At 35.8% G+C, this 115,343-nt stretch carries 101 protein-coding genes, 5 tRNA genes and 4 pseudogenes; 51 read left to right on the plus strand and 59 right to left on the minus strand.

What is annotated here, in order from left to right:
- Nucleotides 1–212, plus strand: a pseudogene (locus ACFIK8_RS03885) (XRE family transcriptional regulator); the annotation flags it as partial.
- Nucleotides 213–301: 89 nt separating this feature from the next.
- On the opposite strand, the gene ACFIK8_RS03890 reads toward ACFIK8_RS03885, so the two are convergent.
- The 3 genes from ACFIK8_RS03890 to ACFIK8_RS03900 form a co-directional block, all read right to left on the minus strand.
- Nucleotides 302–376: transfer RNA gene (locus ACFIK8_RS03890), tRNA-Val, on the minus strand.
- A gap of 97 nt (nt 377–473) precedes the next feature.
- The gene (gene cpdR, locus ACFIK8_RS03895) at nt 474–836 is read right to left on the minus strand and encodes a cell cycle two-component system response regulator CpdR (protein ID WP_005773448.1); all 363 of its coding nucleotides are present in this window, start codon (nt 834–836) and stop codon (nt 474–476) included.
- A gap of 849 nt (nt 837–1,685) precedes the next feature.
- Complete coding sequence (locus tag ACFIK8_RS03900) at nt 1,686–2,603, minus strand: alpha/beta hydrolase (RefSeq protein WP_375636041.1); 918 nt, start codon at nt 2,601–2,603, stop codon at nt 1,686–1,688.
- A gap of 279 nt (nt 2,604–2,882) precedes the next feature.
- On the opposite strand from ACFIK8_RS03900, the gene ACFIK8_RS03905 reads away from it, so the two are divergent.
- Nucleotides 2,883–3,350 carry an Hsp20 family protein gene (locus ACFIK8_RS03905; RefSeq protein WP_273788169.1) on the plus strand — a complete coding sequence of 156 codons (468 nt, stop codon included), beginning with the start codon at nt 2,883–2,885 and terminating at the stop codon, nt 3,348–3,350.
- 261 nt (nt 3,351–3,611) lie between these two features.
- Here the strand turns inward: ACFIK8_RS03905 and ACFIK8_RS03910 are convergent.
- A tRNA-Pro gene (locus ACFIK8_RS03910) sits at nt 3,612–3,688 on the minus strand.
- A 569-nt stretch (nt 3,689–4,257) separates the two neighbouring features.
- Between ACFIK8_RS03910 and ACFIK8_RS03915 the strand changes: the two genes are divergently transcribed.
- A complete protein-coding gene (locus ACFIK8_RS03915; protein ID WP_375636042.1) occupies nt 4,258–4,623 on the plus strand; it encodes an iron-sulfur cluster assembly accessory protein in 366 nt (121 codons plus the stop codon).
- Nucleotides 4,624–4,692: 69 nt separating this feature from the next.
- Here ACFIK8_RS03915 and mazG read toward each other — a convergent pair whose 3' ends face one another.
- The 8 genes from mazG to ACFIK8_RS03955 form a co-directional block, all read right to left on the minus strand.
- A complete protein-coding gene (gene mazG / locus ACFIK8_RS03920; protein WP_375668988.1) occupies nt 4,693–5,508 on the minus strand; it encodes a nucleoside triphosphate pyrophosphohydrolase in 816 nt (271 codons plus the stop codon).
- 33 nt (nt 5,509–5,541) lie between these two features.
- Entirely contained in the window at nt 5,542–6,471 is a 930-nt protein-coding gene (locus tag ACFIK8_RS03925; protein ID WP_375669000.1) for a lipid A biosynthesis lauroyl acyltransferase, read from the minus strand.
- Nucleotides 6,472–6,477: 6 nt separating this feature from the next.
- Nucleotides 6,478–7,506 (minus strand): zinc-binding dehydrogenase, encoded by a 1,029-nt coding sequence (locus tag ACFIK8_RS03930; protein WP_375636044.1) that lies wholly within the window; start codon nt 7,504–7,506, stop codon nt 6,478–6,480.
- 58 nt (nt 7,507–7,564) lie between these two features.
- Entirely contained in the window at nt 7,565–8,839 is a 1,275-nt protein-coding gene (locus ACFIK8_RS03935; RefSeq protein ID WP_375636045.1) for a beta-ketoacyl-ACP synthase, read from the minus strand.
- Between the two features lie 14 nt (nt 8,840–8,853).
- Nucleotides 8,854–10,029 carry a beta-ketoacyl-ACP synthase gene (locus ACFIK8_RS03940; RefSeq protein ID WP_375656212.1) on the minus strand — a complete coding sequence of 392 codons (1,176 nt, stop codon included), beginning with the start codon at nt 10,027–10,029 and terminating at the stop codon, nt 8,854–8,856.
- Nucleotides 10,030–10,039: 10 nt separating this feature from the next.
- Complete coding sequence (locus tag ACFIK8_RS03945) at nt 10,040–10,324, minus strand: acyl carrier protein (protein WP_005773457.1); 285 nt, start codon at nt 10,322–10,324, stop codon at nt 10,040–10,042.
- Nucleotides 10,325–10,513: 189 nt separating this feature from the next.
- Nucleotides 10,514–12,832: an NADP-dependent malic enzyme gene (locus ACFIK8_RS03950; protein WP_375636047.1), complete on the minus strand. Its 2,319-nt coding sequence runs from the start codon at nt 12,830–12,832 to the stop codon at nt 10,514–10,516.
- 1,132 nt (nt 12,833–13,964) lie between these two features.
- Nucleotides 13,965–18,524 carry a hypothetical protein gene (locus ACFIK8_RS03955; protein WP_375668989.1) on the minus strand — a complete coding sequence of 1,520 codons (4,560 nt, stop codon included), beginning with the start codon at nt 18,522–18,524 and terminating at the stop codon, nt 13,965–13,967.
- Nucleotides 18,525–19,180: 656 nt separating this feature from the next.
- Here ACFIK8_RS03955 and hfq point away from each other — a divergent pair.
- The 4 genes from hfq to ACFIK8_RS03975 all read left to right on the plus strand — a co-directional run bounded on the left by hfq (nt 19,181) and on the right by ACFIK8_RS03975 (nt 24,012).
- The gene (hfq, locus tag ACFIK8_RS03960; RefSeq protein ID WP_005773461.1) at nt 19,181–19,420 is read left to right on the plus strand and encodes an RNA chaperone Hfq; all 240 of its coding nucleotides are present in this window, start codon (nt 19,181–19,183) and stop codon (nt 19,418–19,420) included.
- Between the two features lie 54 nt (nt 19,421–19,474).
- A complete protein-coding gene (gene hflX / locus ACFIK8_RS03965; protein ID WP_375668990.1) occupies nt 19,475–20,818 on the plus strand; it encodes a GTPase HflX in 1,344 nt (447 codons plus the stop codon).
- 144 nt (nt 20,819–20,962) lie between these two features.
- Complete coding sequence (locus tag ACFIK8_RS03970; RefSeq protein ID WP_375636050.1) at nt 20,963–22,789, plus strand: hypothetical protein; 1,827 nt, start codon at nt 20,963–20,965, stop codon at nt 22,787–22,789.
- Nucleotides 22,790–22,935: 146 nt separating this feature from the next.
- Nucleotides 22,936–24,012 (plus strand): COX15/CtaA family protein, encoded by a 1,077-nt coding sequence (locus ACFIK8_RS03975; protein ID WP_375636051.1) that lies wholly within the window; start codon nt 22,936–22,938, stop codon nt 24,010–24,012.
- A 20-nt stretch (nt 24,013–24,032) separates the two neighbouring features.
- On the opposite strand, the gene argC is transcribed toward ACFIK8_RS03975, so the two are convergent.
- Entirely contained in the window at nt 24,033–24,965 is a 933-nt protein-coding gene (gene argC / locus ACFIK8_RS03980) for an N-acetyl-gamma-glutamyl-phosphate reductase (protein WP_375636052.1), read from the minus strand.
- Between the two features lie 322 nt (nt 24,966–25,287).
- On the opposite strand from argC, the gene glyA reads away from it, so the two are divergent.
- From glyA to nusB, 6 genes are all read left to right on the plus strand, one after another.
- Nucleotides 25,288–26,601, plus strand: coding sequence for a serine hydroxymethyltransferase (gene glyA / locus ACFIK8_RS03985; protein WP_375636053.1), 1,314 nt, complete (start codon nt 25,288–25,290; stop codon nt 26,599–26,601).
- A gap of 11 nt (nt 26,602–26,612) precedes the next feature.
- Complete coding sequence (gene nrdR, locus ACFIK8_RS03990) at nt 26,613–27,095, plus strand: transcriptional regulator NrdR (RefSeq protein WP_015856456.1); 483 nt, start codon at nt 26,613–26,615, stop codon at nt 27,093–27,095.
- Nucleotides 27,088–28,215 carry a bifunctional diaminohydroxyphosphoribosylaminopyrimidine deaminase/5-amino-6-(5-phosphoribosylamino)uracil reductase RibD gene (gene ribD / locus ACFIK8_RS03995; RefSeq protein WP_375636054.1) on the plus strand — a complete coding sequence of 376 codons (1,128 nt, stop codon included), beginning with the start codon at nt 27,088–27,090 and terminating at the stop codon, nt 28,213–28,215. The genes nrdR and ribD overlap by 8 nt, the downstream gene beginning before the upstream one ends.
- Nucleotides 28,197–28,814, plus strand: a complete 618-nt coding sequence (locus tag ACFIK8_RS04000; protein ID WP_375644957.1) for a riboflavin synthase — start codon at nt 28,197–28,199, stop codon at nt 28,812–28,814. The genes ribD and ACFIK8_RS04000 overlap by 19 nt, the downstream gene beginning before the upstream one ends.
- 81 nt (nt 28,815–28,895) lie before the next feature.
- Complete coding sequence (locus tag ACFIK8_RS04005) at nt 28,896–29,351, plus strand: 6,7-dimethyl-8-ribityllumazine synthase (RefSeq protein WP_375636056.1); 456 nt, start codon at nt 28,896–28,898, stop codon at nt 29,349–29,351.
- A gap of 2 nt (nt 29,352–29,353) precedes the next feature.
- Nucleotides 29,354–29,824 (plus strand): transcription antitermination factor NusB, encoded by a 471-nt coding sequence (gene nusB / locus ACFIK8_RS04010; protein WP_015856452.1) that lies wholly within the window; start codon nt 29,354–29,356, stop codon nt 29,822–29,824.
- Between the two features lie 78 nt (nt 29,825–29,902).
- Here the strand turns inward: nusB and ACFIK8_RS04015 are convergent, their stop codons facing one another.
- A complete protein-coding gene (locus tag ACFIK8_RS04015; RefSeq protein ID WP_375636126.1) occupies nt 29,903–30,382 on the minus strand; it encodes an outer membrane protein assembly factor BamE in 480 nt (159 codons plus the stop codon).
- A gap of 219 nt (nt 30,383–30,601) precedes the next feature.
- Between ACFIK8_RS04015 and ACFIK8_RS04020 the strand changes: the two genes are divergently transcribed.
- From ACFIK8_RS04020 to ACFIK8_RS04040, 5 genes are all read left to right on the plus strand, one after another.
- The gene (locus tag ACFIK8_RS04020; protein ID WP_375636057.1) at nt 30,602–31,159 is read left to right on the plus strand and encodes a DUF177 domain-containing protein; all 558 of its coding nucleotides are present in this window, start codon (nt 30,602–30,604) and stop codon (nt 31,157–31,159) included.
- Nucleotides 31,160–31,308: 149 nt separating this feature from the next.
- Nucleotides 31,309–32,379, plus strand: coding sequence for a phosphate acyltransferase PlsX (gene plsX / locus ACFIK8_RS04025; protein ID WP_375656219.1), 1,071 nt, complete (start codon nt 31,309–31,311; stop codon nt 32,377–32,379).
- A 49-nt stretch (nt 32,380–32,428) separates the two neighbouring features.
- On the plus strand, nt 32,429–33,403 hold the full coding sequence (locus ACFIK8_RS04030; protein WP_375636059.1) for a beta-ketoacyl-ACP synthase III: 975 nt from the start codon (nt 32,429–32,431) through the stop codon (nt 33,401–33,403).
- A 77-nt stretch (nt 33,404–33,480) separates the two neighbouring features.
- On the plus strand, nt 33,481–33,795 hold the full coding sequence (locus ACFIK8_RS04035; protein ID WP_015856447.1) for an integration host factor subunit alpha: 315 nt from the start codon (nt 33,481–33,483) through the stop codon (nt 33,793–33,795).
- A 194-nt stretch (nt 33,796–33,989) separates the two neighbouring features.
- Nucleotides 33,990–34,493, plus strand: coding sequence for a MerR family transcriptional regulator (locus ACFIK8_RS04040; RefSeq protein WP_375636060.1), 504 nt, complete (start codon nt 33,990–33,992; stop codon nt 34,491–34,493).
- 1,120 nt (nt 34,494–35,613) lie between these two features.
- Here ACFIK8_RS04040 and thrS read toward each other — a convergent pair.
- From thrS to ACFIK8_RS04055, 3 genes are all read right to left on the minus strand, one after another.
- Nucleotides 35,614–37,590, minus strand: coding sequence for a threonine--tRNA ligase (gene thrS / locus ACFIK8_RS04045; protein WP_375661432.1), 1,977 nt, complete (start codon nt 37,588–37,590; stop codon nt 35,614–35,616).
- 111 nt (nt 37,591–37,701) lie between these two features.
- Nucleotides 37,702–38,052, minus strand: a complete 351-nt coding sequence (gene yidD / locus ACFIK8_RS04050; protein ID WP_375636062.1) for a membrane protein insertion efficiency factor YidD — start codon at nt 38,050–38,052, stop codon at nt 37,702–37,704.
- On the minus strand, nt 38,053–38,481 hold the full coding sequence (locus tag ACFIK8_RS04055; protein WP_375636063.1) for an iron-sulfur cluster assembly scaffold protein: 429 nt from the start codon (nt 38,479–38,481) through the stop codon (nt 38,053–38,055).
- A gap of 125 nt (nt 38,482–38,606) precedes the next feature.
- Here ACFIK8_RS04055 and folE point away from each other — a divergent pair, with 125 nt between their 5' ends.
- The 4 genes from folE (at nt 38,607) to ACFIK8_RS04075 (ending at nt 41,459) form a co-directional block, all read left to right on the plus strand.
- Complete coding sequence (gene folE / locus ACFIK8_RS04060; RefSeq protein ID WP_375636064.1) at nt 38,607–39,227, plus strand: GTP cyclohydrolase I FolE; 621 nt, start codon at nt 38,607–38,609, stop codon at nt 39,225–39,227.
- A gap of 139 nt (nt 39,228–39,366) precedes the next feature.
- A tRNA-Leu gene (locus tag ACFIK8_RS04065) sits at nt 39,367–39,451 on the plus strand.
- Between the two features lie 193 nt (nt 39,452–39,644).
- Nucleotides 39,645–40,817, plus strand: a complete 1,173-nt coding sequence (locus ACFIK8_RS04070; RefSeq protein WP_015856441.1) for an alpha/beta hydrolase — start codon at nt 39,645–39,647, stop codon at nt 40,815–40,817.
- Nucleotides 40,818–40,952: 135 nt separating this feature from the next.
- Entirely contained in the window at nt 40,953–41,459 is a 507-nt protein-coding gene (locus ACFIK8_RS04075; RefSeq protein WP_015856440.1) for a hypothetical protein, read from the plus strand.
- Between the two features lie 487 nt (nt 41,460–41,946).
- Here the strand turns inward: ACFIK8_RS04075 and ACFIK8_RS04080 are convergent.
- The 4 genes from ACFIK8_RS04080 to ACFIK8_RS04095 form a co-directional block, all read right to left on the minus strand.
- A tRNA-Thr gene (locus tag ACFIK8_RS04080) sits at nt 41,947–42,022 on the minus strand.
- A 204-nt stretch (nt 42,023–42,226) separates the two neighbouring features.
- Nucleotides 42,227–43,585 carry an acetyl-CoA carboxylase biotin carboxylase subunit gene (gene accC, locus ACFIK8_RS04085; protein WP_375661431.1) on the minus strand — a complete coding sequence of 453 codons (1,359 nt, stop codon included), beginning with the start codon at nt 43,583–43,585 and terminating at the stop codon, nt 42,227–42,229.
- 14 nt (nt 43,586–43,599) lie between these two features.
- Entirely contained in the window at nt 43,600–44,097 is a 498-nt protein-coding gene (accB, locus tag ACFIK8_RS04090) for an acetyl-CoA carboxylase biotin carboxyl carrier protein (RefSeq protein WP_273787930.1), read from the minus strand.
- A gap of 242 nt (nt 44,098–44,339) precedes the next feature.
- Entirely contained in the window at nt 44,340–45,212 is an 873-nt protein-coding gene (locus ACFIK8_RS04095) for a DsbA family protein (RefSeq protein WP_375668991.1), read from the minus strand.
- A gap of 346 nt (nt 45,213–45,558) precedes the next feature.
- Here ACFIK8_RS04095 and glpD point away from each other — a divergent pair, with 346 nt between their 5' ends.
- The 3 genes from glpD (at nt 45,559) to cobT (ending at nt 50,160) form a co-directional block, all read left to right on the plus strand.
- A complete protein-coding gene (gene glpD, locus ACFIK8_RS04100; RefSeq protein ID WP_375661427.1) occupies nt 45,559–47,088 on the plus strand; it encodes a glycerol-3-phosphate dehydrogenase in 1,530 nt (509 codons plus the stop codon).
- Nucleotides 47,089–47,807: 719 nt separating this feature from the next.
- Nucleotides 47,808–48,788, plus strand: a complete 981-nt coding sequence (gene dusA / locus ACFIK8_RS04105; RefSeq protein ID WP_375644808.1) for a tRNA dihydrouridine(20/20a) synthase DusA — start codon at nt 47,808–47,810, stop codon at nt 48,786–48,788.
- Nucleotides 48,789–49,173: 385 nt separating this feature from the next.
- Entirely contained in the window at nt 49,174–50,160 is a 987-nt protein-coding gene (gene cobT / locus ACFIK8_RS04110; protein ID WP_375636070.1) for a nicotinate-nucleotide--dimethylbenzimidazole phosphoribosyltransferase, read from the plus strand.
- A gap of 48 nt (nt 50,161–50,208) precedes the next feature.
- On the opposite strand, the gene ACFIK8_RS04115 is transcribed toward cobT, so the two are convergent.
- From ACFIK8_RS04115 to topA, 10 genes are all read right to left on the minus strand, one after another.
- On the minus strand, nt 50,209–50,700 hold the full coding sequence (locus ACFIK8_RS04115; RefSeq protein WP_015856433.1) for an Lrp/AsnC family transcriptional regulator: 492 nt from the start codon (nt 50,698–50,700) through the stop codon (nt 50,209–50,211).
- Nucleotides 50,701–50,721: 21 nt separating this feature from the next.
- Nucleotides 50,722–51,351, minus strand: coding sequence for a uracil-DNA glycosylase family protein (locus ACFIK8_RS04120; RefSeq protein ID WP_375647614.1), 630 nt, complete (start codon nt 51,349–51,351; stop codon nt 50,722–50,724).
- Nucleotides 51,352–51,379: 28 nt separating this feature from the next.
- On the minus strand, nt 51,380–51,937 hold the full coding sequence (locus ACFIK8_RS04125) for a thermonuclease family protein (RefSeq protein WP_375636071.1): 558 nt from the start codon (nt 51,935–51,937) through the stop codon (nt 51,380–51,382).
- A 315-nt stretch (nt 51,938–52,252) separates the two neighbouring features.
- Nucleotides 52,253–52,420, minus strand: coding sequence for a 50S ribosomal protein L33 (rpmG, locus tag ACFIK8_RS04130; protein ID WP_004864083.1), 168 nt, complete (start codon nt 52,418–52,420; stop codon nt 52,253–52,255).
- Between the two features lie 124 nt (nt 52,421–52,544).
- Nucleotides 52,545–52,835: a hypothetical protein gene (locus ACFIK8_RS04135; protein WP_375636072.1), complete on the minus strand. Its 291-nt coding sequence runs from the start codon at nt 52,833–52,835 to the stop codon at nt 52,545–52,547.
- Nucleotides 52,836–52,903: 68 nt separating this feature from the next.
- On the minus strand, nt 52,904–53,146 hold the full coding sequence (locus ACFIK8_RS04140) for a hypothetical protein (RefSeq protein WP_375636073.1): 243 nt from the start codon (nt 53,144–53,146) through the stop codon (nt 52,904–52,906).
- Nucleotides 53,143–53,358 (minus strand): hypothetical protein, encoded by a 216-nt coding sequence (locus tag ACFIK8_RS04145; RefSeq protein WP_375636074.1) that lies wholly within the window; start codon nt 53,356–53,358, stop codon nt 53,143–53,145. Before ACFIK8_RS04145 ends, ACFIK8_RS04140 begins: the two co-directional genes overlap by 4 nt.
- Before the next feature lie 30 nt (nt 53,359–53,388).
- Nucleotides 53,389–53,601: a hypothetical protein gene (locus tag ACFIK8_RS04150; RefSeq protein ID WP_375636075.1), complete on the minus strand. Its 213-nt coding sequence runs from the start codon at nt 53,599–53,601 to the stop codon at nt 53,389–53,391.
- A gap of 386 nt (nt 53,602–53,987) precedes the next feature.
- On the minus strand, nt 53,988–56,264 hold the full coding sequence (gene rnr, locus ACFIK8_RS04155) for a ribonuclease R (protein WP_375636076.1): 2,277 nt from the start codon (nt 56,262–56,264) through the stop codon (nt 53,988–53,990).
- Nucleotides 56,265–56,267: 3 nt separating this feature from the next.
- Complete coding sequence (gene topA / locus ACFIK8_RS04160; RefSeq protein ID WP_375668992.1) at nt 56,268–58,841, minus strand: type I DNA topoisomerase; 2,574 nt, start codon at nt 58,839–58,841, stop codon at nt 56,268–56,270.
- Between the two features lie 265 nt (nt 58,842–59,106).
- Here topA and ACFIK8_RS04165 point away from each other — a divergent pair, with 265 nt between their 5' ends.
- The gene (locus tag ACFIK8_RS04165; RefSeq protein WP_005773510.1) at nt 59,107–59,313 is read left to right on the plus strand and encodes a hypothetical protein; all 207 of its coding nucleotides are present in this window, start codon (nt 59,107–59,109) and stop codon (nt 59,311–59,313) included.
- Here ACFIK8_RS04165 and dprA read toward each other — a convergent pair.
- The 4 genes from dprA to ACFIK8_RS04185 are packed head-to-tail and all read right to left on the minus strand — an operon-like array spanning nt 59,243 to nt 63,339.
- Entirely contained in the window at nt 59,243–60,457 is a 1,215-nt protein-coding gene (gene dprA, locus ACFIK8_RS04170; protein ID WP_375636078.1) for a DNA-processing protein DprA, read from the minus strand. The genes ACFIK8_RS04165 and dprA overlap by 71 nt on opposite strands.
- The gene (plsY, locus tag ACFIK8_RS04175) at nt 60,432–61,064 is read right to left on the minus strand and encodes a glycerol-3-phosphate 1-O-acyltransferase PlsY (RefSeq protein ID WP_375636079.1); all 633 of its coding nucleotides are present in this window, start codon (nt 61,062–61,064) and stop codon (nt 60,432–60,434) included. Before plsY ends, dprA begins: the two co-directional genes overlap by 26 nt.
- 11 nt (nt 61,065–61,075) lie before the next feature.
- Nucleotides 61,076–62,377, minus strand: coding sequence for a dihydroorotase (locus ACFIK8_RS04180; RefSeq protein WP_375636080.1), 1,302 nt, complete (start codon nt 62,375–62,377; stop codon nt 61,076–61,078).
- Nucleotides 62,374–63,339, minus strand: coding sequence for an aspartate carbamoyltransferase catalytic subunit (locus ACFIK8_RS04185; protein WP_375636081.1), 966 nt, complete (start codon nt 63,337–63,339; stop codon nt 62,374–62,376). The genes ACFIK8_RS04180 and ACFIK8_RS04185 overlap by 4 nt, the downstream gene beginning before the upstream one ends.
- Nucleotides 63,340–63,464: 125 nt before the next feature.
- Here ACFIK8_RS04185 and ACFIK8_RS04190 point away from each other — a divergent pair, with 125 nt between their 5' ends.
- Nucleotides 63,465–65,084 carry an acyl-CoA dehydrogenase family protein gene (locus ACFIK8_RS04190; RefSeq protein ID WP_273787944.1) on the plus strand — a complete coding sequence of 540 codons (1,620 nt, stop codon included), beginning with the start codon at nt 63,465–63,467 and terminating at the stop codon, nt 65,082–65,084.
- Here ACFIK8_RS04190 and ruvX read toward each other — a convergent pair.
- On the minus strand, nt 65,069–65,548 hold the full coding sequence (gene ruvX, locus ACFIK8_RS04195; RefSeq protein WP_375636082.1) for a Holliday junction resolvase RuvX: 480 nt from the start codon (nt 65,546–65,548) through the stop codon (nt 65,069–65,071). The two genes, ACFIK8_RS04190 and ruvX, sit on opposite strands and share 16 nt — an antisense overlap.
- Nucleotides 65,549–65,686: 138 nt before the next feature.
- On the opposite strand from ruvX, the gene gatC reads away from it, so the two are divergent.
- A complete protein-coding gene (gene gatC, locus ACFIK8_RS04200) occupies nt 65,687–65,974 on the plus strand; it encodes an Asp-tRNA(Asn)/Glu-tRNA(Gln) amidotransferase subunit GatC (RefSeq protein WP_015856421.1) in 288 nt (95 codons plus the stop codon).
- A gap of 31 nt (nt 65,975–66,005) precedes the next feature.
- Nucleotides 66,006–67,490: an Asp-tRNA(Asn)/Glu-tRNA(Gln) amidotransferase subunit GatA gene (gatA, locus tag ACFIK8_RS04205; RefSeq protein ID WP_375653098.1), complete on the plus strand. Its 1,485-nt coding sequence runs from the start codon at nt 66,006–66,008 to the stop codon at nt 67,488–67,490.
- Nucleotides 67,491–67,585: 95 nt separating this feature from the next.
- Here gatA and ACFIK8_RS04210 read toward each other — a convergent pair whose 3' ends face one another.
- From ACFIK8_RS04210 to ACFIK8_RS04230, 5 genes are all read right to left on the minus strand, one after another.
- Nucleotides 67,586–68,296 carry an ABC transporter ATP-binding protein gene (locus ACFIK8_RS04210; protein ID WP_015856419.1) on the minus strand — a complete coding sequence of 237 codons (711 nt, stop codon included), beginning with the start codon at nt 68,294–68,296 and terminating at the stop codon, nt 67,586–67,588.
- The gene (locus tag ACFIK8_RS04215; RefSeq protein ID WP_015856418.1) at nt 68,283–69,065 is read right to left on the minus strand and encodes an ABC transporter ATP-binding protein; all 783 of its coding nucleotides are present in this window, start codon (nt 69,063–69,065) and stop codon (nt 68,283–68,285) included. Before ACFIK8_RS04215 ends, ACFIK8_RS04210 begins: the two co-directional genes overlap by 14 nt.
- Complete coding sequence (locus tag ACFIK8_RS04220; protein ID WP_273787947.1) at nt 69,062–70,120, minus strand: branched-chain amino acid ABC transporter permease; 1,059 nt, start codon at nt 70,118–70,120, stop codon at nt 69,062–69,064. The genes ACFIK8_RS04215 and ACFIK8_RS04220 overlap by 4 nt, the downstream gene beginning before the upstream one ends.
- Nucleotides 70,120–71,196 (minus strand): branched-chain amino acid ABC transporter permease, encoded by a 1,077-nt coding sequence (locus ACFIK8_RS04225; protein WP_273787948.1) that lies wholly within the window; start codon nt 71,194–71,196, stop codon nt 70,120–70,122. The genes ACFIK8_RS04220 and ACFIK8_RS04225 overlap by 1 nt, the downstream gene beginning before the upstream one ends.
- Nucleotides 71,197–71,310: 114 nt before the next feature.
- Nucleotides 71,311–72,444 (minus strand): ABC transporter substrate-binding protein, encoded by a 1,134-nt coding sequence (locus ACFIK8_RS04230; protein ID WP_015856415.1) that lies wholly within the window; start codon nt 72,442–72,444, stop codon nt 71,311–71,313.
- 323 nt (nt 72,445–72,767) lie between these two features.
- On the opposite strand from ACFIK8_RS04230, the gene ACFIK8_RS04235 reads away from it, so the two are divergent.
- The 4 genes from ACFIK8_RS04235 (at nt 72,768) to ACFIK8_RS04250 (ending at nt 75,696) form a co-directional block, all read left to right on the plus strand.
- Nucleotides 72,768–73,343: a cold-shock protein gene (locus tag ACFIK8_RS04235; protein WP_015856414.1), complete on the plus strand. Its 576-nt coding sequence runs from the start codon at nt 72,768–72,770 to the stop codon at nt 73,341–73,343.
- Nucleotides 73,344–73,586: 243 nt separating this feature from the next.
- Nucleotides 73,587–74,099: a DUF192 domain-containing protein gene (locus ACFIK8_RS04240; RefSeq protein ID WP_375636084.1), complete on the plus strand. Its 513-nt coding sequence runs from the start codon at nt 73,587–73,589 to the stop codon at nt 74,097–74,099.
- Nucleotides 74,096–74,869, plus strand: a complete 774-nt coding sequence (locus ACFIK8_RS04245) for an alpha/beta fold hydrolase (RefSeq protein ID WP_375636085.1) — start codon at nt 74,096–74,098, stop codon at nt 74,867–74,869. Before ACFIK8_RS04240 ends, ACFIK8_RS04245 begins: the two co-directional genes overlap by 4 nt.
- Nucleotides 74,870–75,483: 614 nt before the next feature.
- Nucleotides 75,484–75,696, plus strand: coding sequence for a DUF3126 family protein (locus tag ACFIK8_RS04250; RefSeq protein ID WP_015856411.1), 213 nt, complete (start codon nt 75,484–75,486; stop codon nt 75,694–75,696).
- Nucleotides 75,697–75,740: 44 nt separating this feature from the next.
- On the opposite strand, the gene radC is transcribed toward ACFIK8_RS04250, so the two are convergent.
- The 3 genes from radC to sfsA are packed head-to-tail and all read right to left on the minus strand — an operon-like array spanning nt 75,741 to nt 78,092.
- Nucleotides 75,741–76,535 (minus strand): DNA repair protein RadC, encoded by a 795-nt coding sequence (gene radC, locus ACFIK8_RS04255; protein WP_375644815.1) that lies wholly within the window; start codon nt 76,533–76,535, stop codon nt 75,741–75,743.
- A 17-nt stretch (nt 76,536–76,552) separates the two neighbouring features.
- Nucleotides 76,553–77,383, minus strand: a complete 831-nt coding sequence (map, locus tag ACFIK8_RS04260) for a type I methionyl aminopeptidase (protein ID WP_375636087.1) — start codon at nt 77,381–77,383, stop codon at nt 76,553–76,555.
- The gene (sfsA, locus tag ACFIK8_RS04265; RefSeq protein WP_375647630.1) at nt 77,376–78,092 is read right to left on the minus strand and encodes a DNA/RNA nuclease SfsA; all 717 of its coding nucleotides are present in this window, start codon (nt 78,090–78,092) and stop codon (nt 77,376–77,378) included. Before sfsA ends, map begins: the two co-directional genes overlap by 8 nt.
- A gap of 284 nt (nt 78,093–78,376) precedes the next feature.
- Between sfsA and ACFIK8_RS04270 the strand changes: the two are divergent.
- The 4 genes and pseudogenes from ACFIK8_RS04270 (at nt 78,377) to ttcA (ending at nt 81,965) form a co-directional block, all read left to right on the plus strand.
- Nucleotides 78,377–79,214, plus strand: a pseudogene (locus ACFIK8_RS04270) (RNA methyltransferase).
- Nucleotides 79,207–80,025, plus strand: coding sequence for a glutamate racemase (gene murI, locus ACFIK8_RS04275; protein ID WP_273787953.1), 819 nt, complete (start codon nt 79,207–79,209; stop codon nt 80,023–80,025). The pseudogene ACFIK8_RS04270 and the gene murI overlap by 8 nt, the downstream one beginning before the upstream one ends.
- 179 nt (nt 80,026–80,204) lie before the next feature.
- Entirely contained in the window at nt 80,205–80,822 is a 618-nt protein-coding gene (gene rpsD, locus ACFIK8_RS04280) for a 30S ribosomal protein S4 (protein ID WP_273722651.1), read from the plus strand.
- 267 nt (nt 80,823–81,089) lie between these two features.
- Complete coding sequence (ttcA, locus tag ACFIK8_RS04285; RefSeq protein ID WP_375628391.1) at nt 81,090–81,965, plus strand: tRNA 2-thiocytidine(32) synthetase TtcA; 876 nt, start codon at nt 81,090–81,092, stop codon at nt 81,963–81,965.
- Between the two features lie 409 nt (nt 81,966–82,374).
- On the opposite strand, the gene rimO is transcribed toward ttcA, so the two are convergent.
- Together rimO and lexA are read right to left on the minus strand one after the other, a co-directional pair.
- Nucleotides 82,375–83,688: a 30S ribosomal protein S12 methylthiotransferase RimO gene (gene rimO, locus ACFIK8_RS04290; RefSeq protein ID WP_375668993.1), complete on the minus strand. Its 1,314-nt coding sequence runs from the start codon at nt 83,686–83,688 to the stop codon at nt 82,375–82,377.
- A gap of 447 nt (nt 83,689–84,135) precedes the next feature.
- Nucleotides 84,136–84,849: a transcriptional repressor LexA gene (lexA, locus tag ACFIK8_RS04295; protein ID WP_375636089.1), complete on the minus strand. Its 714-nt coding sequence runs from the start codon at nt 84,847–84,849 to the stop codon at nt 84,136–84,138.
- 1,173 nt (nt 84,850–86,022) lie between these two features.
- On the opposite strand from lexA, the gene ACFIK8_RS04300 reads away from it, so the two are divergent.
- Nucleotides 86,023–86,098, plus strand: a tRNA-Lys gene (locus ACFIK8_RS04300).
- Nucleotides 86,099–86,188: 90 nt separating this feature from the next.
- Here ACFIK8_RS04300 and ACFIK8_RS04305 read toward each other — a convergent pair.
- Nucleotides 86,189–86,374: pseudogene (locus tag ACFIK8_RS04305) on the minus strand (integrase); the annotation flags it as partial.
- A gap of 285 nt (nt 86,375–86,659) precedes the next feature.
- Between ACFIK8_RS04305 and ACFIK8_RS04310 the strand changes: the two are divergent.
- The 8 genes from ACFIK8_RS04310 to ACFIK8_RS04345 all read left to right on the plus strand — a co-directional run bounded on the left by ACFIK8_RS04310 (nt 86,660) and on the right by ACFIK8_RS04345 (nt 95,222).
- Complete coding sequence (locus ACFIK8_RS04310; RefSeq protein ID WP_375661417.1) at nt 86,660–87,559, plus strand: septal ring lytic transglycosylase RlpA family protein; 900 nt, start codon at nt 86,660–86,662, stop codon at nt 87,557–87,559.
- Between the two features lie 1,089 nt (nt 87,560–88,648).
- Nucleotides 88,649–89,812 (plus strand): D-alanyl-D-alanine carboxypeptidase family protein, encoded by a 1,164-nt coding sequence (locus tag ACFIK8_RS04315; RefSeq protein WP_375668994.1) that lies wholly within the window; start codon nt 88,649–88,651, stop codon nt 89,810–89,812.
- Between the two features lie 28 nt (nt 89,813–89,840).
- Nucleotides 89,841–90,485, plus strand: coding sequence for a dTMP kinase (gene tmk, locus ACFIK8_RS04320; RefSeq protein ID WP_375668995.1), 645 nt, complete (start codon nt 89,841–89,843; stop codon nt 90,483–90,485).
- Nucleotides 90,482–91,525, plus strand: coding sequence for a DNA polymerase III subunit delta' (locus tag ACFIK8_RS04325; RefSeq protein ID WP_375668996.1), 1,044 nt, complete (start codon nt 90,482–90,484; stop codon nt 91,523–91,525). Before tmk ends, ACFIK8_RS04325 begins: the two co-directional genes overlap by 4 nt.
- Nucleotides 91,526–91,609: 84 nt before the next feature.
- Nucleotides 91,610–93,169, plus strand: a complete 1,560-nt coding sequence (gene metG, locus ACFIK8_RS04330; protein ID WP_375636093.1) for a methionine--tRNA ligase — start codon at nt 91,610–91,612, stop codon at nt 93,167–93,169.
- A complete protein-coding gene (locus tag ACFIK8_RS04335; protein ID WP_273787962.1) occupies nt 93,159–93,932 on the plus strand; it encodes a TatD family hydrolase in 774 nt (257 codons plus the stop codon). Before metG ends, ACFIK8_RS04335 begins: the two co-directional genes overlap by 11 nt.
- A gap of 10 nt (nt 93,933–93,942) precedes the next feature.
- Nucleotides 93,943–94,752 carry an MBL fold metallo-hydrolase gene (locus tag ACFIK8_RS04340; RefSeq protein ID WP_375636095.1) on the plus strand — a complete coding sequence of 270 codons (810 nt, stop codon included), beginning with the start codon at nt 93,943–93,945 and terminating at the stop codon, nt 94,750–94,752.
- Between the two features lie 110 nt (nt 94,753–94,862).
- A complete protein-coding gene (locus ACFIK8_RS04345; protein ID WP_375636096.1) occupies nt 94,863–95,222 on the plus strand; it encodes a hypothetical protein in 360 nt (119 codons plus the stop codon).
- Between the two features lie 361 nt (nt 95,223–95,583).
- On the opposite strand, the gene ACFIK8_RS04350 is transcribed toward ACFIK8_RS04345, so the two are convergent.
- Genes ACFIK8_RS04350 through pcsA form a run of 3 tightly spaced genes read right to left on the minus strand, consistent with a single transcriptional unit; the run spans nt 95,584 to nt 97,878 of the window.
- Entirely contained in the window at nt 95,584–95,997 is a 414-nt protein-coding gene (locus ACFIK8_RS04350) for a DUF6163 family protein (protein ID WP_375668997.1), read from the minus strand.
- Nucleotides 95,994–97,040: an enoyl-CoA hydratase/isomerase family protein gene (locus ACFIK8_RS04355; RefSeq protein ID WP_375661412.1), complete on the minus strand. Its 1,047-nt coding sequence runs from the start codon at nt 97,038–97,040 to the stop codon at nt 95,994–95,996. The genes ACFIK8_RS04350 and ACFIK8_RS04355 overlap by 4 nt, the downstream gene beginning before the upstream one ends.
- A 25-nt stretch (nt 97,041–97,065) precedes the next feature.
- On the minus strand, nt 97,066–97,878 hold the full coding sequence (gene pcsA, locus ACFIK8_RS04360) for a phosphatidylcholine synthase (RefSeq protein WP_375636099.1): 813 nt from the start codon (nt 97,876–97,878) through the stop codon (nt 97,066–97,068).
- 182 nt (nt 97,879–98,060) lie between these two features.
- On the opposite strand from pcsA, the gene ACFIK8_RS04365 reads away from it, so the two are divergent.
- The 4 genes from ACFIK8_RS04365 to sodC all read left to right on the plus strand — a co-directional run bounded on the left by ACFIK8_RS04365 (nt 98,061) and on the right by sodC (nt 101,248).
- Complete coding sequence (locus ACFIK8_RS04365) at nt 98,061–99,287, plus strand: UbiH/UbiF family hydroxylase (RefSeq protein WP_375636100.1); 1,227 nt, start codon at nt 98,061–98,063, stop codon at nt 99,285–99,287.
- Between the two features lie 542 nt (nt 99,288–99,829).
- Complete coding sequence (locus ACFIK8_RS04370; protein WP_015856389.1) at nt 99,830–100,174, plus strand: hypothetical protein; 345 nt, start codon at nt 99,830–99,832, stop codon at nt 100,172–100,174.
- On the plus strand, nt 100,152–100,508 hold the full coding sequence (locus ACFIK8_RS04375; protein WP_375636101.1) for a hypothetical protein: 357 nt from the start codon (nt 100,152–100,154) through the stop codon (nt 100,506–100,508). Before ACFIK8_RS04370 ends, ACFIK8_RS04375 begins: the two co-directional genes overlap by 23 nt.
- 212 nt (nt 100,509–100,720) lie before the next feature.
- Nucleotides 100,721–101,248, plus strand: coding sequence for a superoxide dismutase [Cu-Zn] SodC (gene sodC, locus ACFIK8_RS04380; RefSeq protein WP_273787969.1), 528 nt, complete (start codon nt 100,721–100,723; stop codon nt 101,246–101,248).
- A 570-nt stretch (nt 101,249–101,818) separates the two neighbouring features.
- Here the strand turns inward: sodC and ACFIK8_RS04385 are convergent.
- From ACFIK8_RS04385 to ACFIK8_RS04425, 9 genes and pseudogenes are all read right to left on the minus strand, one after another.
- Nucleotides 101,819–102,775: a COG2958 family protein gene (locus ACFIK8_RS04385; protein WP_375668998.1), complete on the minus strand. Its 957-nt coding sequence runs from the start codon at nt 102,773–102,775 to the stop codon at nt 101,819–101,821.
- A 443-nt stretch (nt 102,776–103,218) separates the two neighbouring features.
- Nucleotides 103,219–105,969: a DEAD/DEAH box helicase gene (locus ACFIK8_RS04390; protein WP_375636103.1), complete on the minus strand. Its 2,751-nt coding sequence runs from the start codon at nt 105,967–105,969 to the stop codon at nt 103,219–103,221.
- A gap of 22 nt (nt 105,970–105,991) precedes the next feature.
- Nucleotides 105,992–107,433 (minus strand): annotated as a pseudogene (locus tag ACFIK8_RS04395) (site-specific DNA-methyltransferase).
- A gap of 281 nt (nt 107,434–107,714) precedes the next feature.
- Entirely contained in the window at nt 107,715–108,116 is a 402-nt protein-coding gene (locus ACFIK8_RS04400) for an SUF system Fe-S cluster assembly protein (protein ID WP_375636104.1), read from the minus strand.
- Nucleotides 108,116–109,354, minus strand: a complete 1,239-nt coding sequence (locus tag ACFIK8_RS04405) for a cysteine desulfurase (protein ID WP_375636105.1) — start codon at nt 109,352–109,354, stop codon at nt 108,116–108,118. The genes ACFIK8_RS04400 and ACFIK8_RS04405 overlap by 1 nt, the downstream gene beginning before the upstream one ends.
- A 10-nt stretch (nt 109,355–109,364) precedes the next feature.
- Nucleotides 109,365–110,627: a Fe-S cluster assembly protein SufD gene (sufD, locus tag ACFIK8_RS04410; RefSeq protein ID WP_375636106.1), complete on the minus strand. Its 1,263-nt coding sequence runs from the start codon at nt 110,625–110,627 to the stop codon at nt 109,365–109,367.
- An 11-nt stretch (nt 110,628–110,638) separates the two neighbouring features.
- Entirely contained in the window at nt 110,639–111,394 is a 756-nt protein-coding gene (sufC, locus tag ACFIK8_RS04415; RefSeq protein ID WP_375636107.1) for a Fe-S cluster assembly ATPase SufC, read from the minus strand.
- A gap of 159 nt (nt 111,395–111,553) precedes the next feature.
- A complete protein-coding gene (gene sufB, locus ACFIK8_RS04420; RefSeq protein WP_375636108.1) occupies nt 111,554–113,065 on the minus strand; it encodes a Fe-S cluster assembly protein SufB in 1,512 nt (503 codons plus the stop codon).
- A 192-nt stretch (nt 113,066–113,257) separates the two neighbouring features.
- Nucleotides 113,258–114,403, minus strand: a complete 1,146-nt coding sequence (locus ACFIK8_RS04425; protein ID WP_015856378.1) for a cysteine desulfurase family protein — start codon at nt 114,401–114,403, stop codon at nt 113,258–113,260.
- 161 nt (nt 114,404–114,564) lie between these two features.
- Between ACFIK8_RS04425 and ACFIK8_RS04430 the strand changes: the two genes are divergently transcribed.
- Nucleotides 114,565–115,245 carry an alpha/beta hydrolase gene (locus tag ACFIK8_RS04430; protein WP_015856377.1) on the plus strand — a complete coding sequence of 227 codons (681 nt, stop codon included), beginning with the start codon at nt 114,565–114,567 and terminating at the stop codon, nt 115,243–115,245.
- The last annotated feature ends 98 nt before the right edge of the window (nt 115,246–115,343 follow it).

Consider the following 115,343-nt stretch of genomic DNA (forward strand, 5'->3'; position numbering starts at 1 on the left):
GGGTAGCAGAAATTTTGAGAAGAGAATCGGATGCTTGTCGCACAAGTTTTACAATCAAGACTTCTGATCTGTTGAGGCGTGAAATTGTTGGCATGTTTTCTAGATTTATAGATATTTTTACACAAGAGGATTTAGAAAAATTCAAACAAATACCAGAAGTAATTCGCGAATCAAAAAGAGAGAAAAATGCTACCTTTGTAGAGAAATGTTAAAAAACCCTATTCCTCTAACTTTATTCAGACATCCCTCACAGTAAAAAAGATGTATAAATACAGCAAGTTATAGGATAAGAAAAAGAATCTGGTGGGCGTGACAGGGATTGAACCTGTGACCCCTACGATGTCAACGTAGTGCTCTCCCGCTGAGCTACACGCCCATTCATTGATGTTGCATACACCATATAGAATGATAAACGTCAATGCCTAATTTCGTTTTCTCTTTCAAGAGATGCAAATAACTTAAAAAAATACTTTTTAAGCAGCGATAAGGATCTTTTCAACCTCATTGACGAGTTCACGTAAGTGAAATGGCTTAGAGAGAACCTTTGCATCAGGAGGGGCATCACTATTTGAATTGAGTGCTACCGCTGCAAAACCTGTAATGAACATTACTCGTAAATCAGGGTCAATCTCAGTAGCACGTCGTGCGAGTTCGATTCCATCCATCTCTGGCATCACAATATCAGTCAAGAGAAGGGAAAATGGCTCTTCTTGTAAACGTTCATACGCGCTAATACCATTATCGAAATCGGCGACTTCGTAGCCTGCACGTTCTAAGGCTTTTACGAGAAAGCGACGCATATCGTTATCATCTTCTGCGAGCAGGATTCGTTTCATGATTATGTTCCAATGGCTCCATTTGTCAGAGTTTTGCCGCATCAATTATACAATATAGAGTATTTATAAAAAAGACGGTAAAATGCTCATAATTGAAATGAATGGCAAAATGGTTAATTCTTACATTCTTATTCAGAATACAGCATATTCGTTGTGAGTTGGTTAAATTCAAAATATATGTGATTTTGAAAAAAGAAGAGGTTCTCTAAAACTTTTAAGATGATTCATTGCTATCTTTTCTTTTAAATTCGCTGATTATTATCAGAATTTCATTAAAAAACTTATGAAAACCGTTACTGTAGGGACTTGCTATATAGAGAAATTAGAAGAATATTATGTTAATTTATTGTTTTTTAAAAATTCTCTTAAGAAATAGAAATTTCATAGTTATTTGTTTTTATAGAGATTTGTAATAAATATTATAAGTGCGCTTTATTTTCAGTTTTTTCCTTAAATAGATGAAAACTATTATTTTTCTAGATATAATATTAAATTAACACTTAATAATAGATCAAAAATAGTATTTTGATGTTTTATTTATAAATATGTATCATGTTATATTAATGTAGATTTATTATCTTCATTTTATTAATTATACAAAATATTTTTTTATTAAGTTATTTTTTATGATGTAAAATAATTTTGTTTAATGTAACGATATACTTTGTATATTAGTTTTTTATTAGAATGCGTGGTAAATATTTAGGTCATGGCTTGCCTGTAGAGGCTAGAAAACGAATCATATGAGTGGTTGGAAAGTAAAATCCATTATATTAAAAAGTGTTTGTAGATCCAACGCTCGTAGAAATTTTCTTTTTTATGGGGTGGAGCGGAAATTAAGATTTAGTGTTATTTTACAAATACATTATCGGGAATAAATGCATCAAATGCAGCCCAAAATTGCTTTTTATAATTTTCGTTAACCATAATTGTATCCAGTTTAGCGCCTGTAATAGTAATACTTTCTGTCAGGCGTGTGTGTTGGCATAATTGCCGCACTTCAATGTTGTTTGCAATATTGTTTTGATTGGCTAGAATAAAGAGTGTTGGAATTCGTAAATCTCCGTGGAGTACATTTCTCTTCATAGAATCGATCGCATTAAATACCGATGCCATCCATTGGGATGTTGGGGGCTTAATGGAATGGAACGGCACTTTATGCATGTGTTCCGATTTTATATTGTTTTGTTTTTTTTTGTTTAATTTTTTCCCATCTTTCGCTGGTATAAAGCCAAGACCTATATCAGAAAGAAATTGTGTTAATTTATGTTGAAAACCATTCGTTTTATTACCGAATGGAGCAAAAAGGGGAGAAACACAGAGCAATTTATTAAACTGATAATTAATGAGATCTAATCCGCTAAGTGCTATCAATCCACCTATACCATAGGCGAGCATAGAGTAAGGAGGCGGACAATTAGGATAAACAATATTTTTAAGAAATTTATATAAGTCATTAATATCATTATTTATATCAAAACAATGATGTCGGCTTTGTTTTCTTATCTTGAAGGATTTTTTTTCTTGATCAAACCAGTCAAATATTGCTGTATGAAAACCGCGTTTAGAAATTTCATTTATTAATAAAAAATATTTTTCTAAAGTACTTGCGTAGCTTTTGAGAATAACAATTGTTCCCTTAGATTTTTCCACCTCAGGATATGTTATCGCAAAACGAATTTCGTGATCTATTGCTATTTTAAGAGTACCATGATGGATATTAGGAGGAGTGGAAGCCCAGTCTATGGGATAAATAGGTGTTTCCAATTGAAATCCTTTACAGTGTATTTGCCGCTTAGTGCAACGTGAGATAATGAGAGGACTTTGACATTTATGTAATGAAGAAAAAGGATTTAAAAAGGGGTATATTGCTTTTTAGATAGTTTTTATCAATTTAGGTTCCAAAGAGTTGAAATAAAGAAAAACAATTACCAGATAATATAGTGTGGTTGCCATGATGGGGCCGCAGGTTCACAAGTAAGTTTGCCATTTGGGAACTTTGTGAATTAATTATAAATTATAGTCGCTCTAGAGGAGGGCAATATTATGCGTCAAGTAGATTTTTCACCATTTTATCGTTCCACAGTAGGTTTTGATCATCTTTTTAACTGGTTTGATTCTAGAAGACAACCAGATGAAGTTTCTTCTTATCCCCCTTATAATATCGAGCGTTTAACTGAAGATTCTTATAGAATTTCTATGGCTGTTGCTGGTTTTTCTCAAGATGAAATTGATATTGAAACGCATTGTAACCAGCTGATCGTTAAGGGAAACAGAAAGTCTGAAAATGATGATGAAGAGCGAGAATTCCTTTATCGAGGCATTGCTTCGCGTGCTTTTGAACGGCGTTTTCATTTGGCTGATCATGTTAAGGTTATTGGAGCAGAACTTGGAGATGGGCTTCTTCATATTCAGCTTAAAAGGGAAATGCCAGCTGAATTAAAACCCAAAAAGATAACCGTACAGATGTCACCATCCATTACAAAAAATGATAATAGCGACATTGTCGTGTAGGAAAATTTAGAAAATATAAGACCGAATAATTATAAATTTTTCTGAAGAATAAAAAACGCGAGGCAAAAGGTCTCGCGTTTCGTGTGTGTGTTTTCCTAAGAACGAAGCTTATTTTAATAAAACAGCTTATTTCGAGTTTGTGATAAAATGTTATTGCACATTATTTTACGTTGAAGAAAAAATTCATGTATGTGCTAATTGAAATGCATAATAATTCACTTTTTAAGTAAGCTTATTTTTTATTTTATAGCATTTGAAAAATGGTCGGAGCGGCGGGATTTGAACCCACGACCCCTTGACCCCCAGTCAAGTGCGCTACCAAGCTGCGCTACGCTCCGAGTTTGTATAAAACGATTAAATGACTGTTTCTTTAAAGGCAAGAGAAAAAATAAACAGAATAAAATCTAAAATGCTCTTGCACTTAGAGCTTTTGAAAGTAAAAAATTTTGGACATCAATATCTTGTTATCAATTCAAGATACGTAACAAATCTGTAAAATTCTTTGTAATCATTTTGTGAAGGGGTAAGATTGGTGGATTTAGGGGTATGAATTGGAGAAGGAGGGGAGAAAATGAGTACGGGGGGTATATTTTTTCCTTATCTAATCGTTACTTTTCTAAAAAGATAAAGATTTTTAAAAGGAGAGGAGTGAATGTATGGTATTGAAACGTTTTCCTTTGTTTAGAGTTTTTATAGACGAAGTATTTTGTGTTTTATGTGGACAAAAAATTGTAAGTTCTGGATTGTATAATCATAAATCTCATTTTATGGGTACGCATTTTTATCCAAATAAACAAGGTCAGAATACTTTAATTTAGGTTTTGTTGTTTTTTTTCTAAAATACTAGATACAATATTATAGAGGAAAAACTTTCAAAGTGTTTATTGAACTAAGAAAAGAGTAAACCATGAGCCGTTTTTCGGTAATAAATTTGACGGAAGCAGCAGTGGATCGTGTTAAAGCGATTATGGATGCAAAAGATGCACAGGGTATTCTTGTTGGTATCAAAAAAGGTGGTTGTGCAGGGATGGAGTATACAATTACTCTTGTCAAAGAAAAGGGGATAGATGCGGATGTTGTTGAAGTGAATGGTGCCCGTGTTTTCGTAGCACATGATGCGGTATTATTTTTATTAGGGGCGCAGATGGATTATGAAGTGACAACGCTTCGTTCTGGTTTTGTCTTTAAAAATCCTAATCAAGTTTCAGCATGTGGGTGTGGCGAATCGGTGGAACTTCGTCCTGCTACGCAGGATCAATATAAAACAAATTGAGCTGAGCTGAATTATAATTCAGTAATTTTAGAGGGACTTGTTCTTTGAGGTAGAAAAAATCTAATATTTTTATTGTTCATTTTTAGCTTGTTTCCAAAGTGCTTCCATTTCATTCAAGGATGCGTCAGTGAGTGTTTTAGATTGAGTGGATAGCTTTTCTTCAATATAGGCAAAACGGTTTCGAAATTTTATATTCGTTTTTTTTAATGCTTTTTGTGGATCAATCGCTAAGTGGCGTGCGAGATTAAGGAGAATAAAGTAGAGATCTCCAAACTCTGCTTCTATCTCTGAATTTTGTTTATTTTTGATGGCTTCTTTGAGCTCTTCGAGTTCTTCTTCTATTTTTTCAAAAACTTTATCACTTTTTTTCCAATCAAAACCTACTTTAGCTGCTGCTTCTTGTAAAGCAAGTGCCTCTTGGTTTGCTGGCTGGATTTGTTTTACTTGTGCGAGTATGCTTGTGGAGGAATTGTTGTTTTTTTCTTCGCGCAATTTTTTTTGTTCAACCTGTTCTCTTTTTTTTATATATTCCCACTCTTCTTTTATAAATCCTCGTTTTTTTTGCTCGGCATTTCCAAAAACGTGAGGATGGCGTCGAATCATTTTTGCCGTGATTGCATAAACAACATCTTCAAAAGTAAAGCTGCCTTCTTCTTGTGCAATGGTAGCATGATAGATAACTTGTACAAGAAGATCTCCAAGTACTTCACAGAGATCCTTTCGGTTTTTTCGTTCAATGGCATCGATTACTTCGTAAACTTCTTCGAGCATATAGGGTATGAGGGATTCAAAAGTTTGTTTTTTATGCCAGATACAACCGCTATCAGAATTTCGTAATGCAGTGATAATTGCAATGAGATCTTTGATGTCTTTTGAAGCTAACATTTGCACTTCCTTTGTAAGCAATAGAGCCTTATGTTAGGTGTCCCAACGTCTATGTAACCACATCCATTGTCCAGGATATTCACGGACCCAAGATTCAACAATATCATTTAATTTTTGCGTAGAAGCAGCTATATCGATATCATTTTTTTCATCACGTGGAAGTTCTATATGTTCATATAACTCTAAACGATGACGTCCATTAGGCAAACGAATACAACGTGCTGGATAAATATCACAGTCATATTGTCGAGCGAGTTTTATAATTAAGGGATTTGTTTTAAGAGGTCTGTTAAAAAATGTTCCCATGATACCGCGGCGAAATTTTTGATCAACGAGCATACCAACATTTTCACCTTTTTCTAATTTGGCTGCTAATGCCCATGCTGCACCGGCCTTGGAGGGAATAAGATGCCCCATAGAAGTTTGTCGTGCTTTAAGGACTCGTTTGGCAACATAGGGATTATTGGGTGGTCTAAATAATACTGTAACATTAAGATCAAAACTTTGTGCACAAATAGGCAGAAGTTCAAAATTTCCAGTATGTGCGGTGAAAAAAATATGTGGTTTTTTTTCATTTTTTAATCGCTCAAATATTTCAACGCCTTTAACCTCAATGAAACCTGGCTCGTCTGCATGAGGATCAAAATCAAAAATTTTATCAAGAAAAATATATTCGGCTAGGAAACGTCCTATATTTTCCCACATTTCTATTGCAATTTCATGGAGTTCTTGCTCTGTTTTTTCTGGATATGCACCTCTAAGATTTTTAAGTGTGATTTGATGACGATGTAAAAGGGGACCAATTTTTTTTACCAACCAAGAAAAAAAAGAGACTCCCATTTTGGCAGGAAAGCACTTTAGAATAAATAAAGAACCAAAGAGCAGATATGCCCATAACAAGTAGGATATTTTTTTAGCTATAATTTTAATAAGATATATGAGATTTTTAAGAGAAAGCTTCATCATGATTTAATCGATTTTAAGGATAATTTTACCAAAAACATCACGGCTCTCCATTCGTTTTAAAGCTGTATCAATTTCATCAAGCTCAACAATTGTATCAATGACAGGGTGTACAGTTTTTTCTGCCATTTTTTGCATGGCATTTTTCATATTTTCCATACGGCAGCCAAATGAACCGAATATCTTAAGTTGTTGTTGGAATAATTGCATGAGATTTATTGGTGCTGAAACACCAGAGGTAGAGCCGCAAGTCACTAAGCGTGCTCCTTTTTTCATACATAACAAAGAACCGTTCCATGTATCTACACCAACATGCTCAAAAACAACGTCAACACCTTTTTTTTGGGTTAATTTACGCACCACACCTTCAAAACGATCTTTACGATAATTAATCACATGATCTGCTCCAAGAGAGTGTGCTTTTGCAATTTTTTCATCTGAACCTACAGTTGTGATAACTGTACAGCCCATGTGTTTTGCAAGTTGAATGGCTGCAGAGCCAATACCTGAACCACCAGCCTGTATCAGGATTGTTTCTCCTGCTTGTAGTTTTGCGTTATCGAAAAGCATATGTTCTACGGTACCAAAAGTAATTGGAGCAACCGCTGCCTGCAATTCATCACATTGGGGAGGTGATGGAACTAATAAACGTGCTGGCAAATTGACAAGCTCACACGCAAATCCATCAAGGTGAAAACCGTAGACTCCCTTTACATGACTGCAAAGATTATCTCGTCCTTCATGACAAGCTTGGCACACTCCGCAGGTTTGTGCACCATAAATTGAGACAATCTGTCCAAGTTGGAGATGTTCAACGCCATCTCCTATTTGTATAACTTCACCAGAGGCTTCTGCACCAATGATGAGGGGCATTTTTCTTTTCGCAAAAGCCATGCCACGCCATCCCCATACATCAATATGATTAAGAGCAACGGCTTTTATCCGCACAGTTACTTCACCTAGACTAGGTGAAGATGGCGGGGAAATATTAGTGATTTCAAGCCGACGATCATCGAAGAGTTGCAGTGCACGCATTACCATTCCCTTTAAATATGTTATTAGGTTAGCGTTGTAAAATTTTATTATTAAAGGATTATCCTTTATATGCAGTGATGACAAGACTCATATTTTGACCACCAAATCCAAATGAGTTGGACAAAACTGCATTGACACAGGCTTTACGGCTATGATGAGGAACAACATCTAAAGGGATATCAGGGTCAGGATTATCATAATTTATTGTAGGTGGAAGTATCCCCGATTGAATGGTTAAAAGCGAAAAAACCGCTTCTATTGCACCAGCAGCAGTTAATGTATGCCCAATCATTGATTTATTAGAAGAGACTGGAATATGCTCTAAAAGATCACCGAATACTGTTGATAATGCAAGATATTCCATTTTCTCATTTTCAGGTGTGGAAGTTCCATGTGCATTAATATAATCAATTTCATTGATGGTTATTTTTGCATCATCTAAAGCTTTGCGGATGGATTCAATTGCTGGTGATGCATCGGGTTTTGAACGAGTACGGTGAAAATCATCGGCTGTTTCTCCACAGCCAGCTAAAATTCCTAAAACTGTAGCATTACGGTTTAATGCGCTTTGAAGAGATTCAAGAACAAAAGCACCTGAGCCTTCTGCCATAACAAATCCATCCCGATCACGGCTAAAGGGTTTTGCTGCTTTTTCAGCAGGCTCATTTTGGGTTGAAAGAGCAGATAGTAACGAAAAACGGATGAGAGATTCTGCTGAAACTGATCCATCTGTCGCAATTATGAGAGCTCGATTTGTCTCTCCCCGTCTAATAGATTCAACTCCTAATTGAATTGCTGTTGCACCAGATGCACAAGCAGTGGAAAGTGTAACAGGAAGTCCTTTTGTGCCAAATGTTTTTTGAAGTTTTTCTGCAATTGCACCAAATTGTGTGGCTTCAAAAAGCGTTTCATGGAGTTTATTCTTACAGACTTTAAGAAGGTGTGCATAAGAAGGTTCACCATTGAATTCGTCCTCTTGATCAAGACTAAAACGTGCGGTCCATTCAAGTTCAACAGGAGGAGCAGCTAGAAAGAGTGGTCCATTAAAATTTTTTTTATCAACAGCAGCTTGTTCCAAAGCTTCTTCAGCGGAAAGATGTGCAAGCTTCTCAGAAAGAGCTGAAGCACCAAGTGTACTTTCTTTGAGAAAATCAATTGTTCCAGCAATATATGTATTTAATCCCTCAACGGGAAAACGTGTTATTTTGTGGATACCGCTTACACCGCTTGTTAATTTTTGCCAATTTTCATGTTTTCCTTGTCCCAGTGATGTGACGATGCCTGCCCCAGTTATTGCTACAAGTGGACGTCCAAAATGATCATGATATTTCACTATAGAAATTCCCTTCAAACAGCTGTAAGACGCACAATACCTTCAGCTCTTTTTATACCAATAGTTGTAACAAATATTTCACGTACTTCTTTAGAAAAAGGTTTTTCATGAGGACTTAACGCTGGAAAACTGTGTTTTTTTTCAATTGAAAGTGCTGCAAGAGCTAGAGCTAGAGGAAATTGTGCTTCCCGCATATAACCAAATAATGTTGTAATGCCACGGTAAGATAGATCAGCATTATCAAGAGCATTTTGTTCTGCTTTTGTTGCTTCGTGAGCTCCTGAGGCTGCTGAAATGGCTAGGGCAGATTTAGCGCCCGCAGTTTTTAACATTGTTGCAATTGATTCTCTAAGTGGAATTTTGGTTCTATCTGTTTGGTTTGTAATAATTTGGCTAATTTCAGCATAAGCACGTGCGTTGCGCTTTTTTGCATGTTCTCCACTTTCAAGAACTAGGAAGATACCACCAGAACCGGCTATGATACCGCCGCCGGGGTGGATTTTACGATCCCACACTGGGCTCCATCCATTATGGGTTAAAAGACCACCAAGTTCATGCGCCAACAACATATCATAACTTTGTGCATTATAGGAACCTCCTACAAGAGCATGGGTACTTTGACCTGATTTTATGCGAGCTACAGCAATTTGAAGAGCAGAAAGCCCACTGCCTTCTTCTCCCATAAATGTACGAGATGATCCAGTGACTTTATGAACAATTGAAATGTTTCCTGCCAAAAGGTTTGAAAGTTGTGCCAAAAATAATGTTGGACGAAGTTCGGTTGAAAGAGCAACATTTAACATAGAGGCATGATCGGCAACTGCGCGCGCTTTAGAAAGAATCTGTGTATCAACAGTAATATCACGCTCTCCTCCACTTGCTGCTACAATCATGTCCATTGTTGAAGTGAGGTGTTCATTATTTTTCATGCCAGCATCATCAAGAGCAAGACCAGCCGCATAGGTACCAAGACGCTGCCATGTTCCCATTTGCCGTTGATCACTTTTTTTAGGAATTTGTAAACTCCAATCAATTTCGGGCAATTTATGAACCGTGTAGGGTGAAAAAGTTGTACAATCTAGGTTTGGTGTACGGATTGGATCATTTAAGAGATTCCAATGTTGATCAACTCCTTCCCCCAGAGAGCTTATGAGGCCTATACCAGTGATGAATACAGATTGATCATGCATGGTGAAAAAACTACTCCGCCTGTTTTAAGGCAACGAGATCATCAATTTTTGCACAAAGGTTTTTAAGAACAAAGTATTCTTCTGTTGCAACAGTACCTTCGTTGACTTCTTGTGTCCATTGTTCTAGAGGGACTTTTATTCCGAAAGCTTTATCAATAGCGAAAACAATATCAAGAAAATCAAGACTGTCGATTCCTAGATCGTCAATTGTATGACTTTCAGGTGTAATTGTATTGCGATCAATTTCACTGATTTCTGCTATGATATCAGCAACTTTATCAAACGTGGAAGGCAATGTACGGATTCCTTATTATAGAGTTAGTAAATTCAAAATACATTTAATATCGTTCTTCTAGCCTTTTTTCTCTTAAAAAAAAAGACTTAATCCAGAATATAGCTATCTTTCTCTATAGAGAAAAGAGGTTTACAGTACATGAAACGCTATATCTCAATATTTAAAAAACTTTGAAATTTTATTGCGCATTTATTTTACGAGACTATTTTTTCTATTGGCTGCAAGGACAGCAAGGGCTGTTATATTAACAACTCCCCGTGAAGTTACTGAGGGCGTTAAGATATGGGCGGGACGTGCTGCCCCGATTAGAATAGGACCAACATGGAGTGCATTTGTGAGGCTTTTAACAGTGTTGAGCGTGATATTGGCTGCATCAAGTGTTGGAAAGACAAGCAAATTAGCTTCACTTTTAAGACGAGAATCAGGAAAAACACGATCACGAAAAACTTTGGAAAGGGCAGAATCACCATGCATTTCACCGTCTGCTTCTAAATCAGGGTGTAATTTGGCAAGAATTTCTGTTGCACGTCGCATTTTACGCGCACTTTCTGTGTTTTTAGAACCAAAGTTTGAGTGTGATAATAAGGCTGCTTTTGGTGTTATTCCAAATGCTTCAACTTCTTGAGCTGCCAATACAGTCATTTCAGCGATTTCTTCTGCAGAAGGATTTTCGTTGACGTAAGTATCTGTGAGGAAAAGAGTACGTTGTTGAGAGATAAGCAAACTCATAGCAGAAAAACGATGAACATTAGGATCAAGACCGATAATTTGTTCAATTAATTCAAGTTGACGTTCAAAACGTCCTTCTAAGCCGCAAATCATTGCATCTGCTTCTTCACGCATGACGGCAAGGGCAGCAATAGCCGTTGTTGATGTTCTTACTACTGTTTTTGCCATTTCAGGCGTAACACCACGCCTTCCTGTATAATGAAAAAATAAATTAACATAATCACGAAAACGTGGATCATCTTCAGGGTTGGTTAATTCAAAATCTATACCAGGACGAATTCTTAAACCAAAGCGTTTTAATCTCGCTTCTACGACATGTGGACGGCCGATAAGGAGAGGCGTTGCGGTTTGTTCTTCAATGACAACTTGTGCTGCACGAAGGACGCGTTCATCTTCACCATTAGCATAGATGACGCGTTTACGTTTTGCTGTTTTTGCTGCAGCAAAAACAGGTTTCATTGTTAAACCAGAAAGAAAGACAAATCGATTGAGGATATCATAGTAGGCTTCCATATCTTCAATGGGACGAATGGCGACACCAGTTGCCATTGCTGCTTTAGCAACAGCGGGAGCAATACGCAGTATTAAACGCGGATCAAAAGGAGAGGGGATCAGATAGTCTGGTCCAAAATTGGGTGGTTCTTTTGAGTATGCACGTGCTACAACATCTGAAGTTTCTTCACGTGCAAGGGCAGCAATCGCATGAACAGCGGCCATTTTCATTTCTTCATTAATTGCACAAGCACCTACGTCTAATGCACCACGGAAGATATAGGGAAAACAAAGGACATTATTAACTTGATTGGGATAATCAGAGCGTCCTGTACAGATCATTGCATCTGGTCGTATAGAGCGTGCTTCTTCAGGCATAATTTCTGGTACTGGATTAGCCAGCGCTAAAATGAGTGGATTTTGAGCCATTCTTTTAAGATATTCAGGCTTTAAAACACCACCCGCAGATAGGCCTAGAAAAATATCCGCATCATCAATAATATCAGATAAAGTTCGTGCGTCCGTTTTTTGTGCGTAATTGATTTTCCAACGATCCATAAGGGTCTTGCGACCTTCATAAACAACCCCCTCTAAGTCACTAAGCCAAATATTTTCAACTTTCGCCCCAAGACGAACCAAAAGATTAAGACAAGCTAGGGCAGCAGCACCTGCACCTGAGGTAACTATTTTTGCATTTTCAATTTTTTTTCCTGAAAGAGTTAAGGCATTTAATACAGCTGCAGAAACAATAATGGCAGTTCCATGTTGGTCATCATGAAAAACTGGAATATTCATTTTAGCACGAAGCTTTTCTTCGATATCAAAACATTCAGGAGCCTTAATGTCTTCAAGATTAATACCACCAAATGTAGGTTCTAAGGTTGATATCGTTTGTACCATTTGTTCTATATCGGATGCATCAATTTCAATATCAAAAACATCAATATTCGCAAATTTTTTAAATAAAACGGCTTTGCCTTCCATAACTGGCTTTGAAGCGAGTGGACCAATGTTTCCTAAACCAAGAACAGCAGTTCCATTGGATATAACAGCGACTAAATTAGCACGGGAGGTATATTGAGCAGCAAGATTGGGATCTTCATGAATCGCAAGACATGGTGCTGCAACGCCTGGAGAATAAGCAAGAGCTAAATCACGTTGATTATCAAGAGGTTTTGTTGCTTGTATTTCCAATTTTCCAGGTTTTGGGTGTTGGTGATAAAAAAGTGCGGCACTGTCAAGTTCAGCTTTTGGTGAACTGAAATCACTATTTCGTTCTCTAGACATTTTTATGATATCCAAGTTAGCGTATGTGTATATGAGATGTTCCATCTACGATAAGGTTTTGTCCACTAATAGATCCTCATTTCTCTGAATATCAAAATGCATGAGCATGAGCAAATTCTTCTGGATCGTAAAACCAGTTTGATGATTCTTTTTGTTTGTGTGCATGAATAATTTCATTGATAGCAGCACATTTGTTTTTCTTTCCTTAATAAAACTCGTAAAAGTTGATTATTTTACAAAAAAATAAAATATTTTCTAACGATTACATTATCAAGCCATTATTTTTTTGCAATGTTTACAAAATAAGGAAAGAACAGAAGAACGGTTCCTATCAATTTCATCCATTTTTTATAAAATATATATTTTATTTAAAGTTTTATACGGAGGTAGAAGAAATTTTAAATAACAATTTGTAATTTATAAATTGTTTATTCAGCTATTTTAAAGGAAACTGGAACGTTGAGAATGGAAGTTGTGTTGTTCATTGTTCAATTGGATTCTTAATAGTGAAAGCTGTATCTTTTATATACTGACAATTATGTGTTTTAATAAACAAAGATGTGGCTGAAATGGCTGTAATTGCGGATTTTATACATGAAAATCATATATTTCGCATAACGCTTTTCTTTATAATTTATAATGCATCATTTCGTATGTTGAATGAGAAATTTGAATACAATAAGATTCTTTTATTTAAAATTCACCTAATATAATAAAAAATATTCAATTACATAATTCAAACGAGAGTAATGTGTGGATAAAAAACGTTTGAAAAATAAATAGAAATGTTTCTATGAGCTATTTTAATATAAGAGCATGGGATTTTTTCACAATTAGCAAAAATAATTATTACCTATTTTGTACCTTTATGAAACTATGAAAAATAAAGGAGTTAAGAAAAAGATAAGAAAATAGAAAATATGCTTATCATTCTTAAAGTGATATGTTGTTTGATAAGTCATTACGCTTCTTTAGGGTTATTGCTTAGGATATCAAAGAAAACCGCATGCCAATTATTCCAGCCTTTGAAGTACAAAGCCGTAGTTGAAAGCAAAGTACTCTACGATGAGCCATTAAAACAACTGGAGAGGAAAAAAGTGGAAAAAATATCTTTTTCCACTTTTCTTATTTTTTATTGGATTCGACCACTTGCATGAGCAAGCATAGTATAAACTTTTCCGGTATCTGATATCAGGTATTTGCGAACTGAGCTGGAAGAACCAGAACTACGCGATATATCACGTAAGAGCTTTTCGAAATCTGCAACATATTGATTCACTGAACGTTTAAACTCAAAATCGCTCATATATTTTCTCTTAATCATTTCAAATATTTTTTGTCCATTTAAGGTATAAAGGCGTTCTGTTACGATGTTTTTTTGTCCACGTTGATAATGATCCCATAGCTCAACAATGGCATTGTGATTAATAGCTTTCACTATACCAGAAGCTAATGAATTAAGAGAGCTGTTTGCAGGAGATGGTTTTGTTTGCACTGATGTTAAAACATCATCACTAGGGGGAGCATCATAAAACGTTTCTTCACGTGAAGCTCTTTCTAAGAGATTTGACACCCATTTATTTGGTCTTTTTTTGCTTTGATCTTGTTGCAAAATAGGCTTAGGTGGTACGATCTTTTTAACGGACTCAGTGGAATTGTCATTTCTTTGATTAAACATTGATGATGCAGGAAATTCTGATATCAGCTGTTTTTTTGCGCTCTTTTGATCATTTTGTATAACACTGACTAGATCTTGTAACGCTGTAATCTGTTCATTCAAAGCTGTGCGAATTGTTTGCGTTGTTTCTTTTGTCTTTTCTGGAAGTTTTTTAACATTTTCATTGATATCATTATTAATCTTTGAAAGCTCTAAACGAACTTCATCAGCGGAGCGACGTATGTCTTCTGCTGCTTCTGAAAAACGCGTCGATGCTTCACTAACAAGCCTATTAAGTGATTGTTGGAATGAATTTGTGGAGTTACGTGCATTCTTATCAGAGCGTTCAAGTGCTGAGTTGAAGATTTTTTCATAATGTCCAATCAATTGATTAATTTCATGAGACTTTGAAACAAGAGCATCGCTTAATACAGAAAGCATATTATGTTTTTCTTCAAGTGTTGCACTAAGTGAATTTTCAGACTGTTCAAGAACATGAATAGTTTGGGAAAGTGTTTTTGCATGTTCACCAAAACTGCTCGTTATATGATTAATTTGTTCAAAGGTATTCTTTGAAAGTCCTTGCAGAATTTCAACATTATTATTGAGCGCTTGATTTGAGGCTGACAAACGCTCTGCTACTTGGTCCGTGTTGCGGAAAAAATTATTCGCACTCTCATTAAACTGACCATCAATATTTTGAACAGCTGATAATAAAACATTACTATTTTCGTGAAAATTGTAAATTGATTGATTCAACTGTGTTAAGACGGATGAGACATTATTAACAAGTTCTTCCTTCATAACCGTTATTGTTTGAATTGTTTCAGAGTTAGCTTTGGTTAAGCTATTCACTAAAAATTCATTATGTGCATAAATTCTTTGTTCAGCTTCTTGTGTGGAGAGAGAGAGTTGTTCACCGATATGCTGTGTTAAAGAATCTATTGATTCTGTCGTATTTTGCGCTGCTTGATTTAAGTGATTTGCCAGCTCTGTTATTTTTCCAACATGTTTTGAAATTTGTGTTGCTGTTTGATTTTCTGCATTTTCCAGACGGCTCGTTACATCAGAGAGCTGATACCCTAAATCATTTTTAAAATTTTGCATAGAGTGATGAAGAACATCACAGCGTTCATTAAGAACTTGCTCTATTGCTGTTGTTGATGTGTGAATGGTTTCATTCAATAATGCTTGTGCATTATGACTGGCTGTTGCAAAAGCTTCGACAGTATGCGCTGTTTGTTCAGACAGAACGGACAGAACTTTTTCACTGGTATCATAAACAGTTTTTTTGACATTTGATACAATGCGATTGCCTGATTCTGAGAGAATATTTTCTGCTTGTGCAGTAACATTTGTAACAGATGAAAGAATTTGTTCACTCGTAGAAGAAAGAATATCAGAAGCTTTTATAATCTTGTTATGCAGATTATCTGTAACTGTATTAACAGAGTCTTCTAAGGTTACACGCATATTGTCAACACTGCTTTCCAGCGCTTGTTGAATTATCTGACTTTGCTCATTATTAAGCATGAGAGACGTTTTTAACGTGTCAGAACGTTCCTCAATAACAGATGTTTGCATATCAATGGCTTCACAGATTTGGCTAAATTTTTCAGATAATGTTTCCTCTAGCGTTGTTGTCCGTTCAAAAATCTTGTGTGCACGATCTTCTAGATCTGTATCGAATGATTCCATACGTGTTTCAAGGGTTTCAAAGAAAACACCACTCGATTGAGAGAGAGTATTCTTTAAAATTTCGGCATGGCTTTCAAGGTTTTTGATATGATCTTGAACCGTTTCAGTAATGTTCTTATTATTGGCAACAAGTGCACTCTCAACTAAATCTATTTGTTGTTTCAATGCAACATCGACACGTATATCACTTTTTGCAATGAGGTTATGGATTGTTTCCATGCGTTGCTCAAGTGTGCGTGCTTGATCGGCAAGAACTTCATTGAGAGAAAAACTATTAATCGCTAAAGAGTCACGCAGAGCATCGGCACGGATATCAATATTTCTCGCTTGTGCTTCTAAAGCATCTTGGGTTGTATTGCAGCTTTGTACAATGACATCTTGTAGTTTTTCAGTGCATTGAATGATGTTTGTGATATGATTTTCAGCCTGTTTATCAACGACTTGAATATTGTCAGCCAAAACTTTTTCAATATGAGAAGTATTTTGGGACAAGACATCAATTTGATTTCTTAATGTATCCGCAATTTTATTCTTCTCGTTATCGAGCATGTCTGCCATAAGAGCTCGTTGATCAGAAAGTTGTACTTTAAAATCTTGTGAACGTTCTTGTATGATATCAACAATGGCATTGTCGACATACTGAATTTCTTCTCTCAGACTTTCTTTACTTTTATCAATTGCAGAAAGAATAGCTTCACGTCCATTTGTAAATGCATGGGTAATGTCTGCTGTTTTTTCCTGGAGGTTTTCATTTATTTTCAAGACATGAGATTCCAAGAAGTTACCAAGTTTTTCAGCATTATCTTCTAAAGCTTGACTGCGTTCTATAAAGGAATCAATGATCGAATCACTATGTTCTTTAAGAGAAAGATCAACAGTTGCTAAACGTTGTTCAAAGGCTCCAATTGCTTGCGAGGTTACGTTATCAAATTTAGAAGAGAGTTTATGTGCTTGGTCGTCGAGCTTTAAGATCTTCTCATCAAAATTCTGTAGAGATTGATTATTACGATCAATAAGAGCTTTATCCAAGGCTTTAAACTTTTCATCGACAGCGTGCAAAGTTTGATCTGTTACTGCCTGTATATGTGTTGCAATTTTAGCAACATGTACTTCCGCTTTTTCAGCTGTTTCATTAAAGGTTTTTTCTATTTGCTTTTCATTATGATCAAATCGTTTTGCAAAACCATCGAAGTTTTTTCCTAATTCATGAAAAAAATCTGTGTTTTTCTGCTGAATTTGTGTTGTTGTTTCGTTAAACTTTTCAACAAGCTGATTTGTTACGCCATCACCGGCATAGGAAAGTTTTTCAACAAGGTCTTCACCTTGTTTTTGTAAAGTTTGAGAGAGAGTTTGTGCAAGCTTTTCAACATTGGTTACAATTTTAGAGGTAACTAAACCAAATTCATCACTCAGTTGTTCTTGGGTTCCTTTAATTGTTGATTGTACGCGATCTGCGTGATTCAAAATGGCGATGCGTTCATTGCTCAATTCTTTGATTAATGTGTGAATACGTGATTCATTCTCAGCATAGGCTTGTTCTAGGTTGTGAACTTCACCTTGTATGATTGCTTCAAGTTCAACAGCACGTCCGAGGGTACGTTCAATACCTTCGTTCATTGCCGCTACTTCTTCACGAATGGTTTGCCCTATAGCAATAGCTTGTTTTTCAGATAAATGTTGTGGTTCACTAAGGCGTTGTGCAGCATTTGTCATAAGAAGAGCAATGTTATGCAAGTCGTTTGAACGTTTTGTTAATTGAGCAACGCCCCAAGATATAAGGATAGGAATTGCTGTTCCGGCTGCTACAGCGAGTCCTGTTGGGGATGTAACAAAAGTGCTGATATTGGATAAGGAGCTGAGTCCGGTAGGTGCGAGCTTATGCGCAATAAAAGCTCCTCCCGTTGCCCATAAAGCACTAAGCGCTGTTGTATACCAGTAGACTCGAGAGGACGAACGCTGCTTTAATAGTCCAAAATTTACAGGGGTTGTTATATCATCATTTGCAGGAAGAAGTTTTGTAGACAACAATGTATTATGAACAGTTCCACCTGAAATATCAGGTGAAGGTTTTGGAGCAAAAAGCTGTTCAACAACGGATTTATCAACAACAGCTTCATCATGAATATTAGAAACAAAAGTTGACGTACCGTTTTCAGCAAAGAATTCTTCTTCTGCCATTGCAATTTTTTGAATCAGATCATCGACATTAACAATATTTTCAGAATTATTGGATGATATTGTTTCAAATTCTGTGTCATTGAAATCAAAGTTCATAGCTTTTGTGAGGGCTTCTTCAACTTCAACTTCAAATGTTTGCAATTTGGTTCTGCGTGCCATACTCGCCTCGTACTCTTACAGACGGAAAAGGGATACGTCCTCTTCCACATAATTTCTACATACTAGCTGTTAATTATTTAGAAAGGAATATGCTTAGGAAAAAATTTTAAAAACTTATCAAGATAAAGTTAACGCGGTTTCTTATACCCTGTTTAAAAATGTTATAAAATATAGTAAAAACAATTTATTATTTGAATCTAACAAAAACAAAAATACTGTTTACAACTTGTGTTTATAAAAAACTTTATAAGCCGCTAGTCTTTGAAATAAGGATAATTTAATGGCGGTTATATATACAGTAGGGTGGCGAATACCTCTCTATTAATACCGATGATCGTTAATAAATATTGTTGTCCGTTTACTTTTATTGATTCTAAATGAAGCAGCTTCATCATCACATATAGTCTGTAATAGCTTAGGATGTATAAAAGTATGCCTTTGAATTGTAAGCTCATAAAAAAGTAAACGTGGAAAAATTTTTAATTTAATATAGCTTTTCGTAAGTTGCGCTTTATTATTGCCTTAAAGAGCCGTTTTTTCTCTAATTTCAGTTGTTTGTTGCTAAATTTTGAAGCTTCTACGTTGACAATTGGATATTTTTCAGTCGATATGCATGCACGAATATTTTATGCAATCGAGATGAAGGTGTAAGAATAATGGCAGAGCGATCACAACACCTGCAAGATGTGTTTTTAAATACGGTGCGTAAGCAAAAAATTTCCCTTACAATTTTTCTTGTCAATGGCGTTAAACTCACAGGTATTGTAACTTCATTTGATAATTTTTGTGTTCTTTTACGCCGAGATGGACACGCGCAATTGGTTTATAAGCATGCTATTTCTACGATTATGCCTGGACAGCCTGTGCAGATGTTTGAGGGTGAAAGTCCTGAGTAAGCATGTCATTTTAAGATAGACCTCTTATCCCATTTTAAAAGTACTTAGATTGCTATGATAAATGAAAATGAGAGATTAGGAGGGATATTTTCGCAGAATACAGGACAGGTGCGCGCACTTGTTTTGATACCAATTTTTCAAGAAAATAGAAGTGAAAGCTCTTTGAGAGAGTGTTCGATATCTTCTCGTGTTAAAGAGTCATTAGGCTTAGCGTGTGCTATAAGGTTAGAAGTTGTTAATTATGAAACGATTAATATTGCAACGCCTCGCTCTGCAACTCTCTTTGGAAAAGGTAAAGTAGATGCGTTAACCTGTTACATAGATGAATATTCTATTGAGCTTGTGATTGTAGATCACTTTTTAACACCAGTACAGCAGCGTAATTTAGAAAAATTATGGAATTGCAAAGTTATCGATAGAACGGCTTTGATTCTTGAAATTTTTGGGGATCGTGCACGAACAAAAGAAGGAGTTTTGCAAGTAGAGTTAGCGCATTTGTCCTATCAAAAAGGGCGACTTGTGCGTAGTTGGACGCACTTGGAAAGGCAACGGGGGGGGCGTGGCTTCTTAGGTGGACCTGGTGAAACGCAAATTGAAGCAGACAGGCGTCTTTTACAAGAGAAAATTATTCGTATTCGACGCGAATTGGAAACGGTTATTAAAACACGTGCACTTCATAGAGCAAAAAGGAAAAAAACATCTTATCCTGTTGTGGCACTGGTAGGATATACGAATACAGGAAAATCAACTCTCTTTAACCGTTTAAGTGGTGCAGATGTTTTAGCAAAGAATATGTTATTTGCAACGCTTGATCCGACTTTGCGCAAAGTTGTTCTTCCCCATGGAAAAACTATTCTTTTGTCTGATACTGTAGGGTTTATTTCTAACTTGCCAACAAATTTGATTGCAGCTTTTAGAGCAACCCTTGAAGAAGTGGTTGAAGCGGATCTCATTCTTCATGTAAGAGATATGTCAGATCTTGATCATCGTGCACATGCTCAAGATGTTTTAGAAGTGCTTTCAAGTCTTGATATCGATATTGATGATATGGAGCATATCATAGAAGTTTGGAATAAGATTGATATGTTGGATGAGCAGGCATTGAATGTTTTACAAACAAGCGCAAAAACACGATTAAATCCTGCTCTCATGGTATCAGCGCTTAAGGGGGATGGACTCGATCAATTATTAAGAGCCATTGAAAAGCGAATTTTTGGAGAGGTGCAAAGCATTGAATATCTTTTAAAACCTCATGAAATGTCGCTTATCGATTGGTTTTATGAAAACTCTGCGGAAATAATGCAAGAAGGACATGATGATGGGTCTGTTACCATTAGAGCCGTTATTACTTCTGAAGCAAAAAAACAATTAGAGAACATCAAAAAAAATATGAATTAAGTTCTTTAAAGCTATTGCTGAACATTTGTGCTTAAATTTTATGTTTTTATTATCTGAAAATAATATGACAGCAAGTTAAGAGGATAGTTACTACTTTCTCTTAATAAAACAATATGAAGAAGTATTTTGCTGGTTAAAATAAAGATGAGTCTTAAGTGTAATAAAAGACTATTCGTACGTACCGTATGGCGAAGCATTTTGATTGTTTTGCTATTACAAGTGCTATGTATATCTTTGATTTGGTTGTATTATTTTGTCCAGCCCCGTGGTTACCAAGCAACTTTAATATTTTCATTATCTGATTCTGTAGGAAAACCGTTACCAATCAAAAAGCAAGACAATGTTATCGCCTTTTTGTTTTCACAGCCTATGTTCTTCAATGATTCGCAATTTTCTTTAAGTGCTTTTAATAAGAAAAAAAATCATGAAAATATCCGTTTATCGCGTCGTGGTGATTTTATCGATTTGACTTTTGAAGCTGAGACACTTGAAGCAGCTCAACGTGGGTTGGAAACTTGGTTTTCCGCATTTTCACAAGCAATCATAAAACAGAAACAATTCTTGTTAAATGATAAATTAGAAGACAAACAATATGATAATACTGCAATCGTTAATATCGTGCAGGGATTTCGTACATCTGTTGAGTCTTTTATTCAGCAGGGTGTAAAACAAACAGAGCTTCATGATCTTTCTATGCAATTAACGGAAGCAACTTTAAAGCGCATTCATTTAACAAGTTTGAACTCAACGATTAACACGATGCGTGAAAAGGGACAGTCTTTATTGTCTTTATCGTTTATTGCAGGTAATTCAGCAATTGTTGCTCTGGAATCTAAACGTGATCTTTTGGAAACGCAAAGAGCACATATGGCGGTGCAATTGGGGTGGACACATCCTCAAATTAAAGCAATGACTGCGGAATTAGAAACAGTTTCTCATCAATTAAAAAATAAAATTTTACAAATCGTTTATCAAGTTCATTCAGATGAGGTTATTGCAACGGAATTAGAAAAACAGCTCAAAAAAAGAATGAACTTTTTTGTAAAAGATCAATCCCAATCTTTGAATGAAATATTTAACGAGTTTGAAAATAAAATAAAAGCAGCAGTCGATGCACAAAATAAAGCGATGAGTAACTCTGCTCAACGAAGAGAAAAAATTATTGGTTCATATCGGAGATTGAGTGATGATCCTCTTCTTTTACAAAACACAAATATCCACGTGGTTATGCCAACAACGTTAGCACCAATTTCTTTTATGGCTCTTTATGGAAAAAATATTTTTGTGAGTGCATTGGCTAGCTTCCTTACTCTTTTACTAGGAATATTGTTATTTTATCCGTGCTTTAAAAGCAAAAAAGATCAACCTTCAGAAGAGGATTTGAGATCAAAAGAAAATGCTCTTAAGAAGAACGAGAGTATTTTAGTCTCTCAAGAAATGAAAAATCTTGAAGCTTTTATTACGATAGAGGGATTATCTGATGTTTTGAAATGGCGTGCTTCGACCATTATTTCAATCATTGGACCAGAGGCTGCACGGACAGCGGCAAAGCTTTCACTTCATCTCACAAAAGAGAACAAAACAATTTTGTTGGTCGATATTTCTGGTCAACAAATAGAGAAGGTCATTGGTCCACATCGCGGACTGAGTGATATTTTAACGGGCAATGCCCAGTTGCATGATGTTATTTACCGTGATTATGATACGGGGGTTGATATTCTTCCTCAGGGGTTAACAAGTGCTATTTCTGCACAAGATTTTTCAAATGACATTTCTCATATATTACAAGAATTTAAAAAAGAATATGACTTTATCATCCTTGAGATGGCAAGCGAACCAAAATATGGATTTGAGCAATTTGCAGAGCTAACAGACTATTATATTTGTAATACTGTTCTTAATGAACAAGAATGGATGATGCGGATGGTAAGCAGCTTTCCAAAGACTGTTTATCGCGTTGTTGCATCATAAACTTCGTAAAAAAGAAATATGTATCACATGTTATAGTAGTACGCTTGTTTTTTGCTAAAGTTATAGTACATACTAAAATACACAAAGATTTGATGTTTAAATTTTAAAATGCATTGTAGTTGGAGAGAAGCGTGGGGCAATCAGAGATGGCAGTAAAGAGATTAAACAATAGTATTTTAACGCCCGTGCAAAAGAAAAATAGAAAACAAATACAGGTGTGGCTTTACTCTATTTTATTGCTTTGTTTAGCAATTGTCTTAGTAGGTGGCGCTACTCGTTTGACGGGATCAGGATTATCTATAACGGAATGGAAGCCAATACACGGCGTTATTCCACCGATTGGTGTGGATCAATGGCAAGAGGAATTTTTAAAATATCAACAGATAGCACAATATAAGCTGCTTAATCCTGATATGACCTTAAGTGCTTTTAAGGTCATTTTTTGGTGGGAATGGGCGCATCGTGTTCTTGGGCGTCTTGTTGGTCTTGTTGCTTTATTGGGGCTCATTTGGTTTTGGGCGACTAAGCGTGTTGAAAAAAATATCTTACTCCCGCTTATTATCGTGCCTATTCTTATCGCCTTTCAAGGCTTTATTGGTTGGTGGATGGTTGCTTCAGGGATTGGGCAAAGCAATTTAACAAGTGTGAGCCAATATCGTTTGGCATTTCATCTTATAACGGCATGTTTTGTTATTGTTTTTGTTACTTATTTATCTCGAGGACTTGCAGAATACTCAGAAAAGCCAGCAAATCAAAAGGTGCAATATTTTGCGGCTTGGCTTGTTGTTCTCGTCTTGATAGAGATTTATTTTGGAGCTTTGGTTGCGGGGCTTCATGCTGGAAAAGTCTATAATACATGGCCTCTTATGGATGGGCAGATTATTCCTGATGGATTGTTGCAGCTTCGTCCTGTTTGGCTCAATTTATTCGAAAATTCCTTAATGGTTCAATTTATTCATCGGTTTTTTGCTTATTTTTTATTTATTATCTCAGTTATTCATGCTTTCTATGTACAAAAAAACATTCCACATTCAACCCATTCTCGTCGTGCATTTCTTATCTGTGTTATGATTATTATTCAAGCACTCTTGGGTATTTTAACGCTGTTACATGAGGTTCCGATAAGTTTAGGGCTCATTCACCAAAGTATGGCACTAGCAGTGTTGTGTTTTGCGGTTGCGCACTGGCGAGCAACGAAAGGGGCATATCGCGTTGTTGAATAAAAGTTTGTATTTAGGGAGTTTTAGTCGCTTGAAAGCATTAAGTCGAGGTTCTGGATAGCCGCAGCTGATGCGCCTTTTCCTAAATTATCGAATATGGCGCTGAGATTAAAAATACCTTCACGATCATTTCCAAATATGAACAGTTTCATATTATCTTTATTGGCTAAACACTCTGGATTAAGTCTTTGAAGTGAAGCAGTTTCTTCTTGTGATGCAACTAAAATGGTATTTTGTCCATCGTAATGGTTTGCGAGAATTTCGCGCAAATCAGAACAGTTTGCTGATTTTGTGAATAAATGGCGATGCAGAGGAAGATTCACAATCATTCCTTGGGGAAAACGACCAACACTTGGTATAAAAATTGGGGTTTTGTTGATTTGTCCATAAATTTTAATTTCTGGCACATGTTTGTGTTCAAGATTAAGACCATAGATAAAATAATTGTCCTGAATGTTTTGTTGAGATTGATTTTCCATTTGTAAAATCAACTGTTTTCCACCACCAGTATAGCCGGAGATTGCGTTAATCGATATGGGATAATAGGCGTCTAGCAGTCCTGCTTCACGGAGTGGGCGAATCAAACTAATGGCACCGGTAGGATAGCACCCAGGATTGGTTACATAATGTGCTGCTTGGATGCGCTTTCTTTGTCCTGCTGTCATTTCAGGAAAACCGTAAATCCAGTCTGGTGCAACACGGTGGGCTGTCGAGCTATCAATAATCCTAATGTTTTTATTTTTTTTAAGCCAATGAACTGTTTCGCGTGCAGTATCATCTGGAAGACACAAAATAGCAATATCGGCTTGATTAAGATAGTCTTGTCGCAGATGAACATTATGGCGATCTTTATGAGCAAGAGAGAGTAGTTCTAAATCTGTACGTTTCTCTAAGCGTTTTTGTATTTGTAGTCCGGTTGTGCCATGTTCACCATCAATAAAAACTTTGGTTAGCATTCTTATTTGCCTTGTATTAACTTTGCCTATTATATTCAGCTTTTCACATTATAAATTATTTTTAATCATTAAATTATTGAATTTCTTTAGATTATAGATACCTTTTGTAAAAGGTGTAAACAAATAAGAGTGTAAAAAAAGAAATGTAATCTCATTTTTCATCATTCTTGAGAGGGAAGTTTTTCACTGTTTTTATAACAAAGAGTAAGATAAATATTTGCATCATTATTTTTGAGTGTAAGTGGTTTAAAATGTTTGGTTTGCATGGTTTGCTGTGTTATCGTTCAGTGACTTTATTTTTTTTATGTTAGGAACGTGTTTTATGACTCAGCAAGCAAGTGACGCAGAAAAGCGCTTTTTTAATGATAATTTACAAACTGTTGATGGTGCAATCTTTGATGCAATTAGAGGGGAGTTTGAGCGTCAACAACATGAAATTGAGCTGATTGCTTCAGAGAATATTGTTTCAAGGGCGGTCCTTGAAGCGCAGGGGTCTGTTTTAACTAATAAGTATGCAGAAGGTTATCCAAGAAAGCGCTACTATGGCGGGTGTCAATTTGTTGATGTCGTTGAAGATTTAGCCATCGAAAGGGCAAAACAGCTTTTTGGTGCTGCTTTTGCGAATGTACAGCCTAATTCTGGTAGCCAAATGAATCAAGCTGTCTTTTTAGCTTTACTTCAGCCTGGTGACACATTTATGGGATTAGACTTAAATGCTGGTGGTCACCTTACGCATGGTTCATCTGTTAATATGTCAGGAAAATGGTTTGATGTTGTTTCCTATGGTGTGCGTCAAGAAGATCAGATTATTGATATGGATGAGGTTGAGCAGCTTGCAAAAGAACGTAAGCCCAAACTTATTATAGCGGGTGGCTCATCTTATCCACGGCTATGGGATTGGAAACGATTCCGTGAAATTGCAGATGAGATTGGTGCTCATCTACTCGTTGATATGTCTCATATTGCTGGTCTTGTTGCTGGTGGCGTGCATCCTTCACCCGTTCCACATGCGCATATTGTAACAACAACAACACATAAGTCGCTTCGAGGTCCTCGTGGTGGTTTAATATTGACAAATGATGAGTCTTTATCCAGAAAAGTTAATTCTGCAATTTTTCCTGGTCTTCAAGGTGGTCCTTTAATGCATGTAATTGCCGCAAAGGCTGTTGCATTTGAGGAGGCTTTGCGTCCCTCTTTCAAGAGTTACAGTGCCAATGTGGTCGCTAATGCGAAAACTTTAGCAAAAATATTACAGAGTAATGGTTTTAATATTGTTTCTGGTGGTACAGATAATCATTTGTTGTTGGTTGATTTACGTTCCAAAAATCTAACAGGTAAACGTGCTGAATTGGCTTTGGGGCGCGCTCATATTACCTGCAATAAAAATGGTATTCCTTTTGATCCTGAAACGCCATCTATAACATCGGGAATTCGCTTGGGATCACCTGCTGCCACAACACGTGGTTTTTTAGAAAAAGAGTTTATTCAAGTTGGTCATCTGGTTTCAGAAGTTCTTGATGGTCTTCGGAGCGCAAAAAGTGATGAAGATAATTATGCCGTTGAAATGGCTGTTGAGAAAAAGGTAAAAGATATAACGAGTCAATTTCCTCTTTACTCTTATCTTAGTACTCGTTAAGGACACAAAAGATGCGCTGTCCTTACTGCCAATATGAGGATACACAGGTTAAAGATTCACGTCCAGCAGAAGAGGGGGCAGTGATTCGCCGCCGCCGTGTGTGTTCCGTTTGTGGTGGTCGTTTTACAACTTTTGAACGTGTTCAGTTGCGTGAGCTCTTGGTTGCTAAAAAAAGTGGACGATGTGAACCATTCGATCGTGATAAGTTAATGCGTTCAGTTGATGTGGCTGTACGTAAGCGCAATATTGATCCTGATCATATTGAACGAGCAATTTCTGGCATTGTGCGCCAGCTTGAAAGTTTGGGAGAACCAGAGATTGCTTCAGAAAAAATTGGACATCTTGTGATGGAAGCATTGAAAAGAATTGATGATATTGCTTATATTCGTTTTGCTTCTGTGTATCGAGATTTTCGTAATGCAAGCGATTTTCACGATGTTATAGATGAATTGTCAAAGGGTATCGCGGATACAGAATCTCGTTTTGATGAATAAAAAAGTGCAAGATGAACGGTTTATGGCTGCAGCTATTCGTTTAGCAGAACGTCATGTCGGTCTTACAGGTGAAAATCCTTCCGTTGGTACGTTAATTGTGCGAAACGATAATAGTGCGGGGGCATTTATTGTTGGCTATGGCGTAACAGCTATTCATGGGAGTCCTCATGCGGAAGTGCAAGCTTTACATATGGCTGGTTCTTTAGCTCAAGGAGCGACTGCTTATGTTACTTTAGAACCTTGTGCGCATTATGGAAAAACTTCGCCGTGTGTGAATGCACTCATTGATTCAGGTGTTTCTCGAGTTGTTGTTGCGCTGACTGATTGTGACAAGCGTGTTGATGGTCATGGTATTGCTCTTTTGCGAGCAGCGGGTATTGAAGTGGTTGAGGGCATTTTAGCTGAAGAGGCTTTTGAATCTTTATGGACACATTGGTGCATAAGGAAGATACAACGCTGTGCGGTCACTTTTAAAATGGCAATTTCTGCTGATAATGGTGTTGGAAAAAGAGAAAAGGGCAGCGTAAAAATTAGTGGAACACTTTCTCATGCCCATACGCATATTCTACGTGCTCAAAATAATGCTATCCTCGTTGGTATTGGTACTATATTAGCAGATGATCCACAACTCAATTGCCGCTTGCCAGGGATGGAGGTGCGCTCACCAATTCGTATTATTTTGGATGCAGATTTATCTATCCCCCTTGATGCAAAAGTTGTCCAAACAGCCATGAAAATTCCTACATGGGTTATTTGTGATGTGGATCTTTCAAAGAAAAGCAAAAAAAATGCATTGGAGCAATATGGTGTGTCTGTTTATTCGGTAGAGATGAACAATGGTTGTGTAGAACCCTTTGCTCTTTTACAGATGCTTTATAAACATGGGATTAATAGTGTTTTATTGGAAGGGGGCGTAAAGACAGGGGAAACGTTTTTAAATGCTGGTTGTGTGGATCATTTGATATGTTTTTATGCACCCGTTATTTTAGGCGAAGGTCGTGTTGAAGCCCCTCATTTTGGAAATTATCTTTCGCAATTTCATAAGGTTGAATCAAGAATGTTTGGAAATGACCGTTTTTATAAATGGAGACGTAAGACATTATGTTCACAGGGATTATAACAGACATCGGTTGTGTTGAAGATGTACAACCTTTAAAGCAAGGGGTGCGTTTAGATATTTCTACACGCTATGACATACAGAGTTTGGAAATTGGTGCATCGATTGCGTGTTCAGGGATTTGTCTGACAATTGTAGAGCGGGGGGTACAACAAGCGACTGCTGGTTGGTTTGCTGTAGAAGCATGGGAAGAAGCATTGCGTTTGAGTAATCTTGCACAATGGACAAAAGGAACTTTTGTTAATTTGGAACGTTCGCTTCGATTAGGTGATGAAATGGGAGGACATTTGGTTTCTGGTCATATTGATGGTTTGGCTGAAATTATTGATCAAAAAAATGAAGGGGATGCAATTCGTTTTTATTTAAAAGTTGCAAGACAATTTATGCCTTTCATTGTCAATAAGGGATCTATTGCACTTAATGGGACATCTTTGACTGTTAATGGTGTTGAGGATTGTGTTTTTGATGTTCTTATTATTCGCCATACACTCGAAATGACAACGTGGGGACAAGCTAGAATTGGAGATCGGGTCAATTTGGAAATTGATCAACTTGCTCGTTATGCTGCGAAACTTTTTGCTTTAAAAAGAGAAGATGAATAAGCCAAAACTCTATTGATCGTTTTCAGAATTTTATGCTTTATAACCTTGATTTTTTTTGATTCGTTTTTGTGGAATTCCATTATGAAGAAAGAGATACGTAAAAAGCCTCACGTATTGATTGTTGAAGCACGTTTTTATGAGGGGATTTCTGATGCGCTTTTGAGAGGTGCAGTGAATACTTTGCAAAAAGCTGAAGCAAGTTATGATGTTGTAACGGTTCCTGGAGCATTAGAAATACCAAGTGCAATAGCTTTTGCTGAACAAAATAACATATCTTATGATGGTTATGTTGCTCTTGGTTGTGTTATTCGGGGCGAAACATATCACTTTGAAATTGTTGCTAATGATTCTTGTCGTGCATTGATGGATTTAACTGTTCATCAGCATTTGGCTATTGGAAATGGTATTTTGACTGTTGAAAACGAAGAACAAGCATGGGTGCGTGCAAAACTAGATGACAAAAATAAAGGTGGTTTTGCGGCTGAAGCTGCTTTATGTATGATCGCTCTAAAAAAGAGATTTGGAGATAATCGTTAAATATGGCTGATATAAAAAGCAGACATTTTCCGCGTTCAGCCAATAAACGTGGAGCAGCAAGACTCGCTGCAGTTCAAGCCCTCTATCAAATGGATATTGTGGGTTCGGGGGTTATGGAAACAGCAGCTGAGTATGAAGCTTATCGTTTGGGAAAAGATATCGATGGAGACCAGTATCTTGAAGCTGATTTTCAATGGTTTTTGGCTATTATAACGGGTGTTGTAAAAGATCAAAAGCAGCTTGATCCTCTGCTTCATCAACAGCTTTCTGCTGAGTGGTCTCTTTCACGTCTTGATTCTATATTGCGAGCAATTTTACGAGCAGGTTTATGGGAGTTGATCAACCGTAAAGATGTTCCTGTTGCGGTTGTCATGAATGAATATGTTGACATAGCGAAGGCGTTTTTTGAAGGTGATGAGCCAAAACTTGTTAATGCAGTTCTCGACAGTATGGCAAAAAAAGTCCGCCTATAAGAGCTAAAAATCCCCCCTATTATTAGGTCTGATAGTATCAGACCTAATAATATTGAGACGGTATGTAGACTATATGATTTAGTTATGGGGTGGCAAATTCGCAGGGCCTTTTATAATTTGAATTAAGAAAGGATGTTCTTTTGTTACAGTTGGCGTTGTTTGTGTAATAAAATCAAATACTTGACCGTCTTGTAATCCGTAATTAGCAACTTTTGCAACCTGATTATTTTTATTGAAGTAAATGGCTAAAACTTTGCGATCAATAATCTTTGTTTTCATAAACTGCATCCCACGATAGCGTGTCTGTGAGATGTAATAAAAAACTTCATTATCATATTTTGTTTTTAATGAAGGGGTCCCTAAAGTTAAAAGAACTTGCTCTTGACTTGAGCCAATAGCAATAGAACTTAGAGCATTTTTATCAAGAACATAGCCCTCTCTATAAATTTGGCTCGAACCTGAAGAATCGAGAAGACTACATCCCGCAAGCATTCCTATGCTTGCTATTGATAGACCAATCAATAATTTACGTTTGATTAAGGCTATTATGTGAGGCATTTGAAACAATGATATCTCCTTTTTATACTGAGGTGTAGGACAAGAAGGCAACCTCAAGTTTTTTCTTTTTAGCTTAATCTACCGTAGCTTACACTGAGTTTCCCTGTTATAAAGCAAATTATGCCATATAGAATTTCTTTAGAAAAGAAAAAAATGCATGAATACTTGAGATAAATAAAAACACAGTATTTTATGCGTTTTTATGTTTGGGAGTTGTCAATGAATGTTCAAAATGTTCCTCAAATGACATTTGCTTTGGCTTATCCAATATCCGTACGTTCTCTACCTGCTAAAGGTATAAGGGTTCATTTTTGTGCAAACAAAAAAGAATGTACACATTTAGCTCAGAATCATGATTTAATTGAAGTAAAATCTTGTGAGGGAAATTTCCATATTTTCCCGTGGAAAAAACGCGGAGTGCGTATAAAAGGTCTGTTGCAAGCGCGCATACTACAGTTATGTGTTGTTACATTAGAACCATTAGAAAATATCCTTTGTGAAAATATTGAGGTTGTTTTTGTTCCTGAAGATTCAAATTTGATGAAGCCGAAAACATCAGAGGATACAGGGGAATTGTTTTTAGATGTGGAGGGGCTTGATACTCCTGAAGTGTTTTATGATGATAAAATTGATATTGGTGCAATCATGGAAGAGTTTTTTGAGTTGTCTATTAATCATTATCCACGTAAAGAGGGGATAAAGATGGATATGGTTGAAAATTTAGAAGAAGCAGAGCAAAAATTCTCGCCATTTTCTGTTTTGAAAAATTGGAAGTGATTGTAAAAACATAAAAAAAATATCTATTGTATGCTAAACGGTATTTTCTGCGGAGCGATTTTTGCAAGATTTGCTTTGTGAGTGTTCAGGAGCCAAAAATCATAATATGTGTTTAAAGATGTAAATGAAAAGATGTGGGATATGCAAGCGTGATTAGAATTTCTGTGGATGTCATGGGCGGTGATTACGGTCCAGAAGCAGCTATTGCAGGAGCAGCAATTGTACAAAAATATTTATCAAATATTTATTTTCTGTTTTATGGAATAGAGGAGGACGTTCGTCCGGTTTTAAAAAAATACCCTTGTTTGGATTCTGTATCGCGCTTTTGCCCTACAGAAAGTTATACACGCATGGATGAAAAGCCAAGCCAAGCACTTCGTAATGGACGTGGTAAATCATCAATGTGGTACGCCATTGAAGCGGTAAAAAATGGTGAAGCTGATGCTTGCATTTCTGCTGGTAATACGGGTGCACTTATGGCCATGTCTTATTTTTGTTTGAAAATGCTAGCAGAGGCTGAACGTCCTGGTATTGCGGGTATCTGGCCAACACTTCGCAGTGAGAGTATCGTTTTAGATATTGGAGCAACAATTGGTGCCTCTGCTAGTCAGTTGGTTGATTTGGCGGTTATGGGAGCGGGTATGTTTCGCGCTTTATATCACACTGAAAGACCAAGTGTTGGGCTTTTAAATGTGGGGGTGGAAGAGGTTAAAGGACTTTATGAAATAAAAAAAGCAGGAATGATATTGCGTGAAGTGCAATTAGAAGGATTGGAATATAAAGGATTTATTGAGGGCAATGACATTGGAAAAGGAACAGTCGATGTTGTTGTAACAGAGGGGTTTTCTGGTAATATTGCTTTAAAAACCGCAGAAGGAACCGCGCGACAGATAGGAGAGATTTTAAACTCTGCACTGCGCAGTTCTTTTTTAACATCTCTTGGTTATTTTTTATCGCGGGGTGCTTTTCGTACGCTGAAACACAAAATGGATCCCGAGAGGGTGAATGGAGGAGTGCTTTTGGGGTTGAATGGTGTTGTGATCAAAAGCCATGGGAGTGCTAATGCTAACGGTTTTGCTTCTGCTATCCGCGTTGGTTATGAGATGGTTAATAATGGACTTTTGAAAAAAATAACAGCTGATTTGCGACGGTTTCATGAGAATAAAGAAACACTTTTTGATCAAGAAGGTGAAGAGACAGTGAATGGAGAGTCCTTATGATAAGCTCTTATAATAGAAATGAAAAATTTGAAGAAAAGGTAAGAGCTGAATGATTCGGTCAATTATACGTGGTGTAGGAAGTGCTTTGCCGAAGAGAAGTTTATCAAATGATGAGATTGCAAAGTTTGTTGAAACGTCAGATTCATGGATTGTTCAGCGTACAGGAATACGCCAACGTTATATTGCCAGTGAAAATGAAACAACTGTTTCTTTAGGAGTTGAGGCTGCGCAAGCAGCACTTACAAATGCTGGTTTAACAATAAAAGACATTGATTGTATTATTTTAGCAACGTCCACCCCGAATCGTACTTTTCCTGCTTCTGCTGTTGAAATTCAGTGTGCTTTGGGAATGAACCATGGATTTGCTTTTGATATTCAAGCTGTTTGCTCTGGTTTTATTTTTGCTTTAACAACAGGAGATTCTTATTTACGGTGTGGAGCGGCTAAAAGAATTTTAGTTATTGGATCCGATACATTTTCTCGGATTTTAGATTGGGAAGATCGTACGACATGTGTTTTGTTTGGTGATGGTGCGGGTGCTGCTATTTTGGAAGCACAAGAAATTGAGGGGGGTATTGCTTTTGAGCGTGGTATATTGTCTGCGAAATTGCGCTCTAATGGTGCTTATATAGATAAGCTATATGTTGATGGTGGACCTTCAACAACACAAACGACAGGCTATTTGCGTATGGAAGGACGAGAAGTTTTTAAATATGCTGTTGGTATGATAACGGATGTGGTTGATGATTGTTTTGCAGCTGCAGGTATGGATTCTTCACAACTAGATTGGTTTGTACCTCATCAGGCTAATAAGCGCATTATTGAAGCATCTGCTAAAAAATTGGGAATTTCACTAGATAAAGTTGTGATTACCGTTGATCAACATGGTAATACGTCTGCGGCATCAGTTCCGTTGGCTTTAACAACAGCTGTTTGCGATGGAAAAATAAAAGAAGGAGATCTTATCATGTTAGAGGCCATGGGAGGTGGATTTACATGGGGAGCAATTCTTATTCGTTGGTAAATTATGGCTACTTGACCATATTTCAAGAAAACGTATAAGTCATTTTGTAATTTTTAATATTTTAATAGGTGGTTATAATGACAAGTAAGACAGTAACGCGTGCAGATTTAGCGAGCGTAGTTTGTAAAAGAGTGGGCTTGTCACATACTGAATCAGCAGCTTTAGTCGAATTGGTTTTGGATGAGATTTGCAACTCACTTGTAAGAGGTGAAGCGGTTAAATTATCCTCTTTTGCAACTTTTCAGGTTCGCAGTAAAAATGAACGAGTTGGACGCAATCCAAAAACGGGTGTTGAAGCACCTATTCCGCCGCGACGTGTTGTGACGTTTAAGGCTGCCAATGTCCTTAAACAGAGAATTTTAGATTCGCATCGTGCAAGACAGAAAAAATGATTCTTACAAATGAATGCCATGGTATGTTTAGTATTTGTTAAAAAAATGATAAAATAAGGGTCTTTGTTTTTTAGAAAAAGACAGTTGAGTAAGTCGTCAATGATGGTCTTATTTTTGACTAATCTTGTTGAGAAATTGAGACAGAATGAGTCATTGTAAAGTAATTTATTTTGTTTTAAATAAGGTGTTGCAAAATGGATAAAAGCTCTGATGCTTTTCGCACAATTAGCGAAGTAGCCGAGTTATTGGAGCTGCCGCAGCATGTCTTAAGATTCTGGGAAACACGTTTTAGGCAGATTAAACCAATGAAACGTGGGGGAGGAAGGCGCTATTATCGTCCGGTCGATGTTGATTTGCTCAATGGTATTAAGCAGTTATTATATGATCAGGGTTATACGATAAAAGGTGTGCAACGCCTTTTAAAAGAAAATGGTGTTTCTTTTGTGATTGCATTGGGTAATGGTGATCTTGATGCTATGAATGTAGTCATAGAGAAGAAACATGCAGGACAAACTTCTGAAAATGCTAGCAATAAGCCTAAGAAATCTTCTTTTGGGCTTTTGAGTTTCATGAGGAATGAGGAAGAAACATCTGTTGGTTCTGTGAATCTTTATAAAGATAAAACTGATAAAGCATTGTTGCAAGAAATCCTATTTGAACTCATTGAATGTAAGCGTGTTCTTGATAGAGCACGATAGCAATAATATTTTTTGTTTTATACGTGTTGCTTTTTTAGCAAAACATGTGTTTTGAAATTGTTTTACAAATCAATATCTTGCGTCTAGCGTAGCAATGTGTTTCGTAGATATAGACGTTTTATGGGTGTGCCCAGAGTTTTATACGTTCAACGAGTAGTAATGTATCGTATGTGTATATTTAACGAGTTTTTTATAAGAATTTTTAATTTGGTAAAATATAAAGAGGGGAAAGAATAAACGCTGAGTTTTACCATTTTTCTCTGATTTGGCTTTATAAAAGCTAAGGCAATATCTCATCAGTGTAGGTTGCAGGATATAGAATGCTATTAGTTTACCAATTTATGTGCTTGTTTTAAAGAGATGTTTCCTAAGGCTCCTTGAGCTTATTTTATCATGATTCCTTGTGAATCATATAATGCTAAACCCGTGGAGTACCGCTATTTTTACACTTATGAAAGAGAAAGTCGGTATCATCATTATAGTTTAGCTTGCTCTCAATGATTGCAACAATCCTCAGCACTTGAGGCGGTTCATTGTGGGCATTTTAAAGTCCGTTCTCAATAATTTTTATTCACACACTCATTCCGCTTGTCTCGTACAAGAAAATGATTTTGATAGATGCAATATAAACATATTTAAAATGAGAGAAATCTATGATATTCGAAACCCTATTTAATATAAATAATGATATGTTATCATTATAAATCAATATATTGTCTTTTTTATAAGAGCTTATCTTACGAATAAGACATATCATTGTTCAGCTAATTTTACATATTTTTTATTAATAAATATGATCTTGTTTTCAGTCTTCTTGCTTGATGTTGCTATAATTATCGTAATGATCTATCTATGATAATAGCGCCTTCTTTTCATTATAAAGGTAAAAGATTAATGTTATTATTAATATTCAATTGTCTATGATTTTTGCATTTAAACAGCTCATAGCTTACATTCAACTTTTTCACCAATCCACCTTGTAGAGAGTGATCACGTGATTCTTTCTGGTGATAGGTAGTTGTGCATGAAACAAAATGCACTACAACATCAAATTATTTCATTTTGTATAAAAATTGAAGATTTATAGTAAAAAATTAACGTATTACCATCTTCTGTGATGTTATGTATTTATTACACGCTGCAAATCCGGAGGTGTTGCTTCATTTGAGAGTTGCTTAATCACATCTTCTACAGATAAAAGGGTTTTATTTGTACTTCCTAAGCGGCGCATATTTACGCTGTTTGTTTCAGCTTCACGTTTACCACATACCAAAATTACGGGGACTTTTTGTAAAGAATGTTCTCGTATTTTATAGTTAATTTTTTCATTGCGGAGATCTATTGTTGCGGAAAGCCCAATAGCTCTAAGTTTTGCCGTTATCTTTTGGGCATATTCATTTGCTTCGGACGTAATTGTTGCAACAACAACTTGTTCAGGAGCAAGCCAAAGTGGCATATGTCCAGCAAAATTTTCGATTAATATACCAAGAAAACGCTCCATTGATCCAAAGATAGCACGGTGTATCATAACAGGTTGACGTTTTTCTGAATCTTTATCAATATAGAATGCACCAAAACGTTCGGGGAGATTAAAGTCTATTTGTGTTGTTCCACATTGCCATTCACGACCGATAGCATCCTTTAATGTATATTCAAATTTTGGACCATAAAATGCTCCTTCACCTGGAAGGATGCTTGTTTTGATTTGTCCTGCAAATTTTGTTTCAATCGTTTTAAGGACAGATTCCATGATACTTTCTGCATGATCCCATAATGCATCAGACCCAACTCGTTTTTCTGGACGTGTTGAAAGCTTAAGACTGATTTCTTTAAAACCAAAATCAGCATAAGTTGATAAAATAAGATCATTAATACTGAGACATTCATCGGCTAATTGTTCATCAGTACAAAAAATATGCGCATCATCTTGCGTAAAACCACGCACACGCATAAGACCATGTAAAGAGCCCGAAGGCTCATAACGATGAACAAGTCCAAATTCAGCAAGTCTAATAGGCAAATCACGATAAGATTTTAAACCATGTTTAAAAATTTGCACATGACCAGGGCAATTCATCGGTTTAAGGGCATAAACATTCCCATGATCTGAATTTTCTGCTGCTGGAATTACTTTGAACATATTCTCCTTATACCAGCCCCAATGGCCAGATATTTCCCAGAGTGACCTATCCAGAACTTGTGGTGCATTAACTTCAGCGTATTGATGATCATCAAGGCGTCTACGCATATAGTTGATCAAATTTTGGAACATTTTCCAACCTTTTTTGTGCCAAAAAATCATTCCTGGCCCTTCTTCTTGAAAATGAAATAAGTCCATTTCACGTCCCAAGCGGCGATGATCACGTTTTTCAGCTTCTTCTAGCATATGGAGGTAGGCTTTTAAGTCATTTTCATTTGCAAATGCTGTTCCATAAATTCTTGTGAGCATTGGATTATTGGCATCGCCACGCCAATAAGCTCCTGCGACTTTCATTAATTTGAAAGCAGTTCCAATTTGCCCTGTAGATTGCATGTGCGGTCCGCGGCAAAGATCAAACCATTTTCCTTGATAATAAATTTTTAAATCTTGATTTTCAGGAATGCTATCAATAAGTTCAACTTTATAAAATTCCTTTTTCTCAGAAAAAATTTTTCTGGCTTTTTCACGAGACCAAATTTCTTTTCTAAAAGGTTTATTGCGTTGGATAATTTCACGCATTTTCTTTTCAATGATGGTGAGATCATCTAATGTAAAAGGTTGTTGGCGTGCAAAATCATAATAGAATCCATTTTCAATGACAGGACCTATTGTTACTTGCGTTTCAGGAAAGAGTTCTTGCACTGCTTCAGCAAGGACATGGGCACAATCATGTCTTATGAGTTCAAGAGCACGTGAATCTTCTCGGGTAATAATCTCTACTTGACCAGATTGTTCCAATGGATCCGATAAGTCTCGCGTGATACCATCAAGACTATAGGCAACTGCTTTTTTTGCGAGTGATTTAGAAATGGATTCTGCTAATTCCAAACCAGTCATTTCGGGGGGGTAATTACGTTTTGAACCATCAGGAAAAGAAAGAGAAACAGAGCAAGACATAAAAACACCCTTTTAATCCAATTCCGCTAACGATTGCGGATGGTTTTGTGAAAATCGAGTAAAAAGCTTATAGAATGATTTTTTATCAATACATACGAAAAAAGAAAAGGATTATTTGTTGTGTTTGTCAGAAATTTTCCAGTAACGCCAAGGTTTATAAAAACAGCAAGAATTTCCAAGAGAAATAGGTACTGGATCAAAGCCATCTGTTCCAAAGGGCCCACAACGTATGATACGAAAGAGTCCCATCCATGCACCAGCCCAAAGCCCATGGCGTGCAATCGCTTCATATGTATATTCTGAACAAGTCGGAGCATGGCGACATTGATTGCCTATAAGACTTGAAAGTGTTATTTGATAGAAACGTATTAAGAAAATACCCAATAATCGTCCAGGTGTTTTTTGCCAAGTGCCTGTGTAATTTCGAGTTATTTTTTTTTGTCGAGATTGTGATTTGAACATTTATTTTTCTTCAATTTTTTGAATGCAGTCTATCGTTGCATCAAAGGGTAGTAGTGTTGCTGCATGGCGCATTTTATAGTCTTTAATGGGCTGTAAGCAAGAAAAATCCTCAAATGGAGCTTGAGGAGAAGGACCATTTTGCGTTAGCATTTGATAAATAACTTCACGCAATATTTTAAGATCTTGTGTTGTTTGTCCGATGATATGAGATGCTAAAAGTGAAGCCGATGCTTGCCCTAGCACACATGCGTGTATTTCATGGGCAAAATCCGTAACAATACCATTTTCCACTTTTAAATCTACAGTGATTGTCGAACCACAAAGGTGTGCATGTTTTCTTGATGTTGCATCAGGATTATTAAGACGCCCAATTTTGTCTATATGTGCAGCATATTCAAGTATTTTATCATTATAGATATTATCAATCATGCGCTATTACCTGAAATTTTGAGAGTCGTGATTGTTTAAACTTTTAATTCGCTTATATAGAGATTATACAAAATGAAATAGGTATGGAGCAAATGCTTTGTATAGAGTAAGCTTGGAGTTTTTGAATGCGTAATGTTGTTAAAGAAGACGCGAAGGATTCTTTTTTATCTGAAGAAAAGCGTCCGAGTATTGAAGAGGTGGAAGAAGCGATTCGTACATTACTCTTATGGATAGGGGAAAATCCAAATAGAGAAGGGCTTTTAGATACTCCAAGACGTATAGCCAAGGCATATCGCGAGCTTTTTAGTGGTTATAGTCAATCGGTTAAAGAAATCTTAGGTACAGTTTTTGAAGAGGTTTCAGGATACAATGAAGCCGTAATCGTAAAAAATATACCTTTTTATTCACACTGTGAGCATCATATGATCCCAATTATTGGGAAAGCACATATAGCATATCTTCCTAATGACAAAATTGTTGGCCTTTCAAAAATTGTACGTGTTGTAGATATTTTTTCTCGTCGTTTACAAACACAAGAAGCTATGACAGCGCAAGTGGCTCACGCGTTAAAAACGTATCTGAAGCCTCATGGTGTAGCAGTATTGATTGAGGCTGAGCACATGTGTATGGCTATGAGAGGAATCCAAAAACAGGGCTCTACAACAATTACAAAAAACTTTCATGGTTATTATGAAAAAGATCAAGCTGCACAAGCACATTTTATGATGATGATTCAAAGATCGTAGTAAAGTCCATATTTTTAGTAATCTCTATTAAGTTATAAATTGTCCGGATAAAAATAAATTATGAGAAAGAGAAAATTGGCTTGTACCTTTCTTTATGATTTGTTAAAGGCTAAAAACCAAAATGTTTTTCTTCCCACGTGCGGTCGTGGCGGAATTGGTAGACGCGCAGCGTTGAGGTCGCTGTGGGGCAACCCGTGGAAGTTCGAGTCTTCTCGACCGCACCAGTTAGCAGTGAGTCTCTCTGTAATGAGATGAAGTTATGTAGAGAGAGGGGATTTACGGGCATTATAGAAAAATCTTTTTTGTATGTTATTTGTTGATGTGTTGCTAATAATGTTTCATTTTTTATTACTTTATCTGTGCATTTGAAATGTTATATTTTTATAGGGTGGGGGTGAAGTTGCAGTGAGAAGTATAATGATTTTGAGATATTTAACACTTCTTATTTGTATTTCTTTATTGTCAGCATGTAGTGATTCACGCGCTGTGCTTTGGCATGGAGTGCATGCAACTCCTTCTATGACTGCAGTAGAACGGGAAGTTGAAGGGAACCCGATTTCTCCAAAAGCCATCATTCCAGTGTATGTTGCAACAAGTCGTATGATGCAAAATAATTACGCTCAACCTTATGGTGCAGAGCGATCAAATAAAGTACATTACAATCGCGTTGATGTAGGAATTCCTCAGCAACATATAAAGGGAGTTGTTGAAATAAATGCGTATAAACCTACGCATGATAAGTATTTTGCAGCAGTAGCATTGCAAAAATACGATAATAAAGAACAGTTTAAACAGCAATTAAATGCTGCTTTAGAAAAAAAGCCAAAAGGAAAAAGAGAAATTTTTCTTTTTATCCATGGGTATAATAATAATTTTGCAGATGGTACATTTCGTACAGCACAGTTTACACACGATTATTCTTTAAATGTTGTCGCTGTGCATTATTCTTGGCCTTCTGCCGGATCTGTTCCTCTTTATATTTATGATCGTGACAGTGCTAATTTTGCCCGTGACGGATTGATAGAGCTTTTAACACTTATTAGTGAAACCAATGCTGATCAGATTTCGGTTATTGCGCATTCTATGGGCAATTTTGTTATAATGGAAGCATTTAGAACTTTAGCTTTACAGAAAAAATATAAGCCTATTCGTCGTATTACAAGTTTATTAATGGCGGCACCAGACATTGATGTTGATGTATTTGAGCGCCAACTTAATGATATAAAAAAACTTCCGCAGCCAACAGCTATTTTAGTATCCAGAGCGGATAAAGCTCTCGCGGTTTCAGGACGTCTTACGGGTGGACATCATCGTGTGGGCGATGGCTCAGATATTGAAATGTTGCGTAAAAATGGAATAGCTGTTCTTGATTTCTCTCATGTGGATGGGGGAGCACACAATGTCTTTGCATCTTCGCCAACGTTGATGGCTCTTTCTCGGGAAGGTTCTTTGGCTTCCACAATTATGCAAGGTACAGAATTGTCACCTAGTCAAGCCCTTCTTGCTGACGGTAGTAGTGTGTTGGAGAAAACAACACATCTTATCCTTTATACACCTGTACGTTTTCTCTCTCCACGGATTCCACGTTGATAGTGAAAAGAGAGAAGGGGACATCGAATAATGCATTGGAGGTAATATTTTTTAGCACTTTCTTTAGAATGGCTTTGTAAAATGAAAAATAAATAGCGGGATGAATGTAAAAAACAGTCATTAGGTGAGTTTGTGATGATTGCACGGAAACGCTATGTTAATACGCCTACAGTTGTTGATTATTTATCTCATTCCGCAATTAAGTTGTTAGATATTCATGCTATGCTTGTGAAGGTGAGAAAAGGTGATATGGGGGAAAAACCAAATTTATTGCGTCAAATTGATTCTACAAAAAAACAGTTAGATGAGATAAGCCATGCTCTTATTTTAGAATATCGTAAACGCCAAGAAAATGAGCGTTTTTTAAAACAAATTCTGCTATCCATTTCCGATCAACTTTTTGCACTTAACAATGGTTTTAAGGAAACAGGACGTCTTTTTTTTCAAGAAGTTAGAATACTTCAATCTCAGATGCAATGTTTATATGAGGGAAAGGAGAGGCTGCATTTGTTGAATAGCCAAGAATCTTTTTGTTCTCCATCAAAGATTGATGAAGTCATTAAACAGTTACAGAAAGCACGAGAAAAGCTTATTCTTGAAAGCCCACATCTCTTTGAAAAAAGCACAAAAGCTAAACAATAAAAGTTCTTTTAGTTGAGCAGGTAGATAATTTGAGTTTTACAGCAAAAAACGCTGTTAGATAGAAGGCTATAATCTTATTAAAGAAAAGAACTTTCTTTAATAAATGAGACACATGTATTTTATAATCACACTCTTTATCGCATTAAAGCTTTAAAAGACTTTGGTTATATCTTTGCTAAAGTTAAGGCTGATGCATTAGATGGCTTTATTGAAGAAAATATTTGTGGAAAGAAACTTTACAAAAAACTTTCTGATTCTTTTAATAACGGCTCACTGGATAATTTTGCCAATGTTATGGAGTTGTTAGTATATTCATTAGAAACTTAAACTCTAATATTTTCCTTGGTAGGAATTGGCTGAATTTAAAGCATTAAAAAAGAAATTTGATAAAAATAACACGTTTTTTAAATTCACGCCCAGCTCTATCTTCTCCTGAATTTAAAAAGGATCGGAAAATGAATAAGCTACACGTAATTAAAAAATCATATGGTGCCCCCAGAGAGACTCGAACTCCCGACCCCCTGATTACAAATCAGGTGCTCTACCAACTGAGCTATAAGGGCGTAACCACGTAGGAGTTAGCACAAACTCGCAAAAAGGAAAACAGAAAATTATCAAATTTTGTACATATTAAAAGAAAACTGTATAACAAATAAAAAATAACCAATCTATTTCCTCTTTTACCACTTTTTACAGCAAGGTTGGAATTATCCTTATGTTGATATCTTATAGAATCTTTTATAGGAATTCACCATTTTGCTATCGAATTACGAATCTGAAGACTTTGATTGATGAGCAAGGTATTTTTCTAGCCAGTGAATATTATAATTACCATCAGCAACATCTTGATTATTAATAAGATCGCGAAAAAGAGGTAGTGTAGTTTTTATCCCATCGACGACAAATTCATCTAAAGCACGCCGTAAACGCATCATACATTCTAAACGGGTACGTCCATGAACAATCAGCTTTCCAATCATACTATCATAATAAGGAGGGATACGATAACCTGAATAAGCACCTGAATCAACACGAATCCCTAAACCTCCAGGTGTATGAAAATGTGTAATGGTTCCAGGTGATGGCGTAAAGTTAATAGGATCTTCTGCATTAATACGGCATTCAATGGCATGACCAGAAAAACAGACATCATCTTGTGTCACTGAAAGCTTGCAGCCTGATGCAATATGGATTTGTTCATGGACTAAATCTATACCCGTAATTTCTTCAGTTACAGGATGTTCGACTTGTAAACGCGTATTCATTTCAATAAAATAAAATTCACCATTTTCATAAAGAAATTCAACAGTACCAGCTCCACGATATCCAAGTTGGGCACAGGCATTTGCAACAATACTGCCAATTTTTTTCCGTTCAGATTCGTTAAGTGCAGGTGATGTAGCTTCTTCCCATACTTTTTGATGCCGTCGTTGAAGTGAACAATCGCGTTCTCCTAAATGAATAGCATTTCCCGCACCATCACCTATGACTTGAATTTCAATATGACGGGGTTTTTCTAAATATTTCTCTATGTAAACAGCGTCATCACCAAAAGCAGCTTTCGCTTCTGAACGCGTTGTTTTGAGAGCTATAGAAAATTCTTGTTCAGAATGAACGACTTTCATACCACGTCCACCACCACCGGCAGAAGCTTTGATAATAACTGGATAACCAATTTCACGAGCAGTGCGTAAAGCATCTGATTCTTCAGTGACTGCTCCATCTGAACCGGGAACTACAGGAATACCAAGTTTTTTAGCGGTTTTCTTTGCTTCGATTTTATCGCCCATGATTCGGATATGAGTAGCTGTTGGACCGATGAATGTAATATCATGGGCTTCTAGAACATCTGCAAATTTTGCATTTTCAGAAAGAAAGCCATAACCTGGATGAACAGCATCAGCTCCTGTAATTTCACAAGCAGCAATAATTTGCTGAATACTCAAATAAGAATCGCGAGCAGGAGGAGGTCCAATACAAACGCTTTCGTCAGCAAGACGAACATGCATTGCATCTGCATCAGCGGTAGAGTGAACAGCCACGGTTTTTATGCCAAGTTCTTTACATGCACGCAAAACGCGAAGAGCAATTTCTCCCCGATTAGCAATGAGTATTTTTTGAATCATGGTTGCCCCTCGCTTTATTCAACAATAATAAGTGGTTCACCAAATTCAACAGGTTGGCCATCTTTGACAAGAACAGTGGTTACCGTGCCTGAGCGTGGTGATGAAATTTGATTCATTGTTTTCATGGCTTCAATAATAAGTAATGTCTCCCCTTCAGAAACATTTTGTCCTACTTCTACAAAAGGTTGCGCGCCTGGTGAAGGTGCAAGATAAGCTGTTCCAACCATCGGAGAGGTTATTGTGTTTTTTGATTTATCTTCTTGGATAGATTGTATAGGAGATTCAGTTGTTGGGACTGGAGAAGATGTTACAGAAAAAGTAGGAGTAGAAACAGGAGCATAGATGGCTTGCTCAGAAGAAGTTAAGGTATTTTGACGTGAGACACAAATACGAAGCTCCCCTTGTTCAACTTCAATGTTCGTTAAATTGGTATCATTCAAAATTTCAGCAAGATCACGAATAATTTTCGTATCAATTGCGGTTTTTGCCGAATCCATTTTTTTTGTTGCCATTTTATTTCTAACTCCTTGATCAATGAAGATCGTCATTATCTCATTTTATGACTGCATATCTCTAGATTAGGGATGATATCTTTTGAGGCTTTAAAGATTTTTATTTCCTTTAAATCATTATACTTTGCAATTTAAAACTCGTATCTGCTTTACGCAAAATTGCACTTATAAGCCTGTTATCAAAAAAGAGAAAGCATAAAATTACCTCATTTACAGTATTCTTCCTAAAACTGATCAGGTATTCACCGTGTGTTGTCTATCGCTTGTTTTAGAGTATCTTGTCTGGCTGCGCCAATGAATATTTTATTACCAATAATGTAAGAAGGTGTTCCCGTAATATGAAGTTTAGAGGCAATTTGGATATTTTCTTTAAAAGCGTTTTGTAGAGTGGGATCTTTTATTGCATTACGTAGTTTTTTTTCATCTGCTCCTAATGAAACAGCTACTTTAATAGCTTTAGCTTCATTTGCGCGGCCCTGATACATTAAAAGCGTTTTGTGAAACTGAGGATATTTCTCTGGAAATTGTTTTCGAAATACGTAGGCAACAGTATGGGCTGCCATAGAATCAGAGCTTAAAATTGGTAAATCCTTAATAATAACCTTTAAATCTGGATATTCTTTTATCAAGTCTTCTATATGTGAATAGGAACTTTTACAATATCCACAGTTGTAATCAAAAAAATTGACAAGCACTTTTTTACCATTTTGGTTTCCAAAAACGGCGTCATGAGGAGAATGAAAAATTTCTTTTTCTAATAAATGGATGACAGAAGTTTGTATTTTGTTTTCGTATTCGTTCTGTTTTTCCAGCTTATCTTGAAGAATAAGCTGCATTTCAATCAGAACTTCTGGATGAGTAAGAAGGTACTCTCTGACAATTTGTTGAATATGATGAGAATCATTATATGGTATCATTTTTTCTTTAAGCTTAGATAAAAAGCTAGAATCTTCCAAAAGTTGTGTTTTAAGCTTTTCTAAGCTTAAATGATTTGCTGTTTTTGAGTGTGATGTTGCGTTTGATAAAGAAGGTAAAAAGATTAAAATACTCGACATAACTGGGACTAAAATTTTTGAAAGAGGTGTTATTTTCGAATTTTGAGAGTGATGAGTCATCTGTATACCTTCACATTTCCTAGCGTGTCATTGAGTGAACTATATGAAAAGCGTTATCTATGTGCAATAAAGCATTTAGCTATAGTGTGTATTTAAGAATGAGAAAAAACATCAATTTTTCTCTAAAAAGACTTCATATGATGAACCTTGGCTTGGCAAGGATTATTTTTTGTAAAAGATAAAAAAATTCTCTTTAATTTGTCAAATGTTGTTTTGATGTGTAAGGGTATCAAAAGCTTTTTGTGCGTGTATATTTTAGGAAAAAGTACGTTGATAATACAATGAAGAACACCTGTATTATTTTTTTCCTATTGCTTTATTGAGTACTGAGAAACAAAACTAAATAATGAAAAGTGAAATTATGAAAACCACAACACATTATGAGCTGTTTATCATTGGGGGAGGGATAAACGGGTGTGGATTGGCAAGAGATGCAGCAGGACGCGGATTTAAAGTGGGATTGGCTGAAATGAACGATCTTGCATCTGGGACCTCAAGTGCGTCAACAAAGCTTATTCATGGTGGGCTTCGTTATCTTGAACACTATGAGTTCAAACTTGTTCGTGAAGCATTGAAAGAACGCGAGATCATTTTACGTATGGCTCCACATATTGTGCGTCCTTTGCGTTTTCTTCTTCCCTATCATAAAGAATTGCGTCCTGCTTGGATGTTGCGTTTTGGACTTTTTATTTATGATTATTTAGGGAATTGGAATCAGAAATTGTGGCGCAGTAAAACGATTAATTTTTCAAAAAAATTTTGCTCTACACTGAAGAAAGAATATCAGAGAGGTTTTGAATATTCTGATGCAAGAGTAGACGATGCGCGTTTAGTTATTGGCAATGCTCGTGATGCAGAAAAGTGGGGAGCTGATATAAAAGTACGAACAGAAGTTCTCTCTTTAAAAAAAGAAGGCAATAAATGGCGTATCGTTCTTCAAGACAAGTTAAGTAGTAAAGAATATAGTGTCACAGCTTCTTATGTCGCGAATATGACAGGACCTTGGATTGATCATGTTTTAGCAAACATATTAGACTGTAAAGAACATCCACCAGTACGACTTGTTAGAGGTTCTCATATTTTGGTTCCCAAGCTTTATACTCATGATCGTGCTTATATTTTTCAAAATGGTGATGGGCGTATTATATTTGCTATTCCGTATCAAGAAGAATTTACCTTGCTTGGAACAACAGATTGTAATTATCAAGGAGATCCGGCTGACGTTCATATTACTGATACAGAAATTGATTACATTTGTGCAGCAGCCAGTGAATATTTCATACAACCAGTGTTACCTGAAACAATTGTCTGGTCTTACTCTGGAGTTCGTCCACTCTATGATGATGGAGCTTCAAAAGCACAAGAAATTACGCGCGATTATGTTTTAAAAGAAATGGGAACAGGAACAACACCAAAGATTCTTAATCTTTACGGAGGAAAGATTACAACTTATCGTAAGTTGGCTGAAGATGCGATGAAATTTGTTGAAAAAGCGCTTGGTAAAAAGGGAGCATCATGGACAGCTAAAACAGTACTTCCAGGGGGTGATTTTCCCTATAATCAATTAGATATAATCGAAAATAAGATTGCTCTTTTGATGCCAGATTTAGATGCTTTTACACATCGCAGGCTTGCACGCTCCTATGGTACGGAAGCATTAGTGATATTTGAACATGGTGAGGCAAATAGAGGAAAAGATTTTGGACATGGGCTTTATGAAGTAGAAGTAAAATGGTTGATGGAAAAAGAATGGGCTAAAGCATGTGAAGATGTGTTATGGCGTCGTTCAAAACTTGGTCTCCTATTTAATGAACAAGAGGTTGACATTCTTTCTTCCTATATGCAAAGCAAACAAGAGATTGAACAACGTTTATGATCATTTCATTTTACAAATTTTATCTGCAATATTGTAAAATATTTTCCTTCAAGAGATACTGATGTCAATCATACATATTAAAAAGACAATGATTGTCTATGCCCTAATTTTAGTTTTTTTGCAAGAATCATAAAATGGTAAAATTAGATAAAACATTTAGGATGGAATTTATCTATCTTATAAAGTGAAATCCAAGAATATTACCAAGAATAACTCATTGAGAAAAAATGATTTATAATTAGATTCGTGTGAAATAAGGATTTTTGTTCTTTCTTGAGGAGAAGATAAAAGTACTTTCTGTAGCGTTTATTTGCACAATAAGTTAAAAAAATCTAAAGAAAATTAAATCTATTATGAAAAATTGTACAATGTTTTAGTTTATCGTTTATTATCTTAAACGCTGCGCTAAATCATGTAAGGATAGAGGCTTGATGAGCGTAAGAAGAAATTGTAAATGAGTTTTTTATATTATAGTGAAAAATTTTTTCATGTTTATATACCTGAACGATAATCTATAAGAAATGCCATATTGTGTTTTATCATGATTGATTGTAGTAAATCGTTATATCAATTGAAGATAATGGGCTGTTATTATACTCATGATAGTATAAGGGAATAAAAATTATAGTATAAGGGAATAAAAATTTCCGTAAACTAAAAGTAAGTATTTTTCTATGTATAAAGAGAGAGAGCTATAGGGATATGAGAGTAATACCCTCATGATATTTTACAACCTTCCATCGCCTGTAAAATTTGCAGTAGCACCAATGTTGGATTGGACAGACCGACATTGCAGGTTTTTTTATCGTCTTTTAACGAAAAAAGCACTCCTTTATACGGAAATGATGGTAGCAGATTCTGTCATTCATGGTGTTCGCAAACAATTGTTGGCTTTTAGCGATAAAGAACGCCCAGTTGCATTACAATTAGGGGGGGCAGATCCGAAAAAGTTAGCAGAAGCTGCACGAATTGCTGAAGATTTTGGCTACAACGAAATAAATCTCAATGTCGGTTGCCCATCAAATCGTGTTCAAGCTGGTGTCTTTGGGGCTTGTTTGATGCTACATCCAGACATTGTGGCAAATGCCGTGGAAGCGATGAAACGAGAGGTTACTATACCAGTAACTGTCAAATGTCGGATTGGAGTGGACGAACAAGATGAAGAGTTAGCGTTAGATCTTTTGGCTAATCAGGTTTGGAATGCTGGATGTGATGCGCTCTGGATACATGCACGCAAGGCATGGCTACAAGGATTGAGTCCGAAAGAAAATCGCAATATTCCGCCCCTTAATTATGAAAGGGTTTATAAATTAAAACGTAAATATCCTCATAAATTCATTGGGATAAATGGTGGAATTAAATCGATTGATGAGATCAAAGAACACTTAACTTTCTGTGATGCTGTCATGCTTGGTCGCCAAGTTTATCATGATCCAGCTTTGTTAAAACATATTGATTTTGAACTCTATGATGAGGCGCAAAATAATCTGAGTGAGAGTGATCTTATTGAGGTTATGTGTGATTATGCGGCTCGACATATTGCATCGGGAGGGCGGCTTTCTCATGTGACGCGTCACATGATTGGTTTATTTCATGGGCGGGGTGGGGCACGTCGATGGAGGCAAATATTATCAAATGACGCAACAAAACCAAATGCAGATATATGTATTTTAAAAGAAGCTTTTTATGCTCTCATTTAATAACAGCCTGACAATTAACATATGTTAAAATTGAGATCCTTTGTGTTTTGATTTCTTTATGATCATTTTGATCCCTTCGATTTTATAAGTTTCTGAAAATTTGCAACTTTTGTTATAGAAGGAATGTTAGAATTTATATATTAAACAACATGCTGATTGCTCCTATTTAATAGAGAAATAGGTTAAGAGCATAATGTAAAAATAGTAATAACATATTGATAATATTTTAAATCTTTCATGTTCGTTATTTGATTAGAAAATAGAAATCATTGCTTTCATAATATTTAACGTTTTTTAAGCACTGTTTAAAAAAACAATAAATTATTCATATCCTGTATATATGACGTGATTTTCATAAACATTGTAGATTTTAAAAGGTATCCTTATGACCGCTAGTCCATTTGATGATTTTCGTGCTTTGCTTACAAATTTACCTGTTGCTGATGAGTTTTCTATAATCTTGGCAAAAAAACGGCAAAAAAACTTAACAAAAGAGCAAGGAACATTGGGAAAACTGGGAGATATTGCTGTTTGGTATGCGGGATGGAGGGGCACAGAAAAACCTATCGTAACGCGACCTTTGGTCGCTATTTTTTCTGGAAACCATGGTATAGTAGAAGAAAATGTTACACCATTTCCACAATCGATGACACAAAAGATGGTGCAAAATTTTGCATCTGGTGGAGCTGCTATTAATCAAATTTGTATTGCTTATGATCTTGGATTAAAAATATTTGATTTAGCATTGGAATATCCAACAATGAATATTACGAAGGATGCTGCAATGGATGAGCGGAGTGCAGCTGCTACAATGGCATTTGGAATGGAATCCATTGCGGGTGGGACAGATCTTTTATGTATTGGAGAAATGGGAATTGGAAACACAACAATAGCTTCAGCTTTATGCTTAGCATTGTTTGGAGGAGAAGTGGAAGAATGGACAGAAAATGGTAAGGAATCAGAAGGTGATTTTTATCAGCGTAAAATCGCAGCGGTTAATACAGCTATTTCTTTGCATAAGGATTATTTTAATGATCCTTTTGAGATAATGCGTCGCTTAGGAGGACGTGAAATTGCTGCTATGGTTGGTGCTATTTTAGCAGCAAGAATAGAAAAAATACCCGTGATTTTAGACGGTTTTGTGGCAACAGCAGCTGCTGCGGTCCTTTATAAAATGCATCCAAAAGCTCTTGATCATACCCTTGTTGGACATGTTTCTTCTGAGGCAGCTCATCGTAAACTTTTAAAAAAAATTGGCAAAGAACCACTTCTTGATTTGGGGATGCGTCTTGGTGAAGGGACAGGAGCAGCTATGGCAGCTGGTATTGTCAAAGCTGCTGTTTTAACACATGCACAAACGGTGGTTTTTTAACAAGAAAGTTTGAATGCCTAAAAGATAATGAGACGATATAAAAAACTCTTAAGAGTTTTGTTCATGCGTCTTGTCGTGTAATTTAATATAATTAAGTGGAAGTTCCGTTGTATATTTAATCTGTTCCATTGCGAAAGAAGATGAGACATCACGGATGTCAATTTTAGAAATTAATTTTTTATAAAAAAGATCATAAGCTTCAATATTGGGCACAACAACACGCAATAAATAGTCAATATCTCCGCTCATTCGATAAAATTCTATGACTTCACGGAATTCTTGCACAATTTTTGAAAAACGCTTAAACCATTCATGGCTATGTGTGTTTGTGCGAATAGACACAAAAACAGTGACATGCGCATTTACTTTTTCTGGAGAAAGAACGGCAACACGACGCTGAATGACACCATCTTCTTCAAGTTTTTGAATTCTACGCCAGCAAGGAGTGGTCGAAAGTCCCACTTTTTTAGCAATATCAGCAACAGAAAGTGTCGCATTTTCTTGCAAAAGATGTAAAATTTTTCGGTCAAGACGATCCATATTTTTTCTCAATATTTTAATTTATAAAAATTTACGCACTAAACGACGCAGATATACAATAAGCTCATCGTTAAACCATGGGTTTTTCTGTAACCAAGAAGTATTTCGCCATGATGGATGAGGCAAAGGCATAACATTATAGCCTTGAGGTTGGGGGATGGAAAGAATATTTCTCCAATCACTAACGGTTGCTGAAACAGTTTTATGTTTTAATTCTGTAATATGCCACTTTTGCGCATAACTGCCAATAGCAAGAACAAGCTTTATTTGAGGCATCGCTTGGAATATCTTTTCATGCCATATTTCTCGACATTCACGCCTTGGTGGTAAATCAGCTTTATTGTTGTCATAACCTGGAAAACAAAATCCCATAGGAACAATAGCAAAAAGAGATTTGTTATAAAATTCTTCTTTCGTTACCCCCAGCCAATCACGCAGCCTTTTGCCAGAGTGATCATTAAAAGGGATAGAAGTTTCATGGACACGCAATCCTGGTGCTTGTCCTGCAATTGCAATCGAAGCCGTATCGGATAAATAAACGACGGGATTTGGTTCGTGAGGAAGAGGAGGAAAATAATGTGGTTGTTGGATACAAACACGACAGGAATAGATTTTTTTTTCAAGTTTGATAATCTGTTTACATCGTTTCATTGGTCAATGAAATTAAAAAATATTTTTCTTATTCAGTGCGAGGATTTGTTTTGCGCCATTCTCGCGGTCGTTGAAAACTTGATGCCCATATTCCTTTTTTTTTCTTTCTAGCTTCTTGTTCTTCTTTAGGGTATTCATAATAACTTACAGCCCAACCATTATGTACAAGCGTTGCATTGATATTGCTAACTTGTTTTGTTTTACATGTTGCAAGAACACGACGGTATTGATCTATTTTATGCCAGTGACATGTAACAGTTTGATTGTCTAGTAGTTGTTCTAAATATTTTTTAGCCTCAAGTCCACAAGGGTAGCGTTCCTTCTTTTTTCCACAAAATTGGTGGAGTTCAGGAGCATCAATTCCAACCAGTCGAATCTTAATTGAAGAAATCATGATAGAATCGCCATCAATGATTACTGCATTTCCTTTAACAGAGTTTTGAGAAGAAAATTTTTCTTTTTGAGGCAACGGCTGATTCTGCTTAAAATAAATTGACATAAAAACAAGAATGCTAGCTGCAACAAAAATATTGAAACCAGTGATTTTTTTTAAGCTTCTTAGATTAAAATGAGAATTTTTTTTCATGAAACCAAGAAACTGCTAACATTATTATAACGCACTCTATTTTAGTATTGCTTATAATTCGTCCGAGAAATTTTATTCATATGACGAAACAATGTTTCGTTTTAATGACAAAATTTTCGTTAGATATCACAATAATCAAATATTCATGTAGAATATATGTAAGCAACTTAAATAATAAATCAACTTATTCAAAACCGTACAAAACATACAAATTTTAAAGTAAACTTTTTAAACTTAAGGAAACAAAAAAACGCCCCTCAAAAAATAACTTTGAAGAGCAATATCCCCACATTTCTTTTGGAGTATAACATCTATTTATTTAATTTTTGTTTCTTTAAATTCAACGTGCTTTTTTACAACTGGATCATATTTACGCTTGCTCATTTTATCTGTCATTGTACGGCTGTTTTTCTTTGTTACATAGAAAAAACCGGTATCTGCAGTTGATAAAAGCTTGATCTTAATGGTTGCTGCTTTAGCCATAATGTAAGAACCCTATTTATACTGAAAAAATATTATTTTGCTATCAAAACCTATTTCTGATGTCATCAGATTCTCCAGCAACACTACGGATGTTCTCAAAAAAGTCAAGAGCTGATTAATTTTCTCATAAGTTGGACAAACACCAAAGTGATATATAAACTAAAAAAACAGCCATAGCTATTGAAAAACCGAAAGGATTAAAGATATCCATGGATTTTCCGATAAAGGTCGGCCCGATAAGCATACCAATTCTATAGCAAAAAATAAAAGCAGAATTAGCAGTAGCTAGTTCTTGTCCCTTGAGACGTGCCCCTAGATGTGCAAGGCCGATTGTATAAAGGCTCGCTGATACACCACCAAGAAGGAACAGATCAAGCATCAGAATCCATGGATATTGAATGATCCATGGTACCATGAAAGTTCCCAAAAAACCTAAGATAGCGCAACTTATCAGCGGATAGCGTCGATCTTTGGCATAATCGCTTATATACTCCTAATGCTGATAGGAATTAAGAGGAAAACATTTCCGAGCACAAGGGTTGCCATAAAGTGTGCTGCTTCATTCTCATTATAACCAATGGATAAACTAAAGGGTGTAATAAGAGTTAATGCGCCCATTTGAATAGCACCGTAAACAAGTACTGCCATCATTGCGCTTGGAACGTGAAAAAGATAACGAAAAAATGGTGTATATTGGCTTTTTTGAAATTCTGGACTTAATTTCAAGCGGCAAGAATTGGGATAGCAGCCAATATAATAAGACTATAACCAACAGCAAAAGGAATAAAACCTTGTGTTCCCACTTTTGCTAATAGCATTGGACCTACCGCAAACCCTAATCCTAGGACAATAGCATAAATGGAAAGAACAAAACCACGTCTTTTAGGGGGAGCATAACTGTTGATCCAAAACTCTGATAGGATAAACATAACTGTCATAGTAAAATGTAATATAAACCTTAAAATGAACTAAATCCATATGGATTCAAAAAAATAGAATCCTAAAAAACTTAAAGATCCTATGGCCATCATAAATAATATCGTTTTAGAAATGCCTAAGCATAAGGCGATTCGAGAAGTAAAAATAGCTGCAACAATTGTGGCAAATCCACCAACAGTTCCACTATAGCCGATCATACTATTGGAAATACCTTTCTCTGCCATAAGAAGAGAGAGAGACAAGTTGTGTTCCTATTCCCAATGCTGTTCCAACGGTGCCAATAGTTACAATAGCTACAATAATTGCACGCAAAGAATTGTTTTGAGAGTCAAAAGCTTTTTTTTCATGAGAATGGCTTAAGGTACTTTTGTTGATTTAAACAATAAAAAGATGAGCTGAAATGAAAGGGAGACCAAACTATTCTTTGCAGTTTTTCTCATTCCCTGAGTATAAAAAACTGCAAGATTTTTATGTGGTTATTATAGAGATAACAATAAAATTCATCCTCTTGTATACTAAAAAAAGAAGATTGTACACGTTATATAATATAAATATTATATAAGTCATTTCTTAACTTGAAGTTATTATTTTTTATTATTCATATTCTATTTAATGGAGGACAAGAAGCTTAATTTTTTCTTTTCCCATAAAAGGTATGCTTTTGTTTTTTTAATTTGTTTTTATGGTAGGATGTCGGTGAAAATTTTATTGGACGAGGTTTTGTTAAGAGTTCAAAGCATAAAGCGCCAGCAAAAGGTTGTACCGTTATAAGTTTTACTTCTACAACATCACTGAGCTGATAGCCTTTATGGCTACGCTGTCCTACAAGAACATGTTGTGCTTCATCAAAATGATAATAATCATTTTTAAGTGTAGAAATATGGACAAAACCATCTGTATTGAGTTTATCAAGTGAGATAAAAAGACCTGCTTTTGTCACTCCGGAAATGCGACCTGTAAAAATACGGCCGATTTTATTCGTTAAATAGTGAGCAACAAGCCGATCAATAGTTTCCCTTTCAGCCATCATTGCACGGCGCTCGTATAAAGAAATTTGCGTAGCAATTTCTGCAAGATTTTGTTCTTGTGTATCTGTTAATTGATCATTTCCTAATTTCAGCGTTTTAATGAGTGCTCGATGAATAATAAGATCAGCATAACGACGGATGGGGGATGTAAAATGTGTATAGTTATGTAGGTTTAAACCAAAGTGGCCGATATTTTTTGGATTATACTCAGCTTGAGATTGTGAGCGCAGAATAACTTGGTTGATCAATTCTTTTTGTGGTGTATTCGTCACTTTTGCCAGAATGCTATTAAGGCGCGCTGAGGTAAGTTCGCTTCCGCGGGAGAGTGGTATCCCCAAACTTTGAAGAAAGCTCCGAAGTATTTCTTGCTTAGCAAGAGAAGGTTTTTCATGAATACGATAAATGAGGGGCTGGTGATGTTGTTTTAATGTTTCAGAAGCTGCAATATTGGCTTGTATCATAAACTCTTCAATTAAACGATGAGCTTCTAATTGTGTTTCACTCACAACATCTTTTATGCATCCATTTTGATCAAGAATAATCTTTTTTTCTGCAATTTCTAACTCTAGTGGTTGGCGACGATTTCGCGCAGCTTTAAGGCATGCATAGGCTTCCCATAAGGGTTGCAAAATGCTCTCAAAAAGAGCGGCTGTTTTTTCATTTATATTCCCTTCAATTGCCAATTGTACTTCTTGATAAGAAAGTTTGGCTCTTACACGAATCATAGTACGATGAAAACTATGTTTTCGTTTATTACCGTTTGCATCAAAAATCATACGAACGGCTAAAGCTGGTCTTTCTTTTCCTTCACGCAGAGAACATAAATCATGAGAAAGGCGTTCAGGTAACATTGGCACAACGGTATCGGGAAAATAAACAGAATTTCCGCGTTTCAATGCTTCTTTATCTAATGCGCTTCCTGTTTTGATATAGTAAGAAACATCTGCAATGGCCACAATAATAATCCAACCATCATTATTTGCTGGGTCCTTATCCTTGGTTGCATAAACTGCATCATCATGGTCTTTTGCATCTGGTGGATCAATTGTAATAAATGGTAATTGTCGCCAATCTTCACGATTATCCATATTGGCAGCTTTGATATGTTTGACTTGCTCAAGAACACTTTCAGGAAAAATATAAGGAATTCCTTTCGAAAGAAGCGCTATCATTGAGAGTGTTTTTTCACTCTTAATATGCCCTAAAACATTCTTTATTTTTGCGCTCTTTAATCCGTAACCAGTATTTTTTTTAATTTCGACTTCAACGAGATCACCAATTTCAATCTTCATTTCTGGAGACATTTCAACAATGAGTTCACTGGTTTTGCGGTCTATAGGATCAAGGCGCCATTGATTATTTTCAAATTTTCGTACAACAGCAAATGCGCTTTTGGGAGATACATCAATTTTACGAATAATTCGTCCCATATAAGGGGGGCTTGAGCTTTCAGAATTTTTATTTCGAAAAACTTTTACAAGAATATGATCTCCAACACCAATGCTACTTCCTTTTATGTGATGAAAAGAGTGTATTTCAATATTGGGCTTTGGAGAATCTTCCCATTCAAGAGGTTGTGCAATAAAACTCCCATCTTTATCACGTCCGCTAATTTTTACTAAAGTAACAGGAGGTAATTTTCCTTTGTTTATTGCTCTTTTGCGTTGTTTAGAGATAGGATTTTGATCCTTTAACTCACGTAATATATCTCTAAGCCAAATACGGGAATCGCCTTTTAAGTTAAAAGCTTTGGCGATTTCTCGTTTACTTGAGTGGTTAGGATTCTCATTTATAAAGAAAAGGATTTCTTCCTTATCGGGAAAATTTTTCCCCTTGAATGAAGAGAGATATTTTATGTTTTTTTCACCTTTAGCCAAAATTTATGTCTCTTTTATTTTTGCTTTTGTTTTAGAAGAAGCTCTTTTTGAAGTTGTTTTTTTACTCGATGCTTTAGCCGATATAAGTTCTAATGCCTCTGGCAGTGTTACACTAATGGGATCTTTATCTTTTGGCAATGTTGCATTAATTTTACCCCAATTAACATAAGGACCATAACGCCCGTTGCGCACGGTAATGGTTCCTCCTTCGGGATGCTCTCCTAATGTTGCCAATGCTGCAGGTGTTGTTCTGCTTTGCTTGGTTTTGTTTTCTTGTTGCTCTGCCAATACTGTAACAGCGCGATTGATACCAATATCAAAAACTTCATCTGTATGAAGAAGGCGCGCAGATTTTCCGTTATGGCTAAGATAGGGACCATATCGTCCAATCGTAGCTGTGATTGTTTTTCCAGTTTCAGGATGAATGCCAATTTCACGGGGAAGGGATAGTAAGGCCAAGGCTTTATCAAGGGTTACGTTTTCTGCCTGCCATTCTTTTGGTAGTCCTGCACGCTTAACTTCTTTGCTTTCACCAAGTTGAATATAGGGACCAAACCGACCATTACGAAGAGAGATATCTTTTCCTGTTTCAGGGTCAATACCAAGGATAACAGGTTCATCATTGCGCACAGCTTCATTCTCTTCTCCAGTATCTGTACCGAGTTGGCGTGTGTACTTACATTCGGGATAATTAGAACAGCCAACAAAAGCACCATAACGACCGAGTTTTAATGATAATTGACCATTTTTACAAAGAGGACAGGAACGCACATCACTTCCATCTTCACGTTTAGGAAAGGCGAGAGGTGCTAATGTTACATTTAAAACATCAAGAACATTGGTTATACGGAGTTCTTGGATATTGCTAATAGATGCATTAAATCCATCCCAAAAATCTCGCAATACGTCTTTCCAAGAAAGTTTTCCATCAGAGATAAGATCCAGCTTTTCTTCAAGATCTGCTGTGAAACCATATTCTACATAGCGATTAAAAAAATTTTCAAGAAAGGCTGTAACAATACGTCCCTTAGCATCGGGAATAAGCTTTCGTTTATCAATTACAATATATCCACGGTCACACAATGTCGCCAATGTGGAGGCATAAGTTGAAGGACGACCAATTCCTAACTCCTCAAGCTTTTTAATTAATGAAGCTTCAGAATAACGAGAAGGGGGCTCTGTGGTATGCTGTGCAGATTCAACTTTTTCTTTTGTAAGTGCTTCACCAGTGTTTATTTGTGGTAAACGTGTTGTTTCATTTTCTTCATTATTTTCTTCGTCTCGTTGATCGGTGTAGACGGAAATAAAGCCATCAAAGCGAATAACAGATCCTGTTGCTCGTAGATTTGCACGGTTTTCTCCTTGCTGTGCTTCAATTTCAACAGTTGTGCGTTCAATTTCAGCAGAACGCATTTGGCTGGCAATAGCACGCTTCCATATCAGCTCATAGAGCTTTGCTTGATCGCTATCAAGAAAATTACGGACTTGACTAGGATTGCGTTGAAAATCTGTTGGACGGATCGCTTCGTGTGCTTCCTGTGCATTTTTTGCCTTTGTTGAATAAAAACGTGGTTTTTCAGGAATATAGTCTTTACCGAAAGTTTCATGAATAACTTTTCGTGCTGAATCTATAGCCTCTGGTGCTATTTGCACACCATCGGTACGCATATAAGTAATAAGCCCTGCCGTTTCACCATTAATTTCAATGCCTTCATAAAGCTTTTGGGCAATTTGCATAGTGCGAGAAGCTGAAAATCCTAATTTTGAAGAAGCTGCTTGTTGTAGTGTGGAGGTTGTAAATGGAGGAAGAGGATTTCTCTTTGTAGGTTTTGCTTCAACACTGAGTGTATGATATTGGGCTTTCTCCAACATAAAGCGAATTTGGTCTGCTTGTTCTTGAGATTGAATATCAAGCTTGCCTATTTTTCTTTGATTAAACATTGTCAATCTTGCTTGGAAACTATCATTTCGGATGGTTTTTAACTGTGTTGTAACGGACCAATAATCTTCTTTGATAAAATGTTCTATTTCTGATTCACGATCACAAATAATACGCAAAGCAACCGATTGAACGCGTCCTGCTGAACGTGCACCAGGGAGTTTTCGCCATAAAACAGGTGAAAGTGTAAAACCAACGAGATAATCAAGTGCGCGACGTGCAAGATAAGCATCTACAAGTGATGTATCAATATCACGTGGATTGTTCATAGCATCAAGCACAGACTTTTTTGTGATGGCATTGAAGACAACTCTTTTAATAGGTTTATCTTTTAAAACTTTTTTTTGACGAAGAACATCCAGAATATGCCATGAAATAGCTTCCCCTTCACGATCAGGGTCTGTTGCTAATATAAGGCTATCGGCTTCTTTAACGGCTTTTGCTATTTCATTTAAACGTTTAGCGGCAGAAGAATCTATATCCCATTTCATAGAAAAATCTTGATCCGGTAAAACAGAACCATCTTTTGCAGGTAAATCACGAACATGTCCAAATGATGCGACAACTTTGTATTGAGACCCAAGATATTTATTAATTGTTTTTGCTTTTGCTGGAGATTCAACGATAACGATATTCATAATTTTACCCAAATATTGAAATAAAAAACTTTTTTATAAACGCCTTTTACGCGAATAGCTAATGACAATTGCTTAAGAGCACATAAAAAAATATTAGCCATATAAAAAACATGAATATTGTACAACTTATGATTGTTATTATTAGAATACACCCTATATAGAATTACACGATTTATTTTCCACTGTTATTACAAAAACATACGACGAAATACTAAGATAACGTCTATTGAGAGGTAGGAGGGGAAATGCTCAAGGATAGAGGATTATGTTTATAAATCATTTAAAAGTTATCCAATATATTACAGACATGTCTAAGCAAATGAATCAGATGGCGCGTCAGGCGCATAGTCCGCTTTTAGCATTGCTTTTGGATATGGTTGCCAAAGAAGGGCAAAGCATTATTAATAGTGCTGAGGCTCTTGGGGAAGATCAAGATTCGACAATGACACACAACCACCAGAGTGTCGAATAAGCTTTCCAGCAAGCTCGAGTTCTACCAACAAGAGGTAGAGAGTTGGAAGTGAAACACCTGTGTGGGTGCTGAGAGTGTCTAAATCGATTGGCGTTGTTGAAAGAGCGGAGAGAACTGCTGCACGTGCTGCATCATCACCTGCTAAAGAGGGACCGCTGTTTTTTTCATCTGCTAAATTGAAATTCTCCTTTTCAAGTTGTAAAGAGGATGGTTCCTCAAAAAAATTGAGTTGCGAATTTGGAAGCGGTGAAATTAATGGCGTAAGTGTTTCTATGATGTCAGAAGGATGTGTGGTGAGTAGAGCACCGTCCTTGATAAGATTGTTTGTACCAACAGATCTTGGATCAAGTGGTGAGCCGGGAATGGCAAAAATTAACCGCCCCATTTCAGCTGCTTGACGTGCGGTAATTAAGGACCCTGAGCGCAGGGCTGCCTCTACAACCAAGAGACCAAGTGATAGAGCTGCAATAATACGGTTTCTTCTTGGAAAGTCGATAGCACGCGGCTTCCAAGAAATGGGCATTTCGCTGATGATGGCTCCACCATTGGCGATAATATCTTCATGCAACTTTTTATTTTCAGGAGGATAGATATGATCAATTCCCCCAGCCATAACTGCAACAGTTCCTGTTTTTAAACTTGCTTGATGCGCAACGCTATCAATTCCACGAGCGAGCCCAGAAATTGTTACAAAGTCTGCTTCTCCGAGAAAACGCGCAAATTGAGCCGTAAGCTTTTTTCCCGCAGCTGAAGCATTTCGAGAACCTATAATTCCAATAGAAGTTTTTTGAAAAATTGAAACATTACCTTTGATAGCAATAAGCGGCGGAGGGGCTTCTGTAACCTTAAGAAAAGCTGGATAATCTGGTTCTCCCATACCGATAAACCGAACACCTAATCTTTTCGCTTTTTGTATTTCTTTTTCTGCATCTTCTAAGCTTGCTATTTTAATAGATACAGAACCACCGCCTTTTCTACTAAGCTCTGGCAGCGCTTCCAGAGCATTTTCTGCTGTTTTATAATGATCAATGAGATTGCGAAAACTCACTGCTCCAATATTTTCACTACGCAACAACCGTAACCAATTTAGACGTTGACGATCAGTGAGCAGGATTCCTTTATTTATCCCCGTTTTGAGTCCCAATCTTACTTTCTTCCCCAATTAATAATCTACCGATATTTGCGTAATGCTTTATATACACAAATATGCTCATCACAATCAGCATAAAATAGAAATAAGGATCGGAAAAGTAAAAAACAAATATCGCAGTTATAACAACAGAAACGAGTGCGGATAATGAAGAATAGCGTGTGAGGAGAAAAATCGTTATCCATACAATAATAAAAATAATTGCTGCAGGCCAATAGATTCCTAAGCAGATCCCTAGATAGGTAGCAACACCTTTGCCGCCTTTAAATTTAAGCCATATGGGGAAAAGATGCCCTAAGAAAACAAAAAAACCTGCTAGAGAAACAAGGATACTATTGTCTAGCGGATCACTAAAAAACTTTATAACGAAAACAACGATAGTTCCTTTCAACATATCACAAAGAAGTGTTAGAGCAGCAAGTTTTTTATTTCCTGTTCGTAAAACATTTGTAGCTCCAATATTGCCGGAACCAATTGTTCTCACATCGCCAAGTTTGGCTAATCTCGTAAAAAGAAGACCAAATGGAATCGAGCCAATGATATAAGATATGAGGAAAATAAACCATGGAGTGGACTGAAAAAATATTTCTGCTTCATTCATTAAAAATCTCATTAAGTTTGTTGATCAAGTTTAAAAACGGTTTTCCCTTTCACAATGGTCTGGAGCACGCGTCCTTGAAAACGTGCATTCTCAAAAGGGGTATTTTTTGAACGTGAATAGAGCTTCTCTTTCGAAACAACCCATGGTTCTTCAAGATCAACCACAATAAGGTCTGCATGAGCACCTTTCTTCAGTGTTCCTGCATTGAGTCCAAAGAGCTTTGCAGGCGCCGTTGACAAAAGTTCAGTTATCCGTAGAAGAGATAGGCTCTCATCATGATAAAGGCGTAAGGCTGCACTCAATAAAGTCTCCATACCAATAGCGCCAACTGCTGCGTCATTAAATGGTAAATGTTTTGTATCTTTACTTTGAGGATCATGAGAAGAGACAATAACATCTATAGTCCCATCCTTTATTGCTTCAATCATTGCTATACGGTCTTCTTCTGTACGCAATGGGGGCATTAAGCGAAAAGAGGTGCGATATTCGCCAATGTCATTTTCATTGAAAGATAAATGATTAATAGATACACCCGCTGAAATTTTCTCACTGCGTTTTTTACCTAAACGAAGTGCATCAGCAGAGAGTGCTGTTGATATTTGAGCGGCATGATAGCGTGTTTGCGTTAATACTGCTAATCGCAGATCCCTTTCAAGTGGGATAACTTCTGCTTCGCGGGGGATGCCAGAAAGACCAAGCCAACTGGCGAGCAGCCCTTCATTCATCACACCTTGTCCTGTAAGATCTTTATCTTGCGTTTCATGCATCAATGGAACATCAAAATCACGCGCATAAGTCATTGCACGTCGCATAACAGATGAACTTTGAAGCGTTTTTTTTCCTTCATAAAAGGCAACAGCTCCTGCATCTTTTAGTAAGCCGAATTCCGCTATTTGCTGTCCGTTGAAACCTTGTGTGATCGCAGCAACGGGATAAATATTGACCGATGACTTTTCTTGTACTGTATGCCTAATAAATTCAACAAGTGCCACATTATCAATGACTGGACGCGTATCTGGCATCATGAGGAAAGAAGTAATACCACCTGCGGCGGCGGATTGACTTGTTGATGCGATTGTTTCACAGTGTTCATTCCCTAATTCTCCAACAAAAACGCGCGCATCAACAAGGCCAGGGAGAATTGCTTTGTTTTGTGCGTTAACAATTTCTGCTTCTTCTGGGAAACCCTGATTCAGAGCATCTTTTCCAGCGGCTATAATCCGTCCATTTTCAACAATAACTGTACCAATTTCATCGACTGCGCGTGAAGGATCAATAATACGAGCATTTTGAAAAACAATTGGTTTTATCATTTTTTTTCTCCACTGATCTTTGCGCGTGAATCTAATAAAGCCTCCATGACCGCCATACGCACTGCAATTCCCATTTCTACTTGTGTATGAATCATACTTTGTGATCCATCTGCTATGTCAGATGCAATCTCTACACCACGGTTTATTGGGCCAGGATGCAGAATAATGGAATCATTTTTGGCATAGGCTAAATTTTCTTTATGTAAGCCAAAATAATGGAAATATTCATGCGTAGAGGGAATAAAAGAACCTGTCATCCGTTCATGCTGTAAGCGTAACATCATGATAACGTCAGCATTTTTAAGACCTTCTTTCATTGTGTTAAAAACCTCAACACTCATATGAGTGATTTCTGCGGGTAAGAGTGTTGAGGGAGCAACAACACGAACACGAGCACCCAAAGCATTGAGACTCAGGATATTGGAACGGGCAACACGTGAGTGTAAGATATCTCCACAAATCGCAACAGTTAATCCTTCAATACGACCTTTTGCTCTTTTAATGGTTAGAGCATCTAATAAAGCCTGTGTTGGATGTTCATGAGCACCATCACCTGCATTAATGACACAACAATCAACTTTTTGCGCTAATAAAGCTGCCGCTCCTGCACTGTTATGGCGAAAAACCAGTATATCCGGCTTCATCGCATTGAGAGTTGCAGCTGTATCAAGTAATGTTTCTCCTTTTTTTACAGATGAGTTGCCGATCGCAAGACTCATCACGTGTGCACCTAGCCTTTTACCCGCTAATTCAAAAGAAGATTGTGTTCGCGTAGAGGCTTCAAAAAAGAGATTAATTTGAGTCCGTCCATGCAAAGTAGATTTTATTTTATCAATTTTGTTAGAAAGGATAACATTTGCTTCTGCACGATCAAGCAATGTATTAAGATCTTGTACACTTAGATCTTTAATAGCTAAAAGATGTTGATGAGGGAAAAGTGGAAAAAAATTATCTTGAATCATAGCATTCTTCTTTATCTCTCTCTAAACAGGTTAAACAAGCATTTGTTTGAATATGATAAATGTTTCTTAACTCTAAAAAGACAAATAGTCTATGATATGAATGGTTTGAATGTAGGAATATACCTATGAGTGCTGTATCTGCGCAAAATAATCGTCGAAAAAATACATTTCTTAGCGATACGCTTATGTTTCGTATTGCCTCTACTTTGCCTAAGTTTTTGTTAGCAAGTTTTGAAGAAATAGGAGATTTTGCAGCGAGTCGAGAAGCATGGAAACTCTCTTGCTTGGCAAATCATTATAAGCCTTTATTGTGTTATAATGATGAATGGGGGCAACCGACGGAAAAATTAGAGATCCATTCTTCCTATCAAGCTCTTCAACAATATTCTAGACAAGCTGGTTTGGTTACCTCACTTTGGGAAAATACGAGCTCAGAAAATGGAGTACGCTATCAAGCGCGTGCGATTCGTTTAGCTTTATCTGCTGGTTTAGAAACAGGACATTTGAATGAAGTTATCATAACGAGTGCAGCTATTGCTGTGTTAATTAGTGATATTGAGCTCTTCAAAAAATGGCAAAATGTACTTTTATCACGCCAATATGATTCCTCATCAAAGCCTATTCATCATAAAAAGGCTGCTTCTCTAACTTGTGCATTTGATGATATTGAAAAATACGCTTTTAATTTTCCAAGTGTTAAGAAGATTTCTTTCGATGAAAGTATGGAACGTGATCTATATCGTTTAAATGTTGTAAAAACCAATGTTATTAATCCTACCGCTGACGGATATCTTGTTAGTGCAGATTTAAATGGTCATTTAAGTTGTTTTTTTATTCCACGCATACAAGAAAATGGCGCATTAAATGGATTTATATCGATTCGTCATTTAATTCAGCGTTCTGGAGAACTTTTAACACCAGAGGGGGTTGTTGATTTCCAAGGCAGTTATGGTTGGCTTTTGGGAAATGCTGGAGAAGGGCTTAAAGTTATTAAAGATATCGAGACGATGATGCGTTTCGATCAATCAGTAATATCGGCAGGTGTTTTGCGAGCGGCTCTTCAATTTGGCATAGATTTTTTCCGGAAAAAAATGCCCAATCAACCTTTACCACCACTGACAGAACGTATTTTTGCAGATATTGCATTAGATATAGCTGCTTCACAAGCATTGGTTTTGCGTTTAGCGAGAGCATTTGACAATGCAGCAAATGACCGTTCTGAAGCAGCTTTTGCCCGCATTATGACACCTATTATTGCTTATCACGTAAGTCAATTGGTTGTGCCTATTATTGGCGAAATTATTGCACAACTTGGTATTGAAAGTTTTATAGAGAATAATCCATTATCGCAAATGTTGCATAATGGGCCTGCACGAATTGTGAGAAATAGTTCTGCTAATCAATTGGTAAAGGATGCCATTCTTATTGCTGAAAAAGCACCAGGACTGTTTCAGAAATTGTTAGAAAAAATTGCTCTTGATATTGGACCAGCGGGACCACGAGCAATTGAAATTATTAAGTCAGCAGGTGATATGGCATCAGCAAATGAAGGTGCAGGAAGGTTTTTTGTTGAACAGGTAGCCTATGCAGCAGCAGCAGCAGCATTACGTTCTACAGACATAGAACATGTTGCAAATGCCTATATGGAAAGCCGTCTTGGGGGACAGTGGAGATCTTCCTACGGGATGCTCATTGCACGATATAATGCAGGGCATTTGCTCAATGTCCTCTATCCTTCCATATGATGAAAGTTTTGAATTCTATTGAGAGCACCTTGCAATATAAAAGCAGCGGCTGCCGAATCAATTCGGCTTGCTCTTTTAGCGCGCGATACATTCATTTCTAGAAGAGAACGCTCTGCAGCAATTGTTGACAAACGTTCGTCCCAAAAAACAAATGGAATTTTTGTATAAGCTTTCATATTGCTCACAAAAGCTCTGGTTGCTTGAACACGAGAACCGCTGCTCCCATTCATGTTAAGGGGTAAGCCGATGATAATAACGCCTACATTTTCACGGTCAAAAGTTTTAATAAGTGTGTAAGCATCTTCTGTAAATTTTTTTCGCTGTAGTACAGGACGCGGATTTGAGACAGTCAGCCCCATATCAGAAATCGCAATTCCGATAGTTTTTGTCCCTAAATCTAAGCCTGCTATTGTTTGTCCAGGCAAAAGATGTGTCATAACTTCGTTTATATTAATAACGGTCATAAGGGTATAATGCGTTTTTTAATGTTTCAGATCTAATGGTTATATTCTTCATTCATGTTATCTAATATTCTTGCGCTTGCAAGCTCAGCCTTGTATAGCCAGAATAAAGATTAATAAAAACAGAAAGGCGTAAATAGTATGTCTGTTGATCAAGAGACCGTCAAGCGGGTCGCACATTTAGCGCGGATTGCTATCCACGATGATGAGATAGAACCTGTGACAAAAAAATTCAATGCTATTTTAGGTTTTGTAGAGCAATTGAATGAAGTTGATGTCAGTGGAGTTGAGCCATTAACATCTGTGATGCCGATGACTCTACGAATGCGTGAAGATAGTGTTACAGATGGCGATAAAGCAGCAGATATTGTAGCCAATGCCCCTGTTACAGAAGAAAATTTTTTTCTTGTCTCAAAAATTGTTGAGTAACTTTTTATATTTTTGAAATTTGAGAACCAATATGACCGATTTAACAACCCTCACAATTGCGCAAGCTCGTGATTCTCTAACAAAGAAAAATCTCAAAGCAACAGAATTAACGGAAGCTTATTTACAAGCAATAGAATCAGCTAATCCAATTTTGAATGCTTATGTAACAATAACAGCAGAACAGGCAATGAAAATGGCTGCTGAATCAGATAGTCGCTTAGCGAGAGGGCAGGGAGGGCTTTTAGAAGGAATTCCTTTGGGGATTAAAGATCTTTTTGCAACCTATGGTGTTCATACTCAAGCCTGTTCACATATCCTTGATGGTTTTAAACCGCATTATGAATCAACTGTCACGGCTAATTTATGGCAAGACGGTGCTGTAATGTTAGGAAAACTTAATATGGATGAGTTTGCTATGGGCTCATCCAATGAAACATCATATTATGGTCCCGTTATTAATCCGTGGAGAAAAAAAGACTCGAATGAAAAACTCGTACCCGGTGGTTCTTCGGGAGGATCTGCTGCCGCTGTTGCTGCACAAATTTGTGCCGGTGCAACTGCAACCGATACAGGTGGCTCAATACGTCAACCAGCAGCTTTTACTGGAACTGTAGGAATAAAGCCAACTTATGGACGTTGTTCACGGTGGGGCGTTGTTGCATTTGCTTCATCCCTTGATCAAGCTGGACCTGTTGCTAGAGATGTTCGTGATTGTGCTATCTTACTAAGATCAATGGCCTCTTTTGATGAAAAAGATTCTACTTCCGTGAATTTACCAGTTCCTGATTATGAAAGTTATCTTGGTCAATCAATTAAAGGAATGAAAATTGGTATCCCAAAAGAATATCATATGGATGGAATGTCTCCAGAAATTATTGAGCTTTGGAAAAAAGGCATAAGTTGGTTAAAGGAAGCAGGAACTGAGATTAAGAACATTTCTTTGCCCCATACAAAATATGCTCTACCTTCTTATTATATTATAGCTCCTGCAGAAGCCTCTTCTAATTTAGCACGTTATGATGGTGTGCGTTTTGGTCTACGCGTGCCTGGAAAAGACATCATTGAGATGTATGAAAACACGCGCTCTGTTGGTTTTGGTGATGAAGTCAAGCGACGTATTTTGGTTGGGACTTATGTTCTTTCATCTGGTTATTATGATGCCTGTTATCTAAGAGCTCAAAAAGTAAGAACACTCGTAAAACGTGATTTTGATCAATGTTTTGCTTCAGGCATTGATGCTATTCTAACACCAGCAACACTAACACCTGCCTTTGGTATTGCTGATGAAAAAATAAAAAATGATGCTGTAGCAATGTATCTTAATGACATTTTTACGGTACCCGTTAATATGGCTGGTTTACCAGGAATTTCTGTTCCTGCAGGTCTGTCATCAAATGGTTTGCCTCTAGGATTGCAATTGATTGGTAAACCTTTTGCTGAGGAAGTCATTTTTCAGATAGCGCACATTATTGAAAAAGAAGCAGGGATATTCAGTGCAGAAAAATGGTGGATGTAATAATCAAACTTCGTAAAGGAGCATTTCTCATTGAGGATGAGAAATGCTTTTTTAAAAGGTGGAGTGATGAACTCTATTTCCTCAATTCGTAGTCTTTATCCACCAAGATAGGCTTCTTTAACACGCGAATCAGAGAGCATAGTTTTACCTTCACCGTGAAATAAAATATGCCCTACCTCTAAAATATAAGCATAGTCAGCTATAGAAAGCGCAGCAAATGCATTTTGTTCAATAAGAAGAACAGTTTTTCCCATCTCATTAATTTTTCTAATAATCGAAAAAATTTCTCGAACGAGAAGCGGTGCCAACCCCAACGATGGTTCATCTAATATGACCATATCAGGATTGCTCATGAGTGCACGACCCACAGCAACCATCTGTTGTTCACCACCTGACATTGTTCCTCCTAACTGTTTTGCTCTTTCACGTAGACGCGGAAAAAGATCAAATATCCATTCAATATCACGGGAAATTCCCTGCTTATCGTGACGAATATAAGCGCCTAGATGAAGATTCTCTAAAACAGTGAGATGGGGCATGATACGGCGTCCTTCAGGACTTAGAGCAATACCTAATCGCAAAATCTCTTCTGGTGATTTTTTAATAATAGATTTGCCATTATAGGTAATTTTTCCATAAACAGAGCGATTAAGTCCTGTAATAGAACGTACAATACTGCTTTTTCCTGCACCATTGGCTCCAATTAAAGTGACAATACTTCCCTTTTTTATGGACATAGAAAGATTTTGGACAGCTTTAATGGCGCCATAATGAACGTAAAGATTTTTTATTTTAAGAATATCCATAAACATCTCCGCCAAGATAAGCTTCAATAACTTTAGGGTTATTACGAATTTCATCTGGTGTACCATTGGCAATGCAACAGCCATATTCCATAACCAAAATATGTTGGCAAAGCCCCATAACCACTTTCATATCGTGCTCAATAAGAAGAATTGTAAGATCAAAGTCTTTTTGCACTTTTGCTATGAATTTTCTAAGATCCTCACTTTCTTGTGGATTCATGCCAGCAACAGGTTCATCAAGAAGAAGCAATTTGGGCTTTGTGGCTAACGCGCGTGCAATTTCTAGACGTCGTTGCACACCATAAGGTAAAGCTGTTGCCGATTGATTGGCAAGGTGATCAAGTTGTAGCTGTTCAAGGAGCTCCAAGGAATTTTTATAAACTTCCTTCTTTTCTTTCATTGCTTTTGAAAAAAATAGAGCTGAAGAAAACCAAGGATATTTTTGTCGAACATGCGCTCCTACCATAACATTCTGCAAAACCGTTAACCCTGAGAAAAGACGAATATTTTGAAATGTTCTGGCAATATGGCGTCTACAGATAATATAAGGAGGCGCTCCAGAAATTTTTTGCTCATCAAAAAGAATGACGCCGCTTGTAGGAGCATAAAATCCAGAAATCATATTGAAAACTGTTGTTTTTCCAGCGCCATTGGGACCAATTAATCCAGTAATACTTCCTCGTTTAATTGCCATATTAATATTATTTACAGCAACTAATCCGCCAAAACGCATTACAATATTATTGAGTGAAAGGATGGTGTCGTTCATAGCTTTCCCTCAGTATTAGAAAGCTTTTTGCGTGTCAAAAAGCTATAAATTCCATTCCATGAGAATTCTCGTTGTCCCATCAACCCTTTTCTCCAAAACAAGATAATTACCAGCAATAAAAGAGAAAAAACAACCATGCGAAGTCCTGGTGTTTCTGGGATATGTATAAAACCTAAGTCAAATGGACTTTCAATAATACGAAGCCATTCAAGCATAACTGTAATAATAATGCTGCCAATAATGCTTCCTGTAATTGAGCCGAGACCACCAGCAACTACAATCATCAAAATATTAAAAGTTAGAAGAAAATTAAACATTTTGGGATCAATAGTTGAAATAAGAGCAGCCATTAATGCTCCACCTATACCTGCAAAAAACGCTCCAACAGTAAAAGAAAAACTACGGTAGAAAAAAGCGTTAATTCCCATAGTTTTCGCAGCAATTTCATCATCACGAATGGCACGTAATACGTTACCAGTATTGCTTTGCAGTAAAAGGACAATAAAGAGAACAGTAAATGCTAACCAACCATAGTTCCACCATAATGTTGCATTTTGAGGTATTCCCTTGATACCTAAAGAGCCATTTGTAAGCGATGTTGCGTTCGTAATGACAATGCGAATAATTTCTGCAAAACCCAATGTTGCAATTCCAAGATAATCACCACCAAGACGTAATATTGGCAAAGCAATCAATAAACCTACAACTGCAGCACATATACCACTTATAACAACAGCGACAAAAAAAGGTAATTGCAGATGATACAATGGTTCAGCGATAGGCTCCAGAATCCACATCATTTCTTTTTGTTCAGGGGAAAGAAGTAAAATTGCGCAAACATAAGCACCAATAGCCATAAATCCAGCATGTCCAAGAGAAAACATACCTGTGAAACCGTAAATCAAATTAAGCGAAATTGCTAATATCGCATTAATAGCAATCAGATTTATGATACGAAGCGTATAGTCATTAAAATGGCTATCAGCATAAAATAAAAAACCTATGAGAACTAAAACACTTATACAAGATAAAACAGTTGTCACTGACTTTGCCATTAGATTTTCTCCTGACTTTTTTTACCCATTAATCCTGTGGGCAATATCAATAAAATCAGAATCAATAAAATGAAAGCGAAGGCATCTCGATATCCAGATAGCGCGGGGAAAAATGCGATAATCATAATTTCAATAAACCCTAATAACAATCCTCCCAACATTGCTCCTGGTATCGAACCAATACCTCCGATAACAGCAGCGATAAATGCTTTGAGACCAGGAAGAACGCCCATATAAGGCTGAATTTGAGGATAACGTAAAGACCACATAATACCTGCTATAGCGGCAAGAGCTGAGCCTATTCCAAATGTAAATGCAATAACTTTATTGACAGACACACCCATCAAACGCGTCGTTTCAATATCATGGGAGATTGCACGCATAGCAAGACCCGGTTTTGTTTTATGGATAATCCATAACAGTAAAACAATAAGAATCAATGACACAACGGGAACGATCAGAGACATGGGAGCAATTCTAATGATACCATCTGCTCCTGATCCTAAATGCCATAAAAATGGTGTTACAAGAAAATCTGGTTGTTTTACACCTTTCGGAACACCACTAAAGAGTACAGTAGAAAGATTTTCAATAAAAAAAGAAACACCAATTGCACCGATAAGCGCCGAGATACGCGGAGCATGGCGTAGAGGTTTATAGGCAAGTTGATCAACAATAATACCCACTGCACTTGTAATAAAAATGGAAAAACAAAGAGCTAAAACCCAAATCGGGGTAAAATCTTGTGGAGAAATTTTAAAATAATAAACAAAACCTAACGCAAGGATTAAAAAAACAGCAATCCAGTAAATTGAAGGGCGCCTTTTAAACCCTATAAAGACCGAATAATAAATAAGAGCCGCGAGAAACAAAAGAAGAAGTGCTGCCCAAGCAGGCATAAAGCTAATTGTGGAAAAGAAAACAAAATATGCTCCCAGCATAAAGATATCACCGTGAGCAAAATTAATGAGTCTCAGTATACCGTAGACCATGGTGTAACCAATAGCGATAAGCCCATAAAGAGATCCCAATGCCAGTGCATTAAAAAAATACTGGATGAACATTTCAGTGCTCATCTCTCATCCTTCCACATTTGTTAATTTACATAGGATAACAAGAAATTTCTAAGTTTTTGGTTGAGAAAAAGATCCTCAACCAATTCTTGCATTTTAATAAGTAAAACTTTTTAATTAAAAAGCAGGTTTAACCTCTTCTAAATAAACACGTTTTCCATCCTGTATTTTAATGATACCAATAGGAATCTTAGGGTTATGATTTTCATCCATTGACATATCACCGAAGGGGGTTTGAAAATCTTTTAATTTGCTAAGAGCGATAGTAATTTTTTCACGATCAGCGCTACCAGCATTTTCAATAGCCTTCATGAACATCATATAACTCGTATATCCCAAAACAGAATTGATATTCGGCTCTTTGTCAGGATACTCTTTTTTCCATTCTGCTGTGAATTCTTGCGCAGCTACTGACATATTTGGCATATCCTCACTATAGGGAAGTGTCGTATGTAAGAAACCTTCTGAAGCTTTTCCTGCAATCGCAATGGTTTCTGGATTATCCATAGCATCTCCACCCATAATTTGAAACTTTGCTCCTAATTCTCGTGCTTGTTTCATAATGATAGCACCTTCAGAAAAGTAAGATGGAATGAATAAGATATCAGGTTTTTGCGCGATAATTTGCGTAAGAACAGCTGAAAAATCCTGATCTCCGGAATTATAGTTTAAATTTGAGACAACTTCACCACCTAATTTTTTGAAAGCACGCATAAAGTAGCTTGCAAGACCAATGGCATAATCGTTTGAAATATCTTTGAGGATAGCTGCTTTTTTTGCGTGTAAAGTTTGACTTATGTAAGTCGCGATTCCCACTCCTTGATAGGAATCAATAAAACAAGCGCGGAAATAATATTTTTTACCCTGTGTAACAAGAGGACTTGTTGAGGAAGTTGCAATGGTTGGAGTCTTTGCTTTTTCAGATATTTCACCACCTGCCAACGAAAGCGAGGAACCATAGCTACCAATGATTCCACTTACTTTTTCACTTGCTGTTAAACGCATAACAGCATTAGCTGCTTCTACTTTATCAGACTTATTATCAATAATAACAAGTTCTACTTTACGTCCTAAAATTTCTGGAATTTTTTTATGGGCTAATTCTATACCTCTAATTTCAAGCTGACCTCCAAATGCATTTTGACCACTTAATGGAAGATAAACACCAATTTTGATAGGTTCACTTGCATAAACATTTGCAGTAAATGCCATGAATGCTGTGATTGTCGTAAGGATTTTCTTCAATTGCATTGCGCATTTTCCTTAATTGAATTGTTGTTTTTTCACCTTATATTGAACTTCTTCATCATGCAAGTTACACATTTATGAAAATATCATTATGTAAAAAACCTTTCATATAACCTCTTTTGTAGGGCACTCTTTGTAAGATATGTAAAGCTTACAATCAAATAGTTTTATAAATATTCATGTTGATATTCTCTGACATTAACATAGAAGATACGACAATATGGGGAAATCTTATCTTGGGGCTTGCGTGTTGATACAAGAGCAATGTTTACTTAAACCTAGAGAATCAATATCGTACAATTTATAAGCTACAGGATCACGTTATTATGACGAGTAAGGATGCATTAAAAGATTGTCCCCTATCTGAAGATAGTATAGGTGCTTGTGGGGAGATTATCGAAATCAGTGGTGTCATTAAGTGGTTTGATGGTAGTAAGGGGTATGGATTTATTGTACCTGATTTACCTCATTTCCCCGATATATTATTGCATGTTACGGTAATGCGAAGGGATGGTTTTCAAACAGCTTTGGAGGGAGCAAAAGTTATTTGTGCTGTGGAAAAAACTGAAAGAGGATTAAAGTGCGTTCAGGTGAAATCCATAGATTGTTCTTCAGCAATTCATCCATCAGAAGTTCCAGCCCGTACCCATGTTGTTGTTACTCCAGAAAGTGGACTAGAACGTGCAATTGTTAAATGGTTTAATCGTGACAAAGGATACGGTTTTCTTAGCCGTGGGCAAGGAACAGAAGATATTTTTATTCATATGGAAACGTTGCGCCGTTTTGGTTTAGCAGAGCTTCGTTCCGGCCAAGTTGTTCTTGTACGTTTTGGTAAAGGAGAAAAAGGTTTAATGACAGCAGAGATTTATCCGGATATAGGCATTCCTTTAGCTACGCATTGAATTTCACGAATAAAAACAGTATGTTTTTAAAGGGGGTTATTCCGTAAATTTCTATAGAGGTAGGTTTTTAAAGAAAATATGGCTCTAGTGAATCCATAAACCAAATGGAGAAAGTTGCGCGTATTACGTTGAAAGAAACTAGAAAACAACAAGGGGGCACCCCTCTTATTTTTTTGACTTTTAAACTCTGGTACTTTTTATTTTAGAAACAAAATTTAAAAATTTTCTGTGGTGGAGACAAGAATGTTAAAGCCTTTTAAAAAGGGGTATATTGTTTTATTGGTAATGCTTTTTATGTTAGAAATGCGTGTTGTTGTAGCAAAAAAGCCCATAGAGATTCCTGTTCATCCGATTCCTTTAGAAATACATACAAAGCAAGGTACGGTTTATTATAAGGTAGAGATTGCTTTTACGCCGTCTCAAGCCGCGGCTGGTTTAATGTATCGGACTGATTTTCCACGCGATCGTGCAATGCTCTTTAAGCAGCTAAAAAGTTCTCAATCGGGAGATGAACAGAAAATTTTTATGTGGATGGCAAATACGCCTTTACCTTTAGATATGATTTTCTTAAACTCTGAGGGAATTATTGTATCGATTATTGAAAACACTTCTCCATTTTCGACAAATACCATTTCATCGGAAGTTCCTGCAGCTTTTGCACTTGAGATTAATGCTGGTGAAGTTTCTGAAAAAAAGATACAAAAAGGGCAACGTGTTATTCATCCTGTACTTTGTGGAAAGTGCAATAAAAAATGACCGCTGAAGATATTCGTTTTTTTGAATATAATGGTTTGCGATTTGCTTATCGAGAAGAAGGGCAGGGTGCGCCTGTTTTGTTGATCCATGGTTTTGGATCTTCTGCACGAGTGAATTGGTATGCAACGGGTTGGTTTCGCATTCTCACTGAAGCAGGATATCGTGTTATTGCTCTTGATAATCGCGGTCACGGAGATTCAGTTAAAAGTTATGACCCTGTTTTTTATACACCTCAAGCTATGGCTGGCGACGCAATAAAGTTACTACAGCATTTAGAGATATCTAAAGCCCATGTTATGGGATATTCTATGGGGGCTCGTATTAGTGCTTTCATGGCTCTTTTGCATCCAACATATGTACACAGTGTCATTTTTGGTGGTTTAGGTATTGGTATGGTAACGGGAGCGGGAAATTGGGAGCCTGTTGCTGAGGCACTTTTAGCAGAAGATATTTCTACTATTACTAATACGCGCGGTTTAATGTTCCGTAAATTTGCAGATCAAACGAAAAGCGATAAACGTGCTCTTGCTGCTTGTATTATCACATCAAAACAGGAGTTAACGGCATCTGAAGTTTACAAAATTAAGCAACCTGCACTTGTTGCCGTTGGTTCATTAGATGAAATTGGCGGTGCAGCAGAGCCGTTAGCAGCTTTATTGCCTTGTGGTGAAGCTTTATCAATTCCTGGTCGAGATCATATGCTTGCTGTAGGCGATAAAGTTTATAAAAAAGGCGTTATAGATTTTCTTTCTCGTTATCCTATAAGATAAGCATTCTTCATAGGTTCTAGCATTCACAAAAATACTCAATATTTTTATCTCGTATAAATTGAAAAACGCTTATTTAAAAATTTTTCTATTGTGACATAAGTTTTTTATAAAAAATGGGAAGAAAGCTAAACTCTTATTAGCCTATTTTGTATATTTTTTAGAGATGTAATTCTTCTAGGGTTAGATAATTATACTTTAAAATTTATTAAAAAGAATTATTTTTGAATGATATAATAATATTTTTTTCTAAAAAATGTAATTTTAAATAAAAAAAGTATTATTATTTTTATCCTTTATAAAAGGAACAAAATTATAAATTATTGATCAATTTTTCTTACGAATATGCATTCTAAATGCGTATGCTAAAATTGGAGATAAAGTAAAATTATTAAAAATATACAGTTTTTGCCATTTTTTAATCTATACGGGTATATTTAATAATGATAGAATCCTTTTGTAAAAGTTTTTTATAAATGTATAAAGCGCGTTGTAAATATATGTAATATTAAGTAAATATTCAGATTAAGCTTTTTTACTAACTTTACAGAATCATGAGGTTGTCTTATTTGCGCGACACGCAGTTATTTAAATCGTTAAAAAAACAGGAGAGCATAGTGAATGCTGATGAAATAAAAAAACTTGATAATTATTTAAAAAATATATTCCAAAACTCAGCATTGCAAGTTAGAGCACGGCCTAAAAAGAGTGATTCTTGTGAGGTTTATATGGGAGATGAGTTTTTAGGCATTATCTATCGAGATGAAGATGAAGATGAGCTCTCCTATAATTTCTCAATGGCTATATTAGATATTGATTTAGAAAATTGATTTGTTGTTCATAGTTGAATGAAGTCTTTTTTATCCCATAAGATTTATATAAGTTTTAATGCTTTAAAGCTCGTATGATTATTTCGTGCAATAATAAGATGGTCATGGATAATAATGCCTAACGCATTTGCTGCATCTTTTAATCTATATGTCATTGTTATATCTGCATCAGAGGGGGTGGAATCGCCAGAAGGGTGATTATGGACTAAGATAAGTCCTGATGCGGATAACTCTAAAGCTCGAGAAATAACTTCACGAGGATAAACAGGGGTATGATCAATGGTTCCAGTTTGTTGCACCTCATCAGCAAGTAAGCCGTTTTTCTTATCAAGAAACAAAATACGAAATTGTTCACGTGTTTCATGAGCCATAACAGCTTTACAATAAGCTAACACTTTATCCCATGATGAAAAAATATCGCGTTTAAACAATTGCGCACGAGCAAGGCGTCCAGCAACATCTGAAATAATTTTTAAATCAATTGCAGTGGCGGGACCACATCCTGGAATTTCTTGAAGTCGGTGAATATCTGCTCCCAACACATCAGCTAATGAACCAAAACGTGCTATCAAATTTTTAGCTATGGGTTTTGTGTTTGCACGGGGTATTGTGCGAAAAAGCAATAATTCAAGATATTCATAATCTTCGATTGCACTTCCTTTTGACTTTAAATAACGCTTCCGAAGACGCTCACGGTGTCCTTGATAATGTTTATGGAGCTGTGCGTTTTTCTGAGGGTCTTCACTTTTTCTTTCTGATACTGGGGTGAGTGGAGAACTCGATGTTAATGCAAAGTGATCACTTTGAGTATCTTCTTTTTGATTTAATTTTTTAGCCATAACATCTCTACATTGCGTTAGGTATGCGAATTTGGAATATAAAAAATATTTTTAGGAGATTGTGTAAATATTTCATACCCTTCATTTGTGACACCAATTGTATGTTCATATTGTGCTGTCAGAGAGCGGTCACGGGTAACAGCAGTCCAACCGTCAGATAAAATCTTAACTTGTGGTTTACCAAGGTTAATCATAGGCTCAATTGTAAACATCATACCTTGTTTTAATTCTATTCCTTCTCCAGGGGTTCCATAATGGAGGATATTGGGTGCATCATGAAAAAGCTGCCCAATACCATGTCCACAAAAATCTTTCACAATTGAGCATCGTTCAGATTCTGCATACTGTTGAATGGCTGCACCAATATCACCTGTGGTTGCTCCAGGCTTAACAACAGCGATTCCTTTCATAAGACTTTCATAGGTTATTTTTAGCAGGCGTTCTGCAGCACGCCTGATTTTTCCAACAGGATACATTCGGCTTGAATCCCCATGCCAACCATCAAGGATAAAGGTTACATCCACATTCACAATATCGCCTTCTTGCAAGGGTCTTTTATTGGGAATGCCATGACAGACAACGTGATTGATAGATGTACAGCATGAATGGCTGTATCCATGATAATTTAGATCAGCAGGAAGTGCTCCTCGCTTAGCACCAAAAATGAATACAAAATCATCAATTTCTTGCGTAGTAACGCCTGGCTTAATAATATCCGTAAGCGCATCAAGGCATTCTGCAGCAATGCGACCAACTTCACGCATTTTAGCAAAAGCATAATCATCGAAAATGCGAATTTTTCCATTAAATTTTAAAGGGCTTTTATTATATTCAATATACTCAGTCATTGTTTTTTCTGTTTTCTATTTTTACTCTCTGAATCGGAAAAATGCCTTCTACACTTACGTGACACTTTACAGCATAACATTCTACTCCTGATTTTAATGCTAAATCAAATTTACGTCCATAGAGTGGATCAAGATCATGACAGATTGTAAAAGCTGCGCAATCTTCTCGTTGAATAATATAAAGCATAGCAGCTCTTTTTCCTTGTTGTACAACTCCTATGAGCTCATCAAGGTGACGTGCACCACGTTTTGTTTCGCTATCAGGAAATTCTGCTAATCCTTTTTGACGAATAAAATGAACATTTTTGACTTCTAGGTAACAGTCAGGAAGAATGTCATCACGTAAAAGAAAGTCAATTCGTGATTGTGTTCCATAGCGTTGTTCTTTTAAAATTGTTTTATATCCACTTAATTCTGGTAGTAATCCGTTTTGAATTGCTTCTAATGCAAGTTTATTGGGTAAAGCAGTATTAATGCCAACCAAAGTATTATCAGCTTCAATAATTTCTAATTGATAGGCATATTTTCGTTTGATGTTATTATGATATGAAAGCCAGATATTGGAGTTGAAAGCTGTTAATCCAAGCATTGATCCTGTATTAGGTACAGATACGGTGAGGACATGCTGATCATCTTGTTGAACATCCGCAAGGAAACGTTTATAACGACGGATAAGCTTTGCAGGAAAAAGTTTGGGAATAAAGTGCATATCCCTTTTTTAGGATTTATGATTTCATAATTCAACTGAGATTATGATTTGTAGGGGCTATTCCCTATAAAAAAAGATAAAATTGATGTAAAAAACGCTACGATATCCTATATAAATTGTTATAAATTCCATCGTTCACTTTAATGGCTTTTAAAATTTATTATCTTTGAGTGAAAAGATAACATTGTCTCTAATTTATTATTAAACAGCATTAGAGTACTGTGAAGAAGGTTTCGTAAAAAATAGTGGAGAGGGAGATAGTTAAGTGAAACTAGGTAAGATTGATGGCTGGAACGAATAAGAATCGTGAAAATTTAACAAATGGTCCCATTATTATTTTAGTTGAACCGCAGCTTCCTGAAAACATTGGTATGGTCGCAAGGGCAATGGCGAATTTTGGGCTTTCTAAGCTTCGGTTAGTCAAACCTCGGGAAATGTTTCCAAATGAAAAAGCTATAGCTGCTGCGAGTAAAGCTAATCATGTCATTAACAACACTGTGATTTTTAATACATTGCGTGATTCAATTGCAGATTTACACTATGTTTTTGCCACAACAGCACGTGAAAGATGTGGATTTAAAACTGTAAAAAGTGCTGTCGAAGCAGCAAGCGTATTACGTCAGCGTGAAAGTATCGGACATAAGACAGGTATTGTCTTTGGAAGAGAGAGATGGGGATTAGAAAATGATGAAATCAGCCTTGTTGATGAAATTATTACTTTTCCAGTTAATCCTGCTTTTGCGTCACTTAATATTGCGCAAGCAGTTCTTTTAATGTCTTACGAATGGATGAAAACAGGTCTAGAGGATGTCAGCGATACGGCATTTCGTGCCGCAGAGATGGAACCTGCAAATAAAACAATATTTCATGGTTTTTTATCTCAGTTAGAAGAGGCTTTGAATATCCGTGGGTATTTTAGACCCCCAGAACGCAAAGAAGTAATGCTTGCAAATTTGCGCTCTGTTTTTACGCGCGCTAACTTTAGTGAACCTGAGGTTCGTTTATTGCGAGGCATTATATCTTCTTTGGATCATTTTTCGCCACAATATCCACGGGGGAGTAGAGCACCTGAAGAGCGTGATCGTGAAAAAATTAAAAATAAGTGTGAAAACTAATGGATGAACGACCTGTTCTCTTTTTTGATAGCGGTATTGGTGGTTTAACAGTGTTCAGGGAGGCACGTATTCTTATCCCTGAAATGCAATTTATCTATGTTGCTGATGATGCAGGATTTCCTTATGGAAATTGGAAAGAAAATATTTTGAAAGAGCGTATTTTAAAGATTTTTACAAATCTTTTAACACGCTACAATCCAGCCTTATGTGTGATTGCTTGCAACACCGTTTCTACACTGATGATGGCAGATTTACGACAGAATTTTTCTCATGTCCCTTTTGTAGGAACGGTTCCTGCAATTAAATCAGCTGCTGAACAAACAAAATCTGGTTTTATTTCCGTATTAGCTACTCCTGGAACAGTGAAACGTGCCTATACAAATGAATTAATTAATTCTTTTGCTGGACAGTGTCATGTTCAACTTGTGGGAAGTAAAAAGTTGGCTGGATTTGCTGAAGATTATTTACGGGGAAAATCTATCGATTCAGAAGAGTTAAGAAAAGAAATCCTACCATGTTTTGTGGAAAAAAATGGACAATATACTGATGTTATTGTTTTAGCCTGCACACATTATCCTTTTTTGATTAACTTCTTTCGTGAACATGCTTTATGGTCCGTTGAGTGGATTGATCCGGCGAAAGCGATTGCCAAACATATCAGATCATTATTACCACTGTCGGAAAAAGTACACGATCAATATATAAAGAAATATCAAGATTTTGCGTTATTAACATCGAAAAATATCACTTCTTTAACGGAGAATTTGTTTAAAGGATTTGGCTTAAAACTCATGAAAGGAGTTGACTTTGGGTTGTAAGACCAATAATGATGATCTGGCTATATTTTCGAGAAAATAGCATTAATTGACGTGTCCCGTGGATAACTTTGCATATTGATATGTTAAGGTATTCTGTCAGTCTTTAGTATTTAAAGGCAGAGGAGGGCGCGTTTCCTTGGGGTCTTAAGATCTCGTGTTTTATTTTATAAGGAAATGCGATGAGTAAACGCGAAACAACAAAGTATAAAATTGACCGTCGTATGGGAGAAAATATTTGGGGTCGTCCGAAATCTCCTGTCAATCGTCGTGATTATGGTCCAGGTCAGCATGGACAGCGTCGTAAAGGAAAACTTTCTGACTATGGGGTGCAGTTGCGCGCTAAACAGAAATTGAAAGGGTTTTATGGAGATATTTCAGAAAAACAATTTCATAAAACATATGAAGAGGCTGCTCGTCGACGGGGTGATACTGGTGAAAATCTTATCGGTCTGTTAGAATCACGTTTGGATGCTGTTGTTTATCGTGCAAAATTCGTGCCTACGATTTTCGCTTCTCGCCAATTTATCAATCACGGTCATGTTAATGTAAATGGTCGGCGCACAAATATTCAATCTTATCGTTGTAAACCTGGTGATGTTATTGAGGTTCGGGAAAAGTCAAAACAACTTGTTTTAGTTTTAGAATCAGTGCAATTGGCAGAACGTGATGTCCCTGATTATATTGAAGCAGATCATAAACAGATGAAAGCAACCTTTACACGTATTCCTGCTTTTGCAGATGTTCCTTATGCTGTGCAAATGGAACCTAATTTGGTTGTTGAGTTTTATTCTCGATAATTTTTCTGCAAGAGAAGTTATTTTTTTCTTCTATTATTATAACTTCAAGATATTGTGTTATTTTTACAATCTCTGAAGTTAATAAGTGCTTTTTGTAAATGGTTCTATATTAAGTTTATTGCTATGTTTTATAGTCATAGACTTATATAGTTCCATTTCTTTTTTGTGTATCTAATTTATAAGTTCAAAAAACATAAATGTAAGCTTGCTTTAATATTTGTTTTTATCTTTGCAAAACGAGCTGTTTATTGTGCAGGATATGGTATTATGAATGATGTTTCAGTTGAATATCAGGCAATAGAAGAAAACGAAGGGAGAGATGATCCTTTAATAAGCGAAGCAGATAGTTGTCATCCAATGTTTCGTGTTGCTCCTTCAAGCGTAGAATTTAATAAATTGCGCAAACGACTTTTGCGTCATATGCGACAAGCTTTGGATGATTTTTCTATGCTCTCTACAGGAAAAAAATGGCTTGTTGCTTTATCGGGTGGAAAAGACTCTTATGGTTTATTAGCGCTTCTTTTAGACTTAAAGTGGCGAGGTCTTTTATCCGTTGAAATTCTTGCCTGTAATCTTGATCAAGGGCAACCTGGATTTCCTAAGCATATTCTTCCAGACTTTTTAAGTTCTTATAAAATTCCATATCGTATTGAATATCAGGATACTTATTCCATTGTTACAGATAAATTGGCAGAGTCGCAGACATATTGTTCACTTTGTTCTCGATTACGACGTGGTAATCTCTATCGTATTGCACGTGAAGAGGGATGTTCTGCATTAGTTTTAGGTCATCATCGTGATGATGTTTTAGAAACATTTTTTATGAATTTGTTTCACGGTGGCCGATTAGCTGCCATGCCTGGAAAACTTAAAAATGATGAAGGAGATCTTTTTGTGTTACGTCCTCTTGTTTATGCAGCTGAGGAGGATATGGAAAAATTTTCTCAAGCAATGCAATTTCCGATTATTCCTTGTAATCTTTGCGGTAGTCAAGATGGTTTACAACGTAATGCAATGAAAGAAATGCTGAAAAATATCGAAAGACAAATGCCAGGACGTAAAGATACGATGATTCGCGCTTTAACAAATGTACGCCCAAGTCATTTGCTTGATAAGAAATTCTTTGATTTTAAGACCTGTTAATAAAGATTAGATATTTAAAAAAATAAGTTCAAAGAGTTTAAGATAAGATACTTATTTATTAAGACACTATTGAAAAAAGTTTCCTTTCACTAACTAATGACTGTCGCAATATGAAAAATGGGAAAATAGTACGATTGTCGATTTTCTCTTTTGTTAAGTAAAAATGGTGAACCTTGAGGATTTTATTCTTTTGCGCCGCCGTCACCTCATTTAAGGCATTAAATTAAGAGAATATATAACTGCTTGGTATTTGTGGAGTGTATAGCAAACATTCAGGGCGAGGATTGCTCGTAAATTCTCATGAAGTGAGTTACATAAGTGATCAAGTTCGATTGTGAGTAGCCGATCTTTTTATAAACCAATGCTGATAGAAATCTTCATCATTGAGGACAGGGAAGAAGTTAAATTTTCAAACTGCTACACCATAAAGATCATAGGCATCCGACTGTTCAATTTTAACGCTGACAAATTCACCAACACGCAACGGGCGTCGTGATGATATATGGACAACACCATCTATTTCTGGAGCATCGTATTGACTACGTCCTTTGGCAACTTTTCCTTGACTTTCATCGATAAGCACTTGGAGTCTTTTTCCAATTTTTTTCTTTAAAAGATGTGTAGAAATTTGTTGTTGTTTTGCCATAAAACGATGCCAGCGATTTTCTTTCACCTCTTCAGGAATATTTTCTAATCCCAAATCATTTGCGGCGGCTCCTTTTACCTCTTCATATTTAAAGCACCCAGCGCGTTCAATTTTTGCTTCTTCTAGCCATTCTAGGAGTATATTAAAATCTTCATTCGTTTCGCCAGGAAAACCAACAATAAATGTTGACCGCAAAGTAAGATCTGGGCATATTTTTCGCCATTTTTCAATTCTACGGTTTGTTTTTTCTATGAGTGCAGGACGCTTCATATGACGCAAAATAGCTGGTGATGCATGCTGAAAAGGAATATCCAGATAAGGAAGAATTTTTTTTGCAGCCATAAGTTCGATAACTTCATCAACATGGGGATAAGGATAAACGTAATGCATACGTATCCAAATACCCATATCGCCTAGTTCGCGACAAAGATCAAAGAATTTTGTTTTTATTGTACGATCTTTCCAAGAATTTTCGAGATATTTTAGATCAATACCATAAGCACTCGTATCTTGTGAAATAACTAAAAGTTCTTTTACACCCGCTTGCACGAGTTTTTCAGCTTCACGAAGAACATCGCTGATGGGACGTGAAGTGAGATCACCACGCAGAGTAGGGATGATACAAAAACTACACTGGTTAGAGCATCCTTCAGAAATCTTTAGGTAGGCGTAATGGCGAGGTGTTAAACGAATACCTTGGGGAGGAACTAAATCAAGAAAAGGATCATGAACAGGAGGAATTGCTGTATGAACAGCTTCTATAACACTTTCATAAGTTTGCGGTTTTGTAATAGCCAATACATTAGGATACGTTTGGCGAATAACATCAGGATCAGCACCAAGACACCCCGTTACAATAACTTTTCCATTTTTTTTGAGAGCTTCATCAATATTGGCTAATGATTCTCTCCTTGCCGAGTCAAGAAAGCCACAGGTATTCACAATAACGACATCAGCTCCTTGATGTTGACGTGAAATTTCATACCCTTCAGAGCGAAGGCGTGTAATAATTCGCTCAGAATCTACGAGTGCTTTTGGGCATCCGAGGGAGACAAAACTAATACGAGGTGCTACCATGATGATCCTACAATTATTGTGAATGATTGAGTTACACTTTTATAACTGAAAAATAATGTTCTTTATTTTTATACCTATGCAATAAAATCTGTTACAAAGTTATTTGATTTTTTTCTACAAAATTTTATGTGTTTTTATGCATGCATACAATTTATATCGTAAAATTCTGTCATTGAGGACGATGATATAAGGTTGCTTCCTTCAAAGCATTCAAGTTCTTTTATAAAGTACGTGGTGAATATTTTAAAGCTTACTTGTCGCTCCTTGCGTAAGTGAAGGAGATGTAGGGAAGGAAAAATGAAACCCGCTCGATAAGGATCTGGACTGTTTATAGACCGAATTGGGGCATCCTTTGGCAGTGGAGAGGAAGTCAACTGCGTGTGGCACAATAAAAAAATACTCAACAACTCCTTATTGCGATATCTATCGCGTACTAAAGGTTTATTTTTAATATTTGCGAATAAGTCCGGTAAGTTTGCCTTGTATTTCTACACGTTCGGATTCGTATGTACGTGCTTCATAATGAGGATTTGCGGCTTCTAATGCAATAGAAGCTCCTTTGCGTCGATAACGTTTTAATGTGGCTTCTTTTTTATCAATAAACGCAACAATAATTTCACCTGTTATTGCTGTATTTTGACGTTTCACAATGATCGTATCTTTATTAAGGATACCAGCCTCCATCATAGAATCATCTTTAACTTCTAATGCGTAGTGCTCACCTGTATTAACCATATTGCGTGGGAGAGAAAGAGTGTTTATTTGTTGCAGTATAGCAGAGGCGGGCACGCTCGCAGAAATACGTCCCATAATAGGAATGGTGATATTTTTTTTTTCTTCTTCATCAAAGTTGTCAAGGTTACTCAAGTTTTTTGATATTTCCCTTTTATTTTTTTCTATCATACTGGGAGAAATTTTACGTGCTAAAGAAAGGTTAAATGTTATTTTCTCAGGGAGTCGAATCACCTCCACTGCACGAGCGCGATTGGGTAAACGACGTATAAACCCTCGTTGTTCTAAGGCTATAATGAGCTTATGAATACCAGACTTTGAAGAAAGTTCTAATGCATTTTTCATTTCTTCAAAAGAAGGAGGAACACCAGTTTCTTTTGTATGGTTATGAATAAACAAGAGTAGCTCATATTGTTTACATGTTAGCATTCAATATTCCAATCAAAATAATAAAAAAGGAGTAAAGTAAAAATACATGTATATATAACAATTTTACAATTTTTTTTCCGCCAAATCAAAATTATTTTCTTTATTTTTGATCCTATAAGTTAAGTTAATGAAGCAATATGTTTATTTATAGACATATTTAAATTATTATTTATATAAAACTTACTTTAAGAATTTTATGAAATTATTATTTATATATTATATATCTACATTAATATTAAACAATGTATAAAAATACTTTATAGCTCTGACTGGATTATCCAACACTAAATTTTATGACCAGTGTTATCCTTTTCTTCTAAAAATATATCTACGTATTTTGTAATTTCTTGATATAAAAAAGTTAATTAGAAGGCATTTTATATATTTAGAACACTCTATGGGTATTTAGATCATTTTGCACACTGCATATTATTTCTGCTTTTTTTAAGTAAAATTATCTACAGCTATAATAGTGAGCATAATTTATAGTCATTCGGGATACTTTCAATGAGACTGAATTTTATGTCTGTTTTATTCTATAGGATAAATTGGCTTTCGTTATATATTCATTATGCATGAATAAAAATCATACCCTCAAAATGCCATTGTTGCTCATTGTCCCATTTTCAGGTCTAACGTACCAACCGCTATATACTATTTTGCTGAACCCTAATGTTGAGATAATTTTTGGTTATTGAAAGGAGGTATAAAAGGTATTTTCATTTCTTTTTTATAGTTTTATTCTCTCACTCAAGTGATGAAATTATAAATTGTTATAAATCAATATGTTATATTGTAAATCTGTATTCATATTTGAAAATTGAAAACTAAAATATGAAGATATAAAAATAATATTATAGTAAAAGGTATTTTTTCTCTATCCATTATGCTCAACAACCCATGTGAGGGAAGGAGGGTAATTTCTTATAATTTTAGCGCTCCGAATCTATGCAATATTTTGCAATGAAATTGTTCCTTGATTGAAACTTCAAAAAGAAGATTAAAGAGTATCTATACAATGATGAAAAAAGGAGGGGAAAACGGAAAATTATTGATAACTGAAGAAAATAATAATATTTTTCTTCAAAAGGTGTTGACCAAATGAAAAGTCAACCGTATGTTCCCTTCACTTTCTGCAAATTAGATAGTCTACAAACTAGATAGCTTGTGTGAGAGCGCGTAGCTCAGCTGGTAGAGCAACTGACTTTTAATCAGTAGGTCCAGGGTTCGAATCCCTGCGCGCTCACCAAATTTAAATAATATCAATAGACTATACAAAAATTTAAGAATCTTTCTCGTTTTGATTCTTTTTGAAGTTTTTTATTGATTCTATAATCAGTCATTTTCTATCAGATGTTTTGGAATAGAGCGATGCTATGCTGTCTCCTGTCCAAAATAAAGAGCTTTAAGCTTACGATACGGTTGTACCTGCGTTGGCAGAAAATGTGGTTGCTCCTTTTCTCAATCCATAGATTGATTTTTTAATACCTACTGCATTACATGATTCGCAAAACAAGTTGCTAAAATCACCACTTATTCACAGTTTATATTATGAAATAACTTTTCTATAAGATGTTGATTTGTTTAATTTTCATTCTTTTAAACATCTACTATAGTACATTTATTTCTTACAAAAATCATAAAAAGGTTAACAATGTGTTAATTTCTTGATAAAAGGAGCCAATTCAAGGGTGGTATATGCGCGAGGGAAATCATTTAAAAACGTAAATTCTTCCGTCGCATATAAAAAGCGTGACAGCGTGACGTGGTTTTTACAGTAGTACTTAACAGAAATAAGTGGACTGAATAGATGCCTTCAAATAGAAAAAAGAAATTTACTTTTATTATTAAACCATCACTTCAATTGTTTTCTATGATCGTCATTTCTCAGTCACTGGTATCTTGTTGCGCAAGCCAAACTATGAATTTTTCAATAAAAGATTCCTATCATAATAAACCAATTGACGTAAACACTTCTGTACTACCTCAACAAGTATCCAATAAGAAGAATCAATCGGAAGAAAAAAAGCGTGGACGAGCTGTTGTTGGTAAACCTTATCAAATAAAAGGAAAGTGGTATTATCCTCAAAATGATCCAACTTATAAACGTGTTGGCGAAGCATCATGGTATGGTTCAGATTTTCATGGGCGTTTAACTGCCAACGGTGAAATTTATGACATGAATCTTTTGACTGCTGCTCATCCTACAATGCCTTTACCTAGCTATGCTCGTGTTACTAATTTGAAAAATGGATCTTCAATCATTGTTAGAGTGAATGATCGCGGACCTTTTATGAAAGACAGAATCATTGATTTATCAAGGCAAGCTGCGGCAATACTGGGGTATGTAGATAGGGGGGTTGCAGATGTTAAGGTAGAATATATTGCTGAAGCACCTGTTGGCTATTATGATGGTGCATATTTAATGGCCTCTTATACTCCTGGAAATGCTGCCTCGTATTCATTAGCGTCAGAAAATGTTTTGAAAAAAAGAGAAACTGTTTTGTTAAAAGAGAAGCGCAATACAGGAAACAAAGAAGGATTAGCTAAAGCAGCTGCTGTTGAACAGGAACAACGTAATAAAACTGTTGCAGTTAAATTGCCAGAAATTGGTCCTATCATGGTTGATAAGCCGATGCCATTCGATCAAGTTGCTTCTATAAATAAGCTAAACAAAAAAACAAAGGTCAATTGGCTACAACTGTTTTAAGAAAATATGCGTTGATTTTTTATCTATATAATTCTCTAGTAAAAAAGGTAAGAACTTACGGATTTAGTGGAAGGTTTTCATCTTAAAGCGCGTTGTCCTTTTAAAAAAGCGTGGTTGGGTGCTATTATAAATTCAGTACGTCCTTTCCACTCCATTACTGGTCTATTCGTCGTTTTATGATATTTCTTGCTTTAATAAAGCACGTACTTTTCTTGCTGTAATAGCTTTTGCTAGACGAGGGGAGATTATTGTATCGGTCTGTTTGTGTAATCTCCAAAGCAACTATACAATCAATTTGATAGGAATAAAAAGCTTAAAAAATATTTTCTTTTGATTTGGTTTTGCAGCTTTCCAAAAAGCATCCACGGTAATATCTTCTGAAGAGATTATGCATTACTTCATGCTTTTGTTTATCATGTTCTTTAATGGAGTAAGTCCCCTCACGAGAAACAGAGCGTCTCAAACAAAATACACGTACACTGCCAATTCACGTACTTATTTAAAAGGGAAATATTTCAACACGTTACAAGCCTATTTTACGATAGCGCCTATGAATGGTATGATTGGTAACGCCTTTAGACATCACTATCTTTACACTTATGAAGATATAAACCGACACCATCGTACACTTTGCAAGCCTCCAATGTTTTGTGCGATAATTTTTGACACTTGAGAGGTTGATAAGAGGTATTTTTACTCTCTTTTTTAATAATTTTTATCCATATACGAACTTTACTTATGATGCGTAAGTAAGCGAATTTTATTAAATTCAATATGAGAATAAATATAAAGAAGAAATCTTACAGTATTTTTAATAATATATAAGTTAAAATATTATAACTGTTTATAATAAACAATGTACTATAAATATAAAACAAAAAAAATAAAAATATTTTTGTCTTTGTATACTTTAAAAAATTAAACTAAACCTAGGTATAAGATAAAAAGTGCATCATATTATTTTTGATAACGTTGAATAAAAATAAAGTCTTTTCTTGAGTTGTCAATAATTCCTCAATTTGCAGAAATAAAAAAGTTTTTTCCTATATAAGATTCTTTATGTTGATCTTTGGGATGGGAGGAGAAGCTATGTATACAACATTAAGGATCTTATTGACTTTATGGGGGATATTGGCATTTGACATGTGGGGGAGAGCAGAAGGTTTTCAAATTTCTGCATCACAATTGTTGTTACTCGATGATGATACAGGGACAATACTTTATGAAAAACAAAGTGATATTCCTTTTTTTCCTGCTTCATTAGCAAAATTGATGACAGTGGAAGTCGTATTTCATCACTTAAAGGAGGGATTGTTAAAGAGTACGCAGAAATTCAAGGTCAGTGAAAATGCTTGGCGTAAAGGTGGAGCACCTTCCGGTACAACCACTATGTTTGCAAAGATAAAGACAGAAATCAGTGTTTCTGATCTTTTACGTGGTTTAATTATTATGAATGGAAATGATGCTGCTATTATTCTTGCTGAAGGAATATCTGGACATGAGGCTCATTTTGCAAAACTGATGAATCAGCGCGCGAAAATAGTCGGATTATCTCAGAGTCATTTTGTTAACGCAACAGGGTTACCCGAAGAGGGACAATTTGTAACCGTGCGTGATATGATTATATTAGCACGTCATATTGTTCAGGAATATCCGGATTATTATGCACTTTATCGTGAGCCTCATTTTACGTGGAATAATATTTTTCAACGTAATAAAAACCCTCTTATTTCTAAGGAAATTGGTGTAGAAGGATTTGGTTTTGGCTACAGTGAAAAAGAAGGTTTTTCAATGGTTGCCACCATTTCTAAAAATCATCGACGTCTTTTTTTAGCAATCAATGGTTTGCAAGATGGTAAAAAATATACAAAAGAAATAGAACGCATTCTTCAATGGGGAATGACAGCATTTGATCTCAAAACGATTTTCATAAAAGAAGAAACGGTTGGTCGTGCTTCTGTTTATGGTGGTACGCAAAATTTTGTTCCACTCATTGTTAAAAAACCAATAAGTTTTATGCTTTCGAATGAAAAAAAAGTAAATGTTAAAGCAAAAATTAAATATCATGGTCCATTGAAAGCTCCTATCGTTTCTGGACAATCAGTTGGCGTTATTCAAATTTTAGAAGATAAAAAGGTTCTTCTGGAAAAACCAGTTTTTGCCGGAATGAATGTTCAGGAAGGAAGTTTCTTTGCAAAAGTAAAAAATGCATTCTATGAAATAACAATTGGATGGTTACGGAAATATTTGTAGTTACGTGCTAATAAGGTTAAGGTCATACGTGTCAGGTTATTTTATTACATTCGAAGGAGGGGACGGGGTAGGAAAAACGGTGCAGATTTCTTTACTTGCTGAGTCTCTCTCACACCAAGGTTATGATGTTGTCACAACACGAGAACCAGGGGGAACGCTAGGAGCAGAAGCAATCCGGCATATTTTATTGTCAGGGCAGGCGCAACATTATGGACCGTTGATTGAAGCTGTTTTGTTTACAGCCGCACGTGTCGACCATGTTACCGAGGTTATCGCGCCTTCTTTGCAAAAAGGTAAAATCGTTTTATGTGACCGCTTTATTGATTCTACACGCGTTTATCAAGGACTCAATGATACAGTCAGTTCTTCTCTTCTTACTGTTTTAGAGTGTATTGCACTCAATGGTATCTTGCCCCATTTAACATTTTTATTAGATATGCCAGCAATGTGTGGTATGAAACGTGCAAATTTACGAAGAAAAGAAACAGAAGAAATTGACTATTTTGAAAAAGATCAGTTGGAAATTCAAGAACAAAGGCGTCAAGCTTTTCTTCAATTGGCCAAACAGGAACCCCATAGATTTCGAGTCATTGATGCTACTGGCTCAGTGGAAGCGGTTGCACATCAAATAAAAAATATTTGTCATCAGGTATTGTTGGATAAGCTTTCATGAGTAATGTAAATATCTTACGCCAATATGATGATATTGATACAATTTTATCACCATCCCAGAATGATGTTGTCTTTGGTCATGAGGATGTTCGTCATTTTTTGACACAAATGCTTAAAGAAGAGCGTTTGCATCATGCATTGTTATTTGAAGGAGAATATGGGATTGGAAAAGCTACATTAGCCTTTCATCTTGCTTGGAACATTTTAAGTTCTCAACAGGAGGCTTTCTTGAAACCCGATCCTTATTCTACTCCATGGCGCCAAATTACACAAGGAAGTCACCCTGGTCTTTTGTATATTTCACGTCGATTTGATGTAAAAACGCAAAAGTTTAAAACAGGAATACTCGTTGATGATGTCCGTGATATTATGCATTTTTTAAGCCGAACATCGCAAGATGATGGATGGCGTATTGTTATTATTGATTCTGCAGATGATATGAATAGAAATGCAGCAAATGCAATTCTCAAAATACTTGAAGAACCACCTTCAAAAACGTTATTTGTTATTATCGCGCATTCTTCAGGAAAATTGCTTCCAACAATCCACTCACGGTGTCAAAAAATTTCTTTTCGTCCGTTAAATAACGATGAAATGAAAAAAGTTATTATACATATTTTCGCCAATCAGAACTTACCTGATGAGAAAACAATTGAAATAATTATTAAAAAATCTAAAGGAAGTCCTCGAAAAGCTGCTTTACTTATCTGCCATGACGGTCTTGAAATTATTAAAACAATTGATGCTCTCTTAGAGAAACCTGTTTGTAACGCAACGATTGTACATACTCTTGCACAAACATTTTCATCTGTTTATTCTACATTCCAATTTCAACAATTTTGTGATGAAATTCTTAATAAAATTCAAAAAAAAGCTATCATGCTCGTTGAAAAGGGTGACTTATTTCTCTCAAAAAAATATGCGGAAAAATGGCAAGAGATTCATCAAGAAATAGAGGAAATACAACTGTTTAATCTCGATAAAAAGCAGTTTGTTATTAACTTACTTTTTAAAGTTCATAAGATCATTCATGAGGATTAGTTTTTCCGTGACAATACGATGAACAGACGTTATGTCATTATATCTTTATATCTTTTATTTATAGCGTTTTACAACGAGTATGACATGCGTGACACATATTACATAACAACTCCCATTTTTTATCCTAATGGTGCTCCACATATTGGACATGCCTATAGTGCAATTGCAAGCGATGTCTTAGCCCGCTTTCAACGATTAAACGGAAAAAATGTATTTTTTCTTTCTGGTACAGATGAGCATGGTCTAAAGATGCAACAAACCGCAGCAGCATTAGGTATGACACCTCAGCAACTTGCAGATCGTAATAGTGCTGTGTTTCAAAAAATGCTTGCAGTATTAAATTGTTCTAACGACGATTTTATCCGTACGACAGAAGAACGCCATTATCAAGCTTGTCAAGAAATTTGGAAAAAGATGGAAGCAAATGGCGATATTTATCTCGGTCGTTATACGGGATGGTATTCGGTTCGCCAAGAAGCCTATTATGAAGAGAAAGATACGGAAATTGGATCAGACAACATCCGCCGTGAGAAGGAATTAGGCTCTCCAGTTGAATGGAATGAAGAAGAAAGTTATTTTTTTAGACTTTCTCATTATGAAAAGGCTCTTCTTGAATATTATGAAAAACATCCTGATTTTATTGCTCCATTTGAGCGGCGTAATGAAATTATAAGTTTTATCAAATCAGGTTTAAAAGATATCTCTATTTCACGCGCAAGTTTTAACTGGGGCATTGCTGTTCCTGAGAATCCAAAGCATGTGATGTATGTCTGGGTTGATGCGCTTACAAATTATCTATCAGCAATTGGTTTTTTCAATGAAAATTCAAAAAAACGTGATTTTTGGCCTGCAAATACGCATATTATTGGTAAGGATATTATTCGTTTTCATGCAGTTTATTGGCCGGCATTTTTAATGTCTGCTGGAATTGAATTGCCTAAAAATATTTTTGCACATGGTTTTTTACTTAATCGTGGTGCAAAAATGTCAAAATCTATTGGAAATGTCGTTGATCCTTTTGAAATGGTTGATCATTATGGTCTTGATCAGGTCCGTTATTTCCTTCTCCGTGAAGTACCATTCGGACAAGATGGTAGTTATAGCCATGAAAGCCTTGTGAACCGTATTAATGCTGATCTTGCTAATGATCTTGGTAATTTAGCACAGCGCTGTTTGTCTATGATTGCCAAAAATTGTAATGCACAAGTCCCGAGACCAACTTCATTTTTAGCTCAAGATAAACAGCTTTTAGAACAATCTCTTCAAGTACTTGAAACTGTACATCAAGCTATGTCTTCTTATAGTATGCATTTAGCACTTTCAGCTATTTTTTCAATTGTAGCAGATGCCAATCGCTATTTTGCCAACGAACAACCTTGGAGTTTACGTAAAAATGACCAAGAGCGATTTTCTACAGTTCTTTATATCACTGTAGAAATCTTGCGGAGAATAGGAATTATGCTTTTGCCTTTCATACCCCAATCAGCAGCGAAACTTCTTGATAGCCTTGCGGTTGCTGAAGATGATCGGTTATTGTATCATATAAGTCATTCAAAAATTCAAGAAGGGCTTGATCTTCCACCACCAGAACCGATTTTTCCTCGTTATATCTTGAAGAAAGAAGATACTTATCATGTTGATTGATACACATTGTCATCTTGATTTTGAAGATTTTTCACAAGATTTGGATAATGTCATCCAACGGGCTTTAGATGCTGACGTTAAACGTATGATAACAATTTCAACCCATGTTCATAAGTTAGATAAGCTGTTAGCCATTGCGCAAAGCTATGATCAAGTCTTTTGTTCTGTTGGAACACACCCCAATCATGCGCATGAAGAACAAAATATTACAGCGGAAGAGCTTATACAGCTCTCGAATCACCCTAAAATTGTTGCGTTTGGGGAAGGGGGGCTTGATTATCATTATGATTATTCTACACCAGAAGAGCAAAAAAAAGTTTTTCAAGAACATATCATTGCTTCTCGAGAAACACAGATTCCTCTTGTTATACATTCACGCAATGCCGATCTCGATATGGAGACAATATTACGTGAACAGATAAAAGAAGGAGCTTTCCCCTTTATCCTTCATTGTTATTCGTCTGGAATGCAACTTGCTCGTGCTGGAATCGAACTTGGTGGTTATATTTCTTTTTCAGGTATTCTCACTTTTAAAAATGCACTTGAAATCCGTGAAATAGCAAAAATTGTGCCCCATGAGCATTTGTTAGTGGAAACAGATGCTCCATTCTTAGCACCTAGTCCCCATCGGGGAAAAACAAATGAACCATCTTTTGTATGCTATACAGCAGCTGTTTTGGCTGAAACAATTGGCTTAAGCATTGAAGAAACAGCTCAAATAACAACGCGTAACGCTTTTCGTTTATTTAGTAAAATGAAATAAGGCAAAAGATATGTGTGATCAATACCGATTTACAATATTAGGTTGTGGTCCTTCTCCAGGAGTGCCACGACCCAATGGTGATTGGGGAACATGTGATCCGAATAACCCTAAAAATAAACGCTACAGAAGTTCTTTATTAGTTGAACGTATTAAACCTTCAGGAGACAAAACAACAATCGTTATTGATACAGGTCCAGATTTTCGCTCACAAATGATTGATGCGCGTGTAAGCCATCTTGATGCTGCTCTTTACACACATTCTCATGCAGACCATATCCACGGTATTGATGATTTACGCAGCTATGCACTTGCACAAAAATGTTTAATAGATATCTATGCCGACAGATTTACACTAGAGCATCTCAAAAGTGCTTTCGGATATTGTTTTCAAACACCAAAAGCTTCATCTTATTCTCCCATTTTAAAAGAGCATCTTATCAATGAAGATAGCCAATTTATTATTCATGGGCAGGGCGGAGCAATAAGCGTCAATACATATTTACAACACCACGGGAACATTCATTCCTTAGGTTTTCGGATTGGGAATGTTGCCTATTGTACGGATGTTAGTGAATTTCCTGAAAAAACTTTATCCAAATTAATGGATTTGGATGTTCTCATCATTGAAGCTCTTCAATTTAAATCCCATCCGAGTCATTTTTCTGTTGATCAAGCATTACAATGGATAGAATATTTAAAGCCAAAACAAGCAATACTTACACATATGGATAGATCGCTGGATTACAACAAGGTTATAAATTATGTTCCATCCCATGTAAAACCTGCATATCAAGGTCTTACTTTTGAAACAGATGCGTAAGCTTATTATGCGCAATATTTTAAGTTAAATAAAACACTTTTAAATTTATCCTTTATTTTATTTCAATTTTGACATATTTAGTGCTTTTTTATGTCGAAAATGAGGCTTTTATGTATAAGAATTTTAAGCGGGGTGTATGTATTGTGGTTTTAGCGGTTTCCTTGACAGCATGTGGAGGGCGTTTAGAAAAAAATATTTCAACGACAACATTACATGACGGATCAATGAGTTGTGCCGATATTCAACGGGAGTTTTTTGCTAATAAACGTCAGATTAATGATACAATTGCAGAGCGTTCTAAAGCAAGAAATAAAAACGTGGCTTTAGCAGCAGCAGGTGTTATATTTGTACCTGCTTTGTTTTTTATGGATGTAAAATCAAGTGAAAGTAATGAAATTTCAGCTTTAAATAATCGTAATGCTGTTTTGAGTGATCTTGCACGTATGAAACGTTGTAAAATAGTACAGTAATTTTTATTATTTATACGACGTAATTTCATCACAACTATTTTGGTCTTTGAGGAATATTCTCAAAGACCGAATATTTTAATGTGCGGTTCAATTATTATCGCCATTACCATAATTTTTTTTAAAAAGTGAGTTGTACGATTATAAATATGATTTATGTTTTAAAGTAGGGTTTGCTTTATTTTTCTGTATCGTATTATCGCATAATATATATTATGGAACTTTATGGAAGGAGTATATCTAGCATTAGCACTTTGAGGAACGTATGTTTGAAAACTGTGGTGAGCTACTTTTAAAAACTTGATGACCTTTGAAGTTAGTATGATTGAAAATCGAGCCTGTTATTCTGGCTCGAAAATTTCAATCACGATATTTTTTTATTTTTTACTCTTTTAAAAAAAATCATCACAATTTGTGGTATTATGAAAGCTAAAAACAATATTCCATGAAATAACGGTACAAATGGCTGATAAATAAAATCAGAATAATATATTGTTATTGCTTCAATCAATGCTGCAATACACCACACAATGATACCCCATAATGAATACATCCAAAGTCCAACTAAGGCAATAGGATAGAGAATAGCCAATATAGCTGATGCAAATTGCCACTGCCAAGGCATAAGATCAAAACGCCATAGAACACCTGGAAAAACACCAACAAGGCGTATCCAATAACAAATACCTAGGACTAAGCAAATGAGTGCCAAAAACCGTAAATAACAGTTATAGATTAAATTGATTTTTGAAATCCGTTTGTGTGAATTATTTTTCACAATAATAACTCTTGCTCAACAGGTTGGAAGTAAGAATCTACCATTTCATCTGTCACATTTGAAAGTTTATTTGGCTGCCATTGAGGTCTTTTATCCTTATCGATTAACATAGCACGTATACCTTCATGAAAATCATGTGAATTAATCATATGATGTGCAATACGGTTTTCAATTTTCATACAATCTTCCAACGTTTGAGATGAATTTTGTTTCATTTGTTTCCAGATAACTTTTAAACTTATCGGAGAACGTGACTGCAAAATATCATAACATTCTTTAGCAAATAAAATACCTTCATTACTTTTTTTATGTAGCAACTCAAGACATTCTTCTAAGGTATGGGCACTAAAACAAGTGTTAATAATACAACGTGTTTCATGACTCGTTTCATAGTCTTTTGTAATTGCTCGCTCGTTTAAAGCTAAAGTAGGATCTCCTTGCTCAATAATAGCTTTTCTAATCATATCGAATTCAATTTCAGCAACGGCGTGTGTTGCTAATCCTAAATTTAAGCAATCTCCCCACTTTATGCGTGCGCCCGTTAATGCAAGATAGATGCCAAAATGATTGGGAAGAGATGGTAAGAAAAAACTTGCACCTACATCTGGAAAAAATCCAATTGCACCTTCTGGCATAGCAAAAACTGTATTTTCTGTAACAATTCGATGCGAACCATAGAGAGAAATACCTACCCCTCCTCCCATCCAAATACCGTTTAAGAAAGAAATGTAGGGCTTTGAAAAATGTTTAATATAAGCATTTAAACTATATTCATCACTAAAGTATTGACAAGCAGAGGCACTTTTCCCCATATGGTAGATTTCTACAACATCTCCACCAGCACAAAAAGCACGCCCCTCCCCTTCAATTAAAACACAAGAAACATTATCATCTATTTCCCATGTCCTGAGAGCTTTTTTTAAAGCTGAAACCATTCGTTGATTCAGAGCGTTTAATGCTGAAGGGCGTGTGAGCTTTATAATACCAGCACGCCCTTCTTTCGTAAAAGAAATATCATCATCTGCTCCAAAATCAATTTGCATCTTACACCCTTCTTAAAACAACTATTTATTGTTTTTTTATATTTTTTGCCCCAAGTTGAGGAAATATTTGCATGATTGCGCCAATACAATATATATAAAATCCTGTTACTGAAATTCCTATTTTAACCCAAGAGGGAGCCTCTAGTTGATAAAAGAATGCAGAAACACCAAAAAAACACCATAAGAGAAAAATTGGAAAATTAACTCTGCGTAAACGAAGGACTCTTACTGGATGGATAAAATAAATTGGCAAAAAAGATATAATCGCCGATAAAACAATAATGATAAAAGTAATCCACTCTCCCGGTCTTACAACAAAAAGCGTAAAAATCATCATATTCCAAACAACAGGAAATCCTTTAAAAAAGTTTTCTTTGGTTTTCATGCTAGTATCTGCATAATAAATAGCAGATGAAATAACAATAATTGCACTCAATGAAAACGATAACCCTACCCCCATAAAACCACTTTGATAGAGTGCAAAAGCAGGAATTAAGACATAAGTCACGTAATCAATAATATTATCTAACAGCTCTCCAGACCATGTTGGAAGAACGTATTTAACATCAAGTTTGCGTGCAATTGGTCCATCTATACCATCGACGAGAAGTGCAAGCCCAAGCCAACAGAACATAGCTGTCCATTCTTTTTGAGAGGCTGATATAAGAGAAAGAAACGCTAAAAATGATCCCGAAGCTGTTAGTAAATGAACAGAAAAAGCCTTTGCTTGTGGCATTGTTACTTTTTTATGGCGTAATAATTTAGCATTTGTTTTGATTTTCTTTGTTAGTTTACGTTTCAAGGTTTTCTTATCCTCGTTTTTAAAGTCTTCAACCATCTATTAATACGCCATTTTTTACCGATGATATAACCCAGCATTTAAAAAAATCATAAAAAGGTTACTTTTTTATATCGCATTATTTATTACATACTATAATAGAAGAGCTTCATATAATAAAAAGAGAGTGATCATTTGGAAATGTTAAAATATTTTCTCAATGGATAAAGGTTCAAATCGTTGTGATATTTGAAAAGAAAGAGCATAAAGATATTGCTGTTATTGGTGCAGGTCCTGTGGGAATGTTGTCCGCACTGAGTCTTGCACATGAGGGGTTTTCTGTTTTTCTTGTCGGCCCCCCTGCTCATACAGATGAGTTACGGACAACTGCTCTTATGATGCCTGCAATACGCATGCTTCAAAAACTCAATATTTGGAATAATATTCAAAAATATGCTGCTTCTTTATCCTATATGAGAATTGTAGATATAACTTCTAGAATTGTGCATGCTCCTACGGTGCATTTTTCTTCTGCTGAAATTGGTGAAAAAGCTTTTGGCTATAATATACCTAATGTAAAATTGAACAGTGCTTTAGTCGATGCTGTTGCACATACGCCCAATATTACAAGATTTGTTTCGGCAGCCAAATCTTTTCATCACACAAAAAACCATGTATGTATTACTCTTGCTGATCATAGAGTCATTCAAGCACCACTTGTTGTTGCTGCTGATGGACGTCACTCTCTTACACGTGCCGCAGCAGGAATAAGTGTCAAACAGTGGAATTATCCACAAAAAGCACTTGTTCTCAACTTTTCTCATGAGTTTTCTCATCAAAATACATCAACCGAATTTCATACAGAACATGGTCCATTTACACAGGTTCCTTTACCAGGGCGAAGATCTAGTCTTGTATGGGTTGTTCATCCTTCTCGTGCTGAGGAATTATTGAATATAGAACCAAAAGAAATTGCAAAAATGATCGAAAACCAAATGCAATCAATGCTTGGAAAGCTACGCTTAGAAACATCAATTCAAGCATGGCCGCTTTCAGGACTTCTTTCTCATCATTTTGCTGCTAATCGAACAATTTTAGTGGGTGAAGCCGCTCATGTTTTTCCCCCTATTGGAGCACAGGGATTGAATTTAGGATTCCGTGATGTCCAAACGTTGATTGATATTTTACCCAATAAAATGTCCAACTCTAACTCTGAAATGATTGTTGCGCATTATAACAAATGCCGCAAACCAGATATATTAATCCGAAGTGGAGCTGTTCATACACTTAACTCTGCTCTACTTTCTCATATGTTGCCTGTTCATATGATACGAAGCGTTGGGCTTGGTTTGTTACATAGTTTTTCACCATTACGTAATTTATTTATGCGCGAAGGAATGTATCCCGGTTATGGATTCAAGGAAATTATGCAAATATTTCCAACAAAATCATCTAAACAGCTCTACTGAGCAATAATGGATAATAACGTAAAATAAACAAATAATAATAAGTCAATAAGGTATCAATACCACAGAAAAATTATTTCTATTTGAGTTTTTGTAATAAAACATGTAAAATTAGTAGTACTATACATCATTTTTTATTAAAAATTATTATATATATTTAGCATACTAATATAAAATAAGAAAAAATAATTATAATAAATATATTTCTTATAGTTTTGTATGAAATATAAAAATTACAGATAAAAAAATAATAAGCATAATAATTAAGTTAATTATAGACTACAGATGGAATTGTAAAGATATCTTGCTAAATCATGTCTGTTAAATTTTACACTATAAAGCAAATGAAAAATAATACCATTTTGAAATAGTTATTTTATAACATTAATTTTAATAAGAAAATAAATAATAAAAAACATTTTTATTTAATCAATAGAGTTTCAAAACTTTTTATCATTAAGTATAATATTAAAAATAAAATCATCTTGGGAACTTGTTAGTAACACAGAGGTTAATGAAGTGTTGTTTCAACAAATGGTGACAAGATGAAACTAAATAAATTTTTGAAATTAAGTATTTTTTTTATAATGATTGTATGTGTCTCGTTGACAGTCACTACTTCAATCAGTGAGGTTTTTCATCTTCCTTATTGTCAAGCCTTTACCTATAGCTCTACTCAAAATGTCACTAAAATAGGTCAGAACTCATTTACTGCTTCACAAGTTAAAAATTGTCTTATGCAAAATGGTTTTGAGAATATTAAACGATTGCGTTTAGATGACAAAGGCATCTGGCGTGCTTTAGTAAAATTTAAAAAGTCCCATTTTTTCGTATCCGTTGACTATTCAGGAACAGTTAGCATTCAAAATGAAAGAAAAAAATATGATTGATTTTAAAACTTACAGCAACGTTTCTGTTCATAGCTGTAAGGAAAAAAAATTAAAAAAGTGCTGTCATTCTATTAAAGAATTTGCTTTCATTGGCGGTTTAAATGGTAGCATATCAGGAGCTATCGCAGCAACTCTTGCAACTTATGGTTATATTGCTCTTCCAGGATTTGGTCCAGTTATCGCAATGGGTATAGGAGTAGCACTTTCTGCCGGAGTGATAATAGGAACACTGATAGGATCAGGAATGGGAGGAAGTGTCGGTATATGCTGTATTTTATGGGAAATTTATATGAATCATAATAATTCTTTCTCTTATAAATTTCATAATGAATAAAAATTTTTCGTCATTTTTTCTATGAAAAATAATTAAGTCATCAACAAATTATATGTTCTGTTTTTGATGAAATGATTATCGTATTATAAATGAAATAATATTTCTATGTAAATTATTTTTCTTAAATTTCAATTTAATACAATCATATATATTTAATAATATAGATTATTTTTATAGATAAAATTTATTTAAATATAATTATAAGGTATTTTATGAAAAAAATATTATTATCATTATTGATTTTTATGGCATTTTTAATTCATAAAAATTCTGCATTAGCACTATCAACACAAGTAAATATTTATAAATTAGAAGATAATAATTCCAAAAAGGCTATTGGTAGCATTAAAATTGAAGAAAACACATACGGTTTGATTTTCATCCCTAATTTATCTACTTTATCAGAAGGGATGCATGGTTTTCATGTACATGTAAATCCTTCATGTGATACAAAAGATGGCATAATTGGTGGAAGCGCAGGTGGACATTATGATCCGGAACATACCGGAAAACATTTAGGACCTTATAATGTCAATGGTCATCTTGGTGATTTACCAGCACTTTATGTTGATAAGCAAGGGTATGCTATGATGAGCGTTCTTGCTCCACGATTAAAAAAAATCTCTGAAATTAAAGGGCACTCTTTAGTCATTCATTTAGGAGCAGATAATCAATCAGACAAACCATTACCGCTTGGCGGAGGTGGTGCGCGTTTGGCGTGCGGTATTATTGAAAAATAAAGAGAATATTCTGGCAAACTGTGTGAATATTTTATAAGAGTAAAGTTTTTTGAATGTTTAATTTGGATAACAAAAAACTTAATAATAATCAAAACGAATAACAATGGAAATTAAAGAAATAGTGGTATAAATTCTCCGTAAGAAGACTTCAATATGAGGAAGTAATATTTTCAATGTTTGATGTAAACAAAGCAAGAAAATTGAATTTCACTTTCTAAAATATCAAATTTGTAATAAATTATAATTATTAAGTCTAGTATCTAATAGAATTACGCCCCACGTACAAAATAGAACGGGTCTAAAACAGAATTTTTACTCTTCCCCTACTCAAGCCCACTCATGAGATGCACGCAAACAATTTTGATTGATACAATATCAATATAAGGTGGTTTTAAAAGATTGAATGCTAGGATATTTCCCCCCCTCATTTAAGTTTAAAACAAATGACTCATTATCATTATAAATCAATATATTATATCAATATAATAAGTCAAATAAAATAGTTAGAGTAATTTTTTATTACTCTGAAAAAAGGGTTTTTAAACAATAGAGTCTTTTTTAAAATACCTCTCATGGATACATATGATCCCAATCTAGTGGACGCATCTCGCCAGTTTGATAAAATTGACGAATGAGTTTAATATAATCAAGAAAATCTTTGTTTTCCTCCACTAATCTATTAGCAGTATCCCAGTCAATATCACTACGTTCTTTGGCAGGAATTAAGATCTCACTCTCGGAAGAGTTTTCCTTATTAAGTCTTATAAATCCAACTCCATGCAAACTTGAAAGCATTCGAAGCTCTTTTAATGTATCAACCCCTTCAATTTCACTAGCAACTAAATAACTCAAATTAGCCCATGACGAATTACTAACTGTTTGAAAAAATGCTTTTCGTAAATTTGAACGATTGATGAGAATTTTTACTTCAAAAGACCGAAGCTTCGTTTTTTTATCAAAATATTGCAAAACACAATCTTTGATTTCACGATTCCATTCACTGCTTAAATCTTGCATTCCTACGAGATCTGGATAAAGCCATTTATTTCCGCCTGCACCATGTTTATTACGAGAACATTTCTCATTAATGCGCTTGCTGTAAACTGCAAGCTCTGACCATAAAAATTTAGATAATAACGGATAAAGATCATGCTCTTTAACAGAGCCATCTTCTGTTCTACTCTTTGCATTGTCCTCTGCTGCATCAATGTCCTCTACTGCATCAATTTCAGCACTATCTGTTTGTTTAGTAAAATAATATTGCCGTGGTCGTCCTTCAGTGGTTTTAATTTCTGAATAACGTTTTTGTAACTGAGGGCGTCCTGCTCCTATTTCAGCAACAATTTGCTGAATAAGAGCTGCATCACTATTAAGGGGAGTAATTATTGCCGTTGAATGCTTTTGTTTTTGACGGCATTTTTCTGGGTAATTTTCAAATATCCATTGAGCAATTTCTCGAGCTGTAAATTTTTTTGTCGGGTTTTTCTTTAAAAAATTAAAAATAGTATTTGTTAAATTCAAAGTCATATGAAAAAATTTCCCCTTTCACCCTCCAGATATTTCATTATATTCAGGTTTTTTAAATGAAAGAACAATAAAATATTTAAGTTTTTTAAAAAAAGCATATTTATAAAATTACCCAATGAAATTAAAATATTTTTTTAAATTTGTGACTATAAACTCAAAGATCTTTTCACATAAGGAAAGTAAGATTGTACTTTTATCAAAAATTGTAAATGTGCTAAAAATCCCCATAAAAAATCATAATCTTGTGTAACTTTTCTATACATTTTTCCTTTTATTTTAATGTTGTTAGAAAAAAATATTAATTTTATGATTTAAGAAACCCCTAATATTTTTAAATTAATGGTGCAATAGTGCAAAAAATTAAAAATAATTATTCAAACATTTGATTGGACCTCACATCGGTCAATTAAAAAACTTATGTGTTTTATTTTTGAAACGAAATGTTATGAGCTCTCAAGTATAGATTCTGCAATGGTAAACTCTGCACATAAACCTTCAAAACTACTATTTGCTTTAATAGCATCATGGGGAATAAGAACATAATACCATTTTTTGCCGCCATAAGTAGCTGCGTAGCGCGTTGCATGACAACACCATTGAACTGCAGCTTCTCCCTTTTTTAAAATAATAGGATTTTGCATTTCAGAGGTTTTTTTAGGCTCACAAAGATATTTGGCATCCTTCGTTTCTACAACAAAGTCCGGTTCATAGATTGATCCTTTATCATATTCTATCTTGAAAAAACCTCGAGCGGCTTTCATCCATTTCAATACTTGTACATCATCCTCTAATATTTGAGCAAATCGTAATTCCCCTTCTACTGAATCAAACTTTTGTAAAGGATAACAACATTTTCTAAAGCCGCTGAATACAAGTTTTTTAATATCGCTTTTAATGGCAGGAATATTACGAAAATCAAGAGGAGACGTCCCTTGCGGCAACACATAATGGATAGGTGTTAAAGTTGTAAAACCTCGTGTCACTTTAACCTCATAATCTTTTTGTGTTTCCCATTGATGTTCTCTTAATTGCGCAACAATAAAATTAGTAAGCTTATTCTGATAGTGAATTAATACGTTTTCAACAGCTGTATCATTGGGTAAATAAGATCGGAAATGTTCTACCATCTGACCAGCTAATTTTCGTAATAAGAGCGTATGGCTATCATAATCGATAAAATCATTATCAATTAAACCACGAATGATGTAGTTTTCAAGATAAGGCTCTTTGACATATTCATTCTTAGAAGTGAGAAAAATACTTTTATGGGTACGCAATTCTCGAATTAAAAGTTCTTTACTAACAGGTTGCAAATTTAAGCTTTCTAGATTTTTCAAATCGAAATCAGAAAAACCATAAGTCACGTCACGCGAAGGTATGAATACAATATTAGGAATATCTATCATCAATTCTGCTAATTGTTTTGTCAAAATTGTAACCACTTTTGATACAAGAGACTTTTGTGATGAAGGCTTAATATTCATAACTTTATTAGCAATTTTTTCTTGTATCGGTGCAGAATAAAGCATTTGAGAACTTGGCAATTTATCATTCTCTTTGATAAGATCCCACGCGATCGCTGCAATTTCTTGCTCTTCAGGCGTTAATGTAGGGGAATCTGTATTACGTAATATGATACCTTGTAAATCAGATGCTCCATTTATATCGGAATTACGTGTTACCATCGTTTGCATCAATAAAGCTTCTACTTGACATGGAACTGCCACAATATCTGTCTTTTCAGAGGGGATATCCCCTCCTGTTCCAATCTCAATATGCTTTTTTATAATTGAGTTTGGATCGTTTGCACGATCAATAATATCTTGAAAACGATCATGCGCAATAATTGTTAAACGATCAATAGCTTCCATGCCTGTTCTATACCCATAAGGCAAACGCAATCCACGCCCAATTGTTTGCTCTGTTAAAATTTCTGAAGCCGATGCACGCAACGGTACAATAGTATAGAGATTAGTAACATCCCACCCCTCCTTTAATTTATTAACGTGAATAACAATTTCCGTTGGCTCATGAGGATCCTCAATAGCAATAATTTTTTGAATATTTTGATCTTCTTCTATATTTGACTGTTTTGTATGAATCTCTAAAACTTTTCCCTTATAAGCCCCTGCAAAAAATTCATCTGATTCCAATAAATTCCGTAGTTTTTGTGCATGATTTGTATCTTGAGCAACAACTAAAATAAAAGGCTTAACGAACTTTTTGTTATAATCTTTTGCATAGACAATTAAATCTGCTTTCACATTTTCATGGGCATGAATTGCATCTTGTAATTTGATATGTTCTAATTGCTCAGATGTATGATTTTGAGCTTGAAAATCTTTACGTGTAGCAACAGCAGGTTCTTTTACAAAACCATCCCTCATAGCCTCTGCAAGTGAATAACTATAGACAACATTTTTAAAATCTACGGGTTTTGCACCTATTGTTTTTGGTGTCGCTGTAAGCTCTATTCCTAAAACAGGTTTTAACTCATTAATTGCCGCTGCACCAGCAGAAGCACGATAACGATGTGCTTCATCCATTAACAAAACTAAATCAGGAAGATTTGCGAGATAATCAAAATAACTTTCGCCAATTGTCTCTTGTAAGCGTTTAATCCTCGGCATACTAGATTTTAGTGCGCCTTTTTTATTATCTGTTGTATTAATTTTAGAAATATTAAAAATATTGATAAAAGCCGTATCTCTATTCTCAAACAAACGCTTTTGTCCTTGAAAATAGTGTTCATCAGCGCGAATACCTTTACCACTTTCATAATCTTCACCTGTAATAATAACGGGTCTATTGGCAATAAATTCACTCATTCCACTGAAAACATACTTCGGACTTTGGGGACTAAAATCCTGTTTTAACTTTTCATAAATAGTCAAATTTGGCGCTAAAACAAAAAAATGGCGACTGCGACCTGTTAAATAAAGATAGCTGATAAAAGCACCCATAAGTCGCGTTTTCCCAACCCCCGTTGCTAAGGCAAAACAAAAAGAGGGAAAGTTTCGTTCAAAATCTTGTACAGAAGGATAAAGATTTTTTATCACTTCTAACTCTGCAACCAAATCAGCATTTTTAGAAAGCTCTATATTTTCTAAGATTTTTACCAAAATATTTAAAGATTCACGTTGAGGATCACGTAACGATAAGCGAGCAGAAATCCTTTTTTCAATAGTGTTCATGAAAAACTCCGCTTTTTATATACTATTCAAATAAATCTAATTCTGCTTGCACAATATCTTTATTTTTGTTGTTTTCTTTTACCACAATCACTGGTTCAAGATTGGCTACATTTAAACTGTAATCGTCCCTTCCCCATTCGCATTTTTCTAATACTGCACGGGGGATTTTAGTGAGTGTCAGATTTTCAAAGGATGCTGATTTTGTATCAAAGGCTGTACCACAAATCAGCAACGTGCGATGAGAGCCTACCTCTTCACTCATTATACGGAGTTGTTCATGGGTCATAGCGCTTGTTGTGACATAAATATAATCTGTTTCGGTTGAATACCCTTGCATCCAATAATGATTTTCATCAGGTGCGTAGGTAAATCCCATATGTTTGCACATTGCTTCTGAAAGCATCGCAGCATTATATTCGCGACTAATAATCCATTGTCCCCATGGATCTTTTTGTAACAGAGAAGGTGCAAGGCGATAATAGCGAAATCCACCGCCACCTTGCCAATTGACACTTTTGGAAATTCCCCCTTGATCAGTTCCATCAATGACTTGTTTTAAACGAGGGATAATGTGGGTGTGACAATGCTCACCAAGTTCAATCATAATCCACTTTCTTCCCATTTTATGGGCAACAGCACCGGTTGTGCCAGAACCAGCAAAAGAATCCAGTACAAGATCACCGGGATTAGTGGCAAGTTGAATAATGCGTTCCATTAAACGCTCAGGTTTAGGAGTTGTAAAGACACTATCAGAATTGAAGACTTTGGCTTCTTTTTTTGCATCTTGATTATGGCCAACTTCCTGATAAGGCCAAATGGTCATTGAAACCATACCATTTTTTACCTCTGATAAAAAACGCTTCATAGAAGGAACATTACTTCCTGTTGGACCAAACCAAACACGATTATCTTCTAATAGCTTAGCAAATTTTTGTTTACTAACGCGCCAACTCGTTCCAGCAGGAGGCATCACACTGCGCCCAGAAGGCGTAACAATTTCATAAACATCTTTTAAATTCATAGTCTTAACTGAAAGATTATCTGATTTCCAAGGACCGCGAGGATCATTATCAGGGTTTTTATAGCGCGCATCCATATCGCTTGAACGAGGAAGCAATTGAGGGCGCCAAACAGTTTTATCTTTAGCATAAACCATTACAAAATCATGGTTGTCTGAAAGCCACTTTGCATCATTTTGTGGAGCATATTTTTTTGCCAAATGATATTGTTTATAAAATTTTTTCGACCAAAAATTTCATCCATTAACACTTTAAGGTAAGCTTGCTCGTCATCATCAATTGATATCCAGATACTTCCATCATCTGCCAGTAAATGATGTAACAATTCTAGCCTGTCTCTCATAAGGCTTAGCCATAGGGAATGCTCTAAACCATCTTCATAATGTTCAAAGGCATTGCCTGTATTATAAGGTGGATCGATATAGATGCATTTTACCTTCCCCATATATTCTTGTTCAAGCGCTTTGAGTGCGAGCAAATTGTCACCAAAAATAAGTTTATTATCAAAAATATCTTGGGATGATATTTGATGCGAAGCGTGATAAGATTTTTCAAGATCTTCTAATAAGATACGAGGCTCTAGTTTTGGGCGTTTTTCTTTTCCAATCCAGTTAAGTTCTAATTTTTGTTTATTATAACTCATGCGATTGTCCTTAAATTTAAACGCTTGTGAAAAGTAAACAGCTTATTCATGAATGGCTAAATTAGAGTCTCTTAACAATATTTTTAGTACCATCCGACAGCAATTTGAGCTTCTTCTGACATACAATCAGGTGTCCATGGTGGATCAAAAGTCATAGTGACTTCAACATACGAAACCCCTTCAACTGCACTGACTGCATTTTCTACCCACCCCGGCATTTCACCAGCAACAGGACATCCCGGTGCTGTAAGAGTCATTTCAATTTTTACTGAACGATCATCTTCAATATCAATACGATAAATCAGTCCTAGCTCATAAATATCAGCAGGAATCTCTGGGTCATAAACTGTTTTGAGAGCAGCAATAATATCATTCGTCATACGATCAATTTCATCTGCTGGAATCGCTGATACATAAGACTTTTTATTTTCGCTTACAGTTTCAACAGATTCTGTAGAATGACGCTCTTCAATTGATTCAGCCATTAAAAAAATGTCCTTGTTTCTTTCAATGCTTCTACTAATTGATCTACATCTTCTTGAGTGTTATACATGGCTAACGATGCCCGACAAATAGATGTTAGACCAAAGCGCTGTAATAAAGGCTGTGCACAATGGGTTCCCGCGCGTATTGCAACTCCTTTTCTATCAATAAACATAGCGATATCATGGGCGTGAATCCCTTCAATTGTAAATGATATAATAGCTCCTTTATTGGGAGAATGACCATAAATACGCAATGACTCAACAGTTTTAAGTTTTTCCTGCGCATAAGCTAAAAGGGACCTCTCATGGGCATGAATCGTGCTACGACCTTTCTCTTGTATATAATCAATAGCCGCAGTTAATCCAATAGCTTCAACAATAGGAGGAGTGCCTGCTTCAAAACGGTAAGGAGGAGCATTATAAAAAACCTTATCGGTTGTTACCTCCTCGATCATTTCCCCTCCTCCTTGAAAAGGACGCATTTCTTCTAATCTATCTTCCTTACCATACAAAACACCAATACCAGTGGGACCATAAAGCTTATGACCTGTAAAGACATACCAATCACAATCGAGATCTTGCACATCAACGGTTAAATGTACTGCTCCTTGAGAACCATCAACAAGAACAGGAATAGAATTTTGATGTGCGAGCTTAATAAGCTCTTTAACAGGAGGTACAGTTCCTAATATATTGGACATATGCGTAATAGCAACAAGCCGCGTTTTTTCGCTTAAAGCCTTTTGGAAATCTTCAATGTGCAGAACACCATTTTCATCGACAGGAACAAAAATAAGTTTCACACCTTTTTGTTCACGGAGAAAATGCCAAGGAATAATATTTGAATGATGTTCCATGATCGTTAGAACAATCTCATCACCTTCTTTGAGTTTGGGCATAGCCCAACCATAAGCAACGGTATTAATAGCTTCTGTTGCATTTTTCGTAAAAACAATTTCTTCAGCTTTTTGAGCATTTAGAAAAACACGAACGGTTTCACGAGAATTTTCATATGATTGTGTTGCTATGTTGGCTAAAAAATACATTCCCCTATGCACATTAGCATAACTATAGTGATAATAATTATTCATTGCATTGAGTACTGACATTGGTTTTTGGGCAGAAGCACTACTATCAAGATATGCTAATCGCTTTCCATAAACTTGATGGTGCAAAAGAGGAAAATCACGCCGAATTTCTTCGACATTATAAGTAAATGTTTTTACGTTATTTTCCATTTTTTTTACCTTAAACATTTTTTGCAAGCCATTTACTAATGATATTCTCCAAAGCAATTTGAATATTATCTTGCTTGATCTCATCAATGAGCTCAGAGATAAATCCTTTAATCAAAAGTGCACGCGCCGTTTTAAATGGGATACCACGCGCCATAAGATAAAAAAGATAATCATGATTAATATTAGCAACTGTTGCACCATGACCGCATGCAACATCATCAGCAAAAATCTCCAGTTCAGGCTTTGCATTAAATTCTGCATCATCTGAAAGAATAAGGCTATTACAAGCCATGCGTGCATCTGTTTTTTGCGCTTTTTGAGACACACGTATTATTCCTTGGAAAACACCAACAGCCTTATCTGTGACCACATTGCGTATAATTTCGGTTGATGTTGATTTTTCTTCCACGTGACGAACAGTCATTGTAAGATCACTATGTGTTTGTCCTGATAATAAATTTATAACGCGTAATTGAAAATCAGATTCTTCTCCCTGTAATTCAATATCGACTTCTTGGCGATTTAATTGGCTCCCTATATTAATGACATAAAGTGATAACTTCGCTCTTTGATCAAGAACAGCACAAAATCGACCAAATTGTGTAGAATTAAAATCACGATTGCGAATGAGAATCCACGTAACATCGCTATCAGCAGCAACATTTAATGAAAATATTGAACTGATAAAGGTATCTTTATCATTGCCAATCTGATGTTCAATAAACATAACTTGACTATTTTTATCAATTTTTATATCCGAAAAAATATGAGACTGTCCCCCCATTTGTATATTTTGTAATTCAATGGGTATATTTAACTTTGTATTTTCAGGGATGTGAAAAAGCCAACCATCTGTAACAAAAGCTGTATTTAACTGTCCAATAAAATCCTCATCAGAAATGTTTTGATTTATCTGTACAGAATTATCTTCTAATGCGTCTGAAAGGCGTTTTACTGTAATATTATCTACCTTTGACTCTATCGATGTTTTTCCATTGTTTATGGAGAAAACAGCACTTTCTGAAAGCAAAGAATCAACCAATTGATTGTTTTGAACTTTTGAAAAATTGCTAATAGACTTCAGTAAGGTACGCAGATTGGTATAATGCCAGCTTTCGATTTTACGGGAAGGAAGCCGTGTTGTTTGAAACTGCTCAATAGTTTTCTTGCGGATTTCCTGTACAGCTTTATCACCAGGTAAGTCGTTTACATACTGATTGAAATTACTGAGTATATTTTCTTCAACTGCTAACAAGTTTTGCTGTGTATTCATATTCAATAACCTCAAACCGCTTCCCTGATAAGATCAGCATACCCATTTTGCTCTAAATAAAGCGCTAAGGATTTATCTCCGCTTTTGATAATTTGTCCTTTATAAAGAACATGTACCGTGTCAGGAATAATATAATTAAGCAGCCGTTGATAATGGGTAATCACCAAAAATGAACGTTTTGAATCCCGAAGTTTATTAACACCATCTGCAACAATTTTTAATGCATCAATATCTAAACCAGAATCCGTTTCATCTAAAATGCAAAGTCTAGGTTCAAGAAGTGCCATTTGTAAAATTTCAGCGCGTTTTTTTTCTCCACCTGAAAAACCTACATTTAATGGACGCTTTAGCATATCCATATCTATTTCAAGTTTGGCTGAAACTTCTTTAACACATTTTATAAATTCAGGAATTTTAAGCTCTTTGTCACCACGCGCTTTGCGTTGAGAATTCATCGCAACTTTTAAAAATTCCATCGTTGCTACCCCTGGTATTTCCATTGGATATTGAAATGCAAGAAAAACACCATATGTAGCACGTTCTGCTGGATCCATTTCTAAAAGCGATTTTCCATTATAGAGAATATCTCCTTCTGTTATTTCATAATCATCACGACCAGCAAGCAAATAAGACAAAGTTGATTTTCCGGCTCCATTTTGTCCCATGATAGCGGCAACTTCTCCATCTTGAACTGTCAAGTTTAAACCACGAATAACTTCTGTATCGGTCCCAGCAATACGGGCGTGCAATTTTTTTATCTCTAACATAATTTAATCCTGTTTTGGCTGTTTTTCAGATACCAATGCGTATTATTTTGCCTTAGCATCCATCTACTTTTGTAATTACCATAGAGGTCATTTTTAGCATTATTTGCTACTGTTACAGCCCTTTTACATCAAGTCTTCTATTTATCTAATTACAATAAATTATCCAACACTACCTTCAAGGCTGATACCAATAAGCTTTTGTGCTTCGACAGCAAATTCCATGGGAAGTTTTTGAATGACCTCTTTTACAAAACCATTTACAATTAATGCGATAGCTTCTTCTTCGGGAATTCCTCTCTGCATAACATAAAAAAGTTGGTCATCAGAAATTTTTGATGTTGTGGCTTCATGTTCAAACTGAGCTGTTGCATTTTTTGCTTCAATATAAGGAACTGTATGCGCACCACAATCATTTCCGATTAACAAACTATCACATTGCGTAAAATTACGCGCATTTTGTGCTTTTCGATATGCTGTAACTTGTCCTCGATAAGTGTTATTTGAAAAACCTGCAGAAATGCCCTTGGAAATAATACGACTGGATGTATTTTTTCCCAAATGAATCATTTTTGTACCGGAATCAATTTGTTGATGACCGTTTGCAACAGCAATAGAATAAAATTCTCCACGCGCATTATCACCACGGAGTAAGCAGGATGGATATTTCCAAGTAATCGCAGAACCAGTCTCAACTTGTGTCCATGAGATTTTAGAGCTATCACCTCGACAATCTCCACGCTTCGTCACAAAATTATAAATACCGCCCTTTCCATCTTTATCGCCAGGATACCAGTTTTGTACTGTAGAATATTTAATCTCTGCATTTTTAAGGGCAATAAGTTCAACGACAGCCGCATGAAGTTGGTTTTCATCACGTTGGGGTGCTGTACACCCTTCAAGATAAGAAACATAGGAATCTTCAGCGGCGATAATCAATGTTCGTTCAAATTGGCCAGTGTTGCGTTCATTAATCCTAAAATAAGTTGAAAGCTCCATAGGACAACGAACCCCTTTGGGAATATAAACAAATGAACCATCTGTGAAGACAGCTGCATTTAAGGCCGCATAATAATTATCACTTATAGGTACAACTGTTCCTAAATATTCCTTAATAAGCTCAGAATGTTCAATAATCGCCTCTGAAATAGAACAAAAAATCACACCAGCACGTGCCAGCTCTTTTTTGAATGTTGTTACAACAGAAACAGAATCAAAGACTGCATCAACAGCCACCTGCCCCGATACAGACATACTGTCATCGAAAGTAGAGGGATCAGACTGTTTTCTTACTCCTGCCAAAATCTCTTGTTCTTTAAGGGGAATGCCAAGTTTTTCGTACGTTGCTAATAACTCAGGATCCACTTCATCCAAAGATTTTGGTCCTGTATGATTTTTTGGAGCAGCATAATAATAAAGCTCCTGAAAATCAATTTTAGGATATTCAAGACGCGCCCAATGAGGCTCTTGCATTGTCAGCCAACGTCGGTAAGCTTTTAAGCGCCATGTTAGCATCCATTCAGGCTCATGTTTTTTAGCAGAAATAAATTTGATAATATCTTCATTTAAGCCTTTTGGAGCTTTATCTGTTTCAATATTGGTTTCAAAACCATATTTATATTGGTCAACATCTATTTCACGTACTTGGCGTATTGTTTCTTGTACTGCCGGCATCAATTTTCTCCATTTTTTGGCGTCAAAAACCGGTAACTATTGGCGTCAAAAACCGGTAACTAAAAGTCTTGTTTTTTTACAAGATTAAAGTAGCAAGTTATTTCCTAGGCTATAGGTAAAGTGCAAAAATTTCAATCAAACTTATCTTATTTTTAAAATAATTCTAATTTTATAACTTTCTGATGATAAATCTTACCCTTTTTTCTTGCTTATAATTTGAGAAAAAAACGATAGAAAATCATCAATATCCTCAGAAGTTGTGTCCCGCCCTAGCGAAATGCGAATGGCACCATTTGGAACATGATACCCCATTGCCTCCAACACTTTGCTTTGTTTTACTTTTCCCGAAGAACAAGCCGAGCCGGATGATATAGAAAACCCTTCTAAATCAAAAGCAATTTGCATCGTTTCAGCTTTTATATTTTTCACGGTAAAGTAAGTTGTATTTGGCAAACGTTGAACTCTTTTGCCAAAAATTTCAACATTTTTACTTATTTTTTGTAGTCCATCTTCTAATTTATTGCGTAAATATATTAACTGTTTTATTTCTTCCTGTGTGAAACAATCAGCCATTGCTGCCCCAAAAGCAGCAATAAGGGGCAATGCTTCTGTTCCTCCACGGAGACCTTTTTCTTGTCCTCCCCCAATAATAAGAGGTTGTGGCATAAGAAGATTACCACATGAAACAAAAGCACCTATTCCTTTAGGACCACCAATTTTATGTGCAGACAGTATAAAAAAATCTCCTCCTAGCTGATTAATATCCACGAAATTTTTATCGACATATTGTGTCAAATCAACAATAAGAGTACCTCCTAAATCCCGAACAATAGCGGCGATTTCTGTTAACGGTTGAATAACACCCGTTTCACTATTTGCAGCTTGAATAGCAACAAGAGGTAAACCTTTTGTTTTATCGTGAACCGTTAAGAGTGATGTTAATTTATCTTGTTGAATGAGCCCGTCTTGATCAACAGCAATGACGCTTATCAATTCTTTAGAAAAACGCCCTCCCTCTGCAACAGAGGGATGTTCAGTCGCTCCAAGGTAAAGATGAGAAAATTGAACTTTTGCATTCCCCATATTGTAAAAGGGTGTTAACAAAGTCATCGCTGCTTCACTCGCACCAGAGGTAAATACCACGTGATCTGGATCTGTTTTAAGATTTTCAGCGATTTGTCGACGTGCCTTTTGCAACAAGGTTTTAGCCGCACGCCCTTCCTTATGAACCGATGATGGATTACCAAATATCTCTAAAGATTCCACTAACGCCATCCGTGCCATTTTTTTGAGCGGTGTTGTTGCGTTATGATCAAAATATCGGCGTCTTATAACCATTTTACATCGCAATCATTAATCTTATGAATTGATTAAAAAAATAGCGCAATTTTCTTGAAAAGTGCACTAAAAAAAGAATATCTAATAATTATTTAAGAGATTCTATGGTAAAAGTCGACCAAGGTCAATGAAAGCCTTTTATTGCATTTAAGGAGCATTTTATGCCAGAAATTATTTTTAACGGTCCCGCGGGTCGGCTCGAAGGGCGTTATCAACCTTCACAACAAAAAAATGCACCCATTGCGATCATTTTGCATCCTCATCCCCAATTTGGTGGAACTATGAATCATAAAATTGTCTATGACCTCTTTTATATGTTCCAACAACGTGGCTTTACAACTTTACGTTTTAACTTTCGTGGTATTGGTCGTAGTCAGGGTGAATTTGATTATGGAATAGGAGAACTTTCAGATGCTGCTGCTGCTCTCGATTGGGTGCAAACACAACATCCAGACTCTAAAAATTGTTGGGTAGCAGGATATTCATTTGGAGCATGGATTGGTATGCAGCTTTTAATGCGCCGACCGGAAATTGAGGGATTTATCTCAGTTGCCCCTCAGCCTAATGTTTATGACTTTTCATTTCTTGCACCTTGTCCATCTTCTGGACTTATCATTCATGGCGGTATCGATAAAGTTTCCCCCCCAAAAGATGTTCAAATACTTGTCGATAAATTGAAAACACAAAAAGGAATCATCATCACACAAGAAATATTGGAAGAGGCTAATCACTTTTTCAGTGGATGTCATGAAGAACTTATTGAACGATGTGCCCACTATTTGGATAACCATATCACCAATGAACTTCTCGCTCCTCCTCCTGAAATACTTTCACTAACTTAGGAAAACACGATGGATTTATAAAAAATCAGAAAAAATCGTCTTTGATCATAACTAAAGTAATTTTTTTAGTCTGTACTTAAAACTTTTCTAAATTTTAT

It is taken from the genome of Bartonella sp. MR168JLCBS, assembly GCF_042194175.1.

Coding starts and splice junctions, on each gene's coding strand:
- cpdR (WP_005773448.1), bottom strand. CDS start 836: ATGAAACGAATCCTGCTCGCAGAAGATGATAACGATATGCGTCGCTTT.
- ACFIK8_RS03905 (WP_273788169.1), top strand. CDS start 2,883: ATGCGTCAAGTAGATTTTTCACCATTTTATCGTTCCACAGTAGGTTTT.
- ACFIK8_RS03915 (WP_375636042.1), top strand. CDS start 4,258: ATGAGCCGTTTTTCGGTAATAAATTTGACGGAAGCAGCAGTGGATCGT.
- mazG (WP_375668988.1), bottom strand. CDS start 5,508: ATGTTAGCTTCAAAAGACATCAAAGATCTCATTGCAATTATCACTGCA.
- ACFIK8_RS03925 (WP_375669000.1), bottom strand. CDS start 6,471: ATGAAGCTTTCTCTTAAAAATCTCATATATCTTATTAAAATTATAGCT.
- ACFIK8_RS03930 (WP_375636044.1), bottom strand. CDS start 7,506: ATGCGTGCACTGCAACTCTTCGATGATCGTCGGCTTGAAATCACTAAT.
- ACFIK8_RS03940 (WP_375656212.1), bottom strand. CDS start 10,029: ATGCATGATCAATCTGTATTCATCACTGGTATAGGCCTCATAAGCTCT.
- ACFIK8_RS03950 (WP_375636047.1), bottom strand. CDS start 12,832: ATGTCTAGAGAACGAAATAGTGATTTCAGTTCACCAAAAGCTGAACTT.
- ACFIK8_RS03955 (WP_375668989.1), bottom strand. CDS start 18,524: ATGGCACGCAGAACCAAATTGCAAACATTTGAAGTTGAAGTTGAAGAA.
- hfq (WP_005773461.1), top strand. CDS start 19,181: ATGGCAGAGCGATCACAACACCTGCAAGATGTGTTTTTAAATACGGTG.
- hflX (WP_375668990.1), top strand. CDS start 19,475: ATGATAAATGAAAATGAGAGATTAGGAGGGATATTTTCGCAGAATACA.
- ACFIK8_RS03970 (WP_375636050.1), top strand. CDS start 20,963: ATGAGTCTTAAGTGTAATAAAAGACTATTCGTACGTACCGTATGGCGA.
- ACFIK8_RS03975 (WP_375636051.1), top strand. CDS start 22,936: ATGGCAGTAAAGAGATTAAACAATAGTATTTTAACGCCCGTGCAAAAG.
- argC (WP_375636052.1), bottom strand. CDS start 24,965: ATGCTAACCAAAGTTTTTATTGATGGTGAACATGGCACAACCGGACTA.
- glyA (WP_375636053.1), top strand. CDS start 25,288: ATGACTCAGCAAGCAAGTGACGCAGAAAAGCGCTTTTTTAATGATAAT.
- nrdR (WP_015856456.1), top strand. CDS start 26,613: ATGCGCTGTCCTTACTGCCAATATGAGGATACACAGGTTAAAGATTCA.
- ribD (WP_375636054.1), top strand. CDS start 27,088: ATGAATAAAAAAGTGCAAGATGAACGGTTTATGGCTGCAGCTATTCGT.
- ACFIK8_RS04000 (WP_375644957.1), top strand. CDS start 28,197: ATGTTCACAGGGATTATAACAGACATCGGTTGTGTTGAAGATGTACAA.
- ACFIK8_RS04005 (WP_375636056.1), top strand. CDS start 28,896: ATGAAGAAAGAGATACGTAAAAAGCCTCACGTATTGATTGTTGAAGCA.
- nusB (WP_015856452.1), top strand. CDS start 29,354: ATGGCTGATATAAAAAGCAGACATTTTCCGCGTTCAGCCAATAAACGT.
- ACFIK8_RS04015 (WP_375636126.1), bottom strand. CDS start 30,382: ATGCCTCACATAATAGCCTTAATCAAACGTAAATTATTGATTGGTCTA.
- ACFIK8_RS04020 (WP_375636057.1), top strand. CDS start 30,602: ATGAATGTTCAAAATGTTCCTCAAATGACATTTGCTTTGGCTTATCCA.
- ACFIK8_RS04030 (WP_375636059.1), top strand. CDS start 32,429: ATGATTCGGTCAATTATACGTGGTGTAGGAAGTGCTTTGCCGAAGAGA.
- ACFIK8_RS04035 (WP_015856447.1), top strand. CDS start 33,481: ATGACAAGTAAGACAGTAACGCGTGCAGATTTAGCGAGCGTAGTTTGT.
- ACFIK8_RS04040 (WP_375636060.1), top strand. CDS start 33,990: ATGGATAAAAGCTCTGATGCTTTTCGCACAATTAGCGAAGTAGCCGAG.
- thrS (WP_375661432.1), bottom strand. CDS start 37,590: ATGTCTTGCTCTGTTTCTCTTTCTTTTCCTGATGGTTCAAAACGTAAT.
- yidD (WP_375636062.1), bottom strand. CDS start 38,052: ATGTTCAAATCACAATCTCGACAAAAAAAAATAACTCGAAATTACACA.
- ACFIK8_RS04055 (WP_375636063.1), bottom strand. CDS start 38,481: ATGATTGATAATATCTATAATGATAAAATACTTGAATATGCTGCACAT.
- folE (WP_375636064.1), top strand. CDS start 38,607: ATGCGTAATGTTGTTAAAGAAGACGCGAAGGATTCTTTTTTATCTGAA.
- ACFIK8_RS04070 (WP_015856441.1), top strand. CDS start 39,645: ATGATTTTGAGATATTTAACACTTCTTATTTGTATTTCTTTATTGTCA.
- ACFIK8_RS04075 (WP_015856440.1), top strand. CDS start 40,953: ATGATTGCACGGAAACGCTATGTTAATACGCCTACAGTTGTTGATTAT.
- accC (WP_375661431.1), bottom strand. CDS start 43,585: ATGATTCAAAAAATACTCATTGCTAATCGGGGAGAAATTGCTCTTCGC.
- accB (WP_273787930.1), bottom strand. CDS start 44,097: ATGGCAACAAAAAAAATGGATTCGGCAAAAACCGCAATTGATACGAAA.
- ACFIK8_RS04095 (WP_375668991.1), bottom strand. CDS start 45,212: ATGACTCATCACTCTCAAAATTCGAAAATAACACCTCTTTCAAAAATT.
- glpD (WP_375661427.1), top strand. CDS start 45,559: ATGAAAAGTGAAATTATGAAAACCACAACACATTATGAGCTGTTTATC.
- dusA (WP_375644808.1), top strand. CDS start 47,808: ATGATATTTTACAACCTTCCATCGCCTGTAAAATTTGCAGTAGCACCA.
- cobT (WP_375636070.1), top strand. CDS start 49,174: ATGACCGCTAGTCCATTTGATGATTTTCGTGCTTTGCTTACAAATTTA.
- ACFIK8_RS04115 (WP_015856433.1), bottom strand. CDS start 50,700: ATGGATCGTCTTGACCGAAAAATTTTACATCTTTTGCAAGAAAATGCG.
- ACFIK8_RS04120 (WP_375647614.1), bottom strand. CDS start 51,351: ATGAAACGATGTAAACAGATTATCAAACTTGAAAAAAAAATCTATTCC.
- ACFIK8_RS04125 (WP_375636071.1), bottom strand. CDS start 51,937: ATGAAAAAAAATTCTCATTTTAATCTAAGAAGCTTAAAAAAAATCACT.
- rpmG (WP_004864083.1), bottom strand. CDS start 52,420: ATGGCTAAAGCAGCAACCATTAAGATCAAGCTTTTATCAACTGCAGAT.
- ACFIK8_RS04135 (WP_375636072.1), bottom strand. CDS start 52,835: ATGGTACCATGGATCATTCAATATCCATGGATTCTGATGCTTGATCTG.
- ACFIK8_RS04145 (WP_375636074.1), bottom strand. CDS start 53,358: ATGACAGTTATGTTTATCCTATCAGAGTTTTGGATCAACAGTTATGCT.
- topA (WP_375668992.1), bottom strand. CDS start 58,841: ATGAATATCGTTATCGTTGAATCTCCAGCAAAAGCAAAAACAATTAAT.
- ACFIK8_RS04165 (WP_005773510.1), top strand. CDS start 59,107: ATGTTTATAAATCATTTAAAAGTTATCCAATATATTACAGACATGTCT.
- plsY (WP_375636079.1), bottom strand. CDS start 61,064: ATGAATGAAGCAGAAATATTTTTTCAGTCCACTCCATGGTTTATTTTC.
- ACFIK8_RS04180 (WP_375636080.1), bottom strand. CDS start 62,377: ATGATAAAACCAATTGTTTTTCAAAATGCTCGTATTATTGATCCTTCA.
- ACFIK8_RS04185 (WP_375636081.1), bottom strand. CDS start 63,339: ATGATTCAAGATAATTTTTTTCCACTTTTCCCTCATCAACATCTTTTA.
- ACFIK8_RS04190 (WP_273787944.1), top strand. CDS start 63,465: ATGAGTGCTGTATCTGCGCAAAATAATCGTCGAAAAAATACATTTCTT.
- ruvX (WP_375636082.1), bottom strand. CDS start 65,548: ATGACCGTTATTAATATAAACGAAGTTATGACACATCTTTTGCCTGGA.
- gatC (WP_015856421.1), top strand. CDS start 65,687: ATGTCTGTTGATCAAGAGACCGTCAAGCGGGTCGCACATTTAGCGCGG.
- gatA (WP_375653098.1), top strand. CDS start 66,006: ATGACCGATTTAACAACCCTCACAATTGCGCAAGCTCGTGATTCTCTA.
- ACFIK8_RS04210 (WP_015856419.1), bottom strand. CDS start 68,296: ATGGATATTCTTAAAATAAAAAATCTTTACGTTCATTATGGCGCCATT.
- ACFIK8_RS04215 (WP_015856418.1), bottom strand. CDS start 69,065: ATGAACGACACCATCCTTTCACTCAATAATATTGTAATGCGTTTTGGC.
- ACFIK8_RS04220 (WP_273787947.1), bottom strand. CDS start 70,120: ATGGCAAAGTCAGTGACAACTGTTTTATCTTGTATAAGTGTTTTAGTT.
- ACFIK8_RS04225 (WP_273787948.1), bottom strand. CDS start 71,196: ATGAGCACTGAAATGTTCATCCAGTATTTTTTTAATGCACTGGCATTG.
- ACFIK8_RS04230 (WP_015856415.1), bottom strand. CDS start 72,444: ATGCAATTGAAGAAAATCCTTACGACAATCACAGCATTCATGGCATTT.
- ACFIK8_RS04235 (WP_015856414.1), top strand. CDS start 72,768: ATGACGAGTAAGGATGCATTAAAAGATTGTCCCCTATCTGAAGATAGT.
- ACFIK8_RS04240 (WP_375636084.1), top strand. CDS start 73,587: ATGTTAAAGCCTTTTAAAAAGGGGTATATTGTTTTATTGGTAATGCTT.
- ACFIK8_RS04245 (WP_375636085.1), top strand. CDS start 74,096: ATGACCGCTGAAGATATTCGTTTTTTTGAATATAATGGTTTGCGATTT.
- radC (WP_375644815.1), bottom strand. CDS start 76,535: ATGGCTAAAAAATTAAATCAAAAAGAAGATACTCAAAGTGATCACTTT.
- map (WP_375636087.1), bottom strand. CDS start 77,383: ATGACTGAGTATATTGAATATAATAAAAGCCCTTTAAAATTTAATGGA.
- sfsA (WP_375647630.1), bottom strand. CDS start 78,092: ATGCACTTTATTCCCAAACTTTTTCCTGCAAAGCTTATCCGTCGTTAT.
- murI (WP_273787953.1), top strand. CDS start 79,207: ATGGATGAACGACCTGTTCTCTTTTTTGATAGCGGTATTGGTGGTTTA.
- rpsD (WP_273722651.1), top strand. CDS start 80,205: ATGAGTAAACGCGAAACAACAAAGTATAAAATTGACCGTCGTATGGGA.
- ttcA (WP_375628391.1), top strand. CDS start 81,090: ATGAATGATGTTTCAGTTGAATATCAGGCAATAGAAGAAAACGAAGGG.
- rimO (WP_375668993.1), bottom strand. CDS start 83,688: ATGGTAGCACCTCGTATTAGTTTTGTCTCCCTCGGATGCCCAAAAGCA.
- lexA (WP_375636089.1), bottom strand. CDS start 84,849: ATGCTAACATGTAAACAATATGAGCTACTCTTGTTTATTCATAACCAT.
- ACFIK8_RS04310 (WP_375661417.1), top strand. CDS start 86,660: ATGCCTTCAAATAGAAAAAAGAAATTTACTTTTATTATTAAACCATCA.
- ACFIK8_RS04315 (WP_375668994.1), top strand. CDS start 88,649: ATGTATACAACATTAAGGATCTTATTGACTTTATGGGGGATATTGGCA.
- ACFIK8_RS04325 (WP_375668996.1), top strand. CDS start 90,482: ATGAGTAATGTAAATATCTTACGCCAATATGATGATATTGATACAATT.
- metG (WP_375636093.1), top strand. CDS start 91,610: ATGCGTGACACATATTACATAACAACTCCCATTTTTTATCCTAATGGT.
- ACFIK8_RS04335 (WP_273787962.1), top strand. CDS start 93,159: ATGTTGATTGATACACATTGTCATCTTGATTTTGAAGATTTTTCACAA.
- ACFIK8_RS04340 (WP_375636095.1), top strand. CDS start 93,943: ATGTGTGATCAATACCGATTTACAATATTAGGTTGTGGTCCTTCTCCA.
- ACFIK8_RS04345 (WP_375636096.1), top strand. CDS start 94,863: ATGTATAAGAATTTTAAGCGGGGTGTATGTATTGTGGTTTTAGCGGTT.
- ACFIK8_RS04355 (WP_375661412.1), bottom strand. CDS start 97,040: ATGCAAATTGATTTTGGAGCAGATGATGATATTTCTTTTACGAAAGAA.
- pcsA (WP_375636099.1), bottom strand. CDS start 97,878: ATGGTTGAAGACTTTAAAAACGAGGATAAGAAAACCTTGAAACGTAAA.
- ACFIK8_RS04370 (WP_015856389.1), top strand. CDS start 99,830: ATGAAACTAAATAAATTTTTGAAATTAAGTATTTTTTTTATAATGATT.
- ACFIK8_RS04375 (WP_375636101.1), top strand. CDS start 100,152: ATGAAAGAAAAAAATATGATTGATTTTAAAACTTACAGCAACGTTTCT.
- sodC (WP_273787969.1), top strand. CDS start 100,721: ATGAAAAAAATATTATTATCATTATTGATTTTTATGGCATTTTTAATT.
- ACFIK8_RS04385 (WP_375668998.1), bottom strand. CDS start 102,775: ATGACTTTGAATTTAACAAATACTATTTTTAATTTTTTAAAGAAAAAC.
- ACFIK8_RS04390 (WP_375636103.1), bottom strand. CDS start 105,969: ATGAACACTATTGAAAAAAGGATTTCTGCTCGCTTATCGTTACGTGAT.
- ACFIK8_RS04400 (WP_375636104.1), bottom strand. CDS start 108,116: ATGGCTGAATCAATTGAAGAGCGTCATTCTACAGAATCTGTTGAAACT.
- ACFIK8_RS04405 (WP_375636105.1), bottom strand. CDS start 109,354: ATGGAAAATAACGTAAAAACATTTACTTATAATGTCGAAGAAATTCGG.
- sufD (WP_375636106.1), bottom strand. CDS start 110,627: ATGAATACACAGCAAAACTTGTTAGCAGTTGAAGAAAATATACTCAGT.
- sufC (WP_375636107.1), bottom strand. CDS start 111,394: ATGTTAGAGATAAAAAAATTGCACGCCCGTATTGCTGGGACCGATACA.
- sufB (WP_375636108.1), bottom strand. CDS start 113,065: ATGCCGGCAGTACAAGAAACAATACGCCAAGTACGTGAAATAGATGTT.
- ACFIK8_RS04425 (WP_015856378.1), bottom strand. CDS start 114,403: ATGGTTATAAGACGCCGATATTTTGATCATAACGCAACAACACCGCTC.
- ACFIK8_RS04430 (WP_015856377.1), top strand. CDS start 114,565: ATGCCAGAAATTATTTTTAACGGTCCCGCGGGTCGGCTCGAAGGGCGT.